This window comes from Halococcus sp. AFM35, from assembly GCF_051195015.1.
Classification (GTDB): domain Archaea; phylum Halobacteriota; class Halobacteria; order Halobacteriales; family Halococcaceae; genus Halococcus.
Genome location: NZ_JBNTJU010000005.1, coordinates 1 through 111,019 on the forward strand (window position 1 = coordinate 1; position 111,019 = coordinate 111,019).

General features: G+C 65.5%; 119 protein-coding genes and 1 pseudogene (1 of these 120 cut by a window edge). 67 read left to right on the forward strand and 53 right to left on the reverse strand.

All coding sequences use genetic code 11. From position 1 onward, the window contains the following. Window positions 1-75: 75 nt before the first annotated feature. The 6 genes and pseudogenes from ACQUQO_RS05160 to ACQUQO_RS05185 all read left to right on the forward strand — a co-directional run. Window positions 76-738: pseudogene (locus ACQUQO_RS05160) on the forward strand (ABC transporter substrate-binding protein); the annotation flags it as partial. A 67-nt stretch (window positions 739-805) separates the two neighbouring features. Beyond that, on the forward strand, window positions 806-1,972 hold the full coding sequence (locus ACQUQO_RS05165; protein WP_435076894.1) for an ABC transporter substrate-binding protein: 1,167 nt from the start codon (window positions 806-808) through the stop codon (window positions 1,970-1,972). Between the two features lie 15 nt (window positions 1,973-1,987). Next, the gene (locus tag ACQUQO_RS05170) at window positions 1,988-3,097 is read left to right on the forward strand and encodes a FecCD family ABC transporter permease (RefSeq protein ID WP_435076896.1); all 1,110 of its coding nucleotides are present in this window, start codon (window positions 1,988-1,990) and stop codon (window positions 3,095-3,097) included. A gap of 135 nt (window positions 3,098-3,232) precedes the next feature. Continuing rightward, the gene (locus tag ACQUQO_RS05175; protein WP_435076897.1) at window positions 3,233-4,150 is read left to right on the forward strand and encodes an ABC transporter ATP-binding protein; all 918 of its coding nucleotides are present in this window, start codon (window positions 3,233-3,235) and stop codon (window positions 4,148-4,150) included. A 36-nt stretch (window positions 4,151-4,186) separates the two neighbouring features. Then, complete coding sequence (locus tag ACQUQO_RS05180) at window positions 4,187-5,818, forward strand: thiamine pyrophosphate-binding protein (protein ID WP_435076898.1); 1,632 nt, start codon at window positions 4,187-4,189, stop codon at window positions 5,816-5,818. Beyond that, on the forward strand, window positions 5,815-7,056 hold the full coding sequence (locus tag ACQUQO_RS05185; protein ID WP_435076899.1) for a CaiB/BaiF CoA transferase family protein: 1,242 nt from the start codon (window positions 5,815-5,817) through the stop codon (window positions 7,054-7,056). Before ACQUQO_RS05180 ends, ACQUQO_RS05185 begins: the two co-directional genes overlap by 4 nt. Here ACQUQO_RS05185 and ACQUQO_RS05190 read toward each other — a convergent pair. Together ACQUQO_RS05190 and lonB are read right to left on the reverse strand one after the other, a co-directional pair. After that, window positions 7,053-7,796, reverse strand: a complete 744-nt coding sequence (locus ACQUQO_RS05190; RefSeq protein WP_435076900.1) for a CPBP family intramembrane glutamic endopeptidase — start codon at window positions 7,794-7,796, stop codon at window positions 7,053-7,055. The two genes, ACQUQO_RS05185 and ACQUQO_RS05190, sit on opposite strands and share 4 nt — an antisense overlap. Continuing rightward, window positions 7,796-9,832 carry an ATP-dependent protease LonB gene (lonB, locus tag ACQUQO_RS05195; protein WP_435076901.1) on the reverse strand — a complete coding sequence of 679 codons (2,037 nt, stop codon included), beginning with the start codon at window positions 9,830-9,832 and terminating at the stop codon, window positions 7,796-7,798. Before lonB ends, ACQUQO_RS05190 begins: the two co-directional genes overlap by 1 nt. A 168-nt stretch (window positions 9,833-10,000) precedes the next feature. On the opposite strand from lonB, the gene ACQUQO_RS05200 reads away from it, so the two are divergent. Both ACQUQO_RS05200 and ACQUQO_RS05205 read left to right on the forward strand, forming a co-directional pair. Then, entirely contained in the window at window positions 10,001-10,555 is a 555-nt protein-coding gene (locus ACQUQO_RS05200; protein WP_435076902.1) for a nicotinamide-nucleotide adenylyltransferase, read from the forward strand. 1 nt (window position 10,556) lies between these two features. Further along, on the forward strand, window positions 10,557-11,321 hold the full coding sequence (locus ACQUQO_RS05205) for an SAM hydrolase/SAM-dependent halogenase family protein (protein ID WP_435077110.1): 765 nt from the start codon (window positions 10,557-10,559) through the stop codon (window positions 11,319-11,321). Window positions 11,322-11,357: 36 nt separating this feature from the next. Here ACQUQO_RS05205 and thsA (ACQUQO_RS05210) read toward each other — a convergent pair whose 3' ends face one another. The 4 genes from thsA (ACQUQO_RS05210) to ACQUQO_RS05225 form a co-directional block, all read right to left on the reverse strand. Further along, window positions 11,358-12,917: a thermosome subunit alpha gene (gene thsA, locus ACQUQO_RS05210; protein ID WP_435077111.1), complete on the reverse strand. Its 1,560-nt coding sequence runs from the start codon at window positions 12,915-12,917 to the stop codon at window positions 11,358-11,360. A gap of 148 nt (window positions 12,918-13,065) precedes the next feature. After that, window positions 13,066-14,049, reverse strand: a complete 984-nt coding sequence (locus ACQUQO_RS05215) for a glycosyltransferase (protein WP_435076904.1) — start codon at window positions 14,047-14,049, stop codon at window positions 13,066-13,068. A gap of 355 nt (window positions 14,050-14,404) precedes the next feature. After that, window positions 14,405-15,115 carry a class I SAM-dependent methyltransferase gene (locus tag ACQUQO_RS05220; protein WP_435076905.1) on the reverse strand — a complete coding sequence of 237 codons (711 nt, stop codon included), beginning with the start codon at window positions 15,113-15,115 and terminating at the stop codon, window positions 14,405-14,407. 49 nt (window positions 15,116-15,164) lie between these two features. Then, window positions 15,165-15,572 carry a pyridoxamine 5'-phosphate oxidase family protein gene (locus ACQUQO_RS05225; protein WP_435076906.1) on the reverse strand — a complete coding sequence of 136 codons (408 nt, stop codon included), beginning with the start codon at window positions 15,570-15,572 and terminating at the stop codon, window positions 15,165-15,167. Between the two features lie 134 nt (window positions 15,573-15,706). On the opposite strand from ACQUQO_RS05225, the gene ACQUQO_RS05230 reads away from it, so the two are divergent. From ACQUQO_RS05230 to ACQUQO_RS05240, 3 genes are read left to right on the forward strand one after another with little or no spacing between them, the layout of a single operon-like run. Next, window positions 15,707-15,979, forward strand: a complete 273-nt coding sequence (locus tag ACQUQO_RS05230; protein WP_435076907.1) for a MarR family transcriptional regulator — start codon at window positions 15,707-15,709, stop codon at window positions 15,977-15,979. Window positions 15,980-16,013: 34 nt separating this feature from the next. Beyond that, window positions 16,014-16,775: an MBL fold metallo-hydrolase gene (locus ACQUQO_RS05235; protein ID WP_435076908.1), complete on the forward strand. Its 762-nt coding sequence runs from the start codon at window positions 16,014-16,016 to the stop codon at window positions 16,773-16,775. A 36-nt stretch (window positions 16,776-16,811) separates the two neighbouring features. After that, window positions 16,812-17,477 (forward strand): YkgJ family cysteine cluster protein, encoded by a 666-nt coding sequence (locus ACQUQO_RS05240; RefSeq protein ID WP_435076909.1) that lies wholly within the window; start codon window positions 16,812-16,814, stop codon window positions 17,475-17,477. A 330-nt stretch (window positions 17,478-17,807) separates the two neighbouring features. Here ACQUQO_RS05240 and ACQUQO_RS05245 read toward each other — a convergent pair whose 3' ends face one another. Beyond that, entirely contained in the window at window positions 17,808-18,206 is a 399-nt protein-coding gene (locus ACQUQO_RS05245; protein WP_435076910.1) for a TRAM domain-containing protein, read from the reverse strand. Window positions 18,207-18,420: 214 nt separating this feature from the next. Between ACQUQO_RS05245 and ACQUQO_RS05250 the strand changes: the two genes are divergently transcribed. After that, window positions 18,421-18,660, forward strand: coding sequence for a DUF7123 family protein (locus ACQUQO_RS05250; protein ID WP_435076911.1), 240 nt, complete (start codon window positions 18,421-18,423; stop codon window positions 18,658-18,660). Here ACQUQO_RS05250 and ACQUQO_RS05255 read toward each other — a convergent pair whose 3' ends face one another. The 8 genes from ACQUQO_RS05255 to ppsA form a co-directional block, all read right to left on the reverse strand. Beyond that, complete coding sequence (locus tag ACQUQO_RS05255; RefSeq protein WP_435076912.1) at window positions 18,661-19,257, reverse strand: winged helix-turn-helix transcriptional regulator; 597 nt, start codon at window positions 19,255-19,257, stop codon at window positions 18,661-18,663. Window positions 19,258-19,301: 44 nt separating this feature from the next. Next, a complete protein-coding gene (locus tag ACQUQO_RS05260; RefSeq protein ID WP_435076913.1) occupies window positions 19,302-20,489 on the reverse strand; it encodes an SPFH domain-containing protein in 1,188 nt (395 codons plus the stop codon). Window positions 20,490-20,534: 45 nt separating this feature from the next. Next, window positions 20,535-21,131, reverse strand: coding sequence for an NfeD family protein (locus ACQUQO_RS05265; RefSeq protein WP_435076914.1), 597 nt, complete (start codon window positions 21,129-21,131; stop codon window positions 20,535-20,537). 143 nt (window positions 21,132-21,274) lie between these two features. Then, the gene (locus ACQUQO_RS05270) at window positions 21,275-21,466 is read right to left on the reverse strand and encodes a DUF7312 domain-containing protein (RefSeq protein WP_435076915.1); all 192 of its coding nucleotides are present in this window, start codon (window positions 21,464-21,466) and stop codon (window positions 21,275-21,277) included. A gap of 41 nt (window positions 21,467-21,507) precedes the next feature. Then, a complete protein-coding gene (gene metG, locus ACQUQO_RS05275) occupies window positions 21,508-23,559 on the reverse strand; it encodes a methionine--tRNA ligase (protein ID WP_435076916.1) in 2,052 nt (683 codons plus the stop codon). A 68-nt stretch (window positions 23,560-23,627) separates the two neighbouring features. Then, a complete protein-coding gene (locus ACQUQO_RS05280) occupies window positions 23,628-24,164 on the reverse strand; it encodes a YqaA family protein (protein ID WP_435077112.1) in 537 nt (178 codons plus the stop codon). An 80-nt stretch (window positions 24,165-24,244) separates the two neighbouring features. Then, a complete protein-coding gene (gene mfnA / locus ACQUQO_RS05285; protein WP_435076917.1) occupies window positions 24,245-25,300 on the reverse strand; it encodes a tyrosine decarboxylase MfnA in 1,056 nt (351 codons plus the stop codon). Between the two features lie 78 nt (window positions 25,301-25,378). Beyond that, entirely contained in the window at window positions 25,379-27,646 is a 2,268-nt protein-coding gene (ppsA, locus tag ACQUQO_RS05290; protein ID WP_435076918.1) for a pyruvate, water dikinase, read from the reverse strand. A 128-nt stretch (window positions 27,647-27,774) separates the two neighbouring features. Here ppsA and ACQUQO_RS05295 point away from each other — a divergent pair, with 128 nt between their 5' ends. The 3 genes from ACQUQO_RS05295 to ACQUQO_RS05305 are packed head-to-tail and all read left to right on the forward strand — an operon-like array spanning window position 27,775 to window position 29,963. Next, window positions 27,775-28,464, forward strand: coding sequence for a phosphoribosyltransferase (locus tag ACQUQO_RS05295; protein WP_435076919.1), 690 nt, complete (start codon window positions 27,775-27,777; stop codon window positions 28,462-28,464). Continuing rightward, window positions 28,461-29,327 (forward strand): S-methyl-5'-thioadenosine phosphorylase, encoded by an 867-nt coding sequence (mtnP, locus tag ACQUQO_RS05300; protein WP_435076920.1) that lies wholly within the window; start codon window positions 28,461-28,463, stop codon window positions 29,325-29,327. The genes ACQUQO_RS05295 and mtnP overlap by 4 nt, the downstream gene beginning before the upstream one ends. A gap of 57 nt (window positions 29,328-29,384) precedes the next feature. Next, complete coding sequence (locus tag ACQUQO_RS05305) at window positions 29,385-29,963, forward strand: type 1 glutamine amidotransferase domain-containing protein (RefSeq protein ID WP_435076921.1); 579 nt, start codon at window positions 29,385-29,387, stop codon at window positions 29,961-29,963. Window positions 29,964-30,270: 307 nt separating this feature from the next. Here ACQUQO_RS05305 and ACQUQO_RS05310 read toward each other — a convergent pair whose 3' ends face one another. The 4 genes from ACQUQO_RS05310 to ACQUQO_RS05325 all read right to left on the reverse strand — a co-directional run bounded on the left by ACQUQO_RS05310 (window position 30,271) and on the right by ACQUQO_RS05325 (window position 35,708). After that, complete coding sequence (locus ACQUQO_RS05310; RefSeq protein WP_435076922.1) at window positions 30,271-30,984, reverse strand: class I SAM-dependent methyltransferase; 714 nt, start codon at window positions 30,982-30,984, stop codon at window positions 30,271-30,273. Between the two features lie 61 nt (window positions 30,985-31,045). Continuing rightward, on the reverse strand, window positions 31,046-31,867 hold the full coding sequence (locus tag ACQUQO_RS05315; protein ID WP_435076923.1) for a segregation/condensation protein A: 822 nt from the start codon (window positions 31,865-31,867) through the stop codon (window positions 31,046-31,048). Further along, window positions 31,860-35,423, reverse strand: coding sequence for a chromosome segregation protein SMC (gene smc, locus ACQUQO_RS05320; RefSeq protein WP_435076924.1), 3,564 nt, complete (start codon window positions 35,421-35,423; stop codon window positions 31,860-31,862). Before smc ends, ACQUQO_RS05315 begins: the two co-directional genes overlap by 8 nt. An 18-nt stretch (window positions 35,424-35,441) precedes the next feature. Then, window positions 35,442-35,708 carry a DUF7518 family protein gene (locus tag ACQUQO_RS05325; protein ID WP_435076925.1) on the reverse strand — a complete coding sequence of 89 codons (267 nt, stop codon included), beginning with the start codon at window positions 35,706-35,708 and terminating at the stop codon, window positions 35,442-35,444. 119 nt (window positions 35,709-35,827) lie between these two features. Between ACQUQO_RS05325 and gatB the strand changes: the two genes are divergently transcribed. From gatB to aspS, 6 genes are all read left to right on the forward strand, one after another. Then, window positions 35,828-37,321: an Asp-tRNA(Asn)/Glu-tRNA(Gln) amidotransferase subunit GatB gene (gene gatB, locus ACQUQO_RS05330; protein WP_435076926.1), complete on the forward strand. Its 1,494-nt coding sequence runs from the start codon at window positions 35,828-35,830 to the stop codon at window positions 37,319-37,321. A gap of 66 nt (window positions 37,322-37,387) precedes the next feature. Next, a complete protein-coding gene (gene trpB / locus ACQUQO_RS05335; protein WP_435076927.1) occupies window positions 37,388-38,554 on the forward strand; it encodes a tryptophan synthase subunit beta in 1,167 nt (388 codons plus the stop codon). Between the two features lie 71 nt (window positions 38,555-38,625). After that, window positions 38,626-41,109, forward strand: a complete 2,484-nt coding sequence (locus tag ACQUQO_RS05340) for a DNA topoisomerase I (protein ID WP_435076928.1) — start codon at window positions 38,626-38,628, stop codon at window positions 41,107-41,109. Between the two features lie 52 nt (window positions 41,110-41,161). Continuing rightward, window positions 41,162-41,866, forward strand: coding sequence for a phosphoglycerol geranylgeranyltransferase (locus ACQUQO_RS05345; protein WP_435076929.1), 705 nt, complete (start codon window positions 41,162-41,164; stop codon window positions 41,864-41,866). A gap of 71 nt (window positions 41,867-41,937) precedes the next feature. Further along, the gene (locus ACQUQO_RS05350) at window positions 41,938-42,213 is read left to right on the forward strand and encodes an amphi-Trp domain-containing protein (protein ID WP_435076930.1); all 276 of its coding nucleotides are present in this window, start codon (window positions 41,938-41,940) and stop codon (window positions 42,211-42,213) included. 47 nt (window positions 42,214-42,260) lie between these two features. Further along, complete coding sequence (gene aspS / locus ACQUQO_RS05355; RefSeq protein ID WP_435076931.1) at window positions 42,261-43,562, forward strand: aspartate--tRNA(Asn) ligase; 1,302 nt, start codon at window positions 42,261-42,263, stop codon at window positions 43,560-43,562. An 86-nt stretch (window positions 43,563-43,648) separates the two neighbouring features. Here the strand turns inward: aspS and ACQUQO_RS05360 are convergent, their stop codons facing one another. Next, a complete protein-coding gene (locus tag ACQUQO_RS05360) occupies window positions 43,649-44,188 on the reverse strand; it encodes a hypothetical protein (RefSeq protein ID WP_435076932.1) in 540 nt (179 codons plus the stop codon). Next, complete coding sequence (locus ACQUQO_RS05365; RefSeq protein WP_435076933.1) at window positions 44,185-44,487, reverse strand: UPF0175 family protein; 303 nt, start codon at window positions 44,485-44,487, stop codon at window positions 44,185-44,187. The genes ACQUQO_RS05360 and ACQUQO_RS05365 overlap by 4 nt, the downstream gene beginning before the upstream one ends. 221 nt (window positions 44,488-44,708) lie before the next feature. Between ACQUQO_RS05365 and ACQUQO_RS05370 the strand changes: the two genes are divergently transcribed. From ACQUQO_RS05370 to ACQUQO_RS05400, 7 genes are all read left to right on the forward strand, one after another. Continuing rightward, window positions 44,709-45,899 (forward strand): anion permease, encoded by a 1,191-nt coding sequence (locus ACQUQO_RS05370; protein ID WP_435076934.1) that lies wholly within the window; start codon window positions 44,709-44,711, stop codon window positions 45,897-45,899. A gap of 145 nt (window positions 45,900-46,044) precedes the next feature. Further along, complete coding sequence (locus ACQUQO_RS05375) at window positions 46,045-46,899, forward strand: pantoate kinase (RefSeq protein ID WP_435076935.1); 855 nt, start codon at window positions 46,045-46,047, stop codon at window positions 46,897-46,899. A gap of 31 nt (window positions 46,900-46,930) precedes the next feature. Continuing rightward, window positions 46,931-47,674, forward strand: a complete 744-nt coding sequence (locus tag ACQUQO_RS05380; RefSeq protein ID WP_435076936.1) for a phosphopantothenate/pantothenate synthetase — start codon at window positions 46,931-46,933, stop codon at window positions 47,672-47,674. A 176-nt stretch (window positions 47,675-47,850) separates the two neighbouring features. Further along, window positions 47,851-49,005, forward strand: a complete 1,155-nt coding sequence (locus ACQUQO_RS05385) for an ABC transporter substrate-binding protein (protein ID WP_435076937.1) — start codon at window positions 47,851-47,853, stop codon at window positions 49,003-49,005. Continuing rightward, on the forward strand, window positions 49,002-49,853 hold the full coding sequence (locus ACQUQO_RS05390) for an ABC transporter permease (protein WP_435076938.1): 852 nt from the start codon (window positions 49,002-49,004) through the stop codon (window positions 49,851-49,853). The genes ACQUQO_RS05385 and ACQUQO_RS05390 overlap by 4 nt, the downstream gene beginning before the upstream one ends. Before the next feature lie 11 nt (window positions 49,854-49,864). Beyond that, the gene (locus ACQUQO_RS05395; protein WP_435076939.1) at window positions 49,865-50,767 is read left to right on the forward strand and encodes an ABC transporter ATP-binding protein; all 903 of its coding nucleotides are present in this window, start codon (window positions 49,865-49,867) and stop codon (window positions 50,765-50,767) included. Next, entirely contained in the window at window positions 50,767-51,576 is an 810-nt protein-coding gene (locus tag ACQUQO_RS05400; protein ID WP_435076940.1) for an ABC transporter permease, read from the forward strand. Before ACQUQO_RS05395 ends, ACQUQO_RS05400 begins: the two co-directional genes overlap by 1 nt. A gap of 1 nt (window position 51,577) precedes the next feature. Here ACQUQO_RS05400 and ACQUQO_RS05405 read toward each other — a convergent pair whose 3' ends face one another. Further along, window positions 51,578-53,878, reverse strand: a complete 2,301-nt coding sequence (locus ACQUQO_RS05405; protein WP_435076941.1) for a DUF2298 domain-containing protein — start codon at window positions 53,876-53,878, stop codon at window positions 51,578-51,580. Between the two features lie 112 nt (window positions 53,879-53,990). Between ACQUQO_RS05405 and ACQUQO_RS05410 the strand changes: the two genes are divergently transcribed. Further along, window positions 53,991-54,404, forward strand: coding sequence for a VanZ family protein (locus ACQUQO_RS05410; protein WP_435076942.1), 414 nt, complete (start codon window positions 53,991-53,993; stop codon window positions 54,402-54,404). A 7-nt stretch (window positions 54,405-54,411) separates the two neighbouring features. On the opposite strand, the gene ACQUQO_RS05415 is transcribed toward ACQUQO_RS05410, so the two are convergent. Genes ACQUQO_RS05415 through gvpA form a run of 5 tightly spaced genes read right to left on the reverse strand, consistent with a single transcriptional unit; the run spans window position 54,412 to window position 57,504 of the window. After that, entirely contained in the window at window positions 54,412-55,104 is a 693-nt protein-coding gene (locus tag ACQUQO_RS05415) for a class I SAM-dependent methyltransferase (protein WP_435076943.1), read from the reverse strand. Next, window positions 55,101-55,991, reverse strand: coding sequence for a thiamine-phosphate synthase family protein (locus ACQUQO_RS05420; protein ID WP_435076944.1), 891 nt, complete (start codon window positions 55,989-55,991; stop codon window positions 55,101-55,103). The genes ACQUQO_RS05415 and ACQUQO_RS05420 overlap by 4 nt, the downstream gene beginning before the upstream one ends. Next, window positions 55,988-56,611, reverse strand: a complete 624-nt coding sequence (dcd, locus tag ACQUQO_RS05425) for a dCTP deaminase (protein WP_435076945.1) — start codon at window positions 56,609-56,611, stop codon at window positions 55,988-55,990. Before dcd ends, ACQUQO_RS05420 begins: the two co-directional genes overlap by 4 nt. 56 nt (window positions 56,612-56,667) lie before the next feature. Then, on the reverse strand, window positions 56,668-57,144 hold the full coding sequence (locus tag ACQUQO_RS05430) for a gas vesicle protein (protein ID WP_435076946.1): 477 nt from the start codon (window positions 57,142-57,144) through the stop codon (window positions 56,668-56,670). A 51-nt stretch (window positions 57,145-57,195) separates the two neighbouring features. After that, window positions 57,196-57,504: a gas vesicle protein GvpA gene (gene gvpA, locus ACQUQO_RS05435; RefSeq protein WP_435076947.1), complete on the reverse strand. Its 309-nt coding sequence runs from the start codon at window positions 57,502-57,504 to the stop codon at window positions 57,196-57,198. Between the two features lie 155 nt (window positions 57,505-57,659). Between gvpA and ACQUQO_RS05440 the strand changes: the two genes are divergently transcribed. The 21 genes from ACQUQO_RS05440 to ACQUQO_RS05540 all read left to right on the forward strand — a co-directional run bounded on the left by ACQUQO_RS05440 (window position 57,660) and on the right by ACQUQO_RS05540 (window position 70,793). After that, the gene (locus ACQUQO_RS05440) at window positions 57,660-58,289 is read left to right on the forward strand and encodes a GvpL/GvpF family gas vesicle protein (RefSeq protein WP_435076948.1); all 630 of its coding nucleotides are present in this window, start codon (window positions 57,660-57,662) and stop codon (window positions 58,287-58,289) included. Then, the gene (gene gvpG, locus ACQUQO_RS05445) at window positions 58,289-58,543 is read left to right on the forward strand and encodes a gas vesicle protein GvpG (RefSeq protein WP_435076949.1); all 255 of its coding nucleotides are present in this window, start codon (window positions 58,289-58,291) and stop codon (window positions 58,541-58,543) included. The genes ACQUQO_RS05440 and gvpG overlap by 1 nt, the downstream gene beginning before the upstream one ends. Then, on the forward strand, window positions 58,540-58,989 hold the full coding sequence (gene gvpH, locus ACQUQO_RS05450) for a gas vesicle protein GvpH (RefSeq protein ID WP_435076950.1): 450 nt from the start codon (window positions 58,540-58,542) through the stop codon (window positions 58,987-58,989). Before gvpG ends, gvpH begins: the two co-directional genes overlap by 4 nt. Continuing rightward, window positions 58,986-59,897, forward strand: a complete 912-nt coding sequence (locus ACQUQO_RS05455; RefSeq protein WP_435076951.1) for a hypothetical protein — start codon at window positions 58,986-58,988, stop codon at window positions 59,895-59,897. The genes gvpH and ACQUQO_RS05455 overlap by 4 nt, the downstream gene beginning before the upstream one ends. Further along, window positions 59,890-60,300 carry a gas vesicle protein GvpJ gene (gvpJ, locus tag ACQUQO_RS05460; protein ID WP_435076952.1) on the forward strand — a complete coding sequence of 137 codons (411 nt, stop codon included), beginning with the start codon at window positions 59,890-59,892 and terminating at the stop codon, window positions 60,298-60,300. Before ACQUQO_RS05455 ends, gvpJ begins: the two co-directional genes overlap by 8 nt. After that, window positions 60,287-60,601: a gas vesicle protein GvpK gene (gvpK, locus tag ACQUQO_RS05465; protein WP_435076953.1), complete on the forward strand. Its 315-nt coding sequence runs from the start codon at window positions 60,287-60,289 to the stop codon at window positions 60,599-60,601. Before gvpJ ends, gvpK begins: the two co-directional genes overlap by 14 nt. Then, the gene (gene gvpL / locus ACQUQO_RS05470; RefSeq protein WP_435076954.1) at window positions 60,601-61,422 is read left to right on the forward strand and encodes a gas vesicle protein GvpL; all 822 of its coding nucleotides are present in this window, start codon (window positions 60,601-60,603) and stop codon (window positions 61,420-61,422) included. The genes gvpK and gvpL overlap by 1 nt, the downstream gene beginning before the upstream one ends. Next, on the forward strand, window positions 61,400-61,639 hold the full coding sequence (gene gvpM, locus ACQUQO_RS05475; RefSeq protein WP_435076955.1) for a gas vesicle protein GvpM: 240 nt from the start codon (window positions 61,400-61,402) through the stop codon (window positions 61,637-61,639). The genes gvpL and gvpM overlap by 23 nt, the downstream gene beginning before the upstream one ends. Window positions 61,640-61,739: 100 nt before the next feature. Further along, window positions 61,740-62,126: a hypothetical protein gene (locus ACQUQO_RS05480; RefSeq protein ID WP_435076956.1), complete on the forward strand. Its 387-nt coding sequence runs from the start codon at window positions 61,740-61,742 to the stop codon at window positions 62,124-62,126. A gap of 129 nt (window positions 62,127-62,255) precedes the next feature. Further along, complete coding sequence (locus ACQUQO_RS05485) at window positions 62,256-63,956, forward strand: hypothetical protein (RefSeq protein WP_435076957.1); 1,701 nt, start codon at window positions 62,256-62,258, stop codon at window positions 63,954-63,956. 87 nt (window positions 63,957-64,043) lie between these two features. Beyond that, a complete protein-coding gene (locus ACQUQO_RS05490) occupies window positions 64,044-64,466 on the forward strand; it encodes a hypothetical protein (RefSeq protein ID WP_435076958.1) in 423 nt (140 codons plus the stop codon). Between the two features lie 66 nt (window positions 64,467-64,532). Then, on the forward strand, window positions 64,533-64,871 hold the full coding sequence (gene pth2, locus ACQUQO_RS05495; RefSeq protein WP_435076959.1) for a peptidyl-tRNA hydrolase Pth2: 339 nt from the start codon (window positions 64,533-64,535) through the stop codon (window positions 64,869-64,871). Window positions 64,872-65,317: 446 nt separating this feature from the next. Next, complete coding sequence (trkA, locus tag ACQUQO_RS05500; protein ID WP_435076960.1) at window positions 65,318-66,649, forward strand: Trk system potassium transporter TrkA; 1,332 nt, start codon at window positions 65,318-65,320, stop codon at window positions 66,647-66,649. Window positions 66,650-66,689: 40 nt separating this feature from the next. After that, on the forward strand, window positions 66,690-68,057 hold the full coding sequence (gene truD / locus ACQUQO_RS05505; protein WP_435076961.1) for a tRNA pseudouridine(13) synthase TruD: 1,368 nt from the start codon (window positions 66,690-66,692) through the stop codon (window positions 68,055-68,057). A gap of 82 nt (window positions 68,058-68,139) precedes the next feature. Next, a complete protein-coding gene (locus ACQUQO_RS05510) occupies window positions 68,140-68,865 on the forward strand; it encodes a DUF2103 domain-containing protein (protein WP_435076962.1) in 726 nt (241 codons plus the stop codon). Window positions 68,866-68,906: 41 nt separating this feature from the next. Beyond that, window positions 68,907-69,185 carry a 50S ribosomal protein L37ae gene (locus tag ACQUQO_RS05515; RefSeq protein ID WP_435076963.1) on the forward strand — a complete coding sequence of 93 codons (279 nt, stop codon included), beginning with the start codon at window positions 68,907-68,909 and terminating at the stop codon, window positions 69,183-69,185. Beyond that, entirely contained in the window at window positions 69,182-69,316 is a 135-nt protein-coding gene (locus ACQUQO_RS05520) for a DNA-directed RNA polymerase subunit P (protein ID WP_435076964.1), read from the forward strand. The genes ACQUQO_RS05515 and ACQUQO_RS05520 overlap by 4 nt, the downstream gene beginning before the upstream one ends. Next, window positions 69,316-69,576, forward strand: a complete 261-nt coding sequence (locus ACQUQO_RS05525) for a KEOPS complex subunit Pcc1 (RefSeq protein ID WP_435076965.1) — start codon at window positions 69,316-69,318, stop codon at window positions 69,574-69,576. The genes ACQUQO_RS05520 and ACQUQO_RS05525 overlap by 1 nt, the downstream gene beginning before the upstream one ends. Before the next feature lie 204 nt (window positions 69,577-69,780). Then, window positions 69,781-70,023, forward strand: a complete 243-nt coding sequence (locus tag ACQUQO_RS05530; protein WP_435076966.1) for a hypothetical protein — start codon at window positions 69,781-69,783, stop codon at window positions 70,021-70,023. A 125-nt stretch (window positions 70,024-70,148) separates the two neighbouring features. Further along, complete coding sequence (locus ACQUQO_RS05535; RefSeq protein ID WP_435076967.1) at window positions 70,149-70,556, forward strand: prefoldin subunit beta; 408 nt, start codon at window positions 70,149-70,151, stop codon at window positions 70,554-70,556. Next, complete coding sequence (locus ACQUQO_RS05540) at window positions 70,557-70,793, forward strand: DUF3194 domain-containing protein (RefSeq protein WP_435076968.1); 237 nt, start codon at window positions 70,557-70,559, stop codon at window positions 70,791-70,793. A 257-nt stretch (window positions 70,794-71,050) separates the two neighbouring features. Here ACQUQO_RS05540 and engB read toward each other — a convergent pair whose 3' ends face one another. Further along, window positions 71,051-71,668, reverse strand: coding sequence for a GTP-binding protein EngB (gene engB, locus ACQUQO_RS05545; RefSeq protein ID WP_435076969.1), 618 nt, complete (start codon window positions 71,666-71,668; stop codon window positions 71,051-71,053). Between the two features lie 85 nt (window positions 71,669-71,753). On the opposite strand from engB, the gene ACQUQO_RS05550 reads away from it, so the two are divergent. After that, a complete protein-coding gene (locus ACQUQO_RS05550; RefSeq protein WP_435076970.1) occupies window positions 71,754-73,079 on the forward strand; it encodes a TIGR00341 family protein in 1,326 nt (441 codons plus the stop codon). A 9-nt stretch (window positions 73,080-73,088) separates the two neighbouring features. Here ACQUQO_RS05550 and ACQUQO_RS05555 read toward each other — a convergent pair whose 3' ends face one another. Beyond that, entirely contained in the window at window positions 73,089-73,235 is a 147-nt protein-coding gene (locus ACQUQO_RS05555) for a hypothetical protein (RefSeq protein ID WP_435076971.1), read from the reverse strand. A gap of 114 nt (window positions 73,236-73,349) precedes the next feature. Between ACQUQO_RS05555 and ACQUQO_RS05560 the strand changes: the two genes are divergently transcribed. After that, window positions 73,350-74,342, forward strand: a complete 993-nt coding sequence (locus ACQUQO_RS05560) for a PrsW family intramembrane metalloprotease (RefSeq protein ID WP_435076972.1) — start codon at window positions 73,350-73,352, stop codon at window positions 74,340-74,342. A 4-nt stretch (window positions 74,343-74,346) separates the two neighbouring features. Here ACQUQO_RS05560 and ACQUQO_RS05565 read toward each other — a convergent pair whose 3' ends face one another. Continuing rightward, entirely contained in the window at window positions 74,347-76,782 is a 2,436-nt protein-coding gene (locus ACQUQO_RS05565) for an amino acid permease (RefSeq protein WP_435076973.1), read from the reverse strand. A gap of 123 nt (window positions 76,783-76,905) precedes the next feature. Between ACQUQO_RS05565 and ACQUQO_RS05570 the strand changes: the two genes are divergently transcribed. Beyond that, window positions 76,906-79,335: an amino acid permease gene (locus ACQUQO_RS05570; protein ID WP_435076974.1), complete on the forward strand. Its 2,430-nt coding sequence runs from the start codon at window positions 76,906-76,908 to the stop codon at window positions 79,333-79,335. Window positions 79,336-79,360: 25 nt separating this feature from the next. Here the strand turns inward: ACQUQO_RS05570 and uvrA are convergent, their stop codons facing one another. Both uvrA and ACQUQO_RS05580 read right to left on the reverse strand, forming a co-directional pair. After that, window positions 79,361-82,297, reverse strand: coding sequence for an excinuclease ABC subunit UvrA (uvrA, locus tag ACQUQO_RS05575; RefSeq protein ID WP_435076975.1), 2,937 nt, complete (start codon window positions 82,295-82,297; stop codon window positions 79,361-79,363). A gap of 91 nt (window positions 82,298-82,388) precedes the next feature. Then, complete coding sequence (locus ACQUQO_RS05580; protein ID WP_435076976.1) at window positions 82,389-83,090, reverse strand: protein sorting system archaetidylserine decarboxylase; 702 nt, start codon at window positions 83,088-83,090, stop codon at window positions 82,389-82,391. A gap of 42 nt (window positions 83,091-83,132) precedes the next feature. On the opposite strand from ACQUQO_RS05580, the gene priL reads away from it, so the two are divergent. Next, window positions 83,133-84,203 carry a DNA primase regulatory subunit PriL gene (priL, locus tag ACQUQO_RS05585; protein WP_435076977.1) on the forward strand — a complete coding sequence of 357 codons (1,071 nt, stop codon included), beginning with the start codon at window positions 83,133-83,135 and terminating at the stop codon, window positions 84,201-84,203. A 247-nt stretch (window positions 84,204-84,450) separates the two neighbouring features. Here the strand turns inward: priL and ACQUQO_RS05590 are convergent, their stop codons facing one another. Continuing rightward, window positions 84,451-84,639 carry a DUF7472 family protein gene (locus ACQUQO_RS05590; protein ID WP_435076978.1) on the reverse strand — a complete coding sequence of 63 codons (189 nt, stop codon included), beginning with the start codon at window positions 84,637-84,639 and terminating at the stop codon, window positions 84,451-84,453. A 125-nt stretch (window positions 84,640-84,764) separates the two neighbouring features. Here ACQUQO_RS05590 and ACQUQO_RS05595 point away from each other — a divergent pair, with 125 nt between their 5' ends. Both ACQUQO_RS05595 and ACQUQO_RS05600 read left to right on the forward strand, forming a co-directional pair. Further along, complete coding sequence (locus ACQUQO_RS05595) at window positions 84,765-85,403, forward strand: SWIM zinc finger family protein (protein ID WP_435076979.1); 639 nt, start codon at window positions 84,765-84,767, stop codon at window positions 85,401-85,403. Window positions 85,404-85,531: 128 nt separating this feature from the next. Continuing rightward, on the forward strand, window positions 85,532-86,002 hold the full coding sequence (locus tag ACQUQO_RS05600) for a DUF7384 family protein (protein WP_435076980.1): 471 nt from the start codon (window positions 85,532-85,534) through the stop codon (window positions 86,000-86,002). 1 nt (window position 86,003) lies between these two features. Here ACQUQO_RS05600 and ACQUQO_RS05605 read toward each other — a convergent pair whose 3' ends face one another. The 13 genes from ACQUQO_RS05605 to ACQUQO_RS05665 all read right to left on the reverse strand — a co-directional run bounded on the left by ACQUQO_RS05605 (window position 86,004) and on the right by ACQUQO_RS05665 (window position 93,942). Beyond that, entirely contained in the window at window positions 86,004-86,462 is a 459-nt protein-coding gene (locus ACQUQO_RS05605) for a GNAT family N-acetyltransferase (RefSeq protein ID WP_435076981.1), read from the reverse strand. Window positions 86,463-86,629: 167 nt separating this feature from the next. Then, window positions 86,630-87,247, reverse strand: a complete 618-nt coding sequence (locus ACQUQO_RS05610) for a non-canonical purine NTP pyrophosphatase (protein WP_435076982.1) — start codon at window positions 87,245-87,247, stop codon at window positions 86,630-86,632. 53 nt (window positions 87,248-87,300) lie between these two features. Next, a complete protein-coding gene (locus ACQUQO_RS05615; protein ID WP_435076983.1) occupies window positions 87,301-87,570 on the reverse strand; it encodes a DUF5808 domain-containing protein in 270 nt (89 codons plus the stop codon). A gap of 32 nt (window positions 87,571-87,602) precedes the next feature. Continuing rightward, window positions 87,603-89,195 carry a bifunctional N(6)-L-threonylcarbamoyladenine synthase/serine/threonine protein kinase gene (locus ACQUQO_RS05620; protein ID WP_435077113.1) on the reverse strand — a complete coding sequence of 531 codons (1,593 nt, stop codon included), beginning with the start codon at window positions 89,193-89,195 and terminating at the stop codon, window positions 87,603-87,605. Window positions 89,196-89,267: 72 nt separating this feature from the next. Beyond that, on the reverse strand, window positions 89,268-89,402 hold the full coding sequence (locus ACQUQO_RS05625; protein ID WP_435076984.1) for a 30S ribosomal protein S27ae: 135 nt from the start codon (window positions 89,400-89,402) through the stop codon (window positions 89,268-89,270). Further along, window positions 89,402-89,728 (reverse strand): 30S ribosomal protein S24e, encoded by a 327-nt coding sequence (locus tag ACQUQO_RS05630; protein WP_435076985.1) that lies wholly within the window; start codon window positions 89,726-89,728, stop codon window positions 89,402-89,404. The genes ACQUQO_RS05625 and ACQUQO_RS05630 overlap by 1 nt, the downstream gene beginning before the upstream one ends. Before the next feature lie 89 nt (window positions 89,729-89,817). Next, entirely contained in the window at window positions 89,818-90,435 is a 618-nt protein-coding gene (locus ACQUQO_RS05635; RefSeq protein WP_435076986.1) for a hypothetical protein, read from the reverse strand. Further along, window positions 90,435-90,893 carry a hypothetical protein gene (locus ACQUQO_RS05640; RefSeq protein WP_435076987.1) on the reverse strand — a complete coding sequence of 153 codons (459 nt, stop codon included), beginning with the start codon at window positions 90,891-90,893 and terminating at the stop codon, window positions 90,435-90,437. Before ACQUQO_RS05640 ends, ACQUQO_RS05635 begins: the two co-directional genes overlap by 1 nt. Before the next feature lie 96 nt (window positions 90,894-90,989). Then, a complete protein-coding gene (locus ACQUQO_RS05645; RefSeq protein ID WP_435076988.1) occupies window positions 90,990-91,550 on the reverse strand; it encodes a GTP-dependent dephospho-CoA kinase family protein in 561 nt (186 codons plus the stop codon). 1 nt (window position 91,551) lies between these two features. Beyond that, on the reverse strand, window positions 91,552-91,749 hold the full coding sequence (gene spt4 / locus ACQUQO_RS05650; protein ID WP_435076989.1) for a transcription elongation factor subunit Spt4: 198 nt from the start codon (window positions 91,747-91,749) through the stop codon (window positions 91,552-91,554). Between the two features lie 2 nt (window positions 91,750-91,751). Continuing rightward, window positions 91,752-92,327 carry a DNA-directed RNA polymerase gene (locus tag ACQUQO_RS05655; RefSeq protein WP_435076990.1) on the reverse strand — a complete coding sequence of 192 codons (576 nt, stop codon included), beginning with the start codon at window positions 92,325-92,327 and terminating at the stop codon, window positions 91,752-91,754. Next, window positions 92,327-92,701 carry a PIN domain-containing protein gene (locus tag ACQUQO_RS05660; RefSeq protein ID WP_435076991.1) on the reverse strand — a complete coding sequence of 125 codons (375 nt, stop codon included), beginning with the start codon at window positions 92,699-92,701 and terminating at the stop codon, window positions 92,327-92,329. Before ACQUQO_RS05660 ends, ACQUQO_RS05655 begins: the two co-directional genes overlap by 1 nt. Further along, window positions 92,698-93,942 (reverse strand): translation initiation factor IF-2 subunit gamma, encoded by a 1,245-nt coding sequence (locus ACQUQO_RS05665; RefSeq protein WP_435076992.1) that lies wholly within the window; start codon window positions 93,940-93,942, stop codon window positions 92,698-92,700. The genes ACQUQO_RS05660 and ACQUQO_RS05665 overlap by 4 nt, the downstream gene beginning before the upstream one ends. Window positions 93,943-94,080: 138 nt before the next feature. Here ACQUQO_RS05665 and ACQUQO_RS05670 point away from each other — a divergent pair, with 138 nt between their 5' ends. The 8 genes from ACQUQO_RS05670 (at window position 94,081) to ACQUQO_RS05705 (ending at window position 101,040) form a co-directional block, all read left to right on the forward strand. Then, window positions 94,081-94,611: a hypothetical protein gene (locus ACQUQO_RS05670; protein ID WP_435076993.1), complete on the forward strand. Its 531-nt coding sequence runs from the start codon at window positions 94,081-94,083 to the stop codon at window positions 94,609-94,611. A gap of 78 nt (window positions 94,612-94,689) precedes the next feature. Continuing rightward, complete coding sequence (locus tag ACQUQO_RS05675; RefSeq protein ID WP_435076994.1) at window positions 94,690-95,631, forward strand: ferritin-like domain-containing protein; 942 nt, start codon at window positions 94,690-94,692, stop codon at window positions 95,629-95,631. A 221-nt stretch (window positions 95,632-95,852) separates the two neighbouring features. Continuing rightward, window positions 95,853-96,536: a haloacid dehalogenase type II gene (locus tag ACQUQO_RS05680; protein WP_435076995.1), complete on the forward strand. Its 684-nt coding sequence runs from the start codon at window positions 95,853-95,855 to the stop codon at window positions 96,534-96,536. A gap of 62 nt (window positions 96,537-96,598) precedes the next feature. Next, window positions 96,599-97,567, forward strand: coding sequence for a DUF5787 family protein (locus ACQUQO_RS05685; protein WP_435076996.1), 969 nt, complete (start codon window positions 96,599-96,601; stop codon window positions 97,565-97,567). A 182-nt stretch (window positions 97,568-97,749) separates the two neighbouring features. Next, complete coding sequence (locus ACQUQO_RS05690; RefSeq protein ID WP_435076997.1) at window positions 97,750-98,064, forward strand: toxin-antitoxin system TumE family protein; 315 nt, start codon at window positions 97,750-97,752, stop codon at window positions 98,062-98,064. Window positions 98,065-98,093: 29 nt separating this feature from the next. Beyond that, the gene (locus ACQUQO_RS05695; protein WP_435076998.1) at window positions 98,094-98,531 is read left to right on the forward strand and encodes a transcriptional regulator; all 438 of its coding nucleotides are present in this window, start codon (window positions 98,094-98,096) and stop codon (window positions 98,529-98,531) included. A gap of 161 nt (window positions 98,532-98,692) precedes the next feature. Then, window positions 98,693-100,378 carry a thermosome subunit alpha gene (thsA, locus tag ACQUQO_RS05700; protein ID WP_435076999.1) on the forward strand — a complete coding sequence of 562 codons (1,686 nt, stop codon included), beginning with the start codon at window positions 98,693-98,695 and terminating at the stop codon, window positions 100,376-100,378. A gap of 323 nt (window positions 100,379-100,701) precedes the next feature. Beyond that, entirely contained in the window at window positions 100,702-101,040 is a 339-nt protein-coding gene (locus tag ACQUQO_RS05705) for a hypothetical protein (RefSeq protein ID WP_435077000.1), read from the forward strand. Here the strand turns inward: ACQUQO_RS05705 and lrp are convergent. Next, on the reverse strand, window positions 101,037-101,492 hold the full coding sequence (lrp, locus tag ACQUQO_RS05710) for an HTH-type transcriptional regulator Lrp (RefSeq protein ID WP_435077001.1): 456 nt from the start codon (window positions 101,490-101,492) through the stop codon (window positions 101,037-101,039). The genes ACQUQO_RS05705 and lrp overlap by 4 nt on opposite strands. Window positions 101,493-101,618: 126 nt before the next feature. Between lrp and glnA the strand changes: the two genes are divergently transcribed. Further along, window positions 101,619-102,986, forward strand: a complete 1,368-nt coding sequence (gene glnA / locus ACQUQO_RS05715) for a type I glutamate--ammonia ligase (protein WP_435077002.1) — start codon at window positions 101,619-101,621, stop codon at window positions 102,984-102,986. On the opposite strand, the gene ACQUQO_RS05720 is transcribed toward glnA, so the two are convergent. The 6 genes from ACQUQO_RS05720 to ACQUQO_RS05745 are packed head-to-tail and all read right to left on the reverse strand — an operon-like array spanning window position 102,968 to window position 109,113. Continuing rightward, a complete protein-coding gene (locus ACQUQO_RS05720; protein ID WP_435077003.1) occupies window positions 102,968-103,864 on the reverse strand; it encodes a phosphatase PAP2 family protein in 897 nt (298 codons plus the stop codon). The two genes, glnA and ACQUQO_RS05720, sit on opposite strands and share 19 nt — an antisense overlap. Continuing rightward, a complete protein-coding gene (locus ACQUQO_RS05725; protein ID WP_435077004.1) occupies window positions 103,865-104,332 on the reverse strand; it encodes a ribonuclease BN in 468 nt (155 codons plus the stop codon). It lies immediately after the preceding gene. Then, window positions 104,329-105,189 (reverse strand): YihY/virulence factor BrkB family protein, encoded by an 861-nt coding sequence (locus ACQUQO_RS05730; protein WP_435077005.1) that lies wholly within the window; start codon window positions 105,187-105,189, stop codon window positions 104,329-104,331. The genes ACQUQO_RS05725 and ACQUQO_RS05730 overlap by 4 nt, the downstream gene beginning before the upstream one ends. Before the next feature lie 50 nt (window positions 105,190-105,239). Further along, a complete protein-coding gene (locus tag ACQUQO_RS05735) occupies window positions 105,240-106,055 on the reverse strand; it encodes a YihY/virulence factor BrkB family protein (protein WP_435077006.1) in 816 nt (271 codons plus the stop codon). Between the two features lie 51 nt (window positions 106,056-106,106). Then, window positions 106,107-107,207: a tRNA (guanine(26)-N(2))-dimethyltransferase gene (locus tag ACQUQO_RS05740; protein WP_435077007.1), complete on the reverse strand. Its 1,101-nt coding sequence runs from the start codon at window positions 107,205-107,207 to the stop codon at window positions 106,107-106,109. 58 nt (window positions 107,208-107,265) lie between these two features. Then, the gene (locus tag ACQUQO_RS05745; RefSeq protein ID WP_435077008.1) at window positions 107,266-109,113 is read right to left on the reverse strand and encodes a glycoside hydrolase family 15 protein; all 1,848 of its coding nucleotides are present in this window, start codon (window positions 109,111-109,113) and stop codon (window positions 107,266-107,268) included. Between the two features lie 81 nt (window positions 109,114-109,194). Here ACQUQO_RS05745 and ACQUQO_RS05750 point away from each other — a divergent pair, with 81 nt between their 5' ends. Continuing rightward, complete coding sequence (locus tag ACQUQO_RS05750; RefSeq protein ID WP_435077009.1) at window positions 109,195-110,352, forward strand: M24 family metallopeptidase; 1,158 nt, start codon at window positions 109,195-109,197, stop codon at window positions 110,350-110,352. Between the two features lie 51 nt (window positions 110,353-110,403). Further along, window positions 110,404-111,019, forward strand: partial view of a prephenate dehydrogenase/arogenate dehydrogenase family protein gene (locus ACQUQO_RS05755; RefSeq protein WP_435077010.1) — the 5' portion only. 113 nt of this gene lie beyond the right edge of the window; 616 of the gene's 729 nt are visible here — the first part of the coding sequence; its start codon is at window positions 110,404-110,406; its stop codon lies beyond the right edge, outside the window.

Below are 111,019 nucleotides of genomic sequence, written 5' to 3' on the forward strand. Positions count from 1 at the left end.
GGGAACCGCTATTCGATATCACTACCTACTGCTCGCTGACCAGTCAGCGAGCGTAGAGAAGAGTTGCCAAGTCGAGAACCGCCACAGTCCTACCGGGAGAATTATCAATACTATTCGCTCTGGGATTTGTTCGAGAAGATTGCACAGGTGCTCCGAGAGCGGGAACGCTACCGGAAGCTCAAGAGGATGCATTCGAGTGTCCTCTCGACGATTCAATCGAACCTCCCGCCGACGGAGGAGCGACCGACTGCCGTCCGTGTCACGCTCAACGAGGACAACAGCGCCTTCTACACCTACCATCTCAATCGGCCCGGCTACTGGCTGGCCGACACCCGTCCGCTTGGGGCCAGAGACGCCTTCGCCCGACAGGAATGGTCGAGCCTCTGGGGTGAAGTCGGCTACGAGGCCATGCTCGAAGCCGACCCGGACGTGATTCTCCACCTCTGGAGCATGTCCTCGAAACACGATTTGAGCGAGGTACGAAACCGCATCACGAACAAGCCGGCCGGACGGAAACTCGCCGCCATCCGAAACGACCGTCTCTATCCGTCCGGGATGCGCTATCAGGGACCGATCATGAACCTCTTCCAGCTGGAGATGACCGCAAAACAGCTCTACCCCGACCAGTTCGGCGAGTGGCCCGACTACACGAGCGGCAATCCGTATCCGGAGATTCCCGCCGACGACCAGCTGTTCGACCGCGGGAGGCTCGCACGCATCATCAACGGCACCGCGTAACGTTGCACCTGTTTAGGCGAGCCGAAACCGGAAGGCTTTAACCTCTTTTCGGCGAGCCTAAATCCACATGCGACGACGACGCTTCCTGACCGGTGCGACGGCGACGGTCGGTGCGCTGCTGGCCGGTTGTGCCGGCGGCGGGAACGCGACTGACGGCAACAGTAGCGAGACGACTGCTGCGGGTTCGGGGGCGGACACCGACTCGACGACGGCGAGCGGAACCGATACGGGTGGTTCCTACAGCGTCTCGATGGCCCCGATGGGTGAGGTCACCTTCGAGGGCGTCCCGCAGACGTGGGTGGCGAACAACGGCAGTTGGGCGGACATGGGCGCTGCGCTCGGCGTCGAGCCGCCGAAGGCGCTCTGGCTGCCCGAGCGCTACCACACCCAGTATTACGACGACATCCCCGGTCTCTCGGTGGACACATCCGGGATGACGCGCCTGTTCGGCGACGGCGGTGGCGTGAGCAAGGAAGCGTACTACCAACTCGGCGGCGACATCCACGTCCAGGACCCGAACTTCCTGTTGAATCGCGCCAAGGGCTGGAAGCAGGCCGACATCGACGAAATCACCCAGAACGTCGCCCCGTTTTTCGCCAACAGCATCTTCTCGCGTCAGTACGGCTGGCACGAGAGCTATCGGTACTACACCCTCTACGAGGCCTTCGGCAAACTCGCACGGGTGTTCAAACGGCAGGGCCGCTACGAGGCGTTCAGTGCGCTCCACGAGGAGATGCAGTCACAACTGTCGGGTATCGTCCCGCCGAATGACAAACGTCCCGCGGTCGCCATCCTGTGGGCTTCGGGCAACCAGCCCGATTCGTTCCTGCCCTATCTCATCAACAAGGGGACGAGCTTCAAGCAGTGGCGCGACCTCAAGGTTCGGGACGCGCTCGCCGAGACCAGCGTGAAGGACTTCCACAGCTCGCGCGCGTCAATCGACTTCGAGACGCTGCTCGAAATCGACCCCGAGATACTGCTCCTGCGCGGTCACGAGGACCAGACCGCCAAACAGTTCCAGAACACGGTGGTGCAGTTCCTCCAAAACCACGAGGTCGCCAGCGCGCTGACCGCCGTCAAGAACGGCGATGTCTATCGCGGTGGGCCGCTCTATCAGGGACCGATTGCGAACCTCGTGCTGACCGAACGCGCCGCGCAGCAGGTCTATGGCGTCTCGAAGGAACTCTTCGACCGCCGTCGCGTCGGCAACATCGTACAAGGGAAGACGTCGTGACCAGTCCCCTCTGATATGGCCGGCAACGAACACCCCAACGCCACCGTCGACTCTGACCGTCGTTTCGCGTGGGTCGATGGTTCGCTCGTGACGCTCTGTCTCGCCAGCCTCGCCATCGTCGTACTCGCCGGTCTCGTGCAGGTGAGCTTCGGCGCGTACTCGATGTCGATCACACAGGCGTGGGCTGCGGTGTTCAACCCCGACGTCATCCTCAATCCGAACGCGCTGTCGGCGTTCCTGCTCGGCGGCGAAATCCCCGAGATGGGACGACGAAGCCTCATCGTCTGGAACATCCGCCTTCCCCGAGTGCTGGTCGGCGCGTTCGTCGGGATGAACCTCGCCGTCTCGGGGGCCATCTTTCAGGCCGTCACCAGAAACGAACTCGCCAGCCCCTTCATCCTGGGCGTGAGTTCGGGCGCGGGACTCGCCATCCTGCTCACGCTCGTCGTTTTCTCCAGTTTCAGCGCGTTCGTCCCGCTGTTCGCCGCCGTCGGCGGCGCGATTGCGTTTCTCATCGTCTACGCCATCGCGTGGCAGGGCGGGACCTCCCCTGTCAGACTGGTGCTCGCTGGCGTCATCGTCGATATGGTCTTTCGCTCGCTCCAACAGGGACTCTTCTTCTTCGCCGACGACCTCGGGGTGGTCCAGGAGGCGCTCGCGTGGACGACCGGCTCGCTGACCGGCACCGACTGGGCACAGGTCAGGATAATCCTTCCGTGGACGATAGTCGCCGTCGGCTTGGCGCTCATCGGCGCTCGCCAGCTCAACGTCCTGCTCCTCGGCGAACAGACGGCGAGGTCGCTCGGCATGAGTGTCGAGCGCGTTCGGTTCGCGCTTGCCGCCGTCGCCATCGTCGCCGCCGCCGCGAGCGTCGCGGTCGCGGGTATCGTCGGGTTCGTCGGACTCATCGTTCCCCACATCGTGCGGACAATCGTCGGCAGCGACTACAAGCGGCTGGTCGTCGGCTGCGTGTTCGCCGGCCCGGCGCTGGTCGTCGCCGCCGACGTCGGTGCGCGCCTCGCGCTCAGCCCCGTCCAGATTCCTGTCGGCATCGTGACTGGTCTCGTCGGCGGCCCGTATTTCCTCTATCTCATGCGGAAAAAAGGCTCCATTGGCGAAATCTGACGACCCGCTGGCAACGGAAACGCTTATCCGCTTTAGGGTAGCCTAAATAGATATGAGGCCGACTCCTCCCGTCGTTCGGCCCGACACGACCTCGCCGGGACCGGGTGGCGAGCGGCTGAGCGGAGGTGAGCGCCGATGAACGATGACGAGCCGGTAGCCGACGGTGGAACGCTCATCGAACGGGGCGATTCGTCGAGACCGCTGGCAGGTGGGGGCGAATCGCCCGCCGAGAGCGACGAGCGCAACTGTGAGGTGGTCGCCGAGGAGCTGGTGCTCGGCTATTCGGGAGGTGAGCGACCGGTCATCGACGGCGAATCGGTGTCGATACCCAAAAATCGAGTGACGGCGCTCGTGGGTCCGAACGGGTCGGGCAAGAGCACGCTGCTTCGTGGACTGGCCAACCAACTCGAACCCGAGGCCGGCGTCGTCAGACTCGATGGGCGGGCGGTTCAGTCCCTCGAAAGCAAGGAACTCGCCCGGAAGCTCGGCTTGCTCGCACAGGAAAACGCCTCGCCAGCGAGCCTTTCGGTCGAAGACCTCGTCATGCACGGGCGCTATCCCCACCGTGGCGTCTTCGAGTCGCGCACCGAGGAGGACGAGGCGGCCGTCGAGCGCGCCCTCTCGCTCGCCGGCGTCGAGCACCTCCGCGACCGGGACCTCGGCGAGTTGAGCGGCGGCCAGAAACAGCTCGTGTGGATCGCGATGGTGCTCGCCCAAGAGACCGAGGTCCTCCTGTTGGACGAGCCGACGACGTTCCTCGACCTCCACCATCAACTCGAAGTGATGGACATCATCGAGCGGCTGCGGACCGACAGCGACGTGACTGTGGTACTCGTCCTCCACGACATCAATCAGGCCGCCCGGTACGCCGAGTACATGCTCGCACTCGATGACGGCGACATCTACGCGCGCGGCCCGCCGGACGAAATCGTCACCGAGGGTCTCCTGCGGGAGGTGTTCGGCGTTTCGGCGACCGTCGAACCGGGGGCGCGCGGCCCGCGAATCACGCCCCATCGTGCGGTTCACGACGACCAGTCGGACTCGATGGGCTAAGGGACGGTTTTTATCCCCGGACGCGGTGGATTTATCATGCACGTCAGCACCGCCGTCGTCGAGCGTCTGCGAGCGAACGGTATCGATACCGTCTTCGGGATTCCCGGCAAGCAGTCGCTCCCGCTGAACGACGGCATCGACCGTGCGGCGGACGTCCGATACGTCGTCGCGCGCCACGAGACCGCCGTTACCCAGCAGGCGTGGGGCTACGCCGAGACGAGCGGCCGACCGGCGGCGACCATCGTCGTTCCCGGTCCGGGTGACATGAACGCGATGAACGGGCTGAAGAACGCCAAAAACGACTGTACGCCCCTTCTCCACATCGCCATCGAGACCGAACCCGAACGCCGCGGCGGCGACGCCATCCACGAGACGCCGCCGGACACCTACGACAACGTCGTGAAGGAGAATCTGCTGGTCGAAACACCCGAGGCGGCCGCCGCCGAACTCGACCGCGCGATTGCGGTCGCGGAGACGCCACCGAAAGGTCCGGTGCGAGTCGGCATCCCGAAAAATTTCCTCACACAGGACGTGGCGGTTGCGTCGCCGGGCGAGTACGACACCACGTCCATCACTCGGCCCGACGATGTCGCCGAGGCGGCCGGGGTGCTCGACGGGGCGGACAAGCCAATCATCGTCGTCGGCGGTGGCGTCAGAGCTTCGGGGGCCACCGCGAAACTCGAATCGGTCGCCGAGACCCTGAGCGCGCCGGTCGTGACGACCTACAAGGGAAAGGGCGTCGTAAGTGGGGACCATCCGCTCCGGCTGGGGACGCTCTCGGGCAGCGCCAGCCCGGAACTCGAAGACCGGCTCGATACGGCGGACGCCGCGCTCGTCGTCGGCTCGGACCTCGATGCCGTCGCCACCCGGAATTTCTCGGCACCGCTGCCCGACGACCTCATCCACGTCACGCTCGACGCGAACGACATCGGCACCGGCTACAGTCCCACTGTTGCCATCGTCGCCGATGCACGTGCGACCCTCGACGCGCTGGCGAGCAATCTCGATGGGGATGCGGCGGGCTGGGACGGAGCCGAAGAAGTCGCAGCCGTCAGGAGTGCCTACGACGAGCGCATCGCCGACCTCTGCGACCGTGAACCGCCGACATCGGTCGCCTGCCTCCGAGCGATTCGCCGCGCGATTCCCGACGAAACCGTCGTGAGCGCCGACGCGGGCGGTTTCCGAGTGTGGGCGCTCAACGTCTTCGAGGCCTGCGGCCCGCGCCGCTACGTCAACCCCGGCTCGTGGGCGACGATGGGCACGGGGCTGCCCGCCGCCATCGGCGCGCAGTTGGCCAATCCCGAAAAACCAGTGCTGGCGCTCTGTGGCGACGGCGGGCTGATGATGGCGGTCCACGAACTCCACACCGCCGTCGCGGAGGACCTCCCGATAACCGTCGTGGTGTTCAACAACGACGACTACGCCATCATCAGCGAGGAGGCCGAACGGAGCTACGGTCTCGAATCGGGAGCCTACGGCTGGCCATCGGCCGCTATCGACTTTCCGACTGTCGCCGAGGGGATGGGCATGACCGCCCTGCGGGCCGAGGACGTGGCGGACCTCGAAGAGCGCGTTGCCGAGGCCGTTGCGCGCGACGAGCCAGTGTTGGTCGAAGTTCGCACGGACTCCGATGAGCCACAGGCGAGCGCGTTCATGGAGGGACGATGACCGGCGAAGCACGCGAGGCCGACGGAGACGACGGACCGCTCGATGGCCTCACGGTGTTGGATGCCTCGCGCGTGCTCGCCGGGCCGTTCTGTACGATGCAGTTGGGCGACCTCGGTGCGGAGGTCATCAAGGTCGAGCGCCCACACACCGGCGACCAGACGCGGAGCTGGCAGCCACCGAGCTACGGCGATTCTGACGAAAGCGCATATTACATGAGTATCAATCGGAACAAGCGCTCGATTGCGCTGAACCTCGCCGCCGAAGAGGGTCGTGAGGTGTTCCGCACGCTCGCCCGCGAGGCCGACGTGCTCGTCGAGAACTTCCGGGTGGGGAAGATGGACGACTGGAACCTCGGCTACGCGGACCTCCACGAGGGAAATCCAAATCTCGTCTACTGTTCGATTTCGGGCTACGGCGAGTGGGGTCCCGACAGCCACCGCCCGGCCTACGACATCATCATGCAGGCGGAGGGCGGGCTGATGAGCATCACCGGTGAGGAAGGCCGGACACCCGTCCGCGTCGGCGTCGCCATCGCCGACATCGGCGCGGGGATGTACGCCACACAAGGGATTCTGGCGGCGCTGCTCGAACGCGAACTCGGGAGTACGGAAGGGCAGAAAATCGATATCAGCCTGTTCGACGGGCAGGTAGCGTGGATGACGTACATGGCGTCGAACTACTTCGCCACCGGGGACCCACCCACGAGGATGGGCAGCAAACATCCGACGATTGTGCCGTATCAGGCCTTCGAAACCGCAGACGGTTACGTCGTCGTCGCGGTCGGTTCGGAGAACCTCTGGGCGAACTTCTGTGCGGCGCTCGACCGCGAGGACCTGACCGACGATACCCGATTCGCAACCAACGAAGACCGGGTGGCGAATCGGGAGGCGCTCGATTCCCTGCTGGCCGACGAGCTCGTCGAGTACGCGACCGACGAGCTGCTCGCCCTGTTCGACGAGTACGACGTGCCCGCGAGCGACGTCCACGACATGGCCGACGTCTTCGAGACGCCACAGGTGCAGGCACGCGATATGCACCGGGAAATCGAGCACCCCACTGCAGGGACCGTCGCAATGCCGGGCAGCCCGATGCACTTCTCGGGGACGCCGACGACGATACGCCACTACCCGCCTCGCCTCGGCGAGCACACTACGGAACTGCTCGCCGAGGCGGGCTACGACGATGCGACGATTCGAGCGTTGATCGACGCCGATGCCGTCGCACCGTTCGACGATTAGCCAAGCGAACCCTCGTTGACGGCGAATTCGAGCGCGTTGATGAGGTAGTGAGCGACGACCACCACGAGCAGGCTCCCGGTCACGATGAACGCGCTCGCGAGCACGAACCCCAGCCCGCCGGTGACGACCATGCCGAGCGCGCCCTGTGCGCCGTGGCCGAGCGCAAAGGCTACCGACGAGAGCAGGGCCAGAAGCCACGGCGAGAGCGAAAAGCCGGTCGAGAACGCGCCGACGAGTGCCGCCCGGAAGAGGAACTCCTCGAAGACGGCGATGGTGGGCAAGACGACGGCGAGGAGGACGACCCACCCCACCATCGAATCGGGTGCGAGCGACTCGCGCAGTCCGTCGGGTACCTCGATACCGACCGCTTCGGCCGCGCGCGAGCCGAGTTCGTTGACGAGATACAGTCCGATGCCGAGCGCGCCCCCGACGGCGAGTTCTCCCAGCCAGTTCGCCGGCGTCGCGCCGAGTGCCGAGAGCGGAATCCGGGCATACCACGCGCTACCGAGCAGCACGACGAGAAACAGTCCCTGCGAGAGCGCGACGTTTGCAAGCAGTAGCCCGGTCGACAGCGATGCCGGTTCGCCCTCCGGGTGGCGTGCTGGCTCCGGGCGCTCGGACGCATCCGTTTGTGTTTCCGCGACGGTCTCGCGGCTCGTCACCTGCGAAACGCGCGCGAGCGCGAGCAAGAGGAAAACAACGAGGGCGGTCAGCCCCGCGAAGACCGCCCACCGGGCCACTATTGGGGGCTGGGGCTGCCGGTGCCCTGTTGGCCGACCTGTCGGTCGAGCGCCTGTCCGGTAATGGATTTCAGGCGCTCGACCAGCCCGTCCTTCTCGCCCTCACCAGCAAGAGCGACTTCGAGCACCTCGCTGATGTGCGAGACCGGAATGACCTCTATCTGGTCCTTGTACTCGTCTTCGATCATCACGTCCTGTTCGTTCGCGGCCGGGATGATGACCCGTTCGAGACCGGCTTTGGCTGCGGCCTCGATCTTGTGGGTCACGCCACCGACGGGCAGCACGTCACCCCGGACCGACAGCGAGCCGGTCATGGCGAGGTTCTGGTCCACAGGGACATCCTCCAGCGCACTGATGACCGCGGCGGCTACCGTGATGGAGGCCGAGTCGCCGTCGACGCCCTGCTGACCGGTTTGGACGAACTGGATGTGGATGTCCTTCTCCGAGATGTTCTCGTCGGAGAACTTCTTGATGATGGCCGACACGTTTTGCACGGCCTCCTCGGCCATCTCCTTGAGCTGGCCGGTGGCGATGACCCCACCGGGACCCTGCGAAGGCGTGACCTCGGCCATCACCGGGAGGACGATACCCGAATCCTCACCCATCACGGCGAGTCCGTTGATGCGGCCGACGACGTCACCCTGTGCGACGGTCATCTCGTAGTCCTTGCGGCGCTCGATGAACGTATCGGCGAGCTGCTGTTCGATGGAGCGCGAGCGGTTTTTCGCCTCCAAGACGTCCTCGCGTTCGGTGAACTCCTTGTCGGCTGCGCGGGCGATGTCGCCCGCCACGCGCACAAGCCCACCGAGGTCGCGCATCTTGAGCGTCAGATGTCCCTTCCGGCCCGCACGGCGCTGGGCTTCGAGGATCATCTCCTCGACGGCCTCGCGCGTGAAGTGTGGCAGCCGGCCGTCCTTGTCGACCTCTTGGGCGACGAATCTCGCGTATTTGCGGCGCATCTCCGGCTCGTCCTCGATGGTGTCGTCCATGTACACCTCGTAGCCGTAGCCCTTGATGCGCGAGCGCAGCGCCGGATGCATGTTCTCCATCGCGTCGAGGTTCCCGGCGGCGACCATGACGAAGTCCGTGGGGACGGGTTCGGTCTGGACCATCGCGCCCGAGGAGCGCTCGGACTGGCCAGTAATCGAGAACTCCCCCTCCTGAATCGCCGTCATCAGTTTCTGCTGGGAGCGGATGTCGAGCGTGTTGATCTCGTCGAGGAACAGCACGCCCTTGTTGGCCTCGTGAATCGCGCCCGACTCGACGCGGTCGTGGCTCGGCGTTTCCATCCCACCCGACTGGAACGGGTCGTGGCGGACGTCGCCGAGCAGCGCGCCGGCGTGGGCACCCGTCGCGTCCTTGAATGGCGCGGTCTGCGTATCGGACGAATCGATGAGCAGGTTCGGAATCATCGCGTCGGTACTTTGCGAACTGTATTTGAACGCGATGTAGATGACGCCGGCCGCCAGAATCCCGAGGAGCACCTGCTGGGCGAAGATGAGCGAGTAGCCCAGCACGATGGCGATGATGATCCACATCAGGAACTGGCGCATCTGGTTGCGCTTTTGGGCTTCCTCCTTGTGGGCCTCGATTATCTGTTTGCCCTTTCCCCCTGGTACGGTGCGGACTTTCGGCTCGTTGCCGTCGTCGGGATTGTGATAGACGAGGACGTCTTGCAGGTCCTCTTTGGGCAGGAGCTGGCTCATCGCCTTCGCCAGCATCGACTTCCCGGTACCGGGCGTGCCGATCATCATGACGTGGCGGCGTTGCTTTGCGGCTTTCATCACCACGTCGCGGGCGTGGTCCTGACCGATGACCTGGTCGACGAGTCGCTCCGGAATCTCGATGTCGGCGGTCGATTCGATATCCAGCCCGCCGAGCAGGTCGTCCTCTTGGCCCTCGATGATGGCTTCCTCGGCGACGTCGCTGCCGAGTTCCTCCCCTGACGGCACGTTCGTCTCGGCCCCCGATTCCGCGTCCGAGTCGACCTCGGACTCGGTCGGGAACGCGTCGTCGGTGTCGGTGTCGTTGCTCATATGACTGTCTCTAACAGTAGGGAAGAGGGCACGTTTACTGATATACTTTCTCCCCTCCGATGCCAACCACGCGGTGCCAAAACCACTGGCATGAGGTCCTCTGAGCTGCAATTCGTCGCTCGCCGCCGACCGAACGGATTTATATATGTGCGGGGCGCGGGTACGGACATGACGCGGGGGTTTTACATCGGTCGCTTCCAGCCCTACCACGACGGCCACCACCACATGGTCGAACGCATCGCCGGCGAGGTCGACGAACTCGTCCTCGGCATCGGCAGCGCCGACGACTCACACACGCGCCACGATCCCTTCACTGCCGGCGAGCGTATCATGATGATAACAAAAGCGCTCGAAGGCGCTGAACTGGTCATCTATCCGGTGCCCATCGAGGACCTCGACAGGAACGCCGTCTGGGTGTCTCACGTCCAGAGCATGTCGCCGGCGTTCGACATCGCCTACTCGAACAATCCCTTGGTGATTCAGCTGTTCTCGGAGGCGGGCGTCGAGGTGCGCCAGTCGCCGATGTTCGAACGCGAGAAGCTGGAGGGAACCGAAATCCGCGAGCGCATGATAGACGACGAGGGCTGGGAGGAACTCCTCCCGAGCGCCGTCGTCGATATCGTCGAGGAGATCGACGGCATCGAGCGCCTCCAGCGGGTGAGCGAGACCGACGGTGCCCCCGACCGCCGACCGCACCGCTCGGACACCGCCGACCCCGAATAGCATGCTCACGCTGAGTTCCGATTTCGGTACGCCCTACCCGGCCGCCATGAAGGGCGTGCTCCTCTCGAAGACGGACGCGCGACTGGTCGACGTCAGCCATGACTTTCCCCGACAGGATGTCCGCACGGCGGCGTTCTGGCTGCGGGAGGTCCTGCCGTACTTTCCCTCCAGTGTGCATCTCGTCGTGGTCGACCCCGGCGTCGGTACCGACCGCGCGGCGCTCGTCGTGCGCGCGGGCGACCACGCTTTCGTGGGACCGGATAACGGTGTGCTCGTCCCGGCGGCCCGGCGACTCGCCGATGGCGGCGACATCGCAGCGTTCGCAATCGAGGACGGCGACGCCGAAAGCTCGACGTTTCACGGACGAGACGTGTTCGCCCCGGCGGCCGCCGCCGTCCACGAGGCGGGTATCGAGAACATCGCGGACCTCGACCGCTGTACGCCCGTCGATGACATCGAGGAATTTCGTTTTTCCGACCCCGAGTACCGAGACGACGCGATTGCGGGCGAGGTGCTCGTCGTCGATGGGTTCGGCAACGCCATCACGAACGTTCCGGGACGGGTGCTGAAGGGGCGATTCGGCGGCACGGTCGCAGTGAACGGCGAATCGATACGGGTCGCGCGGTCGTACGCTCACGTCGAACCCGGCGAACGGCTCGTCACGGTTGGGAGTCACGAAAACGTGGAACTCGCGGTCAATCGCGGCCGTGGCGAGCGCGATTTCGGTGTCGCGGTGGGCGATACCGTTCGGTTGTCGTTCGAGTGAGCAGCGCTCGCGGACGCAAAAATCGAGGGTGCTGTGTCAGTTGTCCGCGGAGATGACGTCGTCGATGCGGGCGATCATCGTCGCGGCCTCGGTCGCGCTCTCGACCGCCTCGTGTTTCACAGCAACGGGATCGAACACGCCGGCCTCGACGGGGTCAGCGACGGTTCCTGTCTGTCCCTCGCTGGTGATGCCGGCCCGCCCTTCGCTGTCGTGGCGGCTTCGCAGCTCGACGAGGGCGTCGATGGCGTCCATGCCGGTGTTCTCGGCGAGCGTGCGCGGGAGCACGTCGACCGCATCGGCGAAGGCCTCGACGGCGAGCTGACGACGCCCCTCGATGCTCGCGGCTTGGTCGCGGATGTGGGCGGCGATGGCGACCTCGCTTGCCCCGCCGCCGGGGACCACCCCGCCCGAATCGAGCGCGGCGGTCACGACGTCGAGCCCGTCGTGGAGCGCCCGTTCGAGTTCGTCGGTGACGTGTTCGGTGCCGCCGCGGGCGAAGACCGTCACGGACTCGGCGGCCGCGCCGCCCTCGATGAAGACGAGGTCGTCCTCGGCGAAGGACTCGACGCTGACGCGCTCGGCGTTGCCCAGATCGTCCGTTTCGAGGTCGTCGATGGCCCCGACGCGGCTCGCGCCGGTGGCCTGCGTGATTGATTTGGCCTCGTCATCATCGACGCTCTCGAAGGCCAGCACGCCCTCTTCCGCGAGGTAGGCGGCCGCGCGGTCGTCGATGCTCTCGGTGACGAAGGCCACGTCGACATCGAGGTCGGCGAGTGTGTCGGCATACTGCTTGAATTGACCTTCCTCGGCGTCGATGGCGGCGTTCAACTGATCGACGCTCTGGACATCGTATTCGGCATCGACGTTCGATTCGCGGATATCGAACTCGACGTCGAGCACCGCAATCGAGGCGTCCTCCACAGTCGTCGGCATGTCCTCGCGGACCGGCTCCTCCTCGGAGATGACGCCCTCGACCAGCTCGGTGGCGCTCGAACTCGCGCCCGTCTGGGTGCGGACGGTGATGTCGTTGCGCGCCACGCCGTCGCCCTCGACCTGTCGAATCCCCTCGACAACCGTGTCGGCGAGCGCTTCGGCACCGACGTCGCCGGTGCCCTTGCCGGTCATCGAGGTCTTGGCGACGCCCCGGAGGAGTTCGTCGTCGACCGTCTCGTCGAGCACGAGGTCGTCGACGGCCTCGTGGGCGAGCTGTGCGGCCTCGTGATAGCCCTCGACGATGGTGGTCGGGTGTACGTCGTCGTCGAGGAGGTTTTCTGCCTTGGCGAGCAGTTGACCGGCGAGGACCGCCGCCGTGGTCGTCCCGTCGCCGACCTCGTCCTCCTGGGTCTCGGCGACCTCGACGATCATCTGAGCGGCGGGATGCTCGATGTCCATCTCGCCGAGGATGGTCGCGCCGTCGTTGGTGATGACGACGTCGCCGGCGTCCGAGACGAGCATCTTGTCCATGCCTCGCGGGCCGAGGGTCGTCCGGACGGACTCCGAGACGGCCTTGCCGGCCGCGATGTTCGAACTCTGTGCGTCCTTTCCTCGTGTGCGCTCCGAATCGTCGCTCAGGATGAACATCGGCTGTCCACCCATGCGCTGTTGCTGTGCCATAATGGATTCCTCACCAGTGGGTCGTTTGCGGTTCTATATAAAAGCTGCTACTCGGAATCGGAGAAGCGCCGGACGCGAGCGGTACGCTCTGGCACACGTCGACCGACGCGAGCGCTTATCACTCGACGAATCAGCGCCAGTCGTAGACTGCGACCGCGCGGTCCGACCGCGAGGAGAGCCCGTTCGGGTTGCGTCGGTCGCGTGAGCGCCAGCGCGCGGCCAGTCCCGAGCCGTTCCCGTGAAAACTGCCCGAGAGGACGTCCCGGCCGTTTCCGACCCAGTTCGTCGGAGTCGCCTCGCCGCGGACGACGCCAGCAAAGCCCGCGAGGGCGTCCCGACCCGCATGCGAGAAGAGTCGTCGGGCGGTCGTCGGCCGAAACCCATAGTTTTTGACGAGGCGATAGGCGAGCGCGCGGTACTTCCAGTGCCAGTCGTGCTCGGTCCGGCCGCCGTCCGAGATCGCTCGCGGGACGGACGCCACGTCGCGCTCGACGCCATCGCCGACGGCCATCCCCTCGTCCCAGCGGACGCCGTACTCGCGCGCGGCGAGTCGATGGGCGAGGTCGCGCGCACCACCCGTCACGAGGTACTCGTCGAACCCGTCGGCATCCGCGAGTGCCGCGCGGGTGAACGCCACGTTCGAGCCGTCGAAGTAGGTCACTTCCCGCCCCGCGATGGTCCGCGATTCGGGCGCGCTCTCCTCGTTCCCGCGCCGTGTCGGTCCGGTGACGGCACCGACCCGCTCGCCGTCGCGTGGCGGATACCCCTCGGCGACGGTGTGCGCACGACCGCCGGCACGGCTACCGGCGTCGAAGCCCGCCGCGAGCGCGTCCACCCAGCCCGGTTCGATTGTTTTGTCGTAGCCGACGAACGCGACGTGTTCGCCGGTCGCGTGTTCGATACCGGCGTTGCGCGCCACGTTGAGGTTGCGGGCGGCGACCTCGACGAGGACGTCGACGTCCGTGCGCTCGCGGACCATCCCCGTGGTGCCGTCCGCGGAGGGGCCGTTCACCACCACGACCTCGCTCTCGGGGGTCGTCGCGGCGAGCGCGTCGAGACACGCCGCGAGCTGTGTCCGACCGTTGAGCGTCGGCACGACCACCGAGAGCTGCATACCGAGTCGGTAGACCGGCTCGGCATAAAAACCCACCTTTTGCTACGGTCGCTCGTTCGCCTCCGGCTCTCTCGCTCCCTCGCAAAACCTGGACCAAAAGCCTCGTCACCTCCTTCGGAGGTTCCTCGGCCCGCTCGCTCGCTTCGTTCGCTCACGGCACGACTGCTTGCCCACTCCGCGGCCACCACACACCTCCCCAGCCGATTCCTTCGCTCACTACGCTCGCTCAGTCGTCTCTCGCGCGGGTCACGCGTGGTTCGAGAGAGCTTCGCTCTCTCGTCATCACGAAAGGCGCTCGCGCCTTTCGAACGACTTCGCGCGTTCCCGCGCGCCACAGCACCCCACGATATGTCGACTACTCCTTGAGCCGCGTATCCCAGTACGAGACCGACGCCACGTACTCGCCGACCGGCGACTCGATGACGGCCTCGTCGAGTTCGCGCACGCGGTTGGCCATCACGTCAGGGAGTTGCCGGTAGAGTCCGTACGGGAAGAAGAAATCGTGTTCCTCGCCGGCCAGTTGCAGCCCAGCGCCGTCGAGCAGCTGCTCGATTTCGACGCGGGCGTACAGCCGCGACCCCATCGGGAGCAGCCAGTTGTAGATGCTGCGGGTGCTGAACCGCCGGAAGGTGTCGAAGACGACCTGCTCGCGCGCGACGCGGCGCATCTCGGCGAGGAACGAGGCAGGGGTGTCGGCGAGATGGAAAAACCGCATCGCGATCACGGTCTCGAAGTGGTCGTCGGGAAAGGGCAGTCGGGCGGCGTCGCCGCGCATGAATTCGAGGTGGTCGGCGACGCCAGCCGCGTGGGATTTCTTGCGACCCTCCTGCAACATGGCGGGCGAGATGTCGAGTCCCACGATGTCCGCGCCGCGCTGGGCGAGCATCGTCGTGAATCGGCCCGTCCCGCAGGCGATTTCGAGGACGTGTTTGTCCTCGACGGGTCCGACTGCCGAGAGCACGGCCTCCTTCTCGCGCTCGTCGATGAGTCGCCCCCCATCGGAAAAGCGCTTCGAGTCGTATTCCTCGGCGACCTCGGCGGTCTGATACCACTCCTGTCCCTTCACGCTACCGGCGGTTTTCCGCCGAGGAATAAAACCGTACGGATATACGGCGCTATCCCTGCCCGGCGGCGACCGCCGCGGGCCGGATGCGAATCTGGACCCGTGCGCCCTCCTCGTCGTCGAGACCGGGATACTCCTCGACGTCCATGTAGCGCCGAGCGAGGGCGTTGATGTGCTCGACCGCACCCTCCTCGGTGAGTTCGTCGACCTCACCGCGAACCGAGACGAACCGATAGGGGTTCTCGGGGTCGACCATCGAGAGGCTCACCTTCGGGTTTCGACTCACGTTCTTCTCCTTTCGCCGGCCGCGGGCGGTGTTGACGAGCACGCGATTGGCATCGACGTCGTAATCGACCCATACCGGCGTCACCTGTGGCGTGCCATCGGGCATCATCGTGGCGAAGTGTGCGAACGTCTCGCGCTCGAAGAGGTCGTGGTACTCCTCGGGTATCGATTCCATATCCCCACCAGACCGGCCACGGGAAAAGCGGTTGTGCCGTGAAATATAAGGACGTATGTATTCACTCATGCGATGATAGTATACATTCGCATACATGGGCAAGTTTTACCACGGCGTATCGGCGAGGAGTGGATATGAGTGCTACCACGGACCGCTCACAGCCCGACGACCCGCTCAGCGAGACCGAGTTCCGCGAACGTCTGCGCGAACTACCACCGAGCGCGAAGCTCGTCGCCAAGGTGCTCGAATCCGAGACGCCGCTCTCACAGGGCCAGCTCGCCGACGAATCGCTCCTGCCCGATAGAACCGTGCGCTACGCGCTCAACAGGCTCGAAGACGACGACCTCGTCGGCTCGCGCTACAGCTTCCGCGACGCGAGAAAGCAGGTCTACTTCCTGAACCAGTAACCGTTCTTTTCACCCGCGACCGACGTTTGCCGGTGTGAACCCGACGCAAATCCCCGTTTCTGTGAGGACGGCCGCACCCGGCGGCGAGACGAACACCTATCTCATCGGGCACGAGCACGCGCTGCTCGTCGACCCGGCGGCAGAAACACCACCGCTCGATGGGGCGCTCGACGACGTCGAACACCTGCTCGTGACCCACACCCATCCCGACCACGTGGGCGGCGTCGCCGCCTACGCCGACCGCGCGACCGTCTGGGCGCGCGCCGGCTACGAGGAACGTTTCGAGCGCGCGACCGGCGTTTCCCCGGACCGGCTGTTCGGGCCGGGAACCCGCATCGAGACCGACGATGGAACCGTCGAGGTGCTCGCAACGCCGGGGCACGCACCCGACCACGTCGCGCTCACCGCCGATGGAGGGATGCTGGTCGGTGACCTCGCGGTCGCGGAGGGCAGCGTCGTCGTGGGGAGTGACGACGGGGATATGCGTGGCTATCTCACCGCACTCCGCCGGCTCCACGCCCGGAATCCGACGCGGCTGTATCCGGGCCACGGCCCGGTCATCGACGAACCTCGGGGTGTGGTGGAACGACTGATTTCCCACCGATTGCGCCGCGAGCGGGCGGTGCTGCGGGCGGTACGCGAGGGCGCGCGGACGGTCGCTGCGATAACAGACAGAGCTTACGGGAAGGACCTCTCGGGAGTACGAAAACTGGCCGAGCGCACGGTCGAAGCCCACCTCGAAAAGCTCGCCGTCGAGGGGCGAGTCGAATGGGACGGCGAGCGCGCGAGTATCTGACGACGGCCTTTTTGCGGGGCGGACACGAGTGAGGCTGTGAGCTTCGAGGACGAACTCGCCCGTGCGCGCGACCTCGATACGGGGATGCTGGCCGACGCCATCGAGGACATCGGCTTCGAGTGTACGCGCTGTGGGGCCTGCTGCAAGGCGGCGGAGAGTGCGGACGGACGCGAAGAGCACACCGCGACGGTGTTCCCCGACGAGGTGCGCGAGTTGCAGGACACCACCGACTACGACTGGAGAGATGTCGCCCGGCCGATGCCCTATGGATTGAATGACGGCCCGGATGGTGTGGAGGGCGAGACCTTCGAGTGGGCGCTCGAAACCGATGGCTGCGGCGATTGCACCTTCTACGCCGAGGAAGACGGCGTCGGGGCGTGTACCGTCCACGAGGACCGACCGCTCATCTGCCGGACCTATCCGTTCAGCGTCGCGCTCGATGGGACGAATCAGCCGATGGGCGAGGCAGTCGACCGAGTGGGAAGCGTGCGCGCCCACGAGTGTGAGGGTCTCGGGCGCGACATGGGTCGGGACGACGCCGAGGAGCTGGCCGGTGCGCTCAAAGAGCGGGCGATTCGGGAACTCGAAGAGGCCATCGCCGTCAGCGAGCGCTACGAACCCACGAATCCCGATATCGGCGAAGTCGTCGTCCACGACTCCGAGGGCGCGAAACGCCCGGACGGAACGTCGATTGACGACTAGCTGCCGGCCGCGCCAGCGGTGCGGTTGGCGGTTGCGGCAGCGGCGGTGTGGCTGCGGTTCCTTGGCGGATGAAGGGCGAGCGAACGGAGTGAGCGAGGGCTTCCGCGGTGCTGTGCGGTTTGCAGGGCGGTTGCGGAGAGTGTCGGCATCCGCGCGAACGAAGCGAGCGCGGTTCACGAGAGACGCTTCGCGTCTCTCTGGCTCTCGCTCACTCCCTGCGGTCGTTCACGAGAACACCGCTCGCGCGGTTTGCGAGCGGGAGTTTTCACCGTAGCTTTTTGCAAGGGGTTGAGCGCGCCGGAGGCGCGCGATTCCCGCAGTAAAAAGGTACTACTGTTCGATGATTTCGCCCACCGCGAAGTTCGATTTCACCTCGGTGACTTCGACCTTGACGCGCTCGCCGATCTCGGCACCGGGGACGATGATGACGTAGCCACGTTCGACGCGGGCGATGCCGTCGCCCTGTTTGCCGATGTCCTCGACCTCGACGTAGCGCATCTCGCCGATGTCCACCGGTGGCTGTGGCTCCGAGGAGGGCGTGCTCGGCCGCGAGCGCGAGCTGCTCGCTTCCTCGGTCGGTTCGCGCGAGACGAGCGCCACCCGATAGGTCTCGCCCGGCTCTATCGAACCGGTCTCGACCTCGCGGCGCGGCACCTCGACGGTGTAGGTGTCCTCGGATTCGGTGACGTCGGCGTTGAACAGACACAGGAGCTTATCAGAGATTTCCATCACGTAGTCCTCCATCCCGGTTACTGTGGCCGAGAAATAAAGACCTACCGCCCGCTCGCGTCGTACCCATCCATACTACTCGCCGATTCGAACGGACGCTGACGGGTGACTGTGGGATGGCTGGACTCGTGAAAACAGACGAAATCGGCCGACAGCGCACGAATTACCCTATCACACCAAACTCACTATGTGTGGCGCTTGCGTTGGACCAGGTATGGCCGCACGCACCGCGACGATGCCAGCACTCAGCGAGAAACAGCGCCGCATTCTCGACTATCTCCGCGAGCACGCCGACACGCAGACCTACTTCAAATCCCGGCTCATCGGCGATGCGCTCGGGCTATCCCCGAAGGAGGTCGGGACGAACATGAACGCCATCCGGAACATGGACGGAGTGCTCTCGGTCGAGAAGTGGGGGTACTCCTCCAGCACGACGTGGAAGGTTACCCAGTAGTCACGACTCGACGCTGATGAGTCGGTCGGCCTCGCGGGCGAACTCGACCGCTGCGGCGTCGAAGGAGTCGGCATACCCCACCAGCAGCGTCAACAGGCGTTCCGGGCGCACGAGCGTGTAGCCGCCCTCGCGTTCGAGCAGGCCCGCCGTGTCGAGGTCGGCGGCGTGTTTGCTCACCGTCGGCCGCGACACCCCCAGCTTGGTGGCGAGCTCGCTCGCACTCGGTTCGCTGTCCCGCAGTAACGCGATGACCATTCCCCGTGGCGTCTCGCGGCGGAGGAAGCCGAGGGCGACTCGCTCGAAGTCGTCGAACTCGCGGGCCGGGAAGTACCGTCGATAATCACCGTCGCGGTGGCTCTCGACCGTTCCCTGCCGTTCGAGTCGCTTGAGGTGGTGTTGGGTCTCGCCGGTGGCCAGTTCGAGGTCGTCGCGGATCTTCGAGAAGTGTGCGCCCGGCGTGGCCGCGAGATAGCCCGCGATGGACTCCCGAACCTCGCTGTCGTCCTCGGCGAGGCTGGCGAACGGTCCGACCGCCCCCAGCGCGGCGACTCGCCGGAGCGTCGCCCGCCGTTCCTCATCGACCTCGCGGTCGCCCATTGCTCACCATGCGGGAAACGACCGTAAAACCCCTTCGGCCCGACTCAGTTCGTCTCCGGTTCGAGTTCGCCCTCGTCCTCGTCCGTGACCGATGGTCCCTCCATCGATTTGCTGCCCTCGATGCTCTCGTCGGCGTCCATCTCGGCGATGACTTCGTCGGGGTCTTGGATATCAGTGGTCGCTTCACCGGTCTTGATGGCTTCGGCCTCCTGTTCCATCTCCTCAACGTCGAGTTCGGCCTCCTGGTCGATGTTGCCGATGATCTCGTCGATGTCGTCGAGACCGATGAGTTCGCGCGTCTCCTCGTCGAAGTCCAGACTGTCGAGGTCCTGACCGTCCTCCTTGACGTCGCTGCCGGTCAGATGTTTGCCGTACCGGCCGAGCATTGAGGAGAGTTCCTGTGGCAGGACGAACGTCGTCGACTCGCCCTGACCGATGGATTCGAGCGTCTCCATTCCCTTGTCGATGACCGCGCGCTCGCCCATCGACTCGGCTGATTTCGCTCTCAACACTGTCGAAACCGCATCACCCTGCGCTTCGAGTATCTGGCTCTGCTTTTCACCCTGTGCGCGGATGATGTTCGATTGTTTCTCACCTTCGGCGCTCTCGACGGCGCTGCGGCGTTCACCCTGTGCTTCGAGGATCATCGCCCGGCGTTTGCGTTCGGCGCTCGTCTGTTGTTCCATCGCCTGCTGGACGTCCGCCGAGGGGTTGACTTCCCGTACTTCGACCGATTCGACGCGGACGCCCCACTCGTCGGTCGGCTCGTCCAGGTCCTTCCGGATGCGGCCGTTGATCTCCTGGCGCTTGCTCAGCGTGTCGTCCAAGTCCATGTCACCCAAGACTGCCCGCAGCGTCGTCTGGGCGAGGTTCGAGACCGCGCGTTTGTAGTCATCGACTTCGAGGAAGGCCTTCTTCGCGTCCATCACCTTGATGTAGACCACCGCGTCCGCCGTCACCGGTGAATTGTCGCGCGTGATGGCTTCCTGTCGGGGAACGTCGAGGGTCTGGGTCCGCATATCGAACGGGTAGGTCTTGTTGACGAAGGGTGGCACGAAGTTGATGCCGGGTTCGAGGAGCTTGCGGTAGTCGCCCAATACTGTCAGCGCGCGCTTCTCGTAGGCGTTGACGATTTCGATGGCGCTGTAGACGGTGATTATCGCAAGCGCCAGGACCAACAACACCACGATGGCAGGGGCGAACGCGAGGGCCTGTAGCGGAACGAGTGTCATCTATCTTGAGTTCGGATGTTGGGAACATAAGACTTCGGCCGAGAGTCAGGCGGTTTCGCGTTCGGGGTCGTCGGTTTCGCGGCCGCGGGCGAGCGCGCGGTCGATGTCGTCCTCCACAGTCGAAAGCGCCTCGACGGTGAGGACGTTGCCGCCGCCGGGGTCGGTCACCATCACGGGTTCGCCTTCGGGAATCTCGCCGTCGAGCGCGCGGGCGCTGTAGTAGGGGTTGAACCCGCCCGCATCGAGTTTCACCTCGCCACCAGTGCGGGTTACGCGCTCGGTCACGTGTCCAGTTTTACCCTTGAGGGCGGCCGAATCGCTCGTCTTGCCGGCTCCTTTCCCGCCATAGAGGTCGAGTTCGCGGTAGCCATAGAAGGCTCCCGCGCCGCTTGCGAGCACGAGCACCGAGAGGACGACCGCGAGCACGACCGGCCCGAGAAAACTCCCGAGGACCAGCCCGACCAGTCCGGCGAACAGCAGCGCGACCCCGAGCACGACGAAGTGCGCGCCGGGCGCGAGCGCCTCGGCACCCATCAATCCGAGACCGGCGACGACGAGCACCAGCGGCAGCTGCTCCAAGAGGAGGTCGGCCATCTGGAGGACCGGGGCGGCCGAAAGCGAGCCACCGAGTGCCAGCGTCATGGTCATCCGTTAGCCCGCAGCGGGATTAACTGTTGGGTGTGTTATACTGTCGGACAGAAATGCGTGAAGGTCGGATTTCGAGAATCCACGACAACGAGAGAATTTTCGTGTAGCGGGTTCTCGATCAGTTCTGTCCGACAGTATTAGATACCGAGGACGACCACCAGCGCGATGGCGATGCCGACCAACACGAAGACAGCGTTCTCGAACGAGGGCGAGCCCGGTTCGAGGTCGCCCGGACCGCCCTCGCCGAAGACATCGGTCGCGCGTCCTTCGTCCGTACTCTCGTCGCCGTCCTCGAAGTCCTCGACGGCGTATTTCCAATCGTCCGCCATACCCGTTCGTCGGTTTCCAGCCGGAAATGGCTGCCGCCGCCTCAACGAATTTTGGTCCCAGGGGGGCTGTCGCCGTGGGTCCTCAGCAGGTCCGCTTCGTCGCCAGCGGCGAGCACCATTCCGTTACTTTCGACGCCGAACAGTTCCGTCTTCTCGATGTTCGCCAACACGACCACCCGCTCTCCCGCCAAACCGTCGAGGTCGTGCAGTTGCTTGATGCCGGCGACGATTTGCCGGGTTTCGACACCGAGATCGACCTCAAGTCGCGCGAGGTCGTCCGCGCCGTCGATACCCTCGGCGGTGAGGACTTTCCCTACCCGAATATCGAGGTCTTGAAACTCATCGAAGCCGATGCGCTCGTCGACGAGCGCTTCGTGGTCGGCGTGCTCGCCCCCGGCGGTGTCGTCCCCATCGCCCCCCTCGCCGTCGCTCGCGGCGGCGATCTGTGCTTCTAGCTTCTCGTTCAGCTCCGCGACGCGTTCGTCGTCGATGCGCTCGAACGGCTCCTCGGGAGCGTCGAATTCCACGGGCGGTGCGTCGAGCGCCGCATCGAGGGCGACATCGTGGACCGACCCACCCTCGTCGAGTTGGCTCCAGAGCCGTGCGGCCATGCCGGGCATCACGGGTTCGGCGAGCACCGTGACGGCCTTCGAGAGCTGCACGCAGTCGCAGATGACCTGTGCGCGCTCTGGGTCCTCGGCGTTCCACGGCTCGTGGCGCTGGATGTACTCGTTGCCGAACCCCGCGAGCTCGACGGCCGCGTTGGCGACCGCCCGCACGGAGTAGTCGTTGACGCCATCTCGGAAGTCGTCCATCGCGTCCTCGATGCGCTCGCGCACCTCCTCGCTCACCTCGCCGTCGGGCGTTCCTCCATAATTGCGGTGGGCAAAGAGCAGCGACCGATAGAGGAAGTTGCCCACCGTGCCGACGAGTTCGCCGTTGACCCGCTCGGCGAACCGTTCCCACGAGAAGTCGATGTCCTGCTGGAAGCCGCTTCCAGTCATGATGTAGTAGCGATAGAGGTCGGTGTCGAACCCCTCGTCGAGGTAGTCGTCGACCCAGACCGCACGGTTCCGGCTGGTGGAAAACCCCTTGCCGTCGAGGTTGACGAACCCGCTTGCGAGTACCGCCCGCGGCTCCTGATAGTCAACTCCCCGAAGCATTGCGGGCCAGAACACGGTGTGATGCTGGATGATGTCCCGTCCGATGACGTGAACCAACTCGCCGTCGTCTTGCCACGCCTGCTCCCAGTCGAACTCCTCGCTGCCGACGCGCTCGGTGTACTGTTTCGTACTCGACACGTACTCGATTGGCGCATCGACCCACACGTACAACACGAGGTCCTCTTCGCCGGGATACTCGATGCCCCAATCCAGATCACGGGTGATGCACCAGTCCTGTAGCTCGCCCTCGATCCACTCGCGGGGCTGGTTCTTCGCGTTCGCCGTCCCCTCCATCCGGTCGATGAATTCGCCCAAGTAGTCCTGAAACTCCGAGAGGCGCAGGAACTTGTGCTCGCGGGTGCGGTATTCGGCCGGGTTGCCCGTGATGGCGCTCGTGGGGTCTTCGATTTCGCCGGGTTCGAGATGGCGGCCACAGCCCTCGTCGCACTCGTCGCCGCGAGCGCGTGCGCCACAGTACGGACAGGTCCCCTCGACGTATCTATCGGGAAGAGGTTGGTCCTCTGCGGGGTCCCACGCGACCTCGATTTCTTGCTCGTAGATGTACCCGCCATCGTCGAGTTCGCGGACGAACTGCTGGGTGAGCTCGACGTTCGTGTCCTCGGCCGTGTGGCCGTAGTTGTCGAACTCGACATCGAACTTCGGGAAGGTCTTCCGGTATTTCTCGTGGTGGCGCAGCGCGAACTCCTCGGGCGTGACGCCCTCCTCCCAGGCGTTGACCGCCACAGGAGTGCCGTGCATGTCAGACCCCGAGACGAACGCCGTCCGTTGGCCGAGTGTTTCGAGTGCGCGCGCGAAGGCGTCGCCGCCGACGTAGGTCCTGAGGTGGCCCACGTGCAGGTCGCCGTTGGCGTACGGCAGCCCGCAGGTGACGACCGCCGGGTTCTCGGTGGGGAACTCCTCGTGGCTCATACCCCTCGATATCGTGATGCGGGCCTAAAGCCCGCCGCTTTCCGTCGGTGAGCAGTTCCGTTGGCGGGTCAGATGCCGAACAGCGAGAAAAACGGCGCGAGCACGCCCGCGACGAGCAACAGCCGGCCCATGCTACCGACGAAGGTGGCGGCGGCGAACTTCACGTAGTTCTCTTCGAGGACGGTGAAGGCATAGATCGAGAGCGTATCGGGAAAAAACGGGACCATCAGCGCGAGTGCGAGCCCGATGTAGCCGTACTCGCGGGCAATCTGGACGGTTCGGCGCTCGGACCACTCGACGATGTCGAACCGGGAGTCGCGGAGGCGGTCGATAACTGGTCCGGACTGGCGTTTGGCTTCGTGGCCGATTCGAAAGGCGACGACGCTGCCGGCGGCCTTTGCGGCACCGCTGACGAGTACGATGAGCGCGAGGTCGACGATTTCGGGCAGGCCGAGGTTCAGGGGTGCGGCGAGGACGATCTCGCTCGGCAGCGGCAGGACGATAGCGATGAGAAACGAGTACGCCGCGATGATGACCAATCCGAGGGGACCCGTCGCGGTCTCGACGGCGCTTTCGATTCCACCCAGTTGGAGCGGTGTGGACAGGAACGCGGCCGTCGAGCACGTAGCGACTGCCGAGGAGGGGAGCGTCACGACCGCCGATGGTCGCGTCCGCCTTCTAAGTGTTACCGTACTCGGTCGAGGTCGTCGAGGAACGATTCGAGGACCTCACGGGTGACGTGTGGCATGCAGACCACACGCAGCTCGTTTGTTCCGGTGCGTGAAATCCGCCATCCCCTCCCTCTGAGCGCGTCGAACTCCCCGCCAGGAACGTCAACGGCGACCAGCGGCAGTTCGGGGTCGACGACCGAATAGTCGCGCGCTTCGAGTTCGGTGGCGAGCCAGTCGGCGTTCGCCTGCCCGCGCGCCGCCTGCTCGCGGTAGCCATCGGGCCACAGGGCGTCCAGCGCGACACGAGCACTCGCCACGCCCGCCCCGCTGCGCGTGCCCGTCAGCGTCGCCTGCGAGCGCGATTCGAGGTATGGTGTTTCGACGGCGAGCGCATCGAGCAATTCACCTTTCCGCGCGAGCAATCCGCCCGCCGGCACGACCGCCCGCCCTAACTTGTGCGGGTCGATGGTCATCGTGTCGATAGGTGCATGGGCGAAGTTCCACTCGTGGTCGGTGAAGGGCAGGTGAAAGCCGCCCCACGCCGCATCGACGTGACAGAGCGCCCCGGCCTCCTCGGCGAGCGTCGCAATCGCTGGAATCGGGTCCACACGCCCGTATTCGGTGCTGCCGGCGACGCCGACGACCGCGACCGTATCGGCGTCGGCGAGTTCGGCCATCGCCGTGACGTTCGCCCGGAGGTCGTCATCGAGCGGTGCGGTGCGGAGTTCGAGACCGAGCACGCCGGCGGCCTTGTGAAAACTGAAGTGGGCGCTTTCGGGCGCGACCACGTTCGGGTCATCCGTGTCGGCGCGATTGCGCGCGATGCGCAGCGCTTGGATGTTCGCCTCGCTCCCGCCGCTGGTGACGTATCCGGCTGGTTCTTCGAGTCCAGCGAGTTCGCCGAGCGTTTCGACGACGCTGCGCTCGATATCGGCGACCGTTTCGTAGGTAGCGGGGTCGCCGGGATTGGTCGCGAGAAAGCGTTCTGCGGCCGCCCGCGCGTCCGGATGTGGCTCCGTACACATCGAGGAGAGTACACGCGAGAAGTCCTGTGGCGTGGCCTGCTGCATGGTTATGACTGGAAGCCCACCGTACCCGTCGTGTCTCCTGTCCGGTATCGCGCGGTAGTGACCATCGGAGTCGAACCGTCACCTGACCGTGTCGAGGACGAGCTTCTGCTCGACGCGTTTGACCTCGTGTTGGACGTCGCGCACGGCGTCGATGTTCGCCGAAATCGAGGAGACGCCCTCGTTGACGAGGAACTGCACCATCTCGGGTTTCGAGCCGGCCTGCCCGCAGATGCTGGTGGCGACGTCGTTCTCGCGGCAGGTCTCGATGGTTCGACCGATGAGTTCGAGGATTGCGGGATGGAGTTCGTCGAAGCGGTCGGCGACCTGTCCGTTGTTCCGGTCCACAGCTAAGGTGTACTGGGTGAGGTCGTTGGTGCCGAAGGAGGCGAAGTCGATACCGGCGTCGGCCATCTCTTCGATACACAGCGCCGAGGCGGGCGTCTCGACCATCACGCCCCACGACCGTTTGTCGGGGTCGATGCCCGCCTCCTCCATGAGGTTCCGCGCCTGAATCACGTCCTCGACGTCGTTCACGAGCGGGAACATGACTTCGACGTTGTCGTAGCCCATCCCGTAGAGCTGCCGGAAGGCTTCGAGTTCGTGGATGAACACGTCGGGCCTGTCGAGGCTGCGCCGGATGCCCCGATAGCCCAACATCGGATTGTGTTCGTCGGGTTCGTCGCCGCCGCCCTCCAGTTGGCGGAACTCATCAGTGGGGGCGTCGAGGGTGCGCACCCGCACCGGTCGCGGGTAGAACTCCTCGGCAACCCCGCGAATCCCCTCGACGATCTCCTCGATGTAGGCCTCCTCGCCGTGGTCGGCGATATATTTTTCTGGAGTTTTGCTCGTCGAGAGAATCATGTGCTCCATCCGCAGCAGCCCCACGCCGTCGGCACCGGTCGCGGCCGCGCGTTCGGCGGCCTCGGGAATCGAGACATTTACTTTGACTTCCGTGGCGGTCATCGGCTTGACCGGCGACTGCGGGCGGACCTCCTCGACGGCGTCGCGCTCGCCATCGCTGACTTCGCCCTCGCGGATGGTGCCCTTGTCGCCGTCGATAGTGATGCGACGGCCGTCCGAGAGCGTGCTCGTCGCGCTCTGTGAGCCGACCACGGCCGGGACGCCAAGCTCTCTGGAGACGATGGCCGCGTGGGAGGTCATTCCACCCTCGTCGGTGACGATGCCGCTCGCGCGCTTCATCGCCGGCACCATGTCGGGGGTCGTCATCTCGGTCACGATGATGTCACCCTCGCCGACCTTGTCCAACTGGTCCAACTGGTCGACGACCGCCACCGCCCCGCTGGCGATGCCGGGACTCGCGCCAAGCCCCGTGAGCAACACGTCTTCGTTCGATTCGGACGCATCACCACCGTTGGCGGCACTCGCCTGCTCGGGTTCGTCGTCGGCGATGGTCGTGATGGGTCGCGACTGGAGCATATAGACGTCGCCGTCGAAGATCGCCCATTCCACGTCTTGTGGCTCGCCGTAGTGGTCCTCGACCTGTTCGCCGATATCGACCAGACTACCGAGTTCGTCCCCGTCGAGCACCTGTGTCTCGCGCTTCTCGCTGGGGACGTCGACCATCGTCGTTTCACCCGTTTCGGGGTCCTTGACGCACATCGTCTTCTTGTCGGCAACGGTGACGGAATCGAGGTCGTGGCTCCCGCGGTCGACGACGTAGTTGTCCGGCGAGACCTCGCCCGCGACGACCGCCTCGCCGAGACCCCACGCGGCCTCGACGATGAGTTCGGGCGCACCGGTCGAGGGATGGGAGGTGAACATCACGCCCGACTTCTCGGCGTCGACCATCCGCTGGACGACGACCGCGATGTCCACGTCCCGGTGAGCGAATCCCTGCTGTTCGCGGTAGTAGATCGCTCGCTGGGTGAACAGCGAGGCCCAGCACTCCTTGACCCGCTGGACGAGGTTTTCCCCTGTGACGTTCAGAAAGGTCTCCTGCTGGCCCGCAAACGAGGCGTCGGGCAGGTCCTCGGCGGTCGCCGACGAGCGGACCGCGACGAACGCCTCACCGTCATCGAGGTTTCCGTAGGTGTCGAGGATCTCCTCGCGCAGCTCCTCGGGCATCTCGGTGCCGAGGATGAGGTCCTCGGCTTCGGCTTGGGCGGCGGCGAGCGCGCTCGAATCGTCGGGGTCGACGTCGACGGCATCGAACAGCGCGTCGTCGATGCCGGTCTCCTCGATGAACGAGCGGTAGGTTCCGGCCGTGACGACGAAGGCCGGCGGGACGGGCAGGCCGGCACCGGCGAGTTCGCCCAGCGACGCCCCCTTCCCGCCGACAGCGTCGATGTCGTCCTTGCCAACCTCGTCCAGCCAGAGTACAGCCATCTTGGACGTACAATCACGAACGTCGATAAAGAAGGTTCCGAACCACCGAGGTTCGCGGGAAGCGATGGCACATCGCACGCATGGAGCACAACGACTTAACGGGTGGCCCCATCCCTCCCAATCGAGCCATGTCCGAGCGCGATGATTTCACCTGCACCGTCACCAACTGGGAGTACATCTACGGCCGCTGTCGGGCGGTCGCCGATCAGGTCAGACGCACCGATTTCGAACCCGAGGTCGTCGTCGCGCTCGCTCGCGGCGGCTGGTTCGCCGGGCGCTGTCTCTGTGACTTCCTCGGACTCGACGACCTCACGAGCCTGAAGATGGAACACTACGTCGGCACCGCTGCCAAGAGTGGTGAACCCGAAATCCGCTATCCGATGCCCGAGGGGTCGGTCGAGGGCAAGGACGTCCTCATCATCGACGACATCGCCGACACAGGAGGGAGCATCGAGCGCGCCCACGAGTACGTGATCGACCGCAATCCCAGTGACGTTCGCACCGCGACCGTCCAACTGCTGGGCACGAGCGAGTTCGAACCCGACTACGTCGGCGAGCATCTCGACAGCTGGACGTGGGTGGTCTATCCGTGGAACTTCATCGAGGACATGACCGACCTCGTGAGCGGCGTGTTGGACCCCGATACGACCGTGGGAACCGAGGAGATACGGCGCTTGCTCGCCGAACATCACGGCATCGACCGCATCGAGATGGAGATCGCCCAGCCCAACAGGATGAACGAGGTGCTCGCGGAGATGCACAGACGGGGAATCGTCGAGCGCGACGGCGACGAGTGGCGGCTGCTGGAGGAAGCATGATCGGTCTCATCGGCGGCAGCGGGGTCTACGAGGCGCTCGACCTCGACGAGGAGCGCGAAGAGCACGTCGGAACACCCTTCGGTGCGCCGAGCGGTCCCATCACGGTCGGCGAAGTCTATGGGAGGGAGGTCGCCTTCCTCCCGCGGCACGGTCCGAACCACGAACACTCCCCGACCGACGTGCCCTACCGGGCGAACATCTATGCCCTGAAGGACCTCGGCGTCGAGCGTGTCCTCGCGACCAACGCCGTCGGCAGCCTGCGCGAGGACCTCCCGCCGCGGACGCTGGTCGTGCCCGACCAGCTCTTCGACCGGACGCGCCACCGCGAGTATTCGTTTTTCCGTGATGGCATGGTCGTCCACATGGGCTTCGCCGAGCCGTACTGCCCACACATGAGTACGCATCTCGCCGACGCTGCCGAATCGGCCGACGAAAGGACCGGGGCGGACGAGGGCGTCGAGCGGGGCGGAACCTACGTCTGTATCGAGGGGCCGCAGTATTCCACCCGAGCCGAAAGCGAGTTCTACCGCGCACAGGGCTGGGACATCGTCGGGATGACCGCGATTCCGGAGGCGAAACTCGCCCGCGAGGCCGAACTCTGCTATGCGACCGTCGCCGGCATCACCGACTACGACGTCTGGAAGGAGGACAGCGAGGTGAGTCTGGAGGAGGTGCTCGAAAACGCCGCCGCGAACGAGGAGCGCATCAACGCCACTATCGGAAACGCCATCGAGACGATGCCCGACGAGCGCGCGTGTGACTGCGAGCACGCGCTCGACGGCGCAATCAACACCCCGAGCGAAGCGATTCCCGACGAAACCAGAGAGCGCGTCGGGCTGCTCGCCGACGAGTACCTCGACTGACCGCGTTGCGGTAGCAAGCCCAACGTTCAGTACCCGAACGACCGTTCGACCCACAGCATGGCAGACGCACTCGAAGGCAAGACGGTCGGCATCGTGCTCGCCCAACGCGGCAGCGAGGAGGCCGAGTTCACCGAACCGAAAGAAGCCGTCGAGGACGCCGGGGCCAGCGTTGACGTTCTCGGCACCGAGACCGGCGAGGCCCAAACGGTGAACAATGACCTCGAACCGGGCGATTCCTACGAGATAGAGAAAACGTTCGCGGAGGCCAGCGTCGAGGACTACGACGGTCTCGTCGTTCCCGGCGGGACCGTCGGCGCGGACACCCTCCGCGGACAGGACGAACCGGTAGCGTTCATCCACGACTTCTTCGCAACCGAGAAACCGCTCTGTGTCATCTGCCACGGCCCGTGGACGCTTGTCGAGGCCGATGTCGTCGACGGCCGACGGCTGACCTCCTACCACAGTCTCGAAACCGACATCCGCAACGCGGGCGGTGAGTGGGTCGACGAGGAAGTCGTCGTCGACGAGGGACTCGTCACCAGCCGCAACCCCGACGACCTCGATGCATTCTGTGACAAGGTCGTCGAGGAAATCGAGGAGGGCCCTCACGACGACCGGCAGACCGAGGACGTCTGAACGGCGAACGCGAAAGAAGAATTTCGACGACTGGCTTCCACACCAGCCAGTATCGACGCTAGCTCGTGGTCCGGCGTTGCTGGCTACCGCCTCACGACCGCCCGTCGTCGCGGACGTATTCGAGCGCCGTGACGAACGCCTCGATATCGACCCGACCGTCGGTCTCGTCCAGCCGCTCCTTGATGCGTTCGGGTGTCATGGTCCACGACAACGTATGACTTACGTTGGTATGAACCTTTCGCCGGTGGCGGGGAATACTTCGAGCAGCGCATCTCGGGATATCCGCGTTACGGCGGCACGATTTCGGCTATTTCGCCAACGCTACCTGATAGTGAGGCGAGTCGACAGCATCGTATCTGCATGCGGCGACGTTCCAGTCGGTACCGGATACCGCCTCTCGAAGTCGGTCGGGACCGAACAGCCGAAACAGCAGCGTCTCGCCGACGTCGCCCTCGTACTCGAAATGCATCACGCGATGGGCGAGTCCGGGCGCGGGGTCGGCCCGGTAGCCGAGCATCTCCTCGCCGTCGATTCGGGCAGGGTCATAGCAGTCGAACGTCGCCGTTCCCTCCGGGGTGGTGACGGACGCGAGGTCGTCGAGAAACTCCCGAAGACCCTGCATCGAGCCGGCAAGCTCGACCTGCGTGCCCCACGCGAACGCCGACCGGAAGCGGTCGCGCTCGAACATGTCGCGAAGCGCGAACATATCGGCACGACGGGCGTCGTGGACGCCGCGCTCGTTCATCGTCTCCACGAGATGGTCGCTCACCTCGATGGCGACCGTCTCGTAGCGCTCCTGGAGGTGGAGCGTGTCGCGTCCCGCGCCCGCACCCATGTCGAGCAGCGGGCCATCGACCCACGAGGTGATGAACTCGCTGCGGTCGTCGCCGGGGTCGAAATCACCGAAATAGAACGCCCCGACGGGATGCTCGCGCGCCCATTCGCCGTCGCGCTGAATGAGGGGTTCGTCCTGTTCATCCCTGTGAAAATCACGGATGGCGCGGCCGAACGGGTCGGTCATGGGCTATCACGCATCCCCTGACTGATAACGCTACTTCGAAACACGGTCGCATGCCGCGCTCTCAGTCCGCAATCGCCTCGGTCGGTCCCGATACCGCGTTCGGGTTCTGTATCCAGAGGTCCCCAAATAGCTCGTCCTGCTGGAGGCGGACGTGGCCGCGATGGGAGAGGAAGAGAACCGCCAAAAACGTCTCGACGCGCGAGCCTCCTGAACCACTGATTTCGGCATACAGCACCTCCTCGCGCCCGGCGTCGTACTGCTTGCGGAGCACCCGTTGAACGTCGGCGATGATGGACTCGATGTCCTCGCCGTGAGCCGTACCAGTCACGTCGGCTTCAGTGGGTTCGTCGTCCACGCGAACGTCGTCGCCCGAGCGGTAATCCAGCGTCTGCGTTCCCCGTTGAAATCCCTTCGGCGACCCGCTCGTGTCGTAGGTTCTCGACTCCTTCCACCACGAATCGCGTTCGGCCTCCCGGAGTTCGCGCACGAGTTCGTCGAGCGTCTCGGGCGTGCCCCTCGCCTGTTTGCGGTCGAGCCGGCGGTCCATCTCGTCTTCGAGCGCGGCCACGGGGTCCGGGCCGAACTCGTCGGGCGGTTCCTCGTAGCCCTCTTCCCACGGCTCGGGTTCCGGCTCGTCCTGCTCGTCCGATTCGAGCAGCGCCTCGCTTTTCATCCGCAGGAGGACACTCGCGTAAAAGAGTGCCCGGCCAGAGGTACGGAGGTCGGCGGCGTCGAGGCGGGCGAGAAAGGCGTCGGTGACCTCCACTACGTCGATGTCCCACGGCTCGATCTCGCCCTCCTCGGCGAGCCTGACGAGCAACTCGACCGGTTCGACCTCCTCGTCCTCGCCGCTCTCCGCGGCGGCCGCATCCGAATCAGTCATCGGCGGGCACCCCCTGTCCGAGGTCGATACCCGTCACCGCCGAGACGTTGTCGCCCTGCATCGTCACGCCGATAGCCCGCTCCGAACGTTCGAGCATCGCCGAGCGGTGGCTCACCACGATGAACTGCGCCTCGGAAGCGAGTTCGTCGACCAACTCGCCCACTCGCTCGGCGTTGGCTGCATCCAGAAAGGCGTCCACTTCGTCGAGCGCGTAGAACGGCGCGGGGTTGTGGCGCTGGATGGCGAAGATGAACGCGAGCGCGGTCAGCGATTTCTCGCCGCCGGACATCGCATCGAGCCGTTGAATCGGCTTGTCGCCCGGCTGGGCCTTCATCGTCAGCCCGCCCTCGAAGGGGTCCTCTTCGTCCTCCAAATGAAGAGTACCGGACCCCGCAGACAGGCGCTCGAAGATGGACTCGAACTGCTCGTTGATGGCTTCGTACGACTTCATGAACGTCTGTCTCTTCTGAGCCTCGTAGGAGTCGATGCGCTCCTCGATGCCGTCGCGCTCGTCGGTCAGGGTGGCCTTCTTGTCGGTGAGGTCGTCGAGGTCGGACTCGACGGTATCGTACTCGTCGATGGCGAGCATGTTGACTGGCTCCAACCCTTCCATTTCGTCTTCGAGTCGGGAAATCTCGCTCTCGACCTCCTCGTGGTCGGGAATCTCCTCGGGGTCGTACTCGCCGACGACCGATTCGAGTTCGTCGATCTCCCACTCCAAACGCTCCTGGCGCTCGCGGAGGCTCTCCAGTTCGCTTTCGACCTCGTTGACCGTCTCGCGCTGGTCGTCGCGCGCCTCCTTCGCCTCGGCGAGGTCGTCCTTCAATTCGCCGCGTTCGTCCTTGAGGTCGGCGAGTTCGTCTTCGAGGTCGGCGACCGCCGCCTCGCGCTCGACGAGTCTCTCGTCCTGTTCGTCGATTTTCCCTTCGAGGTCGTCGATGCGCCCTTCGCCCTCGGCCTTGCGATTCTGGGCGGTTTCGATCCTTTCGTGCAGCTCTTCGATTGACTCCTCGGCGTACTGCTTTTCGAGCTGGAGTTCGTTCAACTCCCCATCGAGGTCGTCCAGCCGGTCTTCGAGGTCGTCGATCTCGTCTCGAATTTCGTCGGCTTCGCTCGTGAGTTCCGGGATGTCCGAGTCTTCGAGTTCTCCCTCCAAGCCCTCGATGTCCGCTTCGATGGCGGCGATTTCCTCGTCGTGGTCGGCGATATCGGCTTCGAGGCTCTGCATCTCCTCGTTCACCTCTTCACGACTCTCCTCGATGTCGTCGATGTCGCCTTCGAGGTCGTCGATGCGCTCGTCGACCTCCTCGCGCTCGCGTTCCTTCTGTTCGATGTCGTTTTCGATGTCCCGGACTTGCTCCGCTGCCGCCGACCGCCGTTCGCGCGCGTCGTCGAGCCGCTCCTCGATGTCCCGAACCTCCTCTTGGACCTCGCGCCGGCGCTCTTCGAGGTCGGTGATGCGGTCGGCGACGCGCTCCAACTGGCCGGCGCTCGATTCGAAGGAATAGCGCGACCCGCTTTTGGACCCGCCGGTCATCGCGCCGCTCTTCTCGACGAGTTCACCCTCCACGGTCACGAGCCGGTAGTCACCCATCAACTCGCGGGCGGTGTCCATCTCCTCGACGACGAGGGTACTGCCGAGCACGTAGGAGAACACGCCCGCGTACTCCTCGGGAAAGTCCACGAGATTGTACGCGAAATCCACCACACCATCCTGATTGGGCAGGCTGGGCACCGACCGGCGCTGCATCTTCGTCATCGGGAGAAACGTCGCTCGGCCCGCGTTCCTGGATTTCAGGTACTCGATGGCCCGCTGGCCCACTCCGTCGTCGGAGACCACGACGTGGGCGAGCCGTCCGCCGGCCGCGGTCTCACACGCCGTCGCGTACTCGCTCGGGACGCCGCCCAACTGCGCAATCGTGCCGTGGACCCCATCGAGGTCGGCGTTCAAAACCGTCGAGACTGCCCGTCCATACGACGAACCGCTATCGTCGGTTTTGGCTTCGAGACTCGCGTACTCGTCCTTCGCGGCCCGTAGCTCCTCCTCGATGTCGTCGAGGTCGTCGGTCCGCTCGCGCTTCTCGTCGGCGAGGTCAGAAACGACGCCCTCGATGTTGTCCTCGTTCCGTTCGGCCTTCGCCAACTCGTCTTCCAAATCGTCGATTGCGGCCTCGATTTCGGGAATCCGCTCGCGGGTTTCTTCGAGGTCGCTTCCCTTCTCGTCCTGTTCGGTCGAGCGCCGCCGGGCCGCATCCAACAGTCTGTCCTGCTCGCGCTGTTTTTCGTTCTTTGCGCTCTTCGCCTCTTCGAGCGCCGCCCGCCGCTCGTCGAGGTCTGCTTTCACCTCGTCGTACTCCGTGTCGCTTTCCTCGATTTCGGTCTCGACATCCGCTAGCTCGCTCTCCTTGTCCTCGACGTCGGCCGCAACCGAGGACTTCTCGACCTTCACGCTCCGGATGTCGCTTTCGAGGCCCTCGGCAGTCTCCTGTTTCTTGTCGAGTTCGACGAACGCCTGTCGGCGCTCGCTTTCGGCATCGGCGATGCGGTCTTCGGTGCTCTCGATTTTATCTTCGAGCCGACTCTTCTCGCCTTTGATCTCCTCGATGTCGCGCTTGATGGCGAGCTGTTCGTCCTCGCCCTTGCGCTCGATTTCGTCGTTGAGGTCGTCCAACTCGTCTTCGAGCCGGCTGACCGTCCCTTGGCGTTCGTCGAGTTCGCGCTGGCGGTCATCGAGTTCGTCCTCGTACTCGTCGATTTTCCCCCTCGTTGAATCGAGGCTCCCGCGTTTGTCCTCCAACTCGGCGGCTTTGCGATAGGTCTCGTACTCCTCTTTCTCCTCGCGCAGCGACTGGTATTCGAGCGCCGTCTCGCGTTCGTCTTCCAACTGTGCGAGTCGCTCTTCCTTCTCGGCGATGCGGAGTTCGGCCTCGTCGATGCGTTCTTCGACGACTTCCAGCTCCTCGAAGGCGTCCTCCTTTTTCGCGTCGAACGCCGCCACGCCGGCAATCTCGTCGATGATCTCTCGGCGCTCGCCCGCGGTCATGTTGATGATGCCTGTGACGTCGCCCTGCATCACGACGTTGTAGCCCTCGGGTGTGACGCCAGCCTGTGCGAGCAGGTCCTGAATATCCGAGAGGTTGACCGAGCGGCCATTCAGGTAGTAGTAGGAGTAGTAGTTGTCCTCGGTCTGTTTGACCCGGCGCTTGATGGTGATTTCCTCGACGTCGCCGACGTCCTCTGAGCCGGCAGCGCTCTCGATTTCCGCCCGTGTGAGTGTCTCGTCGGTGTTGTCGAGCACCACCTCGACGCTCGCCTCTCGTACTCCGCCCGGCTCCCCACCCTCCTCGTGACCGGGGTTGTAGATGAGGTCGGTGAGCTTTCTGGCCCGAATCCCGCGCGTGCGGGCGAGACCCAGACAGAACAGGATGGCGTCGATGATGTTCGATTTTCCGGAGCCGTTCGGCCCGCTGACGGTGGTGAAATCCTCGTAGAAGGGGATTCGCGTCTTCCGGCCGAAACTCTTGAAATTTTCTAGGACGAGCGTTTTGATGTGCATGGGGTGCTCGTGGGCGGCCTACGCGACGATGATGTCGTCGGCCTCCGATGAATCCGTGTCCGCAGAATCGTCCTCGGCCGGGTTAGCTTCTTCGTTTGCGGCCGATTCGTCGCCTTCGTCCTCGGTGACGGAGCCGACGCCCGCCTCGATGTATTCCCCTGTGGATTCGTCTTCGAACTCGGTGAGGCGTGATTTCGTCTCCATCAACTCCTCGGTGAGTCCCGAGACGGAGGCTTCGAGTTCTTCGACGCGCGATTCGAGTTCCTCGACGCGGTTGCCGCTCATGGGCGATGGCGGCGTCCCGAGTTGATAAACGTGCGTCAGACACGCATATCGAAGCTGATGGTTTCGGGTGGGCGGCGATGGCGTCATGTTTTAGCGGGCGCGGCCGGATAGAGGGAACAATGAGCGCCCGCGCCGTCAGTGCCAGCGACCACCGCGTCGTCATCGGGTTGGAGGTTCACGTCCAGCTCGAAACCGAGAGCAAGATATTCTGTGGCTGTGCGACCGATTTCGAGGACAGCGAGCCGAACGCTCACACGTGTCCGACCTGTCTCGGACTGCCGGGTGCGCTGCCCGTGTTGAACGAGGCGGCCGTCGAGGGTGCGCTCAAACTCGCGGCGGCCATCGACGCCGACGTGCCCGCAGAGACCCGTTTCCACCGGAAGAACTACTACTATCCCGACCTCCCGAAGAACTTCCAGATCACCCAGTACGATTCGCCGCTCTGTCGGGACGGCGAACTTACGGTCACAGTAGAAAACGACGAACGCACTATCGCCATCGAGCGCGCCCACCTGGAGGAGGACCCCGGCAGCCTCCAGCACGCCGGCGGTGGCGGCGGTATCGATAGTGCAGAGTACACCCGCGTGGACTACAACCGCGCGGGCGTGCCGCTGATGGAGATCGTCACCGAACCCGATTTCCGAAGTCCCGACGAGGTCCGTGCCTTCCTCGCCAAACTGGAAGAAGTCTTGGAGTATCTCGGGGTCTTCGACAGCAGTAGAGATGGCTCGCTGCGCATCGACGCGAACATCTCGCTCGTCCCAGAGGCGGAAGTCGACGCCGACGGCGCGATTGGAGCCGAAGCGCTCGCGGCGGCCAACCGCACCGAAGTGAAGAACATCTCCAGTCACAAGGGAGCCGAGCAGGCGCTCGCCTACGAGGTCACCAGACAGAAAAACGCCCTCCAGCGCGAGAGGACTGTGGAACAGGAGACCCGTCACTGGGACGAGTCACGAGGGGTGACGGTCTCGATGCGCTCGAAGGAGGAGGAGAAGGACTATCGATATTTCCCCGAGGCCGACCTCCCTGTGCTCCGCGTCAGCGACTGGGCCGACGAGGTGGATATCCCCGAACTCCCCGACGCCCGCCGCGAGCGCTTCGCCGAGGAATACGGACTGAGTTCGTCCGAAGCCCGAAAGCTCACCTCCACCCGGGAGGTCGCGGATTTCTACGAGCAGGTCGCCGACCGGTTCGACCCCGACGTGGCGGCGTCGTGGGTCGCCGACACACTGCTGGGCGAACTCAACTATCGCGACATGGCCATCGCGGACGTCGAGGACCGACGTGACGAGTTCCTGCATCTCATCGAACTCGCCGAAACGAACGAAATCACCGAAAAGAACGCCGATGAGGTCGTGCTGCGCGCGATGCTCGATGAAGGGCTATCGCCGAACGAGGTGGTCGAGCGCGAGGAACTCGGTACCACCGACGAGAACGAGATCGAGAGCGCTGTCGCGGCGGCCATCGAGGAGAACCCCGACGCCGTCGAGGATTATCATGCGGGCGAAGAGGGCGCGCTCAACTTCCTCGTCGGACAGGTCATGCAAGCCACCGGAGGCAGCGCCGACCCCGGGACGGTGAATCGGATGCTTCGGACGGAACTCGACGGCTGACCGGCACTTGCGGGTCGCCGAACAGCCGGTACACATTTGTGCGTTACTGCGTACTGTCGAGATACGATGAGCAACGATGACACCGAACACGCCGGCGAGTTCGAGGGATACGGGGGCCGTCACGTGCCCGAACCGCTCGAAGGGCCACTGGAGGAACTCGCCGACGCGTTCGATTCGATTGCCACGACCGAGGACTTCCGCGAGGAATTCCGCTCGATTCTCGAACACTTTGCGGGCCGACCGACGCCGCTCTTCCACGCCGAACGTCTCTCGGAGCGCTACGGCACCGAGGTCTACCTCAAGCGCGAGGACCTGCTACACGGCGGCGCGCACAAGATCAACAACGCCGTCGGGCAGGCGCTGCTCGCCGAGCGGGCGGGCAAATCCCGACTCATCGCCGAGACCGGCGCGGGCCAGCACGGTACCGCGACCGCGATGGTCGGCGCGCTGTTCGACATGGACACCGAGATTTACATGGGCGAAAAGGACGTCGCGCGTCAGCGGATGAACGTCTTCAGGATGCGGCTGCTGGGTGCGGAAGTCAACGAGGTCACGCGCGGCGGGGCCGGGCTTGCGGACGCGGTCGACGCCGCTCTGGAGGATTTCGCCGCGAACGTCGAGAACACCCACTATTTGGTCGGCTCGGTGGTGGGACCGGACCCGTTTCCCCGGATGGTGCGGGAGTTCCAGTCGGTCATCGGCCGCGAGGCGCGCGAGCAGTTCCGCGAGCGAACGGGCGAACTGCCGGATGCGGCGGTCGCCTGCGTCGGCGGCGGGTCGAACGCGATGGGACTGTTCGACGCCTTCCGCGATGACTCCGTGCAGTTCTACGGCGCGGAGGGTGGCGGCGAGGGCGGGGGTTCGACCCGTCACGCCGCGCCGCTGGCCGCGGGCACCGACGGCGCACTCCACGGGATGCGTACGAGAATACTCGACGAGGATACCGAAGTCCATTCGATTTCGGCCGGTCTCGACTATCCCGGCGTCGGCCCCGAACACGCGATGTTCCGCGCGGTCGGGCGCTGTGAGTACCGCGCAGTCTCCGACGAGGACGCGCTCGCGGCCTTCCGCGAGCTGAGCGAGACCGAGGGCATCATCCCGGCGCTCGAAACCGCCCACGCGCTCGCGTTGACGAAGGAGGTCGCCGCCGACCACGATTCGGTTCTGGTGAACCTGAGCGGGCGCGGCGACAAGGACATGCGAACCGCGGCCGAGCGCTTCGACCTCGGGTGAGGCGGGCGAGTCTGCGAAAGGTTTAGAAACCGTATCGACCTACCGCAGCCAATGACGATAGGTGGTGTCCGATGGAGCTACTGATTACCGAAAAGGAGACCGCCGCGAGAAACATCGCCGAGATTCTGAGCGAGAGCAGCGCCGACGTCGAGCGCCGCAACGGAGTGAACGTCTACAAGTGGGGCGGGCGGCGCTGTGTCGGTCTCTCGGGCCACGTCGTCGAGAACGACTTCCCCCCGGAATACGCGAACTGGCGCGACGTCGAACCCGTCGAACTCCTCGACGCTGACGTCGTGGTCGAACCCCACGAGAGCCGCGAGAACATCGTCCGCACGCTCAGGCTGCTCGCCAGAGACGCCGACGGCGTAGTCATCGCTACCGACTACGACCGCGAGGGCGAACTCATCGGCAAGGAGGCCGCCGACATCGTCCGCGAGGTGTCGGATGCACCGATCAAGCGCGCACGGTTCTCCTCGTTCGCCGAGCGCGAGGTGCGCGAGGCGTTTGCGAACCTCGACGACCTCGATTACGACCTCGCGGCGGCGGGCGAGGCCAGACAGGAAATCGACCTCGTGTGGGGCGCTGCCCTGACACGCTTTCTCTCGCTGACTGCCAAACAGCGCGGCAACGATTTCATCAGTGTCGGCCGAGTGCAGTCGCCGACGCTCAAGCTCATCGTCGACCGCGAGCGCGAAATCGAGCGATTCGACCCCGAGACCTACTGGGAACTGTTCTGCGACCTGCTCAAAGAAGAGACCACCTTCGAAGTCCAGTATTTCGACCGCGAAGAAGGCCGCGGAACCGACCGCCTCTGGGACGAATCGGTCGCGGAGGCGGTCCATGAGACGCTCTGGGAGGCGAGCACGGCGACGGTCGAGGACGTCACTCGGCGCACCCGGACCGACGACCCGCCCCACCCCTTCAACACGACCCAGTACATCCGCGCGGCAGGGTCGCTCGGTTACTCGGCCCAGCGGGCGATGAGCCTCGCCGAGGAGCTGTATACGGCGGGCTACATCACCTATCCGCGAACCGACAACACTGTGTACCCCGACGACCTCGACATCGAGGGACTCCTCGAAGGATTCACGAACCACCGCGAGTTCGGCGAGGACGCCGAGACCCTGCTGGATGGCGAGGAGTCAGTCCCCACCGAGGGCGACGAGGAGACGACCGACCATCCGCCGATTCATCCCACAGGCGAAATTCCGTCTGCGTCGGCGCTCGGCGACGACGAACGGGAGATATACGAACTGGTCGTCAGGCGATTCTTTGTGACGGTCGCCGACCCCGCCGAGTGGGAGCACCTCGGCGTCACGGCTGCGGTGAGCGACCATCACCTGAAGGCCAACGGCAAGCGACTCGTCGAACCCGGCTATCACGCCGTCTATCCCTACTTCAACGCCACGGAAAACCACGTGCCGGGCCTCGAAGTGGGTGAGGAACTGCCCATCGAGGACGTGCGTTCCGAGCAAAAGGAGACCCAACCGCCGCGCCGGCGCGGTCAGTCGCGGCTCATCGAGCGCATGGAGGAGATGGGCATCGGCACGAAGGCGACCCGGCACAACACTATCGAGAAGCTCTACGACCGGGGGTATATCGAGAGCGACCCGCCCCGCCCCACGAAGCTCGCCGAAGCGGTCGTGGAGGCGGCCGAGCAGTTCGCGGACCTCGTGGTGAGCGAGGAGATGACCAGCCAGTTGGAACGGGACATGGCCGCCATCGCCGACGGCGAGACGGGTCTCGACGACGTCACCCAGGAGTCCCGCGAGATGCTCGCAGCCGTCTTCGAAGCGCTGCACGACTCGCGCGAGGCGGTCGGCGAACACCTCCGAAAGTCACTGAAAGCCGACAAAACCCTTGGACCGTGTCCCGATTGTGGCGAAGACCTGCTCGTCCGGCAGAGCCGCCACGGTTCCTCGTTCGTCGGCTGTGACGGCTATCCCGACTGCGAGTTCACGCTTCCCCTCCCCTCGGCCGGAAACCCGCTGATTCTCGACGAAACCTGCGACGAACACGACCTCCGGACAGTGAAGATGCTCGATGGCCGGAGTACCTTCGTGCATGGCTGTCCGCTGTGTGCCGCCGAGGAGGCCGACGCCGAAGCCGACCGCGTCATCGGGACTTGTCCCGAGTGTGGTGATGACCACGGTGGCGAACTCGCCATCAAGACCCTCAGGACCGGCTCGCGGCTCGTCGGCTGTACGCGCTATCCCGACTGCGAATACTCACTGCCGCTGCCCCGACGCGGCGATATCGAGGTGACTGACGAGTTCTGTGACGAGCACGACCTGCCCGAACTGATAGTACGGAGCAGTGACGAGCCGTGGGAACTGGGCTGTCCCATCTGCAACTACCGCGAGTACGAGGCGCGCCAGTCGGCCGGCGACCTCGCGGACCTCGATGGCATCGGCGAGCGGACGGTCGAAAAGCTCGCGGCGGTCGGCATCGAGAGCCTCGGCGACCTCAGGGAGAGCGAGGCTGACTCGGTTGCCGACGCCGTACAGGGTGTGAGTGCCGAGAACGTGCGCACGTGGCAGGCGAAGGCCGACTAACGAATCGAGCGATTACGGAAGACGTTTAGGCGGCGCTCGGGTCTGAAACCCTATGAGCGCGCCGTGGACTGAGTGGGACCACATCGTGAAAATCGACCCGGACAAGACCCTCGTCGACGGCGAGACCTACGAGGACGTCTGTCGCACAGGGACGGACGCCATCGAGGTCGGCGGGACGACCGGGATGACCGAGGAGAAGATGCAGGCGGTCGTCGACGCCTGTGCACGCGAGGACGTGCCGTTGTACATCGAGCCGAGCCACCCCGGGACCGTGGTCCATGCCGCCAGCCTCGACGGCTATCTCGTGCCAATCGTGTTCAACGCCGGCGACATCGCGTGGATGACCGGCGCGCACAAGGAGTGGGTGCGCCTCGATAGTGGCATCGACTGGGACCGGACCCACACCGAGGCGTACATCGTACTGAACCCCGATTCGTCGGTGGCCGAATACACGCAGGCGGACTGCGACCTCGATGTCGATGACGTCGCGGCCTACGCCGAAATCGCCGAGCGGATGTTCGGACAGGACATCGTCTATATCGAGTATTCGGGCACGTTCGGCGACCCCGATATCGTGGCCGCAGCGAGCGATGCGCTCGACGAGGCAACCCTATTCTACGGGGGCGGCATTCATGACTACGACTCCGCGCGCGAGATGGGCAGCCACGCCGACACGGTCATCGTCGGCGACCTCGTTCACGAGGCAGGCGTCGATGCGGTTCGAGAGACCGTTCGCGGGGCGAAGGACGCGGAGTAGAGTCGCCACGACGGCGGCCCGTGGTCCAGCGGATGCAAACCGTTCTATACGCACGGCACGAGAGAGTACGCATGCCCGAAGAGGTGCTCTTCGAGACCGAGCGGTCGATGGACCGTGGCGACATCGCTGCCTATCTCCGTACCGTGGCGGACAGACTCGATGCCGGCGAGGAAATCGCGCTCGAAGCCGGCGACCAGCGCGTGGCGCTCGCGCCGCCCGCACGCCCAACCTTCGAGGTCAAGGCCGAACGCGAGACCAACGGTACCACCGAGATGAGCGTCGAGTTCGAACTCGAATGGGACGAGGGCGGAGCCGACGGCGACGACGGACCGCTCACCATCGACTGAGCGGGAGAAACGACGGCGTTTAAGACCGCCGCTGTGCATCCCCGTGTATGCACGACCGAACGGTCACGACGGCCGCCGAGCCGGGCGAGGAAGTGACGGTCGCCGGTTGGGCGCACGAAATCCGCGACCTCGGGGGTATCGCCTTCCTCATCGTCCGCGACCGCACGGGCAAAATTCAGGTCAAGTTCGAGAAGGACGCGATGGACGACGCCCTCGTCGAGACCGGTACAGAAGTGGCCCGCGAGAGCGTCGTGTCGGTTTCCGGAACTGTGGAGGAGGAGGAACGCGCGCCGACCGGCGTCGAGATCGTTCCTGAGTCCGTCGAGGTGCTCGCGCCGGCCGACCCCGAACTCCCGCTCGACCCTTCCGGGAAGGTCGACGCCGAACTCCCGACCAGACTCGACAACCGCACGCTCGACCTGCGGCGCGAGGAGGCCAAGGCAATCTTCGAGATTCGCGCCGAGGTCCTTCGGAGTGCGCGCGAGGCGTTCCGTGACCTCGACTGCACGGAGATCACCACCCCGAAAATCGTCGCCACAGGAACGGAGGGCGGGACCGAACTGTTCCCCATCACCTACTTCGGACAGGAGGCGTTCATGAACCAGTCACCACAGCTATTTAAGCAGCTGATGGTCGGCAGTGGGCTGGAACGAGTGTCCGAAATCGGTCCCATCTTCCGGGCCGAGGAGCACAACACGCCCCGGCACCTCAACGAAGCCACCTCCATCGACTTCGAGTCGGCCTTTATCGACCACGAGGAGGCGATGGACGCCTGCGAGCAGGTCGTCCGGGCGGCCTACGAGGGCGTTGCTGAGAACTGCGCCGACGAGTTGGCAACCTTGGGTTACGACGACTTCGAGGTGCCAGACGAGGCGTTCCCGCGGCTCACCTACGAGGAGGCCATCGAGCGCATCAACGCCACCGGCGAACTCGATACCCAACTCGTGTGGGGCGACGATTTGCCCACTGAGGGGGAGAAAGCGCTCGGCGCGGATGTGGGCGGCCACTACTTCGTCACCGACTGGCCGAGCGAGATCAAACCGTTCTACATTAAGGACTACGACGACAATACGGAACTGTCGACGGGCTTCGACCTGATGGCACCCGACATGGAACTCGTTTCGGGGGGCCAGCGTGAACACCGCCACGACCACCTCGTCGAGGGCTTCGAGGCCCAAGGACTCGACCCTGAGGCGTTCGAATACTACACGAAGATGTTCAAATACGGGATGCCGCCGCATGCCGGCTGGGCCATCGGCGGCGAGCGCCTCGTGATGACGATGCTCGACCTGCCGAACATCCGCGAGGCGGTGCTGTTCCCCCGTGATCGGCAGCGTCTGAGTCCGTGACGAGGACGTGGGAGCCAGCGAGACGAACGGAGTGAGTCTCGCCGGACAGGCAGCGCTTGAGTCCATGACTCAGCGCACACGGCTACTTAGTCCCTTGCAGCGTCCTCGATGAGTTCTATGGCGCGCTGACGGAGTTCGCCAGTCATGTGCAGTCCGCGCTCGTCAAGTCGCTCGACGAGTTTCTTCCCTTCTTCGCCCGTCAGTTCGCCATCGGAAACCGCTCGCACGACGACACCGATAGTGCCGGTGACGGTTGCGCCGAGTCCCTCTGCAACGCGCCGCACACGTCGGTCGTCCGATAGCACCGCTACCGTGACGTTCTTTCGACGTTGCCGAATCGTGTTCCCGATGATCACAACATCGCCGTTCGTTTCTTCTTCATTCAGCAGCTCTTTTGCTTCGTCTTTCGCTCTTTCCATTTCGTCGAACAAGTCCAGTGAACCCGAGAAAGCGATGCCTCCGGAGTCCCTAGCTGCGTGAAGATTACTTGCTGCTGGCTCGCCCGTCACTTCCGTGACGACGGTATCGGGGACCGTAACGTAGTCGTCGAACGTGGATAGCAGATCGAGCCGACCTGCGTTCCCGAGCGCGATCAACACGGTCGCATCGGCGTAGATTTGCGTCACAGCTCGCGCGCGACATCCGCATCGCGTTCGATGTCTGTTGGCGAGAGCTGGGTCGTCAGATTTCGCTCGTGGGCGATGTCGAGCCACTCGCCGAGCGAGACGCCGGCTATTCGTGCGGCTTGATTCACCGATACCTCACCGGTCTGATAGCGCTCGACCGCGATGCGGACCCGGAGGTCGTGAAGCCCCTCTCGGAGCGCCTTCCGAATCGTCGTACTCCGGTCTTCGTCCAGCAGGTCGGCAACCTCCTCCAGCGCCTCGCGCTCGTCGTCGGGAATCCGCGCGCTTATCGAGGGCACGTGTACGTCGTGCTACGATGTATTCATTAATCAATTTGTGGGTTGTCGCTGACTGCTATTCAAGAGTCGGCTCGCTACTCTCTCGTATCGAGAGCACGCGAGCGCTGGAGACAACTGTTTATCCGGCCCGGTTGTCGATACACAGTATGACTGCTGTGTACGCTGGCGGCGAGGGAGTATTCGACCACCGGCAACGCTCTGCGACAAGGGAACGCTGACTGATGGCGGCGCTCAGCACGATTGCGATACTCGCCGTGGCGACGCTCGCCAGCCTGTTCATGGCGTGGACCATCGGCGCTGGCTCGTCGGGGTCGACCCCGTTCGCGCCTGCGGTGGGTGCGCGGGCCATCTCGGTGATGCGTGCCGGCTTTCTCGTCGGCATCCTCGGACTCCTCGGGGCGATATTACAGGGTGCGAACGTGGCCGATGCCGTGGGCACAGGCCTAGTGGGTGGTCTCACGCTCTCGCCGACGGCCGCCACAGTATTGTTGCTGCTCGCGGCCGGGCTGGTCGCAGTCGGCATCTTCACCGGCTATCCGATTGCGACGGCGTTCACCGTTACAGGGGCGGTCATCGGCGTCGGTCTCGGACTCGGCGGCAGCCCGGTGTGGTCGAAATACGCAGAAATCGGCACGCTGTGGCTGCTCGTGCCCTTCGTCGGTGGCGGTGTCGCCTACGCCACCGCGCGCGTGCTGCGTCACGAGAGCGTTCCCGAGCGCTACACCATCCCGGTTCTCGGGGCCATCATCGGTCTCATCGTCGCCAACATCCCCTTCACCCTGCTCGGTTCGGGGGCGGGCGGTGCGTCCATCGCTACGGCCACGACGACGGGATTGCCGCTCTCGTCGACGGTCGGACAGGCGCTCGCCTCGCTGCTCGTCGCTGCGCTGGTCGCGGGCGCGCTCGTCTGGGACCTCGATGCGGGCGTCGAGAGCGCCGAGCGCCATTTCCTGCTCGCGCTCGGTGCACTGGTGGCGTTTTCGGCCGGCGGGAGCCAGGTCGGCTTGGCCGTTGGGCCGCTGCTCGCGGCGTTTCAGGGGTCTTCGCTGCCGATCTCGGTATCGCTGTTCGCGCTGCTCGTCTTCGGCGGGGTTGGCCTGCTTGCCGGCTCGTGGATGGGCGCACCGCGGATGATCAAGGCCATCGCGCAGGATTACTCCAGTCTCGGCCCGCGGCGTTCGATTGCGGCGCTGATTCCCTCCTTCGCCATCGCGCAGGTCGCCGTCGTGTTCGGGATACCCGTCTCCTTCAACGAGATCATCGTCAGCGCAGTGGTGGGGAGCGGCTTTGCGGCCGGCGGGGCGGGCGTCAGCAAGCGCAAGATGGCGAACACGGTGCTCGCGTGGGTCGGCTCGCTCGCGCTCGCACTCGGGGCCGGCTACGCCGTCATAACGCTCGTCGAGGCGTTGTAAACCGACCATTCGTCGGGCGTGTCTTCGATGTCGGCTGGGGCAGTTCGCGGCCGCCGTGCCAACTGAACAGACACTCGCAAGGCACCGACCGACGACCCCGGCGAAAAACGAGCGGGTTTATGCCGCGGGTCGCCGATGCGTGCGTATGACGGCCGAGGCCGACCGTGAGACGCCCACCGAGCCATGGGCGTTCGTCCCGGGTCACGTCACGGGACTGTTCAGCGTCCATCCGGACGACGACCCTCGGAAGGCGGGGTCGCGGGGTGCGGGTCTCGCTCTCTCGGCGGGCGTGACGGTGACGGTCACATCGGCCGACGAGACGACCGTCAGGCTCGGCGGCGAGCCGGTCGGGATGGATGCCGTGGCGCGCACGCTCGACGAACTCGGTGTGAGCGCGACCGTCGATATCGAGACCGAGCTACCGGTGAGTGCTGGCTTCGGCGTCTCGGGCGGGGCGGCCCTCGGGACGGCGCTCGTGGCGAACTGGCAGTTCGCCCTCGGACATACGGAAAACGAACTCGTCACGACTGCCCACGCCGCGGAGGTCGCGGCGGGGACGGGTCTCGGCGACGTGGTCGCACAGGCCCGTGGCGGAGTGCCACTCAGATGCGAGCCGGGCGCACCGGGGTACGGGGTCCTCGATGGGATTTCCACGCCACCCACCCGCATCGAGTACGTCTCCTTCGGCGGGCGCTCCACAGGCGAAATCATCGGTGGCGACGTCGAGGAACTCACGCGGGCCGGCGAGCGGGCGTTCGCGGACCTACTCAGCGAGCCGACGCTCCCGCAACTGTTCGCGTGCTCGCGGGCGTTTGCCGCGGACGCCGACCTGCTCACTCCACCCGTCGAGCGCGCCATCGACGCCGTCTCGGACATCGGAGGCGAGGCGTCGATGGCGATGCTCGGCGAGACGGTTGTCGCCCCCGACGACGGGCTGAGTCGGGCGGGCTACGACCCTGCTGTCTGCGATATCGACCGCGCGGGCGCACGGCTGGTGTAAGGCTTTTCCCGAATGACCGCACAGTGGGGCCATGACGACCGAGGTGCCAGACGAGCATCCGCGCAGCGAGTCCCTCCGCACCCGCCACCGTATCGAGGACGGCGTCGATGCCGGTCTCACCCACCGGCAGGGACTCATCGCCGAGGGCCGCGGCGAGGCCTTCGATTATCTCCTCGGGGAGCGAACAACCGAGAGCGCCGAGCGCGCCGAGCGTGCCGCCGCTGCCCATCTCCTGCTGGCCGACTGTCCTGTGCTCTCGGTCAACGGCAATGCCGCGGCGCTGGTGCCCGACGAAATCGTCGACCTCGCCGACGCCGTCGAGGCGGCCATCGAAGCGAACCTGTTCAACCGGACCGACGAACGCATCGACGCCATCGCCGACCATCTCCGCGCCCACGGGGCCGAGGGAGTCAAGGGCCGGCGTGCGGATGCCCGGATTCCCGGACTCACGAGCGAGCGCGCGAAGGTCGCGTCCGACGGCATCCACGCCGCCGACGTCGTGCTCGTTCCCTTGGAGGACGGCGACCGCGCCGAGGCGCTCTCCGCGATGGACAAGACCGAGATCGTCGTCGACCTCAATCCGCTCTCGCGCTCGCCGCAGGTCGCTGCCGTCCCCGTCATCGACAACCTCGTCCGTGCGATGCCGAACATCGCCGCCCACGCCCGCGAACTGGCCGGGCGACCGGACGACTGCGAGCGGGCTATCGAGAACTTCGACCGCGAGGCGGCGCTCGAAGCCGCAGAAGAGACGATTCGCTCCGGCGAACTGGACTGAACTCCGGTCGTTATACCTGTTATAGCTTGCACTTGAAAGCAACAGCGTTATTTAAATCCCTCCGCACAATATCACATAGGTAACTTACGAGGCTGGGCGGGCGCGTTCCGCCCCCGACGCGGGCCAGCACGCTGCTGGCGAGGGTGTATCGTGACTCGAACGGCATCGACCAGCACATGAATGACAATCACCATCGACGACGGACAGAGGTATCGACGGCCAGTTCGCGCCGACGGTTCCTTCAGGGAGCGGCCATCGGAACGACCGGGCTGCTGGCGGGCTGTCTCGGGAGCGCCTCGCCGGCGGGCCGCGCGCTGACCATCGGCTATCAGCCCTACTACGCCGAGGCGTGGTCGGCGCTGGTCATCAAAAACGGCGGACTGGCGGAAAAACACCTGCCGGAGGGGTACTCGGTGAAGAGCTGGGATTCGGCGCTGCAAGGCTCAATCGTGGGGACGCGGCTCATCGCCGGCAAGAACCAAGTGGGGTACACCGGCGATATGCCGACCATCACCGCGATAGCCAACGACGACACGCCGGTGAGCGCGGTCGGCATGGCCGGCTATTCGCAGGGCCAGCAGTGCAACCTCGCGGTCGTGCCGAAGAACTCGCCGCTGACGAAGCCCGCCGGGATGGCCGGCAAGGACGTTGCGGTCACGACCGGCAGCTGCACCCACCGGTTCTACCTGAACGTCATCGAGCAGCTCGGCATCGACCCGCAGCTGATCGACAACAGCATCGGCAACATCACTGCCGAAATCCGGCAGGGCTCGCTCCCGGTGGGCTTCGGCTGGGAGCCGAGCATGGCCCGCATGGTGTTTCAGGAGAACGAGGCGCGCTATCTCCTGACGGGTGCGGAGTTCGACACCGTGGACGCGGCCGGTATCATCATGCCGGATTCGCTCATCGAGAACGACCGCGAGGCCGCCGTCGGCTGGCTGAAGGCCGAACTCGAAGCCAAACGCATCATGGCCACCCAGCCCGAACGAACGCTCGACCTCGTGGCCCAAGAGGGTGATTTGAGTTCGTACGAACGCGCGACGCTCAGGGCCTCGCTGTATCGGACGCTCAAGCTCGGCAACGGCGTGAGCCGGCTCGAACTCATCACCGACTACCGGACGGTGAAACAGGCCAATCAACTGCTGAAACGCACGGGACCGCAGTTCCTCAAAGAACAGGGCGCAATCAGTGACATTCCGTCCAAAAGCCGGTACAGGGCCGAACTCGTCGCACAGGCCGCCGAAGAACTCGGCGTGCAGACCGGTCCCGACCGGTTCGGCGGCGGCAACCGGACGGCCAACGCGAGCGCCAGCGCGGGTGGTCGCCCGTGAGCACGCGAACGATCTCCGAGCGCTTCGGGGCGGGCGTCGGCGAACTCGAACGGGTTCCTCGGCGGGTCCGGCAAGGGGCGTCCATCGTCGGCTTTCTGCTGGTGTGGTGGGCGCTCGTCACCTTCGGCGTGCTCGGCTTCGAGTTCCTCTCGGGACCGGTCGAGACGATAGCGCTGTTCGCCACGTATCTCGCCGGCAAGCCGATAGCCAGCGGCGGGACCATCTACCTCCACGCCGCCTACTCCACCTTTCGGGTGGCCATCGGCGTCGGCGTGGCGACCGCCCTCGCCATCCCGCTCGGGCTGGCCATCGGGACGAGCCGGCGTTTCAGAGACCTCACCTTCCCGGCGCTCGAACTGTTCCGCCCGATTCCGCCGGTCGCGTGGGTGCCCATCAGCATCCTGCTGTTGCCCTCGGTGACGATTGCGACCATCCAGCTCAGCTTTGCGGTCGTCTTCGTCGTGTTCGTCGGCGCGTTCTTCCCGATTCTCGTCAACACCATCGAGGGCGTCAACACCGTCGAGACCGAGTACGTCCGCGCGGCGAAGAGTCTCGGCGCGGAGGGCCGGCAGGTGTTCCGCGAGGTGGTCTTCCCGGCGACGCTACCGTCGATTCTCACCGGTGTGTCGCTCGGCATCGGACTCGGCTGGATCACCGTCGTCGCCGCCGAAATCATCGCGGGCAACTACGGGCTTGGCTACGCCATCTATCAGGCCTACCGACTGCTCGCGACCGACGACGTGCTCGTCGGGATGATCGCCATCGGCATCCTCGGGTACGCCTCTTCGGCGCTCGTGACTCGGCTCGGCAACCGGGCGATGGCGTGGAATCGCACCGAAACCAACTGACGGAGACAACCATGACCGACACTGATAACATCGATATCGAGGCGGAAACCGACGCACAGCACGCAGACAGCAGCCAGCGGACCGCGACCATCGACCAGCAGCCCACGGCCGACGCCGAATCGGGCCGCGCGGCGTCCGGAGCGGTCGACATCGACGGTCTGACGAAGGTCTACGACCCCGACGGCGATGGCGTCGTCGCCGTCGAGGACATGGACCTCGACATCGGCGCGGAGGAGTTCGTCACCATCCTCGGTCCCTCCGGCTGCGGGAAGAGCACGGTTCTGGAATGCATTGCGGGCTATCTCGACCCGACCGAGGGCGAGGTCCGGGTCGACGGCGAGCGCGTCACGGGGCCGGACCCCTCGCGAGGGGTGGTCTTCCAGTCGAATCGACTCTTTCCGTGGAAGACCATCGCCGAGAACATCCGCTTCGGCCCGGAGATGCGCGACGCCGTCGACGACGACCGCGTGGCGTCGCTCGTCGACGAGATGGGCCTCGAAGGCTTCGAAGACTCCTATCCGCACGAACTGAGCGGCGGGATGCAACAGCGCGCCGAACTCGCCCGCCTGCTCGCGAACGACCCGGACATCATGCTGATGGACGAACCGTTTAGTGGACTCGATGCGATGACCAAGGAGTTGATGCAGGAGAACCTGCTCGACGTCTGGGAGGACGAGGACAGAACTGTGCTCTTCATCACCCACGACGTCGAGGAGGCCATCTTCCTCGCCGATAGGGTCGTGGTGATGAGCGCCCGACCCGGACAGGTCAAGGAAGTGCTCGACGTCGACTTGGAGCGACCGCGCAAGCTCGACATGCTCACGACCGACGAGTTCACGCGCGTGAAACGCCGTGCGCTCGACCTCATCCACGCCGAGGCCGAACGCGCGCTCGAACAGGCCGAGTCCCAATAATGGCGGTCGCAGACCGCGTTTCGGGGGTCGACCCGGCTCGGTGGGCGCGGCGGGCGGTCTCGGTCGCGGCGGTGTTCGTCCTCTGGGCGCTCGCGACGAACCTCCTCGGACTGATTCCGAACCTGCCGTCGCCGCTCGACGTCGGCGCGACCCTCGCCGAGTCGCTCGCCGAACCCTCCTTCTGGACGGCGACGGTCGTGAGTACCGCCCGTATCTACGTCTCCTTCGCCGTCGCGGTCGCACTCGCCGTCCCCCTTGGACTGGGTATCGGCTGGAGTCGCGTGTTCGCCGACTTCACGTTTCCGGCGCTCGAAACCCTTCGCCCCGTGCCGCCGGTCGCGTGGATACCGGTCGTCTCGCTCGTGTTCCCGATTCTTTCCCTGGGTATCGTCGGCTATCCCATCGACACCGGCATCCTCTTCATCACCTTCCTGGGAGCGTTCTTCCCGGTTCTGCTCAATGCGGTCCAGGGCGTTCGGAGCATCGACGCGGAGTACCCGCGGGCGGCCGAGAGCCTCGGCACCACCCCGTTCCAGACGTTTCGCCACGTCGTCTATCCGGGCGCGCTGCCGTCGATTCACGCCGGCATGATAAACGGCATGGGGCTTGCGTGGGTCAACCTCGTCGCCGCGGAGATGATCGCCGGTTCGGGACTCGGGTATCTCACGTGGTCGTCGTACATCGCCGGCGACTACGCGACCATCATCGTCGGGATGCTCTCGATTGGATTGTTGGGGTATCTCTCGTCGCTACTGGTCCGCTGGCTCGGTGCGCGACAGCTGCCGTGGACCAGTACCGACGCGGCCTAACTCATCGAGTCTCGTCGGGCGCTCCTAACCGCTCCTGATTGACTTCGTATATCGTCACGTTGTCCTCCCGGAACGCGACCGACACCCCTCGAAGTTCGGCAAACGGCACGATGTCGCCGTAGCGCTCACGCTCGGTCGGTCCCACGTAGATATATTCGACGTCGTACTTTTCGAGCAGTTCGGCGCGGCGCTCGGCCGTGCCGAGATAGATGGTGTTCACCTCGTACACCCGGTTGAGATACGTCTGGCGACCGCGATACTGCGCCTCGTGAGAGACGCCGGCCACCGTGGGCACACCCGTGAGACTGGCCGCCGGGCTTGCGCTCCAGCGATAGACGTATCGACCGGGCGCGGAGACGATGGTCGGTCGGCCCGAGCGGTTGTCGAGCCAGCGGATGGCCGCGACCTGTCCCGGAACGTTCTCCTCGGCGGCGGCCAGCCCGTCGAGCGTCGGCTCCTCGACGTTGGGGTTGGCGAAGTGGCGCTGGACGGCGACGCCACCGAAAACGGCCGTCGAGAGCACGAGCAGCGTCGTGAGAACGCTGGCGACCTGTTGGCGGCGCGTCCACACCCACGAACCGCGACCGCGGACGAGTCTCGGGAGGACGACGCCCGCGGCGCTCGCCCACAGAATCCACGTCGGCATGTAGGTCTTCACCACCGTGTTGAACCGTCCCTCACCGCCCTCGGCGAGATAGACGAGTTCGGGCAGCACGAGCAGTCCGAAGCCCGCGACGACGAGGACGCCCGCAAAGCCCGCGCGGTCGGTCGTGAGGAAGTACCACCCGGCCGCGAGCGGAATCACGAACAGCGCGAGCGGCGCGAGCGTGGCGGGGACGAACGCGACGACCGCGACGAACCAGAGCGCGCCGGCGGCGGCGACCGCCGACGACCAGCGTCGGCGGGTGCGGGCGAGCAGAAGGGCGAAAAAGACGGCGAGGAAGGCCCCGTGGACGAGCAGCAACGAGCCGACCGAACTGCGCGCGGCGGCCTCAAGAACGACCAGCGGCGTGGACGGCCCTGCCTGCACCGGGCCGAGGAAGAAGGGAAGCGCGACGATAGCGGCGAGCACGCCCACGATGCCCGCGAGACCGGCCGCACCGGCCGTTCGCGCGAGCGCACCCCGTGGCGTGTCGGTCGCGGGCCGGCCCACGATTCGCTCGATGCGGGCGGCGAGGCGAGCGGGGACGAGCGAGCGCAGACTGGGAGAGGCGAACGTCAGCGTCAGCCACGTCACACCGAGGACGACGGCCAGACTCCACGTGTTGACGAGCGCCATGAATCCCGCGACGACGGGGATGGTCCCGAAGACGAGCGCGCGTCGGCGACGGGTGGCTTCGGCCGGCGTGCGGTAGTAGGCGTAGCACAACCCGACCGCACAGAGCAGAAAGGGAGTGCTCGTGAAATACGGCCGGATGTCGCCGCGAATCGCTCCGAATAGCGGAAAGGGATTGTACGTCTCCGGGATGATGCGGCCGGCGACCTTGTACTGGTAGTTCTCCGGAATCGGTCTGAGCACCTGATAGGCCGGCAGTTGGGAGTGCGCCGCCGCGAACGCGCGGGCGGCCGTCCCGCGTATCGCCGCCGGCAGCCGCCTGATGAGCAGGCGAATCGCCGTCGAGGGGTTGCTCGCGAAGACGGTGAAAAAGACCGCCGTGATGCCCGCAATCGGGCGTGTATAGCCTCGCCGGTCGCGCGGGGGTCGCCGGCCGACAGCGATTGCGCCAGCGAGTTCGTACGCGCCGGCGGCGAGAGTCCCATAGAGGCCGGCCATCGCGAGATTGAACGCCGTCCACGGAACGGTGTCGGTGAGGCGGGCCAACAGCGCGACGACGAAGTGGCCGCCGTAGTAGTAGATGACCGATTCGCCGGCGAACCAGAAGTCCTCCGGCGGGAGGCGCGCCGCGCGATACAGCGACGCCACCAGCCCGAAATCGAGGAACTTCTCGCCGCCCGGCGTGATGCCCGGCTCGACCGACCGCAGCGCGATGACGAACAGATAGACGAGCGTGAACACCGCCACGGCTTCGAGGGTTGCCTGACGGTCGATGTCACTCCCAGAGCGGACCGCGAGCACCGCACAGACCGCGAGCGCCGCCAGTCCGGCGAACAGGGCGACCCAGCCGAGCGCGAGGAAGCCGACCCAGAAGGCCACGAGGGTCATGACTGTCAGCGAGAGCGCGAACGAAAAGCCCGCACCCCGGCCCGGTAGCGACGCAAACAGCCGCGCGGCGACCGGCAGGCCGAACAGCGCGAGACCGACGTACGTCAGCCACCACAGCACGACGAGACCGTACTCCATCCGTTGATTTCTGTGGGTAGACTCGTTATACGCCTTTGGATGTTCGTCCGTGCGCCGCCGCCACCGGCGCGGCCACCGCACCGCTTTTCCGGGCGCTCGTGGATGTCCGGACATGGAACTGGGCGTCCCGCTCGTCCCTACACGGGTGCGCTACGCGCTCGCGGCGCTGGTCGCCAGCGTCGTGCTCGTCGCGTCGGTCGTCGAGACGGGCGGCGGGGCGGATACTCTCGGCCCGTTCGGATTCGTCGGAGCGGACAAGTGGAGCCACGCGCTCGCCTACGCGGCGCTGACGGCGGCGCTCGCGTACGCCTCAATCGAGGGCGGTCGTGGCCGGCTGGCGTTTCCCGTGCTTGCGGCCATCGCCTTCGGCATCGCCATCGAACTCCTCCAGTGGCCGATTCCGTATCGAACGGCGAGCGTCGCCGACGCGCTCGCGGATGCGGTTGGAGCCGGGCTGCTCGCGCTCGGCTGGCGCTGGCTCACCCGGTTCGTCCGGTTCGGACCAGCCAGCGAGCCGACCCGCTGAGCGCGAGTCAGGGAACGTGCCCGCTCGCCAGTCGGACGAACCCAAGCGCGAACTCCGCCGTTCCGTACTCCACGGTACGGCTTTCGAGCGGGCGACGGGCGGCGGCAACGCGCCTATCGAGCGACTCCCACGGCGGGTCGGCGTACCGCAACTGCGTCGTCGGCGGTGCGCTCGCGGCGACGAACAGACGAAAGGCGGCGTCGAGCGGTTTCGCGTTCGGGCGGGTGCTGCGGGTAGCGTCGAGCAGCGCAACGCGCCCGCCCGAGCGAACGAGCGCGAGCCAGTCCTCGACGACGATTTCGGGGGTCTCGAACATGCCGACGACGAAACTGGCGAAAAGTGCATCGACGCGCTCGATTGGCGGTGCGGTGGCGTCGCCACGGACGAGGTGGACGTTTTCCCAGCCCTCGGCCGCGACGTGCCGGCGAGCACGGTCGAGCATCCCGCGCGTGACATCGACGCCGACCACCGATCCCCCGGCACCGACCGCCTCGCGCAGATAGGAAAGGTTCGCGCCCGTGCCACACCCCATCTCGACCACCGTGTCGCCGGGCGAGAGTTCCAAACCATCCACAGCGCGTTCGCGCCACGACCCGATGCCCGGAAGGGTGGCGATGGCGTCGTAGAAACGCGCCCAGCGGCCGTAGAAGGTTTGTGCCTCGCTCGTGCCGCCGCCGTTGCCGGCGCGTCCGTCACTCATATATCGAGGTCGCGCACGCGGGCGGCGGCGTCGGCGGCGCTCGGCGCGAGCAGATAGACGATGGCCTCGACGCCGAACCCGCCGGTGTGATAGAGTGCATCCGCATCGGCGGTATCGACGGCGGCGATGGCCTCCTCGGGGTCGCGTTCGCCGTCGAACTCCACGGTCGAGAGACCGAGCGATTCGAGGCGTTCGACGAGTCCGGCGTCGTAGGCGAGGTTGAGCGCGGCGCGGGCGTCGTTGCCGCCCTCGCGCGCGGCGAGCAGGACGCCGGCGACGTGGCCCGACACCCCGAATTCGGGGTCCCCCGGCACCGTCGTGCGCCCCTTCACATCGAAGATGCGACCGGGAACGCCCGCCACGTCGTCGATATCGGCGGCGTCGGGGACGCACTCGACGAGGTTCGAGCCGACGTTCGGGATCAGCCCGGCGAAGCCGCTCGTGGCTTCGAGCGTGCCGATACCCCGGCGCACGGACGAGCGGGCGCGCTCGGCCGCCCGGAGGCTGCTGTCGGGGTCGTGGACGTCGAAACCATCGTACTCGGTGAGTCCGGGCATCGCCGTGGCGTGCAGCTCAGAGAGCAGGTCGTCGCGTTCGAGTTGGCGAATCAGTATCTCGCACTCGACGAGCGCGCCCACGCCGGTGAGTTCGCCGTTTGCGAGTCCCTCTGCGAGGTCTTCGGCGAGACCGGCGACGCGCTCGTCGTCGAGCACTCTGTCGTTGCGTGCGACCTCGCCGTGGGCGTATTTCGAGACCGCCGACTGGCTGATACCGAGGATGTCCGCCACCTCGCTCTGGGTGAGGTCGCGCTCGCGCAGGCGTTCGGCCAGCAGCGAGCGAAAGGTGGGCAGGAACTCGTCGACGACGATCTCCTCGATGAACTTCATCGCTCGCTCCCGTCTCCTGATTGCTGGTCGGGTCGCTGCTCCCCGCCGAACTCGTCGTCGCTGCCGATCTTCGAGGCCTGCGGGCCGCGCTGGTCCTGATATTTCGAGCCGCGCTCGTCGCCGTATGGCATCTCGGCGGCGTTTTTGAGTTCGGTGAAGATGACCTGTGAGATCCTCATTCCCGGTGTGAGCGCGACGGGCGCAGTACCCAGATTCGAGAGTTCGAGCGTGACCTGTCCCCGATAGCCGGGGTCGACGATGCCCGCCGTGGCGTGGATGACGACCGCGAGCCGCCCGAGCGACGACCGGCCCTCGACGCGCGCGATGAGGTCGTCGGGCACGCCAACGTGCTCGACGGTCGTCCCGAGGACGAAATCGCCGGGGTGAAGAATGAACTCCTCGCCCTCTTCTACTACTGTCTCGGTGACGTACTCGTCGACTTCGTTCTCGGAATCGGGATGGATACAGGGGATGTTCGTCCGCTGAAACTCCAGAAACTCGCGGCCCAGTCTGAGGTCGACGCTCGCGGGCTGAATCTGGAGGGCGGGGTCGGCGAGTGGCTCGATGGTGAGGTCACCTGTATCGAGCCGCCGCCGGATGTCTCCATCGGCGAGTATCATACCCGTTCGTGCCGACGATACGCCTAAAATCCCCCGTTTTGGTGACCGCTCGGCGCTCAGCGACCGCCAGCGGGCGCTTGCTCGTCACGTCTGGTGTCGCCACGGCGGTAGCGCTCCAGCCGACGATAGCCGGTGATCTCGCCGTTGCCGTCGAGGTCGAGTGCGTAGCGTCCGAGGATGTCCTGGGTGTCTGGCACCGAGTTCCGCTCGATGATTTCCACGAGTGCGCGCCACTCACCGTCCTCTCGCTCGATTTCGACGATGCCATCGAGCGGGCGGCCGATGAGGTCGCTGGCGTTCTCACGCACACGATCACGCACCTCGACGATACCGACCGTGTCGCCGCCGTCCGCCTCGTCGCCCTCGCCCGAGACGGTAGCGAGACGCTCGTCGATGGCCTCTTTCGCGCCCGACCGGTCCTCGCCGTCGGCTTCGGTCTCGCGCAGCTCTTCGAGCGCCTCGGGGTCGTCTATTCCGTCGAGTTCGTCACGCAGTTCGTCTATCGTGCGCTCGCTTGGGTCGAGGTCAACCATGATGTCTTACTGTGCCGGTGGCGCAAATAAACTACCGCCCGGTGCTTCGTCCTACTGTTCGGCGTCCTCTTCGATGCGGACCTCCGGCTCGTCGGGTTCGGGCTGGGTCATCGGCGAGGTGCCGAGGTCGAGGTCCTTCAGCTCCTCCAGATCGCCCGACTCGCTCGCCATCTCCAACTTCGATATCTCCTTGCCGTAGTGGAGGAACGTATCGACGGACGCGGCGACGATACGCGCCTCCACAGTCAGAATCTCGATGCCGACGACCGACACCCGTGCCCAGATGTCGATGACGATTCCCTTGTCGAGGATGCGGTCGAGCACTTCGGCGAGACTGTCGCTTGAGGGTCGAGCACTCATCGTACTCCCCCAACTCCGGCTACTATAATATCCTTTGGGCCAGCAGGAGCAGGCAACCGGACGGCGGGTCGTGGAGATTGCACGTGCCGGCGACACGCCTATTAGCGCGACCGCCGAACCGGGGCCATGACGCGCGGTACGGACCCACTCCCATCATGAGCGACCATCTCTACGCCTACGGCGTCGTCGCCGAGGCCGAGTTCGAACTCGACGTCGAGGGCGTCGCCGGTGCCGAGCGAGCCTACACCGTGAGCCACGGGCCGCTCGCGGCCGTCGTGACCGACATCGACACGATGGACCCCGAACTCACCGACGAGAACGCCCGCGCACACGACGACGTGCTGCAAACTGTGCTGCTCGACGGGGGCGGTCGCACCGTGGTGCCGATGCAGTTCGGCTCGGTGTTCAAGAACGCTCGCGCGCTCAAGAACGTCCTCCGCGGCGGGCGGCGCGCGTTCACGAAGTCGTTGCGCGAGGTCGACGGTCTCGCCGAGTTCGGCGTCAAACTCGTCGCCGAGGAGGACGCCACGGTCGATGCGGAGGAAATCCGCACGGCAGCGGGCGAGCGCCTCGCCGCGGCGAGCGTCGGCGAGGAGGCAAACGACCGCTTCAGCGACCGGCTCGTGATGAACCGGTCGTATCTGGTCGAGCGTGACGAGCGGGCGAGCTTCGACGAGGCAGTCGATGCCATCACCGACGATTACGGCGATGTCCTCACGGTCCAGTACACCGGACCGTGGCCGCCCTACAACTTCGTGGACATCGAAATCGGAACTCAAGGATAATGCTCCTCGTCGACGACCTCCTCTTGCGACCGATAATCATGGTTGGCAACGTCATCCACTCGATGGCCATCGAAGAGATGTACGACGTGGAGGCGATCCAAGACGATATCAAGGAAAACCGGTTGCTATACGAGATCGGCGACCGTTCCGAGGGCGAATACGAGCGCCGGCGTGAGGAGTTGCGAACGCAGCTGGAGGTGGCGCGCGAGGCGCGCGAGACGCTCACGAACAAAGTGGAGGTCAAAGGACAATGACAGATAACAGCGACAACGACGGAAAATCGGGATTCGTTCGCACGGTGCTCTCGGACCTGTTCGAGACCATCACCGAGATGGACGAGCGCGACCAGCGCCGTCGGACCGGCACTGGCAGCGCGCGCAGCGGCACCTCGCGCGTCGATTACGGACTGAGTATCGGTATCGGCCCGCAGGCCGACGTCGAGCGGGAAACGTCGCCGGCGGCCGACACCGACCACGCCGCGAGCGTCTCCCCCACCGAAGATGGCTGTGTTGTCACCATCGACCTGCCCGATGTCGACCCGCGAGAACTTGCGGCGGGCGTCGATGGGCGAACCCTTCTCATCGCCGACGACGAGGGGGTCATCGAGCGCGTCTCGCTGCCTCACGAGGGCCTCGCGGTCGACGACGCGTCGTTCAACAACGGAATCCTCGACGTACGTCTGCACGGGAGGACGCGATGAGCGACGATAGCGAGCGGATGGCCGAGACCGCCGCGAAGCTCGACTCGGCGCTCGAAGATACCGAGGAGTCAGCCGACAGCACCGGCAACGGCACCGATGCAGACGACGAGCTGGCGGCGCTGCTCGGTCGCGTCGAGACCGACGTCGAGTCGTTGCTCGGCGTGCTGAGCGGCGATGAGAGCTTCGAGGAGGCCAAAGACGACATCGAGGACCTCGTCGACGTCATCGAGGAGACCGACGAACTGCTCGAAACGGTCGCGGTCTCGGAGCTGCCCGACGCGGTCGAACTGCGCGAACTGCCGAGCGTCATCGAGGGCGAGAACGTGCCCGAAGCGATTGCGAACGCCGAGCCGGAGCGGGCGATAGACCTCACCCGGCTGGCGTCGCTCGTCGAATTCAGCGAACTCTGGGACGCCGTCGACGTGCGCGCGTTCATGCAGAACAAAGAGGAACTCGAAGCGGCGGCCGACGATGTCACCGACGAGGATGGCGACGGCGAGGGGTCGGGGCTGCTCGAATCGTCCGCCCCCGACGACTCGGCGGCCGACGGCGAAACCCTCGGCGAGTCGCTGCTCGAACAGGACGAGGCCAAACAGGCCGCCATCCAGTCACAGCTCAGCGATGCGGTCGAGGAGTTCCGTGAGAGCGCCCTCGACGCACGCGACCAGTTGCAAGAGGCGCGCGACACGGCCCAAGAGGAGGTCGAGGCAAAGACCGGCGGCGGGACGGGCCAGCCCACCTCGCGGAACCCGACGGCCTACTCGACGATGGTCGGCGGCTGGAACTCGGCTGGGTGGTCGTCGTCGAACTTCTCGACGGTGCCCCAATCGACCCAGCATTCGAGCGCGCCGGGCCACTTCCGCATCTACGGGCGGCGCTTCGACGAACGGGAGGGCGACGATGAGTAGCGGTGGCCCGACCAGACAGTCCGACAGCCTCGCCGACGTGGTCGAGATGCTGCTCGACAAGGGCGTCGTCATCAACGCCGACATCGTGGTCTCGATTGGCGACACCGAACTCCTCGGTGTGCAGCTCCGGGCGGCCATCGCCTCCTTCGAGACCGCCGCCGAATACGGACTCGAATTTCCCGATGGCACCGATATGCGCCGCGTCGAGGAGGCCTCCGGGCGCTCGGCACTCCCCGACGAGGAGGACACCGTCCAGTCGGCTATCGTCGAGGCTGGCGAGGCGGTCGGCGAATCCGACGACGAGGACGATTCCGAACCGGGAATCCGCGCCCGTCCGACAGGCGTCGGTGGTGACGAAGCCGACGACGAGCGACCGTCGGAGGGGAGCGATGACGACGATTGACGTCGACGGCGACGAGGCGCGCGACGGGCTGATGACGCTGGTCGTCACGGTCGTGGAGCTACTGGTCGATGCGATGGAACGGGAGGCCATCAGGCGGATGGAGTCGGGCGAACTCACCGACGAGGAAATCGAGCGCCTCGGCTCGCAGTTGGCCGCGCTCGAAGAGGAAATCGAGGGCATCAAGGAGGATGAGGGCATCGAGGAACCGGTCGGCGACCTGCGGGGCGAACTCGACGGATTGGTGCGCGACCTCGTCGAGCGCGCCGACGAACCCCAGCATGACCAGGGAGTGATCGACTAATGGCTGAAACCGACTTCGAGGAGGGGCGATATCTCTACTGTGCGGTCGCCGTTGGCGATGAATCCGATTTCGAGGCAACGGGCGTCGACGACGAACCCGTCAGGCTGCTCGCGGTCGGAGACATCGCCGTCGTGGTGCACGATTGCGGGTCGCTGTACGACACCGCCGACATGGACGAACTCCGGAAGTGGGTGCTCCAGCACCAGGGCGTCGTCGACGCGGCAGGCGAGCGCTTCGGCACGCCGATTCCCTTCCAGTTCGACACCGTTCTCACGGGTGCCGACGACCGCGTGCGCGAGTGGGTCGACGAGGAGTGCGAAACGCTCGCCGAGTACCTCGATACCCTCGCTGGCCACTGGGAGTATCGCGTCGAACTCCGACGCGACGGGGACGCACTGGACGAGGACCTCGAATCGAGCGACGACCGGCTCGCCGAACTCGACGCCGACATCGAGGAGGCTGGGTCGGGCACGGCGTTCATGCTCGAAAAACAGTACGACCAGCGACTCCGCGAACTGCGCCGCGAGCGCCACAACGAGCGCGCGGCGGCGCTTGGCGACCGACTCGACGAGTTCGCACGCGAGGTGAACGAACTCGGCGAACGCACGACGCTCGACGACGAGTCCGAGGCCGATGACGGCATGGAAACGCAGGCGAGGTTCACGGTGCTCGCGGCCGAAGACCGCGAGGACGAGATGGGAGCTATGCTCGACGAGGTGGCCGCCGAATCGGGTGTCGAGGTGCGGTTCACGGGCCCGTGGCCGCCGTACTCGTTCGTCCCCGAAATCGGGGGTGGGGATGGAGCCGAAGCGGGCGGATGAGGACGTCATCGTCGACCTCATCGACGTCATCCTGCGCGATGGGGCGGTCATCGAGGCCGACGCCATCATCTCGGTCGCCGACATCCCCTTGGTGGGGCTGAAACTCCGGGCGGCGCTGGCCGGCATGGCGACGATGACCGAGTACGGCATCTTCGAGGAGTGGGACCGGGTACAGCGCCAGCGTGCGCTCGACGGCGACTCGAACGCCGAGAACTGAGGGCCGTGTCTCGATAACTCGTCCGAACGGTTTTCGGCTCGATACCGCCGTGCGCTTGCCGGCCGTATCTATAAGTACCGAAGCCCGCAACAGGCAACGGATGAGCACCTCGGAATCGGACACGACCGGGAACGGAACGGACGACCAGTCCGGCAGCGATTCGTCGGAGTTCGTCGAGAGCCTCCAGAGCGGGGTCAGCGATGGACTGCTCGACAGCCTCGGCGGTGGCGACGGCGGCTTCGAGGCCGTCGGGCGCGAACTCGGCGAACAGGTCGGTCGGCTGCTCGGCGAGCTTCTCGGGCAGAAACTCGACGAGCAGGTCCAGCGAATGACCGAAAGCGGCAGCGATGGCGACGATGCATCCGAAGAGACGGCGAGCGACGATGCAAACGGCGAGACGCCGGACGTCGACGAGATGTCGGACGAGGAACTCCAATCGACGGCCGAGGAAATCAGCGACGAACTCGAAGAGCGGAGCGACCAGTAGGTTCCGCTGGAACCGCGCCGCCAGCGTCGCTCATTGACTCCAGCCGTCCACAGCGACGGCCTCGTGGCCATCACGGTCGGGATGTGCAAGGTGTAGCTATTTAACCGAGGGGTGAGCAGAGTGCCATCCATGAATTCCGACAGGGGAGACGACGGAACGCTCTCCGAGAAGCCACAGACGCGCGCGATACTCGCGGATGGTGGCGAAAGCGAGGAGGGCGACGACGAAAGCGGGGAAGCACCGGACTCGGAGCAAGACGAGTCGTCGGAGGAGCCGAACGACCGGGACGAAAGCGAGGAGTCCGAAGAGGAGGACGAATCCGATGAGGAAATGGAGAGCGGGGAGAACGGCACACACGAGTTGGCGATAACCGTCGAGAACGAGGACGGGAGCTACGTCCAGAGCGCCACCGTGACGGCTGAGGACATGGAGGGCGGTCGGCTCGAAGGGCCAGAGGAGCAGGAAACGGGGAGCGACGGCGAGGTCACGTTCCGCCTCGAAGACGGCGATTACATCGTCGAAGCCGACGCCGACGGCGACCGCGCCGAAGAGCAGGTCGCTGTCGATGGTGCGGACGAAGAACGCACACTCACCCTCGTCACCGACGAGGCGGTCGACGAACCCGAGGAGTACGAACTGACGGTCGCCGTCGAGAGCAGCGATGGCGACCCGCTCCCACAGGCGGACCTCACAGTAGAAAGCAACGACATGGGTATCGTCGAGGGGTTGCTCGATGACCCCGAGCGGCAGGGGACCGATTCGAGCGGCGAAGCCACCTTCGCGTTGGAAGACGCCACCTACACCGTCGAAGCCGAAATCGAGGGCGAGCAGCTCGAACGAACGGTCGACATCGACGGCGCGGACGAGGACGTCACGTTGACCGTCGATGTCGAAGACAGCGAGGAAGACGCCGACGAGGAGGAAGGACGCCGCGGGCCGAAGGAGGCCGAGGGCGAGGTCTCGGATGACGAATCCGCGAGCCACGGGACCGACCGCGGGACCACAGTCCTCTATCTCGACCTCGAAGGGCTGTTTTTGGACCTGCTCGGCTTGGAGGTCGACCTACACGAGGTCGTGCTGGATATTCGAGCGATTCCCGGCGGTGGCAAACTGCTCGGCAATCTCCTGTCCGCGGTCGCGGGCCTGCTCAGCGGCGGCCCGCTGTCGGCGATACTCAATCGGTTGCTCAACTCCGTCTCGAAGCTACTGGGTTGGCTGACGTCGCCGCTCAGTTCGCTACGGAGTCTGGCGAGTCGCGCGTGGGACGTCATCACGAAACCGCTCGACTGGCTGCGAAACGCCGCGGGCAACCTCGGAAACACGCTTGGCGCACCGATTGACTGGCTGGGTGGCGCGGCACGCCGCGTCTGGAACGTGGTGACGTCACCGCTCAGTGCACTGAGGCGTCTCGCAAGCGGTATCTGGAGCGTACTGACCTCCCCGATACACGCGTTACGGAGCGCCGCAGGCCGCGTCTGGGAAATACTGACGGCACCAGTGAGATGGCTTCGCGACAGGGAAGGCACCGAAGAAGATGACGGGTCCGACGAGGAGGGAGAATCCGGGGAAGGCCAGTCGACCGGTGTCGGAAACCGGATTTCGAGCGCGATGCCGGATGCGGACCGACTCACGCAGGCGACCACGAGCGTACTGGACGAACTGTCGGGCGGACCGGACGCCGAAGAGGTGGCCGAGGGAGAGGAAGCGGACGAGTCGTCGCCGAGCACGGCGGGTCAGCAGCTCGGTGAGATTCTGGGTCGGCGGCTCGGCGAGATGATTACCGGGGCGCTCGGCAACGATTCCGACGGCGACGAACCGTCGGGGAGCTAACACCGTGAGCGAACGCACGAGACCCGCGACACGGACGGCGAGGGAGAGCAGTCACAGCAAACCCGACACTCGGCGAACACAGCAATCATGAGTGAGGAATCCACGTCCGGAGGCATCGATACGACGGAGCTACTCGAAGAGGTCGACGTCGAGGAACTGCTCCAGCAGGTCGACCTGCGGGACCTGCTCAGGCGGGTACAGCTCGAATCGGTGCTCGGCGCGTTCGGCGCGGCCGCCGGGCGCGAGATGGGTGCGGTGCTCGGTCGCAAACTCGCCACGGGACTCGACACGACGGCGGAGTCGTCCAACGAAGCCACCGGCGAGGAAGACGACGAATCGACGGACGAGGACGCTGAACCGGACGGAACGCCGGAGAGTCGCGAGGAGCTGGAGGAACTCTCGTATCGAGAGTTGCAGTCGCTGGCTGCGGAGACGGACGTGAAGGGAAACATCTCTCAAGAGCGAATGGTCGAACAGCTCGCCGAGGAGTTCGGGTTGGAAAGCGAGTAGGCCAACCCGTGACTCGCGGGCCAGCGGAGTAGCCAACCATTTATCCACGCCAGACCGCACTCGGGCATGAAACAGGCCATCGTCGCGCGCACCGACATCGGGATGGGGCGGGGCAAACTCGCCGCACAGGTCGCCCACGCCTCGCTGTCGGCCTACGAGGACACCGGTTCGCGCACGCGAACCGAGTGGAAGGGGTCGGGCCAGAAGAAAGTCGTCCTCAAAGGCGACGCCGAGAGCACGCTCTTTTCGCTCGCCGACCGCGCCGAGCGCGAAGGTCTCCCCCATGCCATCGTCCGTGATGCGGGTCACACACAGCTCGACCCCGGCACGGTGACGGCGCTCGCGGTCGGTCCCGGTCCCGACGAGAGCATCGACCGCGTCACCGGCGACCTCCCACTATTCTAGACCACTTTTTTACTCGTCGGGTGGCCTCCCTGTGGTCGGCCACCACTCTCTGCTCGCGGGCCGTGCGAGGCGGCAACCGCCTCGAACTCGCGGCGCGACGCGCCGCGCGTGGCCCGCTCGCATGGTACGAGGGACCTCCGGTCCCTCGCTACTCGCAAAACCTGGACTAAAAAGAGCCGCTCACTCACTTCATTCGCTCGCGGTACGATAACTCGCCCCTCCGCTGGCTGCCCCGCACCACCCACATACCTCCCCAGCCGATTCACTCACTCCCTCTGGTCGTTCGCTCATCCCTCGCGCGCTCTCCGGCCTGCGGCCGGATTCACCGCGCGCCACCGCCTCCGGTTCGGGTTCCGTCCAGAATTTCCACCGAAACACGATTTTCGGGCGACCACAACGCACTTACTGACACCCGTCGGAACGCCGGTCATGAGGAGGATTCGCCGATGCGGGTAGTCATCGTCGGCGCGGGCGACGTCGGCACGTACATCGCCGAGGACCTCGCCGAGAGCCACGACATCGCGGTCGTGGACACGGACGGCGAGCGAATCGCCGAACTCGAATCCAGACTGGGGGTGACCGCCATCGAGGGCGATGGGCGCTCGCTCGACACGCTGGAGGCGGCGGGCATCCACGAGGCCGGGGTCGTCATCGCCAGCACGGACGACGACGCGGTCAACGTCATGGTCTGTGGCGCGGTCAGAAACAGTACCGATGCCTACACCATCGCGCGGGCGAAGTCGGCCGACCTCTACGAGACGTGGCAGACCTTCGACGACGCGCTCGGCATCGACCTCATGCTCTCGGTCGATAGGCTGACCGCCGCGGCGCTCGTTCGGACCGTCGCGCTGCCCGGCGCGCTCGCGGTCAGCACGTTCGCCGACGGCGGGGTCGAGATGGCGGAGTTCGAACTCGGTAGCGACGCCGACCTCGTCGGCGAGAGCGTTGCCGCGGCCGACGAGTTCCCGTCGCTGACGTTCGCTGGCGTGATACGAAACGGCGAGGTACACGTTCCGAGCGGCGAGACGGTCTTCGAAGCCGAGGACAGAGTGGTCGTCATCGGCAGTCCGTCCAGCGTCAGGCGCTTTGCCCGACGGCTCGCGCCCGGGTCCACACTCGACCCGGACGACGACGTGGTGGTCGTCGGCGGCGGCACGGTCGGCACGCACATCGCCGCCATCCTCGAAGAGCGTGGTTACGCACCCAGACTCGTCGAACACGACCCCGAGCGCGCCGACGCGCTCGACGAGGAACTGGAGAGCACGACCGTCATCGAGGGCGACGTGACCACTGCTGGCTTTCTCACCGAGACGGATATCGACGAGGCAGACTTGCTGGTCGGCACACTCGACGACGAGACGAACTACGTGCTGGCGCTGCTCGCGAAGGACATCGGTGTCGCACACACCGCCGCCATCGTGGACGAATCGGCGTACGTCGACCTGTTCGAGGCTGCCGGCGTCGACGTGACCGTCGAGCCACGGGCGGTCGTCGCCGACGAGACGACGCGCGCGACGCAGGACTACGCCGACGAGGCCGCGACGCTCGAACGCGACAGCGCCGAAGTGCTCGAAATCACCGTACAGAGCGAGAGCGTCCTCGCCGGCGAGGCCCTGGTTGACGTGGCACACGACCTGCCGGAGGGGTTCGTCGTCGGCGCAATCGTCCGCGATGGCTCGCTGACGACGCCGCGCGGCGGGACCGTCGTCCAAGTCGGCGACCACGTCGTGGCGTTCGTCGATACGGACGTGTTGGACGAGGTCGCGGCGGCGCTGTGAGCAGTCCCGAAAGCGAGCGCTTGACGGACGAGGGTCACTAATGCGTGAGGCGCAGCCGAACGAACGGGCGGTCGGCATCGATTACTACATCAGCGACAGCGACGGAACCGGTGGACGACTCCGTTCTCGGCCGGCTGACTTCCGGGTGCGCGAACTCGAAACGGGAGGATTCGAACCGCTGTCGGCCGACACGGATGCCTACCCCCACCTCGTCTTCCGGGTAACGCTCGAAAACTGGGACACCAACGACTTCGTGAGTGCGCTGTCGGACAGGCTGGGAATGAGCCGCGAACGTATCGACTGGGCGGGAACGAAGGACAAGCGCGCCGTCAGTACCCAACTGTTCTCGGTACGCGCCGAGAGCGATGTCCTCGACGACACCGACCTGCGGAACGCGACACTCGAACCCGTCGGACGCGCCGGCCGCGGGCTGGGTTTCGGCGACCTCGGGGGCAACGCCTTCGAAATCGTCGTCCGCGAGGCCGACACCGGACCAGTCGAGCGGATAACGGAATCGCTCCGGACGTTCGGTGGCAGTGGGGACGGGGACGCGAGCGACGGCGGCGAAGTGGGCGTGCCGAACTACTTCGGCCAGCAGCGTTTCGGTTCCTATCGTCCGGTGACTCACGAGGTCGGCCTCGAAATCGTCCGCGGTGACTGGCGGGCGGCCGTACTGGCGTACGTCGGATGCCCACACGAATCCGAACCCGACGCCACCCGCGAGGCGCGCGCGTTCGTCGATAGCGAGGCTGCGGCGGCGGGCACGGCGGACTGGGCGGCGGCGCTCGAACGCTACCCGCGGCAGTTGGGCTTCGAGCGCTCGATGCTCCACCGACTGGTCGAAAACGGCGGCGAGCGTTCGGCGGACTTCCGCGCGGCGCTTGAAACCGTGCCATCGAATCTCCAGCGACTGTTCATCAACGCCGCCCAGTCATATCTGTTCAATCGCATGCTGTCGGCGCGCCTCGACCGGAGACTGCCGTTCGACCGGGCAGTCGCGGGCGATGTGGTCTGTTTCGCCGACAGCGAGGCCCCGAATGGATTCGCTTTGCCCGACCCCGACAGGAGCCAGCGCGTCACCGGGGGCCGGGTGGCAACGGTGAATCGCCACACCCAACGGAGACGAGCGTTCGTCACCGCGCCGCTGGTGGGCGCTGAAACCGAATTGGGGACGGGCGAACCGGGCGACATCGAGCGCGCGATACTGGCCGAGGAAGACATCGAACCATCGGATTTCGACCTGCCCGGTGCGTTCCACTCGACGGGCACTCGGCGGGCGATACTGCTCCGCACTGATCTCTCAATCGAGTATAACCCGCTCACGTTCGCCTTCCGGCTGCCGAAAGGCTCGTATGCGACCGTGCTGCTCCGAGAATACCTGAAGCGCGAGCCGACCGCGATGCGCTGATGGCGCGTTCGGTCGTCCGTCGATGGAGTCGTGACAGCGGGGAATCGACCGGCTTATCCCGCCGGCGCGTTCGAATCTCGGCATGGAGTGTCGGCGGTGTGGGTCGCGCCTCGACCGGGCCGGCGATTTCTGTCTCGTCTGTCGCAGCCCGAACGTCGACACCGTGGTCTGCGAGGTGGACCGCGAGCGCGCGAGCGTCACAGGACTGTTCGACGGCGAGCGCGTCGGCACGTGGACGGTGACCACAGTCCCCGAGGAGGGCGAAAACGAACAGCGCGAGCGTCGGAACTTCGCTGGGCGCATCGCCGACGAGGTCCGTCGCAAACGACCGGAGGAGGTGTACGCGACCGGCGAGCGGAGCGTGCTCGGGACGCTTCGCACACAGCTCCATTACGACCTCCGGCGGGTGGCGAATCCGGGCGAAAACGCCGTCGAGACGGTGCTCGAACGGAGCGAGGAGTCGCCGCTCGCGGTCGTCGAGACGCCACCACGCGAGAAACTCGGCGGAAGCCACTCGACGCTCGTGGGCGGGCGCACAGGGAAAGCGGTCGTGGCGATTGCAACCGACCACCCCCACGTGAAGAAGGTGATTCCGGGACCCATCGAGTCCGGCGGGCGCGGTTCCAGAACCGGTGTCCGGGCGAAGGCGACCCGCGCCGATGGACGGGGGAACGTCAGACTGCTGGTGCGCGATGGGTCGAGCGTTCAGGAGGTGCGGGTCGTGACGACCGCCGCCGACCGCCCGCAGGGCGAGCGCGTCCGCGAGGACCTGAACCGTGCGCTCGCCGAGGACGGCTTCCGAGAGTAACACGAAGGGTTTTACTCGCCCGCTTGCATAGCGGGCCTACTATGGCTAACCAAGAGGTCGGCAGCGCCGGGCGCTTCGGCGCACGCTACGGTCGCGTCGCGCGCCGACGCGTCGCCGAGATCGAAGACGACATGCACGACGACCACGCCTGCCCCGAGTGCGACGAGCCGGCCGTCGACCGGACGGACACGGGCATCTGGGAGTGTGGGAACTGTGGGTACGCCTTCGCCGGCGGTGCCTACCGGCCCGACACGCCCGGCGGGCGCACCGTCGAGCGCTCGATTCGGGCGGCGCTCGCGGAGGACGGCGACGAACAGTGAGCTACAAGTGCTCGCGGTGTAAGCGCGACGTCGAACTCGACGAGTATGGTGGCGTGCGCTGTCCGTACTGTGGCCACCGCGTGCTGCTCAAAGAGCGCAGCCGCGACGTCAAGGAAATAACCGTCGAGTAGTGCGCCACGAGAGTTCGTTTTCGTTGGAGTACGACACCGAAAGCGCCGCAGCTGCCGTCGAGCGGAGCCTCCGGCCGGAGGTCGGCGATATCGAGGGCGACCGCACCGTGGCGGCGCTGTCCCGCACGGGGGGCGTGGTCGAACTCGATATCGAGGCGACCGACCTCGTTGCGCTCCGGGCGGGCCAGAACACGTGGCTCTCGCTGGCCGGCGTGGCCGAGCGGTCGCTGACCGCCGAAACGGACGCAGCCGACGAGTAACGGCCCGTATTCGCGGGTGGAAAGCTACGCTGGCGACCAGCCGATTCGTGTGTTCTGCATGCTGGTTGGTCCCGTTCGCCCGATCTTCCCGAGGGGCAGGTCCGAAAAGCGCCCACTCCATGCTCTCGGTGGAGAGTGCTGGCCATCCGGCGCTTGCAGATGAAGGCTGAAGGTCGAAAGCCGTCCGCCCGGTAGTGACACGCGATGGCACGAGAGTTCACCGACGAGGACAGGGGCAAGCCGGTCCACAACCCGTACGGGACCCATATCGGGAAGATTTCCGACGTTCGGGATGGACGGGGGCAGGTCGAGATCGAGGACACATCGAGTCTGACGGAGAAACTCAAATCCGCACTCGGGTGGGACGATTCGGACGACACCTACGAACTGCGAAGCGAGGACGTCGACAGCGTGACCGACGACGAGGTCAGGCTCCGGGAGAGATAGATCACCGGCGGCGAGACCGTGTCGACGGGCCGTCTCCGTGCGGTTCGGCAAGTGCTGTCGGGCGGGCGTCCGCCGGCTGTGACCGAAAGCATGGACTTTTCCCTCCGGCCATCCAGAGAGCGGATATGCAGGGAAACCTTCCGCCGGAAGCCCAAGAGAAAATCGAGGAGCTACAGGACCTTCAGGACAGCGCCCAGCAGGTCGCTGCCCAGAAACAGCAGGCCGAAAGCCAGCTCACCGACTCACAGACCGCCCTCGACGAACTCGACGAACTCGACGAGGGGACGACGATGTACCGCGAGGTCGGCGAACTCCTCATCGAGACGAACTACGAGGAGGCCGAGGAGGACTTGGAGGAGAAGGTCTCCAGCCTCGAAGTGCGCGTCGAGACGCTCGAAAAGCAGGAAAACCGTGTGCAAGAGCAGTTCGAGGAGCTACAGAGCGAACTCCAGGAGATGCTGAGCGGCGGCGGTCCCGGTGGCGCTGGCGGGCCGGGCGGCATGGGTCCGGGTGGCCCGAGCGCCGGCGGGTAGATGCCGACCGACGAGGAAGTGGTCGAAACGGCAAGCGAAGCAGCCGAAGGTCTCGTTTTCTCGCGGTACAAGCAATCAGCCGTCGAGGACCTCGACGTCACGGTGAGTTTCGAAGAGGGCGTGCTCGACCTCGACGTGTATCTGAACGCGCCGGACGACCCCGACCCGGAAATCGTTGCCGACGAAGCCGTGCTGGCGGCCGAATCGGCCGTCGACGAACTGTTTGCCGACGAATAGCGGCTGCGGTGGCGGCGGTGGTGCGGCGGTGCAGTCGGTTCCTGGTGGATGGAGGGCGAAGCCGCGAGTGGAACGAGCGGCTGAGGGTTCGGCGGTGCTGTGCGGTTGCGGTGCGTTGGTGACCGGTGTCCGCGCGAGTGGAACGAGCGCGGTTCACTGCTCGCGCGGTTTGCGAGCAGGAGTTTTTAGTCCAGGTTTTTGGAAGGGGTTCAAGCGCGAGCGAAGCGAGCGCGAGGACCCCTTGTAAAAAAGTGGGTTTAGAAGAACTTGAACAGGTCGTCGCGGTTTTGCTCGTGGAGGTGGGTGCGAACGGCGTCGGTCAGCGGGCCGATTGAGCCGCGCTTTGCGCTCACCGGGGCGATGGTGTCCTGCCATTGCTGCCACGGTGAGGGCAGGCCGAGGCGTTCGCAGAGCGCGTCGAGCCGTTCGTCCCGGTCGTCGACTTTGTCCATCTTGTTGACCGCGACCACAGTGGGGATGTCGACGTCGGCGAGGAAGCCGAACAGTTCGACGTCGTGGGGGATTTCGCCGCGCTCCGTGTGGCGGTCGATGATGTCGACCGCGCTGTTGGCGTCGACGACGAGCACGCCGACGAGGATTTTTGCGTTGTTCGTTTCGATGTATCGAATGACATCGGTCTTGATCTGCTCGCGGCGCTCCTCCTCGACGCCGGACATGAAGCCGAATCCCGGCAGGTCGGTGAGGACGAAGTCCTCGGCCACCCAGTCGTAGTGGCCCGGCGAGCGCGTCACGCCCGGCTTCTTGCCCGTTTGAAAGTCGTGGCCCGTGAGTTCTTTGAGGAGCGTCGACTTTCCGACGTTCGAGCGGCCACAGAAGACGACTTCCGCGTCTCGGTCGGGGCGTCCTTCGAACATGATTGACGTATCGGGCGCGCGGGTTTATGCTCGCCGTCCGGGAGCCGACCACGGGGTATTTGACCGCCGCCCGAGACCCTCGGATGTGCGACTCGTTCAGGTGACCATCCCGGCGGGCAAGCGCGAGACGGTGCTCTCGGAACTCGACGAGGAGGGTATCGACTACGTGCTGACCGAGGAGACGAGCGGCCGGGAGTTCACGGGCGTCGTCTCCTTTCCGCTGCCGACGAGCGCCGTCGAGCCGGTGCTCGACCGGCTTCGGGAAACCGGCATCGACGAGGACGCTTATACGGTCGTCGTCGACGCCGAAACCGTCGTCTCGCGGCGCTTCGAGCAGCTCGAAGACCGCTACGAGGCGGACGAGGAGACCGACAAGCGCATCGCCCGTGAGGAGATTCACGCCCGCGCCGCCGAACTCGCGCCGGATTTCTGGCCGTATCTCGTCATGACGGTCGTGAGCGCGGTCGTCGCCACTGCCGGCCTGCTGTTGGACGATGCGGCCGTCGTCGTGGGGTCGATGGTCATCGCGCCGCTCATCGGGCCGGCGATGGCCACCTCCGTGGGAACGGTCGTCGACGACCAGTCGATGTTCCGCCGCGGGATGAAGCTACAGGCGCTCGGTCTCGCGGTCGCGGTCGTCGCCGCGACGCTGTTCGCTGCCCTCATGCGGGCGACGAACACGGTACCGCCGGGCACCGACGTATTCATGATAGAACAGATCAACATCCGCCTCGCACCCGACTTCCTTGCCTTGGTCGTCGCGCTCGGAGCTGGTGTCGCCGGCGGGGTAAGCCTCGCAACGGGCGTCTCGGCGGCGCTCGTGGGCGTGATGATCGCCGCCGCGCTCGTCCCGCCGCTGGGCGTCATCGGCATCGCCATCGCGTGGGGACGGCCGGCCGCGGTGCTCAGCGCCTCGGTGCTCGTCTTGGTGAACACGCTCTCCATCAATCTCACGGCGCTGATCGTCCTCTGGTATATGGGCTATCGGCCCGACCACTGGTTTCGCGAGGACGACGCCCGGCTGGCGACCGAAAAGCGCGTCGTCGCGCTCGTCGCGGCCATCCTCGTGCTGTCGGCGTTTCTCGGCGTCGTCACCTACGACTCCTACCGGACGGCGTCGTTCGAACAGGAGGTTCGCAGCGACGTCGAGAAATTGCTCGACCAACCCAGATACGACCAACTCACGCTGCTCGACGTGCGTTTTCGCTACGACGACCCCGTGCCGCCGCGCCAGCCGACCCGGGTCACTGTCGTCGCCGGACGACCGGCCGACGGCACCACCACGAGCCTCGCGCCGCCGCTCGAACGCCGTGTCAACGAGGCGCTTGCCGACCTCCCGCTTCCGGACCCCCTCGACGCGCCGAACGACGTTCCGGTGCGTGTGCGCTACGTCGAAATGGAGACCGCGTAGCCGCGGAGGTCAGTCGTCCGCCGCGGCTCGACCGCGGTTCGCCTCGCCCGATTGCGCCGTGGCCGTCCGGTCCCTGGTCGGTTCGTTTTCGGTTCGTTCCTCGTCCTCGCTCGGCGGTGTCGTGTACAGCAGTCCGCGGGCCGTGCTCTGTGCCATACCGGCCCACTCTCGGGGATGGATATAAATCCCTTCCTAAGACAGGCAATGGTGTATAACCACATATATCCCGGGCGGGGACAACGGTTAGGGTCCGGCGGTCGAGGGGTGGGTATGGCGCGCAGTCAGGACCCGATTCAATCGCGCGAGGACGGGTCCCGCGACCGCTACGACGTCACGACGTGGGAAGTGCGCACGCCGCTCGACCGGGTGGCGGCCTGGCTGTACTGGGTTTTGAGGACGACCGTGCGGTGGCTGGTGGTTCTCGTCGCGGTCGTGATTCTCGCGGCAATCGTCTCGACCAGCAATCTGCCGCGCGTCCTCGACCCGGTGGTGAGCGCGTTCACGGTGCTGTCGCTCCTGCCGGCGCTGGCGCTCGTCGCCTACGTCTGGTGGACCGACACCGCCACCGCCGAACCGTTCTCGCTGCTCGCGGTGACGTTCGCCCTCGGCGTTCTCTTCGCGGGCTTTGCCGCGATCATCAACGGCGTCGGGAGTTTCCTGCAAGTCATCCCGATTGTCGGTCAGGTCTGGTTTTTCTACCTCGTCGTCGGCCCGGTCGAGGAGACGGTGAAATGGCTCGCAGTCAGGATGTACGCCTACCGAAGCCCGCGATTCGACGCGGTCATCGACGGCGCTGTCTACGGCGCGGTCGCGGGGCTTGGCTTCGCCACCATCGAGAACGCCCTCTACATCACTGATGCGGTAAGCAATCCCGTCATCGGTAACGTGTTGGGTGCCGGCGGCGGCATCACGCCCGCGCGGGCCATCGCCGGTCCCGGCCACGTCATCTATTCGGCGTTTGCGGGCTACTATCTGGGCTTGGCGAAGTTCAACCGCGACCGTGCCGGCCCAATCGCCGTCAAAGGATTGCTCATCGCGGTGCTCATCCACGCGACCTACAACACGCTCACGTTCGTGCCGGCGACTGTGGCCCTCGTGCTCGGCGTCCCGAACTACCTCACCCTCCTTGGATTCGTCGTGCTCTACGACGGCTTCTTCGGGTATTTCCTCTATCGAAAGCTCGCACGCTACCGAGCACACTACCGCGCCACCCGCAACGACGGGGCGCTGTCGCCCGTCGAGCGCACCGAATTCGAGGAGTGAGTCCTCAGGAATTGGAGTGGGTACTTGACCCCGACCGGCCGTCGGGCGTCCCCCGAGACCGACGGCGGGTGAGCTTGCGGTAGTACCGATAGAGCGGGAACAGCCGGTCGCCGAGGCTGTCGGTCAGCCCCGTGGTGCCCGCATAGACGATGACCGGCACGCCGGCCTCGGCGGCGAGGTCGATGACCCGGTCGGGCGTGCTGCCGAACACCCAGCGCTGGAGCCGACGGGTGCGGGTCGCGCCGATGATGAGTACCCCGCCGTTGTCCGTGGCCGTCGAAACCAGCCCCACGGCGACGTTCGGGGCCGAGACGTTGTGGACCTGTACGACATCGGTGTCCGATAGCGGCCCGAGCGTGTCGTCGAGGCTTTCGGGCGTGCCGCCCTCCTCGCCCGGTTCGACGCTGATGACATGTAGCTCCGAGCCGGCCTCGCCCATGCGCTGGACGAGCGGGAGCAATGCCTGATGATGGGGACCACCGCCCGCGCCGACGTTCACCCGCGAGACGTCCACCGACTCCTCGAACCCGTTCGCGAACAGCACGTCACAGGGAGCCTCGTACTCGACCCGCTCGGTGACCTCCTCGTGGTCTTCGGGATAGCCCATGAGAACGAGGTCGGCTTCGACTTCGCGGGCGGTCTGGAGGATGTCGAAGGCGATGTCCCGACAAATGTGGCCCTCGACGGTGTAGTCGGCGTCGATGTCGGCCGCGGCGAGGGTGTCGGTGAGGCGCTCGGCGCGCTTTTCGGCGTCGTCGGTCACGATCTCCTTCGGCGTCTGTTCGGGGATGCGGGTGATGTTGATGACGTGGACGAACGGCTCGCCCTCGACGAACCGTCCGAGCGTCGCCGCGAGTCGGACGTGTGTCGGCGCACGGTCGGGTCTGGCAACCGGAACGAGGATGTGGAAGCGCTCGTCGGACTCGCCTCCCTCACTGTGGCCGCCGTTCGCGCTCGTTACCGTGGTTGGCTCGGTAACGCGCTCGAAGAGGTCCTCGACGTCGGGTGCGCCGCCCCAGACGAGATACGCGAGAACGAGTATCACCGACACGATGAGACCGACGGCGATGCCCACAGGTGGAAGGTTGTAGATGAGTGCGACGTTGGCGACGATGCCGAGTATCGGCACCACAGGGACGCCGGGCACGCGAAAGCCCCGCTCGATGTCGGGATAGCGCCGGCGCGAGTAGATGAGAGCACCGTTGACGACCGCGAGCGGCAGCAGGAGGTTCAAAACGGCAAAGCCGTTGAGCGCGCTCAGCCCAAGCGAGAACTCCTCGATGGACAGGGTGAGACCGGCGAGGCTCGCCTCGAATCCCACCGAAATCGGCCCGGCGAGACCGTGCTCGCCGAGCAGCGTGATGAAGGCCACGATGAGCGTGACGATGAGACCCGTGGCCGTCGCGGTGCTCAGATACGGCGTTCCGTGTGTCGGGTGGAGCCGGGAGAGACGCCGGGGCGCGTGGCCCTGTCGGCCCATCAGCGAGCCGATGCCCGAGGCCGCGAGGATGGAGGCGTTCGAGGCCGACACCATCGAGAAGATGGCTCCCGCGACGATGAGATAGGTGCCCACCGGAACGCCGGCGACCGCGACCGGGATGAACGCCTGTGCGACCGCCCCCATCGCGGTCTCGCCCAGTTGGAGTATCTGGTCGGGTGAACGCGCGAGCCGCCCCGTGACGTTTGTGATGTTCACCATCGCGATGATGACGAACGTATAGAGGACTGTGACGGTAATGATGGAGGCGGCAATCGCCCGCGGGACGGTCTTTCTCGGCTCGATGATTTCGCCAGCGGAGGCCGCAATCGCCGAGAACCCGAAGAAGGTGATGAACGCGAGCGCCGCCACCGAACCCGTTTCGACCGGAGCGAACTGGAAACTTCCGGTGAACTCGCCGATGGCCGGTCCGACGCCGACGCTGGCGAACATGCCGCCGACGAACAGAATCAGGACGACCACCTTCGCGCTCGTCACGAGCACCTGAAAGGTTCCGGATTCCTCGGTGCCGCGTGCGTTCAGCGTGCCGAGCGCGAGCGCGACGAGCACGCCGAACGTCCCGCGCGGAAGCGCGTGAAACGCCTCGGGAATCAGGAATCTGAAGAACCACTCGTCCATCACCGCGAGATAATAGGCCGTCGTGCCGCAGTACCCCAAAAACAGCGACACACCGACGGCGTAGGTCAGCCGGTCGCGGTCTTCGAGGCTTCGTGAGGTGAACAGATAGCCGCCGCCGTTCTCGGAGTAAATCGAGGCGAACTCCGAGTAGGTCGCGGCGGTGATGCCCGCGACGATTGCCGCGAGGATGAACGCTATCACCGCAGTCGAGCCGATCCGATAGACCGCGATGCCAGAAAGGGAGAAGATACCCGCCGCGATCATCGTCCCGAGACCGATGGCGAAGGCGACCTTGAAGTCCAGCGTCCGGGTGTGTTCTACCATTCACCGGCCGTGTGAACTCGATTGATAAAAGAAATCGCCTTGCATGATGGCGTGCTCGAAGCGTCCAGCGAGCCGGCGTCCGGATGTGAACGCTTTTCACTCCGACAGGCAAGGTTACGCCCAATGAGTGAGGATACTGGTGGTGTCGAGACCGAACTCGACCGTGACATCGGCTTCGTGGGTGCGGTCGCCCTCGGCGTCGGCACGATGATCGCGGCCGGCATCTTCGTGCTCTCGGGGCTTGCGGTGAGCAACGTCGGTGTGCTCGCCATCGGCTCGTTCTTGGTCGCCGCGTTCGTCGCCTCGTTCACTGCCTTTGCGTACGCGGAGTTCGCGGCTCTCTATCCCGAAAGCGGCGGCGGGTACGCCTACGTCGCCAACACCTTCGACCGCGACTGGACGTATATCGTGGGGTGGTCGATGATTCTCGGCTATCCCGCCAGCGCCGCCTTCTATCTGGCGAGTTTCGCCGACTGGTTCTACCGGTTTATCTACCCACTCCTGTCGGTTCCCGAAGCAGTCCCGTACTGGGTGTCCGCGGTCGCGGTGCTCGCGCTGCTCGTCGGCATCAATCTCAAGGGCACCGAGGAGACGGGCCTGTTCCAGATAGTTATCACAGGATTGAAAGTCGCGCTCATCGCCCTCTTTCTCTACGGCGGTCTCCAAGCGTTCAACACGGACGTGATTGCGACCTCGATTGCCCAGAACACCCAGGGATTCGCCGATTTCCGTGACATCGCGGTCACGAGTTCGCTCGTGTTCATCACGTTCTTCGGGTTCGAGGCAATCGCCACGAACGCAGAGGAAATCGAGGAGCCGGGCACGACCATCCCGCGCGCGATTTTCTTCAGCATGGGCTTCGTCACGGTGGTCTACGCGCTCGTGGTGTTGGTCATCGTCTTCGCGGTGAACAATCAGGGATTCCTCCAGTTCCTCACGACGAACGCCGCCCTCGGTGGGGTCGCCCCACAGCAGTTCATCGCCAACAACGGCGAGGTGGCGATGGCGTACGTTGCTCAGTACTACCTCGGCCCGGTCGGGTTTTACATCATCATCGTCGGCGCGCTGCTTTCGATGCTGTCGGCGGCGAACGCCACGATTCTCGCGGGGTCGCGGGTCAAACTGGCGATGAGTCGCCGGAACCATCTCCCCGACCGATTCGAGGACCTCCACCCCTCGCTCAACACGCCCTACCAGTCGGTGCTCCTGACTGGTGGATTGATTTTGCTTTTCATCTTCACCTTCACGGTGCTATTCGGCGGCGGACCGGAGAGCGCGGCGGTTCTCCAGCTGCCGTTCGCGCTGCCGCTTCTCGGAGCGGAACTCCACCTCGGCATCGAGGCCATCACCCACTTCGCGGACTTCATGTTGCTCACCGGACTCATCGTGGTCAACCTCGCGGTCGTGCGCTCGCGTCAGAAGTTCCCCGACCTCGATAGGTCCTTCGAGGTGCCGGCCGTGCCGTGGGTGCCCGCAATCGCGGTGGTTGCCAATCTCGTTCTGCTCGTGAACGTCGAACCGTCGAGCATCGTGTTCGGTCTGCTCGCCGAAGCCATCGGCGTGATTTTCTGGTTCGCGTGGAGGGGACGCTCGCCCTCGACCGAGGAAATCGAACGGCAGACGCCGACGGCCGTCGCCGAACGCAACCCGTCGGGCCACGAGCGTGATTATCGTCTCGTCGTCCCGATTGCCAACCCCGACCACGTCGCGCAGTTGATGCGGACGGCGGTCGACATCGCACGCGACAACGACGGCGAGATACTCGTCCTGTCGGTGGTCTCGCTGCCCGAGCAGACGCCGCTCTCGCGGGGACGCCAGTACGTCGACGAGAAACGCGAGGTACTCGACCGCGCGATGGCGCTCGCCGACGGAAGCGGCGCTGCTCTCGACACGGACGACGCGGCCGAATCGGCCGACGCGGCCGACGTGCCGGTCAGCGGGACGGTCCGCATCGCCCACCACGTCGACGACGCCGTCCTCCACACCGTCGAGCAGTACGACGCCGACGCCGTGCTGATGGGGTGGGGCGGCTGGCGGGCGCACCGCCGGGAGGTGGTGCTCGGGAGTACCGTCGATACGGTGGTCACCGAAGCCGACTGTGACGTGCTGGTCGAGCGCATCGACACCGATGCCGCACGAACGGTCGAATCCATCCTGTTGCCGACCGCCGGCGGGCCACACGCCGACTTCGCCGGCGAAGTCGCTCGCTCCATCGCCCGCGCGACCGGTGCGCACGTCGAACTGCTCCGGGTGGTCGGGCCCGAGGACGACCGTGCCGACGCCGAGGCGGTGCTCGAAGACACGCTCTCCGAGTTCGCAGCAATCGACGCCGAGGCGACGGTGGTCGAAAACGACGACGTGGTGGACGCCATCACCGAGCGGTCGGCCAACCACGACCTCACGGTCATTGGCGCGACCCGCGAGGGGCTGTTCCAGCGGCTCGTCTTCGGCGCGATTCCCGAACGCGTCGGCGAGCAAGCCGAAAGTACGGTCATCCTCGCCAAACGCAACCTCGCCATCACGTCGCGGCTGCGGCGGCTGTTCGACCGATAGCCAAACCGCACAGCACCACCCCGAATCAGTCGTCGTCGGCGGCGACGCGTCGGTCAGTGCGTGGTCCCTCCAGTTCGATGCCGGGCAGCAGGTCGCGGAGGTATCGACCCGTGTGTGACTCCTCGATTCGAGTTATCGCTTCGGGCGTGTCGGCCGCGACGATCTCGCCACCGTGCTCGCCACCTTCGGGACCGAGGTCGATGACGTGGTCGGCGTTTTTCACCAAATCGAGTTCGTGCTCGACCACGACCACCGAGTTGCCGTTGTCGACGAGGCGCTGGAGCACCGCAATGAGCTTGCGCTCGTCCGCCGAGTGCAGTCCCGTGGTGGGTTCGTCGAGCAGGTACAGGGTATCGCCGGTCTGTTTCTTGCCCAGCTCCTCGGCGAGTTTCACACGTTGAGCCTCGCCACCCGAGAGGGTGGTCGATGGCTGGCCCAGCCGCATGTAGTCGAGTCCCACGTCCCTGAGGAGCTGGAGGCGGCGCTTGAGTCGGGTGTCGGCCTCGAAGAACTCGTAAGCCTCCTCGATACTCATGTCGAGCACGTCGGCGATGGTCTCGCCCTTGTAGGTGACGTCGAGAGTCTCGTCGTTGTAGCGCGCCCCGCCACACTCCTCGCAGGGCACATGCACATCGGAGAGGAAGTTCATCTCGATTTTCACCGTTCCCTGCCCGCCACAGGCCTCACAGCGCCCGCCCTTGACGTTGAAGGAGAAGCGACCCTTCTCGTAGCCGCGCTGTTTGGCGAGTTTGGTCTCCGCGAACAGTTCGCGGACGTAATCGAACACGCCGGTGTAGGTCGCGGGGTTCGAGCGCGGCGTCCGGCCGATGGGCGACTGGTCGATGAGTCGCACGGTCTCGACCCCTTCATACTCGATGTCGTCGTGCTCGCCGGGGTCCACAGTCCGATTGTCGTTCATCTCGCGCACCAGTCCCTTGTAGAGCACGTCGTGCATCAGGGTGGACTTTCCCGACCCCGAAACGCCCGTGATGGCCGTGAAACAGCCAAGCGGAATCGACACGTCGAGGTCCGCGAGGTTGTGCTGGCGCGCGCCGCGAATCGTGAGTTCACCCTCGGCCGCCCGGCGTTTCTCGGGCACGGGGATTTCCTTCCGGCCGCTGAGATACGCGCCGGTGAGCGACTCGTCGGTGCGCTCGATTTCGTCAACTGTGCCCTGTGCGACCACCTCGCCGCCGCGCTTGCCGGGTCCCGGTCCCATGTCGATGACCTCGTCGGCGCGGCGCATCGTCGCCTCGTCGTGTTCGACCACTAAGAGAGTATTGCCGAGGTCGCGCAGCTCTTCGAGGGTGTTCAGGAGTCTGTCGTTGTCGCGCTGATGGAGGCCAATCGAGGGTTCGTCGAGCACGTAGAGCACCCCCACCAGCCCGGAACCGATCTGCGTGGCGAGGCGAATCCGCTGGCTCTCACCCCCCGAAAGCGTCGCGGCCTGTCGATTGAGCGTGAGATACTCCAATCCGACCTCGCACATGAACCCGAGCCGGGCGCGGATTTCCTTCAGGATCTCCGCGGCGATCTTTCGATTCCGCTCGCTCATCCCTGCTTCCATCCCCTCGAAGTGCTCGCGCGCGTCGCCGATGGACATGCGATTCACGTCGGTGATGGCCGTTCCGTCCACGAGCACGGCGCGGCTCTCGGGTTTCAATCGGGTGCCGTCACAGGCCGGGCAGGTGGTGACGGCCATGAACGTCTCGATGTGCTCGCGCGTGCTCTGACTCTCGGTCTCGACGTGGCGGCGTTCGAGATTGGGAATGACGCCCTCGAAGCGCTTCTTTTTCCGTCGGGTGCCGTTTTTCGTCCGGCGCTCGAAGACTACCTGCTCGTTCGTTCCATACAGAAACGCCGCCTGCACGCTCTCGTCGAGTTCTTCGAAGGGTGTATCGAGCGAGACGTCGAAGTGGTTGGCCATGGCATCGAGCCGGGTCCGATAGTACGACCGCCCGTAGCTCCACGGCTCGAACACCTCGCGCAGCGGCTTTCCGGGGTCTTGCACCACGAGGTCCTCGTCGACCTCCTTCGTCTCGCCGATGCCCTCACACTCCGGGCAGGCTCCGTGTGGGCTGTTGAACGAAAAGGACCGGGTCTCGATTTCGCTGATGTCGATGCCGCAGTGGGTGCACGCGAGTGCCTCCGAGAACTCGATGACCGCACGGTCGGTGTCCTCACCGGCTAAATCGCCCGTCGTCCGTGCGGTTGCGCCGCCGATATCGGTCGCTGGTGGGTCCGGGAGAATTACCTTCAACACGCCGTCTGCCTCCTCCAGTGCGGTCTCGACGCTGTCGGTGATGCGCGAGCGGGCATCGTCCGCTATCTTCACGCGGTCGACCACCACGTCGACGGTGTGGTCGTAATTCTCGTCGAGTTCGGGGCGGTCGGTCGCGAGGTCGTAGGTCCCGCCGTCGACCTCCACCCGCGAGTACCCCTCGCTCACGAGGTCGTCGAACAGTTCCTCGAAGGCTCCCTTCTGGTCGCGAACGACGGGTGCGGCGATCTTCGCCTTCGTCCCCTCGGGCAGTTCCAGGATCCGGCGCACCATCTGCTGGGCGGACTGCTCGCCGACCTCCCGCCCGCATTCGGGACAGTGGGGCGTGCCGACGCGCGCATAGAGCAGCCGGAGGTAATCGTGGAGTTCCGTGACCGTTCCCACGGTAGAGCGGGGGTTGTTGGCGGCGTTTTTCTGGTCGATGGAGATGGCGGGTGAGAGTCCTTCGACGGTCTCGACCTGCGGTTTGTCCATCTGGCCGAGGAAATTCCTGGCATACGCCGAGAGGCTCTCGATATACCGACGCTGACCCTCGGCATAGACGGTTTCGAAGGCCAGCGAGGACTTCCCCGAGCCGGACAGTCCAGTGACGACCGTAAACTCCTCGCGGGGGATGGTGACGTCGAGGTCCTTCAGGTTGTGTTCTTCGGCTCCACGGACCTCGATCTCGTCCTTACTCATTACATCTTATTGGGGAGCGCGGACGGTGAAACCCTGTCGGTTCCCCACTTTTTCTCGTTCGGTGGTCTCGTGGTCGGCCCATCAGCGGCCTTCAGAGCTTCGGCTCACTCCCTCTCCGAGGACGTGAGGCTGCCACGCCGTCGCCCGGCTCCACGGTCACCACACCGCCGGCCAGCACCGTCTCGCCAGCACGGACGGTTTCACCCATCTCGACGGCGAGGTCCGCGCGGTCGAGTTCGGGCGGCAAGAGCACGTCCACGCGGCTCCCGAAACTGATGTGACCGATGCGTTCGCCGCGCTCGACCCGCTCGCCCGGCTCGACAGCCGGATGGATGCGCCGGGCGAACGCACCCGCTATCTGGACGAGCGAGAACGCGCCACAGTCGATTTCGACCTTCTCGTTTCTGTCCGAGTCCTTCGAGAACGCCGGCCGGTTCGCCCCCGGCGAGTGCGTCACCGTTTCAACTGTGCCGGCCATCGGCGCGCGATTGACGTGAACGTCCGTGACGCCCATGTAGATGCCGACGCGCAGGCGCTCGCCCTCGCGGCGCAGGACCGACACGCGACCGTCGGCCGGTGCGAGGACACCCTCCCGAGGGATCTCGCGCTCGGGGTCCCGATGGAAGACGAGCGCGAGTAGCCCCGCCACGAACGCCACGACACCCGCTACCGGCGACAGCAGCGCCGCCACCGGTACGAAGGCGAACACGGGGATGGCGTATCGCCACGCATGGGACGCAACTCGCACGCTCGCCGTTATTCCCATCCGATAGGTGTGTCTTCCGATATGCATCGACCACCGTGCTTATTGAATCGGCTCCAGTAGGCACCCCGAATGGAGCGCCAGCACGCTCGCTACCCGTTCCTCGACGACGCGCGCCGTGCCGTCGGCGAGGCGAACTTCGACCTGCAATCGCTTGCCGACGACGAGCGGGTGCGCGAGCGCGCGACCGAACGGGTCGAACGCGCCCTCGACGACGGTACCGTCGGCAACCCCAGCCGAGACGCGCGCGTCGAACTCCTCTCCTATCCGCTCGCGCGCGTGCTCGTCTCGCTCGCCGACGAGCACGTCCTCACACGAAAGTACGCCCGTGCCGAGGCCGCGACGGCCCACGAGCGCCTCACCGACGCCGAAAGTCGTCGAGAGCTGAAGAGCGCCCGCACCGAGCGACTGACGAGCGAGGACCTCCTCGCGGAGTTCGACCTCGCCGGGAGCGTCCACGCCGATGGCGATGGCTATCGCGTCGCCGTCGGCACCTACCTCCCGCTCGCGGCGGACATGTGGGGCGACGAATGGCGACTGGTCAACCGCGCGCTCGCCAACGGCGAGGTATCGATTTCGAACACCGACCTTGACGACCTCCTCCGGAAGGCAATCGAACGACGCGTCGCGGAGGGCCTGCCGCTCGACGTTCCCGACACGATTGCCGGTGCGCTCGTAGGGACTGTCGAGGAAATCCGAGAGACGCTCGCCGACCTCGACCTCACGCGGGACATCGACACCGTCGTTCCCGAACGATTTCCTCCCTGCATGAAGGCGCTGCTCGATTCGGTCCAGAAGGGCGAGCATCTGCCCCATCACTCCCGCTTTGCCATCACATCCTTTCTCGCCTCCATCGGGATGAGCACCGACGAGATCATCGACCTCTACATGGTGAATCCCGGCTTCGGCGAGGAGATGACCCGCTACCAGACCGACCACATCCGCGGCGAGACCAGTCCGACCGAATACTCGCCGCCGTCGTGTGCGACGATGCAGTCCTACGGTGACTGTGTGAACATGGACGACCGCTGTGAGACGATTTCACACCCGATGGCGTACTACGAGAAAGCCATCGACGACGCCGACGAGGACCTCACCGACTGGCGCGACGAGGAGGGCGACGCCGAGAGTGAAAAAGCATGATTCGCTGCTGAAAACAAATCAGCCATGTCCTCCATTTCTCGAACCGAACGGAGAGGGTTCTTGATGGTTCCAGTTGTTGCGATTATCGTCTCTACGGCGGCTTTGCTTTCGGGCTGGTATCGAGGAAGCCCGCTCTGGTTGTACGTCCTTTCGACAGCCCTTGGTTGGGCGTGGTTGGTTGTTCTGTTCGTTGCTTATCGGAAGCTACGAGGGCAGGCAATATAGATTCCAAACGAAATGGCCAGAGTTACTGCCCGGCGAGCCAGTAGCCCGCCGCGCCCATCACCACGATGAAGAAGACGATGGAGCCGATGAGCGCGAGCGGTCCCGCGCCGGTGAGGTTCGGATAGAGGAGACCGACGGCCACGATAGCGACGAGAAAGAGTGCGACGGCCGCCATAGAAACTGCGGCCTCGACGAACGTCTCCCGTTCCATACCCGAACCTTCGCCGGCCGCGAGAAAAGCGCTTCGAAGCCCGGCGATGGGTTTAGGTCGCTTCGACCCCTCTTTCCACTGAAGACGAAGCCCGTTGCAGAGCAACGAGAAACGTCCGAACATCCATGACGCACACCAGAAACACACCCGCGTCACAGGCGGAATCGCTCGTCCCCGATTTGGATGCGATGACCCCACGGGCCGCCCGCGCGTGGCGCGAACGCATGGCCGTCAGCGTGATTGGTAGCGGTCGCTACACCGTCGCAAGCGAGAGCGGCGGGAGCTACACGGTTGACCTCCCGGGAAAGCGCTGTACCTGTCCCGACCACACGATGCGCGGCGAGCGCTGCAAGCACCTTCGCCGGGTTGCCATCGAAATCACCGAAGGACGACTCCCACGGCCGGGCTTTCGCGCCGCCGACTGTTGTGTCTGCGGCCGCGAGGCGTTCGTGCCCGAAACCACCCGGCTACCGCTCTGTGAACACTGTTCGTTCGCCCCCGACGAGCGCGTCCGCGACCGCGAGACCGGCGACCTGCTGGTCGTCGTTCGCAGTGTGGACCGTCGCGCCGACGAGGTCGACATCGAGGCGCTGGAGACGACCGTGGCATCCCATCCGACCAACCGTGCGTACGACCCCGGCGAGCCGGTGGTCGAGGCCGTCTATCCCGGCGGCGACCATCCCTACTCGTTCCCGCGCTCGCGGCTCGCCCGCCGACCGCGAACTGCCCCGACCGCCGACTCCGCCCCCGGTGCGACCGGTTGAGCGCAAGCCGTTTGCCGACGGGGGGCCGAGTTCTCCCATGACCGACTCGTGGGAGAGCCTGTTCGAGCGCGCCGCGAAGTACGACGCAACCCTCGCTGACGTTCGGGACGCGCTCGCGGAGCGCCGCGATGGATGACCCCGACCCCGCGCGCATTGTTGCGGACGCCGACGTGCTCGCCGCCGACCTACTGTGTGGCGGTCACGCACGCGAGGCGCTCGACGTCGTGCGCGCACACTCGTGGGTCGAACTGGTTGCGAGCGACCCGTTGCTCGCCGACGCCTATGCCATTGTCGCACGCCTCGCCGACCCCGACCTCGCAGAGGCGTGGCACGACCGCGCCGACGACCTTCGAGTGCGTGTCGAACACCCGCCGGGCGACCACCCGGCGCTCGCATCGGCGGCAGCGGGCGACGCTGCTCACGTGCTCTCGTTCGACGAGTCACTTCGGACTGCGGAGACCGGCCTCCGCATCCGCGAGCACGTCGCCACGAGCGTCAAACACCCCGCAGGGTTCTGCAAACTGTTCGACCCCGAAACACTTCATCCGACGGTCGTCGGCGGCACGTATCCCGGTCCGGACCGCGACCCGCGCGCGTGAGCTACAGCTCCTTTTCCATCTCGACGACCGCCAGCCCGCCCGGACTTTCGTCCTCCCCGACCCGCTCGTAGCCCGCCCGCTCGTAGAATCCGACGGCGTTCAACGACGACTGGAGGGCGAGTTCGGTGCGTCCGCGACCGCGGGCATACCCTTCGAGTTCGGCGAGCAGCGCGCTGCCGACGCCGTGGCGCGCGTGGTCGGGATGGACGTAGACGGCGTGGACTTCGCCGGCATCGAGAACGAGGTGGCCGAAACCCGCAACCGCGCCATCGCGGACGGCGACGGTGAAGTGCTCGCCCGCGGCATCGACCGTGTAGTCCGTCGGCGAGCGCTCGTCGGCTCCGGCCCATTCTTCGACTTGCTCGGCGTCGTAGCCGTCGGGACCGAACGCCTCGACGGTAGCTGTGTGCAGGTCCGCCGGCGCGGCGCGGTCCTCGTGGGTTGCGGGACGAACGTGCATACCGCCGATTTCCGGTCGAACCCAATCAAACCGAACGGTCGTGCAGACGGATCTGTCCGATGTTACTGACGAACTTCGATTCACTCGCTCCGCTCGCGCTGCGACTCGTCCGATTTGCCACTACCGTTCGGCAAACCACCGTCGGATGCGAAGCGCCCGACGAGGCATCATTCACTCCGTTCATGATACCACTCCCCGAACTTCGCCAGCGCGCGCCCCCGATGCGAGATGGCGTTCTTCTCGTCGACACCCATCTCGGCCATCGTCGTTCCCTCGTGTTCGAAGATCGGGTCGTAGCCGAACCCGCCCTCGCCGCGCGGCGGCACGATACGCCCTCTGACCGTCCCCTCGAAGAGTTTGACTGGCACGCCCGCTCCGCTCTCGTCCTCGTCGCCTGCGGCCGCGAGCGCGCGGTTCTCTCTGTCCACCGGGTCGGGACTCGCCGCAAAGTCCTCGCCGTCGCAGTAGGCGAGCACACACCGGAAGGCCGCCCGTCGGGTTTCCTCCTCGGCGACGAGTCGCTGGACGCGCTCGATGCCGAGGGTGTCCTCGACGTACGAGGAGTACGGGCCGGGAAACCCCTCCAATGCATCGACGAACAATCCGGCATCGTCGACGAGGACGGGTTCGCCCGCTTCCCGGTAGGCCTCGCGCGCGCCGTGGGCCGCGACCGTGCCGATGTCCGAACTCTGGATTTCGGTGTAGTCGTACTCGAACTGCTCGCACTCGATGTACTCCCGGGCCTCGCGGACCTTTCCCTCGTTGGTCGTCACGTACCGGAGCATGGCCGCTCTCGGCGAGTCGGGGAGAAGTAGCCGTCGGTCCCGCAGTGGTCGGATTAATCGACGATGACTTCGACCGGTTCCTCGTCGTCGTAGGTCTCGCTCTCGCTACGGTTCTCGTGGGCGAGCAGCGCGGCCGCGACCGCGAGGACGACCCACGACCGCCAGTTGGCGAGGTTGAGGGTGTAACCGACGCCGAACGGTTTCTTCACCAGCATGTCGTCGCCGGGCTGCCAGTACGCCGACAGCATCCGCCCGAGGCTCGGACGGTTGAAGTTGTACGGGACGCCGAATATCTCGCCGGAGGGTGGCTTGTCGTCTGCCATGTCACCCACTACGACCGCCCCCGTTAAGTGATTTACTGGTAGCGGCCCCGCCCCTCGATGGCCCGAAGGCGCTCTCGCACGTCGTCGTCACCCGCCTCGGCGTACGCCGCCTCGAAGCTCTCGCAAAGCGATTCGGGGTCTTCTGCCGTGCCCGCAAGCGACTGCTCGAAGACGTGCAGGTCCATCGCGTGGTCCTCGACGTCGTCGGTGTAGTGGCCGAGACCGAAGTCGATGAGATACGTTCGGTCGTCGCCGTCCGAGCTGCTCACGCGGGCGTTGCGCGTCGTCGGGTCGCCGTGGACGATACCCGCCCCGTGTAGCGTCGCGAGATGGTTGGCGACCGCACGCACACGGTTTTCGCCCTCCTTCGAGTCGAGCACCGCGCGGAGGTCTGCGTCCCCGACGTACTCGACGGTCAACTGGGCTTCCTGCGTATCGACGTCGCGGACGAGCGGCGTGGGCACGCCCTGCCGGCGCGCGTCGCTCGTGAGGCGCGCTTCGAGGACGACGCGCTCGCGGCGCAGTCGCTCGTCGAGCGCCGGGTGGCGGTACGACTTCGGCAGGCGGCGCTTTCGCACGCGTTCGCCGTCGATTTCGACCACCGCTTCGGCCCCCTGCACTACATCGTCTGGACTTTCCTTCCGCTGCGTTTCGACGTTCTCGTGCCACGTCACGGGCACCTGATCGGGCCGGAATCCCGCATCGACCCGCGAGTCGGCGACTGCGATGGTGTCCCCTGCTCGAACTATCTTCGCGCCGAGTACGGCGATCATCCCTGCATTGTCGCGCAGGAAGCGGTCTTCCGGGGTGAAGAAATCGACGCCGCGGGCCTCGCACATCTCGCCGAGCATCGCCCGAAGGCGCGCGTTCTGGCCGACGCCACCGCCCAAAACGAGTTCGGTAGAGGAGGTGAGTGAGAGCGCGCGTTCTGCCACTTCGGTGAGCATCGCGAACGTCGTCTCTTGGAGGGAAAAACAGACGTCTTCGACCCGTCTTCCATCGTCGATAGTTTCTTTGGCGGCGCTCGTGATTCCCGAAAACGAAAAGTCCATCCCGGTGACGACGTAGGGCAGTTCGATATACTCGCCGTCGCGGGCGGCGCGTTCGATCTTCGGGCCGCCGGGATGGGACCAGCCCACGTGACGAGTGAACTTATCGAGCGCGTTGCCGATGCCCGTGTCCATCGTCTCGCCGAGCACGCGATAGCGGCCGTTCCGAAAGGCCAGCACGTGGGCGTTCGCGCCGCTTGCGTTCAGACACACAGGCGAGTCGAAGCCCGAGCGATGCCGGCCGATTTCGGCGTGGGCGAGCATGTGATTCACCCCGACGAGCGGCACGTCGAGCGAGAGCGCGAGCGCGCGGGCGGCCGTGCCCGCGATGCGCAGGCAGGGACCCAGCCCCGGCCCACGGGAGAACGCGACCGCATCGACCGACTCGGTCTCGTCGAGAACGTCCTCGACGACCGCCGGAATGGCCTCGCGCATGTGCTCGGCAGCCTCGCGCGGATGGAGGCCGCCGCTGTCGGGCTGGTACGCATCAGAGATGATCGACACGTCGCCGGTCTCGGTGTCGTAGAGCGCCGCGCTCGCCGCCCACGCGGTACCCTCGATGCCGAGCACGCGCATATCCTCGCTCACGGCTCCGTCGTCGCCGCTCGCGTTTTCACGATGCAGCTCGCCTCGGCTCGGTCCATCGCCTCAGTTCCACTCGGTGTAGCCACAGCGCCCGCAATGCACGCGGTCGTCGTGAGCGGCGAGGTAAGCGTCGCCACAGCGGGGGCACTGCTCGCGGTCGGTGGTCCCGTCCTCGCCGTAGAGTTCGTGGCGGGCCATCAGGCTTCCTCCGCCTCGGCGCTCGCCTCGTCGTCGTCTTCCTCGTCGACGCCGATCTTGTTGCGTTCGAGCATGTAGGTCTGTTCGACCTCGCGGGCGTCGTCGGCGGAATCGTAGACCTTCGCATAGCCGAGGGTCTTCCGCATCCCGAACTTCGTGTCGAGTTCGTGGACGACGACCTCGCCGGCGTCCTTGTTGAGTCGCGCGGCGAGGCTGTCACGCACCGACAGGCGCGACGGCGTCGCCTCGTCGTGGGTGAGTTCGAAGCGCACGTCGGTCCGATGGAGCATGGGGTTTTCCTCCTCTCGGATGATTTCGATGTCCATGTTGGCCGATACTCTTCCTGTCGCGGCCAAAAGGATTTCGAGTCGCGAAGCCGAACGCCACGCCGCAATCGATTTCGTCGCCCCGTGTGCTAGTCAACGAACAGCCGAATGTCGTTCAGCACGTCGTTGTCCTCCTCACCCGGCAGGTCGAGCGTCGCGGTGTCGCGCCACGTTGGAATCCAGCCTTGCCCCGACTCCGCTGGGATGTCGCCATTCCCATCGGGCGACGCGGCGAAGACGACATCGTAGCCCGTCGTCTCTTCACCTCCCCCGGAACGGTAAGTGTTGTGACGCACTCGGCGCACATCGTCGACGGTGACTGCAACGCCGGTCGAATCCGTGACTGTCGCCCGCGTGGTCGCTACCCACCCCTCAGTCGGGGCCACCTGCCCGTAGGGCATCGTCGGATACGGTGCGTCCTCGTGCTCCAAGAGCAGGAGCCGACCGTCCGCGTCGGTGACGCCCGCGATGGCCATTCCCGCGATGGATTCGTACAGCTCGAAATGACTCTGATGCTCTTCGGGCGGCATTTCATTGAACTCGACATCCTCGCGCTCGCGCAGGGTCTCGGGGTCGGTGAGTTCGTCCATGATGCTGACGCTCGGTCTCGTCGTTCGCTGCCCCGCTCGCACGACGAACGAGCCGTCCTCACCACTACCGCCGCTGCACACCAATCTATCGGTCGAAAACCCACCCAGACTATTCACTATAATTCTGATTTGGCTGGGGTGCTACTCCCGTTTCGACCGAGCGCTCCCGCGAGCCACCCCGCAATCGCAAACGAAACCAGCCCGGTCACACCGGCGATGAGGGCCGGCGTCAACTGCGACGAGCCGACGAGCACCAGCAGCGCGAACGAAAACGCCAGCAGTCCCGCCACGACCAGCGCGCCAGCCACCCCCAGTCGCCAGCCGGGGACCTCGTCGCCCGTCAACGAGCGGAGGAGCTGGCTGATGACACCGCCGGCCACGCCCAGTCCGACCAGATACGCATAAAACAACACGTCAAAATTCGAGCCTGCGGAGCCGGACGCCGCTTCGAGGGTATCGAAGCCCACGATGAGGAGATACCCCGGAATCTGCACGGGCTGGAACTCGACGAACGCCAGACCGTACAGTCCGACGACGACCACCGTCGCAACCACGACATCGCGGGCGAATGACACGGAACGACGACGGTTCATACGACAGTTAATAATTCAATCGACAAACCATTTTCGGACGACACGGCTGCTTTGGTGTCCTGCCTCGAAAGACACCCGTCAGCGACTACCGAGTATGTCCCGTAGTCGCTCGTCGTCGCCGTCCATCCGTGAAAGTAGCTCGCGCGCTCGTGTTCGCGCCTCCGTATCGACCGGGACGTGGACCATCCCCTCGCCGGGTTGGCCATAGACGACGCTCGCGCCATTCGGGGCGACCACGAGCGCCGGGAGCGTCGCCAAATCCTCCTCGCCATCGACGACGACGACCGTTTTTTCGCTCCGCTCGACGCCCGTCCGGAGCGCGCGCAGGAGTTCCTCGGAGAGTCCTGCCGCCGGATTCGTCACGTCGATGCGCTCGTCGTAGCCTGCGATGTCCGGGCGTTCGGTCTCGGCCAGCGCCTCGCGTTCGGTCACCCAGTCGAGAACCGCGAGGTCCGGGCGCACGCCGGCGCGGGTGAGATGGCGCGTGACGACATCGCCGACCGCGATGACTGGCTCGCCGAGGTCGGGACTGAGACGGTTCGCGTCGGTATGGATGGGGCCGAGGGGGTCTTTGAACGCGCCGCGCAGGTCGTCGGGCAGCGTGAGCACCACGTCCGGTTCGCTCTCGCCGCCGGCCACGCTAGCGCACCTTTAGGGCATAGCGGCCGGGTTCGGTGACCTCCATCTCGCTTGCGATCTCGCTCGTTTCGGGGTGGGCGATGACCACGTAGCCCGCCCAGTCCTCGGTCAGGCTCGACGACCCACAGGCCGGACAGGTCTGCTGGTCGGGCGAATCGAGCACGCGATGGCATTCACGGCAGACTCGTCTCGTCGCCATGCTCACTCACCCGCCGCGGCGGTCTCGCGCTCCTCGCGGAGCCAGCCGTGTTTGCCCAATCCCACTTGCTTCGCCGTGAGGCCGATCTTCGAGTCTCTGGGATTGCGCTCGTCGATGCTCTTGGTGACGATGCGCGCCCGCACGGCGTCGCCCACTCCCAGCGTTTGGTTCGACTCCCGGGAGGCGAGCATCTGACCGTCTTCGTCGAAGGCGAGATACTCATCGCTTATCTGTGAGACGTGGAGCAGGCCGTCGATGGGTCCGATGCCGACGAACGCACCGAAGTTGACGATTTCGACGACCTCGCCGTCGATGACCTCCTGCATCTGCGGGTCGAAGGTGACGGCGTCGAACTCCGCCTCGTAGTAGACCGACCCCTCGTGGTCGCGCCGACCGGGCGGCACGCGCCCGTCGCCGATGTCGTGGACTTCGGTGACGCTGACGATGCTGCCCACCTCCTCGTCCAGCCGGCCTTCGAGCTTGTCCTGTAGCAGTCGTTTCACCATCCCCGCGGAGACGTCCGCGAGCAGCTGTGGCGGTACCTCTACCGTGTCCGTGAGTCTAACTCGTTTGTACATTATGGCTCCGTTATCGCAAGCGTGTTGTTCCCGCGCAGTCCGATGACCGGAACGCCGCGTTCGAGGATTCGCTCTGCCAGCGGGCGGTCGTTGGTACAGACCAGCTCGCAATCCTCGCCGGCGAGTTCGACGCAGGCGTCGTCGGCGCTCGTCGCCTCGTGGGCGAGGGGCCGACAGCGCTCGCTCAGGTCGAGACCGACGCTCGCCGCGACGGCCTCGTCGCCGTGGCTGCCGGCCAACTCGTCGAGTTCGCCCAAGACCGCTTGCGGCACGAGGGGTTCGGGCGTGGTGAGCAGGCGGTCGAGTTCCTCGAACACCCGCACATTGCATTCGACCGGCATCATCAGCGCGTTCGTGTCCATGAGCACTCTCATTCGGTCAGCGTGCCGATGCCGATGAGCCGCCAGCGCGCGCCGACCCGGCGGTTGATGGCGATGTTCGCGCCCGCGGCCGCACACACCGGTCGCTTGAGCGCGACCTCGCATTCGTCGTCGCGCGCGCTCGTGACCGAGCCAACCGTGGTGGCGGTTCCCACCGTCAACATCAGCGGCTCACCGGTCGAGACAGGTTCGATGTCCTCGCCCTCGGTCCCGTCGGCGCTGGCGACGATGCGGTCGAGCAGCGAGACCTCCATCGTGAACGACTCCCGGGTGGGTGGCAGCGACCCCGGTGGGCCGGCGACTTGTCCCGCTAATCCATCGCCTTTCGTGAGGCTCGGGTCGAGTCCCGTACCGACCCCCAGCAGTCCGCCGGGCGTCACGCTGTCGACGGACTCGCCGCCGGCCTGCAACGAGCGCACGTCGGTGGTGATGGGCTGCCACTCGGCCTGTCCCCCGTGTTCGACCTCGCGGCCCGGCCGGAGTTCGAGGTCATCGCCCGCGGTGAGTTCGCCGGCGACGAGACTCCCACCTAAGACGCCGCCCAGCAACTCGTCGGCCCGAGTCCCCGGTCGGTTGATGTCGAAACTCCGCGCGACGTGCAGGCGCGCATCGGCCTCCGGGTCGCGTTCCGGCGTCGGGATTTCCTCTTCGATGGCCTGAATCAACAGGTCGAGATTGGCCTCCTGACCGGCGCTCACGGGGACGACGGGTGCGTCCTCGGCGACGGTGCCCGCGACGAACTCTTGGATTTCCTCGTAGTTCGTACGCGCGCGGTCGCTATCGACGAGGTCGACCTTGTTCTGGGCGATGACGATGTTCTCGATACCGATGGAGTCGAGCGCCATCAGGTGTTCTTGGGTCTGGGCCTGTGGCACGGTTTCAGTGGCGCTCACGACGAGCACCGCGCCGTCCATGATGGATGCTCCCGACAGCATCGTCGCCATCAGCGTCTCGTGGCCCGGTGCGTCGACGAACGACACAGTACGAAGGGGTTCGCTCTCGCTGCTGTCCGGGCACTCCTCGGCAACGGTGTAGCGTTCGGGGGCGTCCATTCCGGGACATTCTCTAAATGTGGCGTCGGCGTAGCCGAGCCGGATGGAGATGCCGCGCTTCATCTCCTCGGAGTGCTGGTCGGTCCACGAGCCGCTCAACGCCTGCACGAGGGTCGTCTTGCCGTGGTCGACGTGGCCGACCAGCCCGATGTTCACCTCCGGTTGTTGGTGGTTCCGTGTCATCTCGAAAGTAATAGGATAGCTACGCCCCGAGTCGTTCATAAACCTGCTGTTCCATCTATCCCGGCCGCCGCCCGACGACGGACGCACCGGCCATCACCGGGGAAACGGTTATGTTTCGCGCTCCGAAACCGTAATTTCATGGCGGATTCGCCGGACCGCGAGCGGCTGATTGCTGCGTTCAAACACCTTTCGAGCCTCCTCGTTCCGCTCGTCGTGCTCGCGGTGTTCGCCGTCGCTGCTGTCGCGCTCGCGCTCTTCGTCTTCGACCCGCTCATGTTTCAGGCCGCGGCCGGTTCCCCACAGAACGCCATCGCCGAGGAGGCGAGCGTCTTCGAATCGACGACCACCGCCGCCGGCTGTACGCCCGACGCGAGCGACAACGCCTCCGTCGAGGGCTATCGCCTGCTCGGCGCGCGCCACCTCTCGGTCACGGGCAACGTGAGTCTGCCGGATGCCTCCTACACGCTCACCGAACCGACCATCAGCAAGCGCTCGCCGGGGACGTTCGTGCTCTCGGTGGATGCCGAACGCACCGACGCCGCCAACCGGAGCTGTCGCGGGCTGGCACGCTACACCGCGAAGGTCGAACTCCCCTACGGCGTGAACGACTACGAGTTCGTCGTCCGCCACGGCACGAACCGTACCCTCCGCGTCATCGAGCGCTCGTGAGACTCAGATGCTGATTCGGCACGAAATTGGGTCCGAATTCGGAAAACGTTGATACGTGTTTTGTGAGTGGGTAATGGTGTGCGCAAGCACGACAAAACCATGACCGACGACCCCACCAACGACACGAGTCGCACAGCACAGGACGACTGGGAGTTCGACCGCAGCGACGGCGACGCGGACGGCGGGAGCAACCCGCTCGGACGCATCGGTGCCGAACTCCGCTCGCGGCGGGACTTCCTCTCGAACACCGCGAAGGTCGGAGCCGGAGCCGCCGCCCTCGGCGCGCTCGGCAGCGGCACCGCCGCGGCCGCCCACGGCGAGCAGCCATACTCCGACTCGGACTACGAGGACGCAAACGAGTTCGGCTACGGCGCGCTCACCGATGTCGAGATCATCAGGTTCGCGCTAATGCTCGAACGCCTCGAAGCCACGTTCTACACCGAGGCAGTCGGAACCGCGCCGGTCGGCAAGATGGGCACGGCGAACAATGACGACGGCGGTCAGCTGAGTGAAACGGAGGTCGAGCGCTCGGACATCGCGGCGCAGCTCGCCAACCCGTCGATGCGGTACTCGACGTTCCAGCGCATCCAGCAGGTCCGCGACCACGAGCAGGCCCACGTCAAAGCGCTCGAAGGCGTGCTCAAGGCGGTCGGAAGCGATCCGGACTTCGCTAGCGGTGTCACGTTCCAGTTCCCCTACGACTCCGTCGAGAAGTTCTACGACCTCGCGCAGGTGTTCGAGGACACCGGAGCCGGGGCCTACACCGCCGCCGCGCCCGCCGTCGACACCGAGAAGTACCTCGCGTCGGCCGCCCAAATCCTCGCTGTCGAGGCCCGCCACGCGAGCTACTTCCGGACGCTCAACAACCCGCTTCCCGCCGGAACGGGCGCGCTGAATCCGTTCCCGAACGCCTTCCAGCAGAAACTGAGCGTGAGCACGGTCGCAGAGCGGGTCCTGCCCTTCGTCGAGGGCGTCGACGAGGTGTCCCAGGTCGTCGCGTTGGTCCAGACCGACTCCTAACGCGATCCGGAGCGACGAGCATCCTCGATATCCGTTTTTTGTTGGCACGCCATCCAGTCGTGATACTGTCGGACGGAATTGCGTGAAGACCGGGTTTCGAGAATCCACGACAACGAGAGAACTTTCGTGTAGCGAGTTTTCGATCAGTTCCGTCCGGCAGTATGAGGGGAGCGTGTTGCCCCCGTGCGAGAGTTGAAGGCCCGCGACCGATTGGTTCGGACGTGGCATTCGATTCCCAACAAGTGGAGACGGTGACGTTCGATTCGTACAGCACCCTCGTGGACGTCGAGAGCGTCGAGTGCGCGCTCGCCGAGCACGTCGAGAACCCAGAACCGATTTCGACGCTCTGGCGCGAGCGCTCGCTCGCCTATACTTTCGTTTCCGGTGACATTGACGCCTATCAACCCTTCTACGAGGTCCTCCGCGACGCACTGTCGGCCGCCCTCGCTGCCCACGATGTCGACCTCGCCGAGGACGAACGCGAGACGATTCTCGAACAGTATCACGACCTCGACGTGTTCGACGACGTCCGAGACGGTATCGAACGATTGCGCGACGGCGGCTACGACTGCTACGTGGTCTCGAACGGGAATCCCGACATGCTCGATTCGATGGTCGAGGGTGCGGACATCGGCGACCTCGTCGAGGATACGGTGAGCGCCGACGAGATACGAAGCTTCAAGCCCGATTCGGCGATCTATCGCCACGCCGCCGGGAGAACCGGAACGCCAATCGGGGCAATCGCCCACGTCTCCGCTGGCTGGTTCGACGTGCAGGGGGCAAGCCACGCCGGCATGCAGGGCGTGTGGGTCGACCGCGATACCCAAGAGTGGGAGCCGTTCGACGGCGACCCTGCCCTCACCATCGGGAGCTTTCACGACCTCGCCGACGAACTCGGCGTCTGAGTCGCATTCTCGGCCGAAGCCGCGAGCGCGACGCTTTTGGCGTGCTGGCCCTTCCATCCCGTGTGCGCGAGTTCGCGTTCGAGCTGGCGCTGTGTGCCAGCCTCGAAGCCGACGTCGAAGGTGTCGTGAGCCGCCAGCTCGGCGTGAGCCTGTACGGCAACCGGGTGATGGACGTCGTCCACGTCGAACCTGGTCCGGATTTCGATGCCCGGGCGCGACTCACGCCCCACGAAATCCCCGCAGCGGCCATCGAGAGCCGCGTCGGCGTCGGTACGGCGCGCTACTGGAAGGACGCCTTCGACTGTCGTCCCGAGCGCGCGCGAACCGCGACCGAGCGCGCGCTCGACATCGGCTTTTTCGACGCCGAGCGAGGCGGTGGCCGCGAGTACGTCCGCCAGACGGCGCGCTATCCCGACGACTGGTTCGACAGGCTAGTGGGCATCGAGAACAAGCCGGACCTCGCTAATCCGGGCGACCTCGAAACCCAGCTTCGCCGTGACGTGAGCCTCGGACTGCTCGACGAGGTGATTCTGGCGACCGCCTCGCATGTGACGGGCGCGCATCTGAACCGGATTCCCGAAGCGGTGGGCGTCTGGCGGTTCGACCCCGAGAACGAAACGCGGGAGGTGTTGCGCGAGCCGACACCCCTCTCGCCGACGGAGCCGGGTATCGAAATCGGGACGCGAGGAGCGGCGAAGACCCCGATACGGCCGGTAAACTCCACGGAAAAGGCCCGGATGCGCCGGCGGATCGCCGAGCGCGCCTACGGGAAGGGCTGGCGCACCTACGACTTTCCGGCCTGCGAGCGGGCCGAAAACGGCACGCTCGCGGGCACGCGTGGGCTGCCGTACTGCGAGTGGAAGGGCCGGTTCGTCCATCCGGCGGCCGAATGCGGCGTCGGGTGTGCGGGCCACGAACCAGCCGACCCGCCCGACGTGGACCTCGATGGCGAGCGCGACCGCCGCACGCCGTGGGTGGCCGACCCCGAGGGCGGGCAACGCCGGCAGGCGGGACTCGATAGTTTTTCGTGAAGAGTGTCCTCGATGCTGGTCGTCGCTCCCGCCCGACTGTTGATTTCTCACCACAACAGTTATGTCGGCAAACGCCGAACAGCGATATGCCACAGAACGCAGAAAACCCAGCACGGGATTGAAGCCACGACCGTTTCAGCAGCGACCATGCCGCACGGTGACGATGCAACCGACATCTACCAATGGCCAATCCCGACGACACCGAATCAAGTCATGTCGAACAGCTACTCGACCAAACGTTCGAATTTGACGACGATACCAGCATCCATGCAACCGCGTGGAACGTTCCCGCGACCGACGCGTATCCCGACGGTATCCACTACCGGTTCCACTTCGGCTCGCCCGACGGAACCATCATCCGGTACGACAACGCACACGATGGACGACACGAACGGCACAGCCCCGATGGCAGTATCGAACCGGTCGATTTTCCCGGGGTCGTCGAACTTTACGAACGATTCCTCGATGAGGTGGCCGAATGGAGAAGCGAACGGTGAAACCGATACGGTGGTCGAACAGAACATCCATGACTGAACCAGAATCCGACAGTGGGCGCTCGGAAACCGAACGAATCCTCGAAATCCGTGTACAGGATTTCGACTCGTTCACAGCTGCGAGCACCGCGGCACTCGAAGAAGCAGTAACGACCCGCGAGGGAGAATCGAGCGTTCTCGCCTTCGAGACGCCACGGCAAGCGCTTCGACTGCTCAGTGACGCACGCTTCGTGCTACTGGAAGCAATTCGTGCGGAAAAGCCCGAAAGCATCCGCGAACTCGCGCGACTAGTCGAGAGGGACGTAAGTGTCGTCCACAGCGATCTCGAACTCCTTGCCGACCACGGCATCGTTGAGTTTCATCAGGAGGGCCGCAACAAGCGACCGACTGTCGCCTATGAAGAGATCCGGATCAATGTCGATCTCTCGTTTGATTCCGGGACTGACTCGGAAACGCTTGCCCACCCCTGAGTTCCATGCCAGTTTGTGGCGAGCCTCACATAGTACATAAACAACTCGTGTAGGACACTACCATGAATCAGTAACACACTCATGTATCACGTTTTGACCATCTCCTTCCGATGCTTTTATGTAGAAGTCCATTCAATCGGTAGGTGACTATGGCTCAGCAGATGGGTAACCAGCCCCTCATCGTACTCTCGGACGACTCTCAGCGAACCTCCGGGAAGGACGCACAGTCGATGAACATCACCGCGGGTCAGGCGGTTGCCGAGGCCGTCCGCACGACGCTCGGCCCGAAAGGGATGGACAAGATGCTCGTCTCCGACGCGGGCGACGTCGTCGTCACGAACGACGGCGTCACCATCCTGAAGGAGATGGACATCGAGCATCCGGCGGCGAACATGATCGTCGAAGTCGCCGAGACCCAAGAGGACGAGGTCGGCGACGGCACGACGACCGCAGTGGTCGAGGCCGGCGAACTCCTCGAAAAGGCCGAGGACCTCCTCGACCAGGACATCCACGCGACCACGCTCGCACAGGGCTACCGCGAGGCCGCCGAAGAGGCCAAATCGATCCTCGAAGACACCGCCATCGATGTCGACGAGTCCGATACAGACACTTTGGAGCAGATCGCCGCGACGGCGATGACGGGCAAGGGAGCCGAAAGCTCCCGCGACCTGCTCGCCGAACTCGTCGTCGACGCCGTGACCGCCATCAGCGACGACGAGGGCATCGATACCGACAACATCCAGGTCGAGAAGGCCGTCGGCGGCAGCGTCGACGAATCCGAACTCGTCGAGGGCGTCATCGTGGACAAAGAGCGCGTCCACGACAACATGCCCTACTTCAAGGAGGACGCCAACGTCGCGCTGCTCGACAGCGCACTGGAGGTCAAGGAGACCGAGATCGACGCCGAGGTCAACGTCACCGACCCCGACCAGCTCCAGGAGTTCATGGACCAGGAGGAAGCCCAGTTGGAGGAGATGGTCGAGCAGCTCGTCGATGTCGGCGCTGACGTCGTCTTCTGTCAGGACGGCATCGACGACATGGCCCAGCACTACCTCGCCCAAGAGGGGATTCTGGCCGTCCGCCGCGCCAAATCCAGCGACATGGGCCGGCTGGCCCGCTCGACCGGCGCACGCATCGTCTCGAACCTCGACGACATCGAGGAGTCGGACCTCGGCTTTGCGGGTTCGGTCGCCGAACGCGATATCGCGGGCGACCAGCGCATCTTCGTCGAGGACGTCGAGGACGCAAAGGCCGTGACGCTCATCCTGCGTGGCGGCACCGAGCACGTCGTCGACGAGATCGAGCGCGCCATCGAGGACTCGTTGGGTGTGGTGCGCGTCACGCTCGAAGACGGCAAGGTGCTGCCCGGCGGCGGTGCACCCGAGACCGAACTCTCCTTGGGTCTCCGTGATTATGCCGACAGCGTGGGCGGCCGCGAGCAGCTCGCCGTCGAGTCCTTCGCCGATGCCATCGACGTCATCCCGCGCACGCTCGCCGAAAATGCAGGGTTGGACCCCATCGACTCGCTCGTCGAACTCCGCAGCCAGCACGACGGCGGCAGCGACACCATGGGCTTGGACGCCTACACCGGCGAAGTCGTCGACATGGAAGCAGACGGCGTCGTCGAGCCGCTCCGTGTCAAGACCCAAGCCATCGAATCGGCCACCGAGGCCGCCGTGATGATTCTCCGCATCGACGACGTCATCGCTGCGGGCGACCTCAAGGGCGGCCAGACCGACGATGGCGACGACGGCGGCCCGCCCGCCGGCGGCGCACCCGGCGGCATGGGAGGCATGGGCGGTATGGGTGGCATGGGCGGTATGGGTGGCATGGGCGGCATGATGTAACCCCACTTTTTGCTTCACTCGCGGGCCGAAGGCCCGCTCGCTCGCAAAAACTCGGGGAAAAGACCGCACCGCAACCGCACTGCGACCGTTCCGCAACCACACCGCGGACGCAACCGCACCACGACCGCACCGCCGAAGCCCTCGGCCCGCGATGCGGGCCTCGCCCTTCATCCGCCAGGGGAGTAGTGTTCCCTTCGGTTTGTGGTCGTGTCGCACCGCGGCCGCGACCGCGTTGCATCGCAACCACTCGGCGAACGACGCCGATTCCCGTTTTTCAGCACCTAGCCAGCGACGCTTTGGGCCTGTAGCTCGTCGATACAGCCGTGACCCACCGCTTGCGCCTCGAAAACCCTGAGTATGCCGAGCTGGTACTCGCGGTGGTGGTCGTTTGGGGCGTCTGCGACGGTCTCTCGATGGTTCTGGCCGCGGAGTTCGCGGGGAGGCAGCTGGAGGCGAACCCGCTCATGCGAGCCTTGCTGGCGACGCCGCCGCTCGCACTCGCGGTCAAACTTGGTGGCGTACTGGCGGCGGGCGCGCTCGCACTCGCTGGCGAGCGATTCATCAGGACTGTGCCGGGTTGGCGCGTCTGGTTCGCCGTGCTTATCGGCGTCGGCATCGCCGTCACGACGCTGAACCTGCTGGTCGCGTTCGCGCTCGTCTAGTCCGTACTGAGTTCGAACTGCTCGTGTTCGCTCACGGTGTTGAGCACGATGTTCGTGTTCGATTCGTTGATGTCGGGGTCGGTGAGCAGGGCCTTGATGCGGTCGTTCATGTCGTCGGTGTCCCTGAATTTGCCGATGGCGACGACGTCGTGGTCGCCGGTCACCTCGTAGACCGACACCATCTGGTCGTGGTCGCGCAGGCGCTCAGTGATGTCCGGCAGCGAACTTCCCTCGACTTTGAGCTGGATAATCGCCGTCACGTCGTAGCCGAGACCGCCGTAGTCGATGACCGGCGCGTAGCCACGAATCACGCCGCTCGTTTCGAGGTCCGAGAGGTGATTCGATATCGTGGTGACCGAAACGTCGAGGTCGTCGGCGAGACTCCGCAAACTCGCTCGGCCGTCGTCGAGGAGTGCGTTCACCAGTTCCGTATCCAGATTTTCGTACGTCATCGTGCTCCCGTACCCATCCGGGGCAGTAAAATTTTACGAACATCCACTTTTGTCCCGCTATCCAATATTTGCGACGAACAGTAGTCCTTTTATCCTCCGCAGTATCCCATCAAGTAGGCACGAACGATGACAAACGGAACTCCAGACGATGGGCTTTCGCCCGACGCCAGACGTGTTCTCGAACAGATAGACGACCAAAACGTCGACTTCCTCAGGCTCCAGTTCACGGACATCCTTGGAACTGTCAAAAACGTCTCCATCCCGGCCACGCAGGCCGAGAAGGCCTTCGCCGAGGGGATTTACTTCGACGGCTCCAGCATCGAGGGCTTCGTCAGGATTCAGGAATCCGATATGCGACTCACGCCCGACCCCTCGACGTTTGCCGTGCTGCCGTGGCGCGACCGCGACGACGGTACCGCGAGCGCGCGGCTCATGTGTGACGTGATGAACACCTCCACCGGCGAGCCGTTCGTGGGCGACCCGCGCGGCGTGCTCACGGGTGCCATCGACCGCGCCGCCGACATGGGCTACGACATCAACGCCGCGCCCGAACCCGAGTTCTTCCTGTTCGAACAGGACGAGGACGGCAGCGCCACCACCGTGACGAACGACGCCGGTGGCTATTTCGACCTCGCACCGAAGGACCTCGCCTCGGACGTGCGCCGGGACATCATCTATGGTTTGGAGGAGATGGGTCTCGACATCGAGGCCTCCCACCACGAGGTCGCCGAGGGCCAACACGAGATCAACTTCACCTACGACGACGCGCTCACGACCGCCGACAACGTCGCCACCTTCCGGGCAGTCGTCCGTGCCATCGCGGCCGAACACGACCTGCACGCGACGTTCATGCCCAAACCCATCGCGCGCGTCAACGGCTCGGGCATGCACACCCATCTCTCGCTCTTTTCGGGCGGCGAGAACGCCTTCCACGATTCGGACGACGAGTTCGACCTCTCGGTGACCGCGAAACAGTTCCTGGCCGGGGTTCTGGAGCACGCACCGGCCATCACGGCGGTCTGCAATCCCACCGTGAACAGCTACAAGCGCCTCGTCCCCGGCTACGAGGCCCCCGTCTACGTGGCGTGGTCCGACCGCAACCGCTCGGCGCTGGTGCGCAAACCAGCCGCGCGCACGCCCGCGGCCTCGCGGGTCGAACTCCGCTCGCCGGACCCCTCTTGCAATCCCTATCTCGCCTTCGCAGCCATGATTCACGCCGGTCTCGACGGTATCGAGCGCGGTCTCGACGCTCCTAGCCCGGTGCGGGACAACATCTACGAGTTCGACGCCGAGCGCCGTGCCGAACACGGCATCGAGACGCTGCCGACGACGCTCGCGGGTGCACTCGACGCGCTCGAAGCCGACGAGGTAGTTACGGAGGCCCTCGGCGAGCACGTCACCGAGAAGTTCCTCGAAGCCAAGCGCTCTGAGGTCATGGACTACCGCGTCTCGGTCAGCGAGTGGGAGAAAGAGCGCTACCTCGAAACGTTCTGACTCTCGCGTCCGCCAACCCATTCGGCGACGAGCGGCATCGTGATGACGCCCGCGCCGATGGCCGCGCCCGCGAGCGTCGTGAGGACCACCCCGGCTTCGAGCAGGTACACCGCCGCGAACGCGCCGCCGAACACCGCCACTCCGAGAACGCCGTGAGTGATGCGCATTCGATACTCGGTCGATAGCTGCTCGCCAACGCCCTCCCACGCGACGAGTGCGCCGGCGGTCGCCCCAAGCGCCAGCGCGCCGTCGGCGGTCACTGACCCGAGGAGCGTTCCTGTGGCGACGACCGCCGCCACCCCGAACGCTCGCCGCGTCCGCCCGCGGGCGGTTTTCACGACGACTGCGAGATATACCAGTCCGATGCCGACGCCGGCGAGCACGTCGACGAGGTAGTGAACGCCGAGCACGAGCCGCGCGAGACAGACGACCGCGATGACGCTCCCGGCGACGAGCGCGCGCCGACTGCGCGTGCCGACATCGAGGACGACGGCGAGACCACCCCAGACGACCGTCGCGGTGAGGGCGTGCCCACTCGGAAAGCCGTAGCCGGTCGCGGTCGCGGCGTTGGTATAGGCCCCGTGCAGGAGTTCGGGCACGTAGCGCAGACTGGACGCCTCGCCGGCCATCGGTGGGCGCGCCAGCGCGAAGAACCCTTTCAGGACGACGACGAGCGAGAGCCCGCCGAACGCGAGCGCGATGAGCAACGCGCCCCGCTCGCGCGGGAGCGAAACCGGCGCGCGCTCGCCGAACCAGTACAGCAGCGTGAGCAGGCCGAGAACGAACCAGACGTCGGCCAGTTGCGTGAGCAGCGCAAAAACCACCAGTAGAACGTCGGGCAGCGCACCCAGCGCCTCGGTAACCCCGAGGCCGCGCATCTACGAGCGAAAGTCCCGAACTCGCTCGGTGAGTCGTCCGGGTGCGCCGACGGCCGTGCCGACGAGTCCGACGAGCACCATCAGGACGTACAGCCCGAGCGTCGAGAGCCAGACGACGAGCATCGCGAGGATGGCCCACCCCCCATTCAGGTAGGCGAACGCGCCGACGGTCATCACGGTGCCATAGAGCAGGACGAGATAGGGTCCCCAGCCGCGGGCGTGGCCGCGGCGCTGTCGCTTGCGGATGTACTTCTTCAGATCGCTTTCGAGCGTGTCGCGCTTGATGATGCGGTCTTCGACCTCGTCGGCGAAGGCGACGACGTCCTCGCGCAGCGCCTCGACGTCGTCGAGGGTCGCGGTCCGGTCGACGCTCCCGCGGTCGTCGCGGTCGGTCTCCCGAACCGCCTCGCTGACCGTCGTCTCTGCGCCCGTCTCCCCGTCGTGGTCGGATTCAGTGTCCTCGTTCATGGTCTGCCTCCGGCTTTCAGTTGCGCCGCCAGCCCCTCGTCGTCCGTTTCGTCCGTTCCGCCCGCCCGTCCGACGAGAACGGCGTTCAACACCACACCGAGCAGCAGTATCATTCCGGCGAAATAGAGCAGCGTGACCAGCAACAACACCGCCCCGATGACGCCGTAGGCCTCGTAACTCCCGGCGTTTGCGGCGTACAACCGAAACCCGATCTGGAGTATCGTCCAGCCGACGGCGGCGAAGAGCGCGCCCGGCAGTGCCTCCCGAACCGTCACGCCGCCGCCCGGCAGGAAATAATACAGCGGCAACAGCGTGAGCGACACCCCGAGCAGCGTCGCCAGCGTGCCGGCAAGACCGACCGCCGAGACGCCCGCGACGGTCACGTCAACCGGCGCGAGCGAGACGAGCGCGCCGACGCCGACGGTGACGACGATGCCGAGGACCACCGCCAGCAGCGTGAGGAGACCGTTCTTTATCTGGGTGGCGAGACCGGGAGATTCGCGCCCGTAGGCCCGTGAGAAGGCGGTATCGAGGCCGCGAAACACCTTGAGCGCACTCCAGAGCAATGCGAGCAGCGAGACGACGGTCGCGCTGGCGGCCCCGTTTCGATTGCTGATCGCCTCGGTGACGAGTCCCTGGCCGCTCGGCGAGAGCGCGCCACCCGCTACGGCGGCGATGCGGTCGGCCATCCCCTGCCCACCGACGACCGAGACGGCGACGAGCAAGAGCAGGATGAGCGGAATCAGCGAGACGAACGCATAGTAGGCGAGACTCGCGGCGATGAACGTGATCTCCTTGTCCTGTACCTCCCCGACGAACGTCCGGCCGAAGGAGGTCACGCGCGCGCTGGCACTCACGACCGCGCATTCGACCGACGGGTATATAAATCGGCGGGAACCCGCACGGCTCAGCGGTCGATGGGAACCCACTCCGCATCGGGGTCGACGCGGTCGGCCAGCGTCGCGTTCAGCGCCGCGCCGACCAACAGGACGAACCCACCCACGTAGAGCCAGACGAGTATCAACAGCACGGCGCTCGCGGCCCCGTAGAGCTGCGATAATGTCGATATCGTGGCGTAGTAACCGAACAGCGACTGGAGGACGGTCCACGCCGCGGCGGCGACGACCGTCCCCGGCAGGACTTCGACGAATCCGCCATCGACGTCCGGGAGGATGTAGTAGAGCGGAACGAACACGACGGCGAAGACGCCGAACACGACGACCGGGCCGAGGGTCTGCCAGAGTTGCGTATCGACGAAGGCCGACAGCACGACGCCGCCGACCACCATCGCCACCACGGCGACGACCACGACGACGAACACGAGCACGACGTCGACGACCGCTCCGAGAAACGAGCGCTCGCCGTAGGTGCCGTAGATGCCGCCGATGGCGGTACTGAGCGCCCGAAACAGCAACAGCGCGCCCCAGAGGAGTACGGCGGCGCTGAGTATCGTCGCCCGCTCTCCGTCCGCCGCGCCGAAGACGATTTCGCGCAACAGCGCGGCGTTTTCTGGCACGAGCGTGCGCGTCGCCCGCGTGACGGCCCGCATCGCCAGCGCGTCGCCGCCAAGCGCCGTGACCGCGACCACGACCAGTAGCAACAGTGGCACCAGCGAGATGAACGCGAAGTACGCGATGCTCGCCGCCGTCAGGACGAACCGCTCCCGGCGGGCGAGCGCGACGATGCCGGCGAGAACGCCCACGACCTCGTCGGTCCTCGACACGAGCGCGGGTTCGGCGTCGAGACGTAAGTACCGCCCGCGCTGGGCGGCAGGTTATGCGTCGGACGGGGCGGTCGCGGTCTCGATCTCTTCGACCGTGGCATCGGTCTTGAACGCCGTCCCCCCGTAGTGCGCCCGCGAGGCCGCGAAGCCAGCCTCGCGGAGCCGGCTCAGAAACTCGTCCATCGCGCTTGCCGACCGGCTCCACTGCTTGCAGAGGCGGTGTTGGTCGTAGTGCGTCGGCCTATCGAGTTCGTCTTCGAGCGTGTCGAGGAGGTCACGGGCGCGGTCGGCGGCCCCCATCTCGGCGGTGACACCCTCGCGGACGCGCGCGAGGAAACCGTCGTCGTGGACTCGTCCGAGCCAGAGCGGGCCGGCGGTTCGCACGCGCCCGCCGCAGGCCGGGCACGCCTCCGGTGGAGTGGCGATGAGTCCGGCCTGTGTCTCGCGGTGGAGACACGAAAAACAGTGATGGACGTAGCCCAGTTCGTCGAGGGCATCGTTGGCGTCGCTGGCCCGCCGCGACAGCGAGAGATACGTCCGGACGTAGTGACGGCTCACGTGGCTCAGGATTGGAGTTGCTCCGACGTCGTACCGGGCGGCGGTGCGGACGAGCGCACCCAGCAGGACCCTAAGGCCCATCTCGGCGTGGTACTCAGTGTTCTGGGGGACGGCGCTGTACGAGCGGACTCCGCTCGCCCTGTGTGCGCCACACAGCGGCGCGGTGTCGGTCGCGGTGACACAGACGAGCCGGCGCGCACCCCGAAAGGCGGCGTCGGCGAACGGCATCGGCGTGCCGAACGGGTCGAGGTCGACGATATCGAAGCGCTCCTCCGAGAGCAGTGCGTTCGCGTCGCGGTTTTTGACCTTGCCATCGAGACCGTTCCGGTCGAGGTTTCTCCGAGAGAGGCCGGTTGCATCGGGGTCGCGGTCACAGAGCGTCACGTCGTACCCCTCCCGTGCGGCGCGGACGCCACGGACGCCCGTCGCGGCGTGGGCATCGAGATACGACTCGCCGTCCTCGTGTGCGCGGAGCATCGCCACCGTGAGGTCGCGGTTGAGTTCCTGCTCGGGATTGAAAAAGACGTCCTCGCCGATGCCCGCCTCCGGCTGCTCGGGCACCGTGAGGTCGATGCCGCCTTCGGTGCGTTCCATACACGGGGTCGGCTTCCGAGCACGAAAAGCGGCCTGTCCTCGAATGCTACTGTTCGACTCAACTGGCACTGTCGGGTGCGTCGACGCCGATAGGGGTCGGGGTACGGGGGTCGGCACCCTCGCGGACGTAGATGGCGCTGTTGATGAGGCCGAGGTGGCTGAACGCCTGCGGGAAGTTGCCCCGCTGCTCGCCGGTCTCCCCGTCGACTTGCTCGGCGAACAGTCCGAGCGGAGTCGCATGTTCGAGCACGCTCTCGTAGAGGTCTCTGGCCTCCTCGCTGCGGCCGGCAAGGGCAAGCGCATCGACCAGCCAGAACGAACAGAGAACGAACGGATTTTCTTCACCTTCGAGACCGTCGTCGGTGTCGTAGCGATAGACGAGACCGTTCTCGGTCGCGAGCTGCTCCCTGACGGTTTCGATGGTGCCCACGATTCGGTCGTCGTCCGGTTCGAGAAAGCCGACGACCGGGAGGCGCAGCAGCGACGCATCCACGTTGTCGGTCTCGAACGAGCGGGTAAAACTCCCCATCTCCTCGTCGAAGCCCTCCTCAAGCACGCGGGCTTCGATGTCTTCGCGGACGGATTCCCACTCGTCGGTCGGGGCCTCGTAGTCGGTCGCGTCGGCCATCGTCAGCGCCCTGTCGATGGCGGCCCAGCACATCACCTTCGAGTAGACGAACTGTTTCGGGTCGGCGCGGTCCTCCCAGATGCCGTAGCCCGGTTCGTCCCAGACCTCACAGACGTGGTCGATGACGTCCCTGAGAACCGTCCAGTTGTCCGGAGTGAGCGTCTCGCCGTACTGGGTGGTTTCGTGAATCGCCAGCACGAGTTCGCCGTAGACGTCGAGCTGGCGCTGGTCGCCGGCGGCGTTGCCGATGCGCACCGGCGAGGAACCCCGGTAGCCCGCGAGGTGGTCGAGTTCCTCCTCGTCGGGGAGGTCCTCGCCGTCGACCCCATAGAAGGGCTGTTCGACCCGTCCCGACTCGCCCTCGATGGCTTGGTCGAGACACTCCTCGAAGAAGTCCTCGACCTCGCTCGCGTGACCGAGTTCGTGCAGCGCCTGTATGGTGAAGGCGGCATCTCGAATCCAGTTGAACCGGTAGTCCCAGTTGCGCTCGCCACCGATTTCTTCCGGCAGGGAGGTCGTCGGCGCGGCGGCGATGGCGCTGGTCTCGCGGCGCATCAGCAGTTTGAGCACGAGTTCCGAGCGAACCACGAGGTCGTGCCACGGGCCGTAGAACAGACACCGCTCGGAGTCCGTACAGTGATGGACCCAGCCCTTCCAGAATTCGACGGTCGCCTCCAGCATTGCTGCGGCCTCCGCCGATTCGAGGCGCTCGTGCTCGCCGTACTGACAGATAAACCAGACGGCATCGCCCTCGTCGAGTCCGAGGGTTCCGGTCGCCGTCGCGTCCTCGACATCGAGCGCGACCGGGGTTTGACAGAACAGTTCCTCGTCGGTGGCGCTGGCGAGAACCCCGCCATCGACCGCTTCGACGGCCGTCTCGGCGCGCGCGTAGTCGAATCGTGGGGCGAAGTTCACGTCCATCTCCACGGTTCCCGCCTCGCACTCGACGCGCCGATAGAGGGCGTGCTCGGGGACATCGAGGGTCTGTTGCTCGCCGATGACCGGCATGAAGTCGGTGAGGGTCGCCGTTCCGCCCTCGGTCTCGAAGTGCGTTTCGAGCACGTTCGTCCGCTCGACGTACTCCTGTTCGCTCTCGAACCGTCCTGTGGGTTGAAGCGTGAACTGCCCGCCGACTGCGGGGTCGAGAATCCCGGCGAAGACGCTCGGTGACTCGATGTGTGGGAGACACCACCAGTCGACCGTCCCGTCGCGGCCGACCAGCGCGCAGGTTTCGAGGTTACCGACGACACCGTAGTCGCCGATGGGGAGGAAATCCATATTCCGGTCTCACGTGGCGGCTTCATAATCCTCCCGACAGCGATACGCCACCGTTTTGGCTACCACGACCGAATCTCGGTCATGGACCCGGATTTCTCCGCGCTTGACGAGACACTCACGGAGTACGAGACCGAGGGATACCTGCTCGATGCCGACGGCGAGGACCCCGACCAGCGCTACCTCTCGGGGTTCGTCGCGCCCGACCCCTTCATCACCCTCTACGACGGCGACACTCATCTACTGGTGTCGGCGCTCGAATACGGCCGCGCCAAGACCGAGAGCCGCGCCGCGACCGTTTCGCGCCACGCCGATTACGCCGAGGATGCGGGCGGGCGCGAGGCGAACGCCGAACTGCTCGGGCGCTTCCTCGACGATCATGGGATATCCTCGCTGCTCGTTCCGCCCCGCTTCCCGGTTGGAACCGCCGACGGGCTCCGCGAGCAGGGCATCGACGTGACTGCCGAAGAGGACGGCGTCCTGCTCGACATCCGTGCGGTCAAGACCGACGAGGAAATCCACATGGTGAGAGAGGCCCAGCAAGTCAACGAGCGCGCGATGGTCGCCGCCGAGAACGCCATCCGCGAGGCCGATATCGAGGATGGCCGGCTCGTCGCCGACGGCGAACCGCTCACGTCCGAGCGCGTCAAGACCGCCGTCGAGACGACGCTGCTCCAGCACGGCTACACCTCCGGCGAGACCATCGTCGCCGGCGGTGTCGACGCCGCCGACCCGCACAACGACGGCAACGGCCCGCTTCCCGCCGGCGAACCCATCATTGTCGATATCTTCCCGAAAAGCACCAGTACAGGGTATCACGCCGACATGACAAGAACGTTCGTGAAGGGCGAGCCGAGCGAGCGCGTCGAGGCGTGGTACGACCTCTCGGAGGAAGCCCTCGAAGCGGCACTCGATGCCGTCGAACCGGGTGCGACGGGCGAGGACGTCCACGATGCGGTCTGTGACGTCTACGAGGACGCCGGTGAGCCGACACTCCGTGAGGACCCCGAGACCGAGACGGGCTTCATTCATGGGACGGGCCACGGCGTCGGGTTGGCGGTCCACGAACTGCCGAGCCTGAGCTTCGAGGGTGGCGAGCTCGAAGCGGGCAACGTCATTACAATCGAACCCGGGCTGTACGACCCGGACGTGGGCGGCGTGCGCGTCGAGGACTTCGTGCTCGTCACCGATGACGGCTACGAGAACCTCACCGACTACCCGAAACGGCTCCGCGTCGAGTAGGTCCCACGGCCACTCGAAGGGGCTTTTGCCCGCCGCCGGAACACACATACAATGACCCTTCTCGTCGTCGGCGCGGGCACGATGGGCGAGTGGTTCGCCCACATGCTCGCCGAAACGACCGAAGTCGCCGTCGCCGACACCGACCCCGAGCGAGCCACGGCGGTCGCCGACCGTCTCGGCGTGACGTCGGTTCCCCTCGATACCGACGAGCGATTCGATGCCGTGTGTTTCGCCGTACCGATGTCCGCAATCGAGGACGCCATCGCCGAGCACGCGCCCAAGGCCGAGCGCGCCGTGGTTGACGTGACGGGAAGCATGGCCGAACCGGTCGCCGCGATGGAAACCCACGCTCCCGACCGCGAGCGGTTGAGTCTCCATCCGCTCTTTGCGCCGGAGAACGCCCCCGGCCACATCGCGGCTGTCGCCGATGCCGCCGGCCCGGTGACCGACGAGATTCGCACGGCGCTGGCCGCCGAAAACGACCTCTTCGAGACCACGCCCGCAGAGCACGACCGGGCGATGGAGACGGTACAGGCCGGCGCGCACGCGGCCGTGCTCGCCTACGCCCTCGCCGCCGAGGACGTCCGTGAGGAGTTTCACACTCCCATTTCCGGGCCGCTCGACGAACTCACGGAGCAGGTCCTCTCGGGGTCACCACAGGTCTATG

Coding starts and splice junctions, on each gene's coding strand:
- ACQUQO_RS05165 (WP_435076894.1), top strand. CDS start 806: ATGCGACGACGACGCTTCCTGACCGGTGCGACGGCGACGGTCGGTGCG.
- ACQUQO_RS05170 (WP_435076896.1), top strand. CDS start 1,988: ATGGCCGGCAACGAACACCCCAACGCCACCGTCGACTCTGACCGTCGT.
- ACQUQO_RS05175 (WP_435076897.1), top strand. CDS start 3,233: ATGAACGATGACGAGCCGGTAGCCGACGGTGGAACGCTCATCGAACGG.
- ACQUQO_RS05180 (WP_435076898.1), top strand. CDS start 4,187: ATGCACGTCAGCACCGCCGTCGTCGAGCGTCTGCGAGCGAACGGTATC.
- ACQUQO_RS05185 (WP_435076899.1), top strand. CDS start 5,815: ATGACCGGCGAAGCACGCGAGGCCGACGGAGACGACGGACCGCTCGAT.
- lonB (WP_435076901.1), bottom strand. CDS start 9,832: ATGAGCAACGACACCGACACCGACGACGCGTTCCCGACCGAGTCCGAG.
- ACQUQO_RS05200 (WP_435076902.1), top strand. CDS start 10,001: ATGACGCGGGGGTTTTACATCGGTCGCTTCCAGCCCTACCACGACGGC.
- ACQUQO_RS05205 (WP_435077110.1), top strand. CDS start 10,557: ATGCTCACGCTGAGTTCCGATTTCGGTACGCCCTACCCGGCCGCCATG.
- thsA (WP_435077111.1), bottom strand. CDS start 12,917: ATGGGTGGACAGCCGATGTTCATCCTGAGCGACGATTCGGAGCGCACA.
- ACQUQO_RS05215 (WP_435076904.1), bottom strand. CDS start 14,049: ATGCAGCTCTCGGTGGTCGTGCCGACGCTCAACGGTCGGACACAGCTC.
- ACQUQO_RS05225 (WP_435076906.1), bottom strand. CDS start 15,572: ATGGAATCGATACCCGAGGAGTACCACGACCTCTTCGAGCGCGAGACG.
- ACQUQO_RS05230 (WP_435076907.1), top strand. CDS start 15,707: ATGAGTGCTACCACGGACCGCTCACAGCCCGACGACCCGCTCAGCGAG.
- ACQUQO_RS05245 (WP_435076910.1), bottom strand. CDS start 18,206: ATGGAAATCTCTGATAAGCTCCTGTGTCTGTTCAACGCCGACGTCACC.
- ACQUQO_RS05250 (WP_435076911.1), top strand. CDS start 18,421: ATGGCCGCACGCACCGCGACGATGCCAGCACTCAGCGAGAAACAGCGC.
- ACQUQO_RS05255 (WP_435076912.1), bottom strand. CDS start 19,257: ATGGGCGACCGCGAGGTCGATGAGGAACGGCGGGCGACGCTCCGGCGA.
- ACQUQO_RS05260 (WP_435076913.1), bottom strand. CDS start 20,489: ATGACACTCGTTCCGCTACAGGCCCTCGCGTTCGCCCCTGCCATCGTG.
- ACQUQO_RS05265 (WP_435076914.1), bottom strand. CDS start 21,131: ATGACGCTGGCACTCGGTGGCTCGCTTTCGGCCGCCCCGGTCCTCCAG.
- ACQUQO_RS05270 (WP_435076915.1), bottom strand. CDS start 21,466: ATGGCGGACGATTGGAAATACGCCGTCGAGGACTTCGAGGACGGCGAC.
- metG (WP_435076916.1), bottom strand. CDS start 23,559: ATGAGCCACGAGGAGTTCCCCACCGAGAACCCGGCGGTCGTCACCTGC.
- mfnA (WP_435076917.1), bottom strand. CDS start 25,300: ATGCAGCAGGCCACGCCACAGGACTTCTCGCGTGTACTCTCCTCGATG.
- ppsA (WP_435076918.1), bottom strand. CDS start 27,646: ATGGCTGTACTCTGGCTGGACGAGGTTGGCAAGGACGACATCGACGCT.
- ACQUQO_RS05295 (WP_435076919.1), top strand. CDS start 27,775: ATGTCCGAGCGCGATGATTTCACCTGCACCGTCACCAACTGGGAGTAC.
- mtnP (WP_435076920.1), top strand. CDS start 28,461: ATGATCGGTCTCATCGGCGGCAGCGGGGTCTACGAGGCGCTCGACCTC.
- ACQUQO_RS05305 (WP_435076921.1), top strand. CDS start 29,385: ATGGCAGACGCACTCGAAGGCAAGACGGTCGGCATCGTGCTCGCCCAA.
- ACQUQO_RS05310 (WP_435076922.1), bottom strand. CDS start 30,984: ATGACCGACCCGTTCGGCCGCGCCATCCGTGATTTTCACAGGGATGAA.
- ACQUQO_RS05315 (WP_435076923.1), bottom strand. CDS start 31,867: ATGACTGATTCGGATGCGGCCGCCGCGGAGAGCGGCGAGGACGAGGAG.
- smc (WP_435076924.1), bottom strand. CDS start 35,423: ATGCACATCAAAACGCTCGTCCTAGAAAATTTCAAGAGTTTCGGCCGG.
- ACQUQO_RS05325 (WP_435076925.1), bottom strand. CDS start 35,708: ATGAGCGGCAACCGCGTCGAGGAACTCGAATCGCGCGTCGAAGAACTC.
- gatB (WP_435076926.1), top strand. CDS start 35,828: ATGAGCGCCCGCGCCGTCAGTGCCAGCGACCACCGCGTCGTCATCGGG.
- trpB (WP_435076927.1), top strand. CDS start 37,388: ATGAGCAACGATGACACCGAACACGCCGGCGAGTTCGAGGGATACGGG.
- ACQUQO_RS05340 (WP_435076928.1), top strand. CDS start 38,626: ATGGAGCTACTGATTACCGAAAAGGAGACCGCCGCGAGAAACATCGCC.
- ACQUQO_RS05345 (WP_435076929.1), top strand. CDS start 41,162: ATGAGCGCGCCGTGGACTGAGTGGGACCACATCGTGAAAATCGACCCG.
- ACQUQO_RS05350 (WP_435076930.1), top strand. CDS start 41,938: ATGCCCGAAGAGGTGCTCTTCGAGACCGAGCGGTCGATGGACCGTGGC.
- aspS (WP_435076931.1), top strand. CDS start 42,261: ATGCACGACCGAACGGTCACGACGGCCGCCGAGCCGGGCGAGGAAGTG.
- ACQUQO_RS05370 (WP_435076934.1), top strand. CDS start 44,709: ATGGCGGCGCTCAGCACGATTGCGATACTCGCCGTGGCGACGCTCGCC.
- ACQUQO_RS05375 (WP_435076935.1), top strand. CDS start 46,045: ATGACGGCCGAGGCCGACCGTGAGACGCCCACCGAGCCATGGGCGTTC.
- ACQUQO_RS05380 (WP_435076936.1), top strand. CDS start 46,931: ATGACGACCGAGGTGCCAGACGAGCATCCGCGCAGCGAGTCCCTCCGC.
- ACQUQO_RS05385 (WP_435076937.1), top strand. CDS start 47,851: ATGAATGACAATCACCATCGACGACGGACAGAGGTATCGACGGCCAGT.
- ACQUQO_RS05395 (WP_435076939.1), top strand. CDS start 49,865: ATGACCGACACTGATAACATCGATATCGAGGCGGAAACCGACGCACAG.
- ACQUQO_RS05400 (WP_435076940.1), top strand. CDS start 50,767: ATGGCGGTCGCAGACCGCGTTTCGGGGGTCGACCCGGCTCGGTGGGCG.
- ACQUQO_RS05405 (WP_435076941.1), bottom strand. CDS start 53,878: ATGGAGTACGGTCTCGTCGTGCTGTGGTGGCTGACGTACGTCGGTCTC.
- ACQUQO_RS05410 (WP_435076942.1), top strand. CDS start 53,991: ATGGAACTGGGCGTCCCGCTCGTCCCTACACGGGTGCGCTACGCGCTC.
- ACQUQO_RS05415 (WP_435076943.1), bottom strand. CDS start 55,104: ATGAGTGACGGACGCGCCGGCAACGGCGGCGGCACGAGCGAGGCACAA.
- ACQUQO_RS05420 (WP_435076944.1), bottom strand. CDS start 55,991: ATGAAGTTCATCGAGGAGATCGTCGTCGACGAGTTCCTGCCCACCTTT.
- dcd (WP_435076945.1), bottom strand. CDS start 56,611: ATGATACTCGCCGATGGAGACATCCGGCGGCGGCTCGATACAGGTGAC.
- ACQUQO_RS05430 (WP_435076946.1), bottom strand. CDS start 57,144: ATGGTTGACCTCGACCCAAGCGAGCGCACGATAGACGAACTGCGTGAC.
- gvpA (WP_435076947.1), bottom strand. CDS start 57,504: ATGAGTGCTCGACCCTCAAGCGACAGTCTCGCCGAAGTGCTCGACCGC.
- ACQUQO_RS05440 (WP_435076948.1), top strand. CDS start 57,660: ATGAGCGACCATCTCTACGCCTACGGCGTCGTCGCCGAGGCCGAGTTC.
- gvpG (WP_435076949.1), top strand. CDS start 58,289: ATGCTCCTCGTCGACGACCTCCTCTTGCGACCGATAATCATGGTTGGC.
- gvpH (WP_435076950.1), top strand. CDS start 58,540: ATGACAGATAACAGCGACAACGACGGAAAATCGGGATTCGTTCGCACG.
- ACQUQO_RS05455 (WP_435076951.1), top strand. CDS start 58,986: ATGAGCGACGATAGCGAGCGGATGGCCGAGACCGCCGCGAAGCTCGAC.
- gvpJ (WP_435076952.1), top strand. CDS start 59,890: ATGAGTAGCGGTGGCCCGACCAGACAGTCCGACAGCCTCGCCGACGTG.
- gvpK (WP_435076953.1), top strand. CDS start 60,287: ATGACGACGATTGACGTCGACGGCGACGAGGCGCGCGACGGGCTGATG.
- gvpL (WP_435076954.1), top strand. CDS start 60,601: ATGGCTGAAACCGACTTCGAGGAGGGGCGATATCTCTACTGTGCGGTC.
- gvpM (WP_435076955.1), top strand. CDS start 61,400: ATGGAGCCGAAGCGGGCGGATGAGGACGTCATCGTCGACCTCATCGAC.
- ACQUQO_RS05480 (WP_435076956.1), top strand. CDS start 61,740: ATGAGCACCTCGGAATCGGACACGACCGGGAACGGAACGGACGACCAG.
- ACQUQO_RS05485 (WP_435076957.1), top strand. CDS start 62,256: ATGAATTCCGACAGGGGAGACGACGGAACGCTCTCCGAGAAGCCACAG.
- ACQUQO_RS05490 (WP_435076958.1), top strand. CDS start 64,044: ATGAGTGAGGAATCCACGTCCGGAGGCATCGATACGACGGAGCTACTC.
- pth2 (WP_435076959.1), top strand. CDS start 64,533: ATGAAACAGGCCATCGTCGCGCGCACCGACATCGGGATGGGGCGGGGC.
- trkA (WP_435076960.1), top strand. CDS start 65,318: ATGCGGGTAGTCATCGTCGGCGCGGGCGACGTCGGCACGTACATCGCC.
- truD (WP_435076961.1), top strand. CDS start 66,690: ATGCGTGAGGCGCAGCCGAACGAACGGGCGGTCGGCATCGATTACTAC.
- ACQUQO_RS05510 (WP_435076962.1), top strand. CDS start 68,140: ATGGAGTGTCGGCGGTGTGGGTCGCGCCTCGACCGGGCCGGCGATTTC.
- ACQUQO_RS05515 (WP_435076963.1), top strand. CDS start 68,907: ATGGCTAACCAAGAGGTCGGCAGCGCCGGGCGCTTCGGCGCACGCTAC.
- ACQUQO_RS05530 (WP_435076966.1), top strand. CDS start 69,781: ATGGCACGAGAGTTCACCGACGAGGACAGGGGCAAGCCGGTCCACAAC.
- ACQUQO_RS05535 (WP_435076967.1), top strand. CDS start 70,149: ATGCAGGGAAACCTTCCGCCGGAAGCCCAAGAGAAAATCGAGGAGCTA.
- ACQUQO_RS05540 (WP_435076968.1), top strand. CDS start 70,557: ATGCCGACCGACGAGGAAGTGGTCGAAACGGCAAGCGAAGCAGCCGAA.
- engB (WP_435076969.1), bottom strand. CDS start 71,668: ATGTTCGAAGGACGCCCCGACCGAGACGCGGAAGTCGTCTTCTGTGGC.
- ACQUQO_RS05555 (WP_435076971.1), bottom strand. CDS start 73,235: ATGGCACAGAGCACGGCCCGCGGACTGCTGTACACGACACCGCCGAGC.
- ACQUQO_RS05560 (WP_435076972.1), top strand. CDS start 73,350: ATGGCGCGCAGTCAGGACCCGATTCAATCGCGCGAGGACGGGTCCCGC.
- ACQUQO_RS05565 (WP_435076973.1), bottom strand. CDS start 76,782: ATGGTAGAACACACCCGGACGCTGGACTTCAAGGTCGCCTTCGCCATC.
- ACQUQO_RS05570 (WP_435076974.1), top strand. CDS start 76,906: ATGAGTGAGGATACTGGTGGTGTCGAGACCGAACTCGACCGTGACATC.
- uvrA (WP_435076975.1), bottom strand. CDS start 82,297: ATGAGTAAGGACGAGATCGAGGTCCGTGGAGCCGAAGAACACAACCTG.
- ACQUQO_RS05580 (WP_435076976.1), bottom strand. CDS start 83,090: ATGCATATCGGAAGACACACCTATCGGATGGGAATAACGGCGAGCGTG.
- priL (WP_435076977.1), top strand. CDS start 83,133: ATGGAGCGCCAGCACGCTCGCTACCCGTTCCTCGACGACGCGCGCCGT.
- ACQUQO_RS05590 (WP_435076978.1), bottom strand. CDS start 84,639: ATGGAACGGGAGACGTTCGTCGAGGCCGCAGTTTCTATGGCGGCCGTC.
- ACQUQO_RS05595 (WP_435076979.1), top strand. CDS start 84,765: ATGACGCACACCAGAAACACACCCGCGTCACAGGCGGAATCGCTCGTC.
- ACQUQO_RS05600 (WP_435076980.1), top strand. CDS start 85,532: ATGGATGACCCCGACCCCGCGCGCATTGTTGCGGACGCCGACGTGCTC.
- ACQUQO_RS05605 (WP_435076981.1), bottom strand. CDS start 86,462: ATGCACGTTCGTCCCGCAACCCACGAGGACCGCGCCGCGCCGGCGGAC.
- ACQUQO_RS05610 (WP_435076982.1), bottom strand. CDS start 87,247: ATGCTCCGGTACGTGACGACCAACGAGGGAAAGGTCCGCGAGGCCCGG.
- ACQUQO_RS05615 (WP_435076983.1), bottom strand. CDS start 87,570: ATGGCAGACGACAAGCCACCCTCCGGCGAGATATTCGGCGTCCCGTAC.
- ACQUQO_RS05620 (WP_435077113.1), bottom strand. CDS start 89,195: ATGCGCGTGCTCGGCATCGAGGGTACCGCGTGGGCGGCGAGCGCGGCG.
- ACQUQO_RS05625 (WP_435076984.1), bottom strand. CDS start 89,402: ATGGCCCGCCACGAACTCTACGGCGAGGACGGGACCACCGACCGCGAG.
- ACQUQO_RS05630 (WP_435076985.1), bottom strand. CDS start 89,728: ATGGACATCGAAATCATCCGAGAGGAGGAAAACCCCATGCTCCATCGG.
- spt4 (WP_435076989.1), bottom strand. CDS start 91,749: ATGGCGACGAGACGAGTCTGCCGTGAATGCCATCGCGTGCTCGATTCG.
- ACQUQO_RS05655 (WP_435076990.1), bottom strand. CDS start 92,327: ATGTACAAACGAGTTAGACTCACGGACACGGTAGAGGTACCGCCACAG.
- ACQUQO_RS05660 (WP_435076991.1), bottom strand. CDS start 92,701: ATGAGAGTGCTCATGGACACGAACGCGCTGATGATGCCGGTCGAATGC.
- ACQUQO_RS05665 (WP_435076992.1), bottom strand. CDS start 93,942: ATGACACGGAACCACCAACAACCGGAGGTGAACATCGGGCTGGTCGGC.
- ACQUQO_RS05670 (WP_435076993.1), top strand. CDS start 94,081: ATGGCGGATTCGCCGGACCGCGAGCGGCTGATTGCTGCGTTCAAACAC.
- ACQUQO_RS05690 (WP_435076997.1), top strand. CDS start 97,750: ATGGCCAATCCCGACGACACCGAATCAAGTCATGTCGAACAGCTACTC.
- ACQUQO_RS05695 (WP_435076998.1), top strand. CDS start 98,094: ATGACTGAACCAGAATCCGACAGTGGGCGCTCGGAAACCGAACGAATC.
- thsA (WP_435076999.1), top strand. CDS start 98,693: ATGGGTAACCAGCCCCTCATCGTACTCTCGGACGACTCTCAGCGAACC.
- lrp (WP_435077001.1), bottom strand. CDS start 101,492: ATGACGTACGAAAATCTGGATACGGAACTGGTGAACGCACTCCTCGAC.
- glnA (WP_435077002.1), top strand. CDS start 101,619: ATGACAAACGGAACTCCAGACGATGGGCTTTCGCCCGACGCCAGACGT.
- ACQUQO_RS05720 (WP_435077003.1), bottom strand. CDS start 103,864: ATGCGCGGCCTCGGGGTTACCGAGGCGCTGGGTGCGCTGCCCGACGTT.
- ACQUQO_RS05725 (WP_435077004.1), bottom strand. CDS start 104,332: ATGAACGAGGACACTGAATCCGACCACGACGGGGAGACGGGCGCAGAG.
- ACQUQO_RS05740 (WP_435077007.1), bottom strand. CDS start 107,207: ATGGAACGCACCGAAGGCGGCATCGACCTCACGGTGCCCGAGCAGCCG.
- ACQUQO_RS05745 (WP_435077008.1), bottom strand. CDS start 109,113: ATGGATTTCCTCCCCATCGGCGACTACGGTGTCGTCGGTAACCTCGAA.
- ACQUQO_RS05750 (WP_435077009.1), top strand. CDS start 109,195: ATGGACCCGGATTTCTCCGCGCTTGACGAGACACTCACGGAGTACGAG.